The organism is Streptomyces sp. DvalAA-43 (assembly GCF_900091725.1).
Classification (GTDB): Bacteria; Actinomycetota; Actinomycetes; order Streptomycetales; family Streptomycetaceae; genus Streptomyces; species Streptomyces pulveraceus.
This window is the reverse complement of record NZ_FMBW01000037.1, coordinates 1-111,146: the sequence shown is the minus strand read 5'-3', so window position 1 is coordinate 111,146 and position 111,146 is coordinate 1. Positions and strand designations below refer to the sequence as shown.

Here is a 111,146-nt window from a genome sequence, read left to right as displayed (position 1 = left end):
CCTCGGGGCGGGCGGGGCGCAGGGTCCAGGGGGTGGTGCTGGTGGTACCGGTGTCCATGGGCGGATTCTCGCCGACCGCCGTCACCGCAGGTCCGGCGCCTGCGCGCGGTCCGCCCGGCGCAGTCCCGCCTCCGGGATGCCGTGCAGCAGCCGCGCGCCGATCTCCGCGAGCCGGGCCCCGTCGGGCGGGGTGCGGCCCAGGCCGATGGCGTACTGGACATGGGAGGCGTCGGTGCCGCACGGGCGCGGCCAGGCGTGCGCGTCCGGGGAGCCCGCCTCCGCGAGCGCGGTGAGCAGGGCCAGGAGGCGGCCGCGGAAGCGCCCCTCGTCCGCGCCGTGCCGCACGGAGACGATCGCCCAGGCGGAGTGGCGCGCGTGCAGCGGTGGCGGGGCGTGGAGCAGGGCGTGCGGTACGGGGCCGGAGTCGGGGGCGGACTCCAGGATCTCCCAGGCGCGGAAGAGCTCCTCGGTGACCAGGTCGCGGCCGGCGGGGGAGACCTGCGTGGTGCAGGAGTGGACGGGGGCGGTGGGGGTCAGGACGGTGAGGGGGAGTACGACGGTGTCGGCGGTTGCGCCGGAGCCGACCGCCCGGTCGAGTCCGCCCGTCCCGCCGAGGCCGACCGCGCGGTCCCAGTCCCAGGCCGCCCAGGGGGCGAAGAAGTGCCTGAGCAGGGGGAGCGGGAGCAGGTCGCCCGACTCGTGGGCGGTGCGGGCCGCCAGCACCGACCAGGCGAGGCCGGGCAGCCCGCCGCACGGGGCGGAGTCCAGGCCGCGTGCCCGCGCCCAGCCCTTCACCTCGCGGGCGAGCCGGGTGAACGCCGCCCGGTGCGGGTCCGCCGCCGCGAGCACGGCGTCCGCGTCGCTCACCGCGCTCAGGGCCGTGGCCGCCGCCTCGCCCAGCTCGGCCCGCCGGGACACCGCCGCGGCCGGGGCGAGGTCACCCGTCGCCACGGTCACCAGGTCCACCCCGAGCCCGTCGAGCGAGAACCGCAGCCCCGGCACACGGGCACCGGTCACCTCGCGCAGGCCCTCAGCGTCCGGCAGGGCCGCGGCCAGCCGGAGACGTACCCCCGGCAGATCCACCGCACCGGGCAGCGCCGCGACCAGGTCCACGTCCGCGCCGGGCAGCGCACAGCCCATCCGGCGCGAGCCGGACAGGTGGACACGGCCTTCGGCCAGGGCGGCGGCCACCCGGCGCACGATCCCGGCCGCGCGCTCCTCCTCCGCCGGATCCGTCCCGGCCGCCTCCTCCGCCGCGTCGGCGGCCAGCTCGACCCGTACCCCGAAGTGGTCCGAGACGTACAGCCCGTCCGGTGCGGGGACATCGCCCAGCAGCGCCGCCGAGGCGGGCCGCAGCCCGTCCGGGCGGACCAGCACCCGGTCCAGCCGGGACACCCGCCCGGTCAGGGAGGAGACGGCGGCCAGCGGGTTGACCGAGGGGTCGAAGGTGGGCGTCCGGTCGTCCGGGCCGTGCACCCGGCTCCAGGCGTCCGTCATCCCCAGTCGGTCCTGCGGGGTGTCCCCGCCGTCGTTGAAGTCGCCGAGCAGCGCCACCTCGCCCTCGATCGCCGCCAGCCCCGTTGCCAGATCGGACAGTTCGGCGTCGCGGCGGCGGGCGCCGTCGGGCGAGTGGTCGCTGCTGAGGTGGGTCGCCGCGACCGTGACCGGTCCGCCCGGACCGTCCACGACCACGGCCGCGACCGCCTTGTGCGGGCCGAGGGCGTGCAGGCCCGCCTCGCGCACCGGGACCCTGCTGAGCAGCAGCAGCCCGCAGTCGGCGACGTCCCGGCCGGCCGGATCGGCCCAGAGCGTGTAGCCCTCGCGGACCCAGGGCGCCGCCAACAGCAGGGCGAGCAGGGCCGGTTCGGCCTCCTGGAGGGCGATGACATCGGCGTCGGCGGCGCGCAGGGCATCGAGCAGGAGCGGCCGGCGCCGGGCGGTGTCGATACGGTCGCTGTCGTAGCGGTCCCAGAGCGTGTTCCAGGTCAGCAGCGTCAGGGGACCGGAGGACGGCGTGGGCGCCGGAGCGTCCTCGGGCACGGGCGCCCAGGCGGCGTCGGGTGCCGAGAACGCGTGCGGGGTGCGGGAGACGAAGTACGGGGACGGCAGCCGGCGCGGGGCGCGCACCCGCCCGGCGTCCGTGGCGTCGATCCGGTCCACGCCCGAGGACCGGTCCCACACCACCTCGCCGTCCGCCTCGATGAACAGCACCCGGTGCCAGGGGATGTCCCCGCCGGGCGTGAAGCGGGGCAGCGGCACCCGCTTGGGCACGGTGCCGCGCTGCGCCACGCCCAGCACGAAGCGCGCCGGATCGAACCGGGTGTCCCAGCGGACCCGGTGGTAGATCTCCTCGCTGGTACGCATCTACGCCCTGTCCTCCACGGTCCCGCTCGCGCCGATGTACCAGGTGCGGTGGGCCTGGCCGGGGTACGGGGGCACGAATCTGCGCAGCTGCGAGGCCAGCACCCCGGGCGGCACGGGGTGGCTGCGGCGTCCGTTGCGCCGGATCAGCTCCGCCTCGTCCACCAGGGCCACGGCGTGGGTGAGCAGCGCGTCCCGGCGCCGGGCGACCGCGTGCACCAGGGAGCGCTGGTGCGCGTTGAGCGAGGTGGCGTCCCAGACCACCGTGGAGCCCGCCGTGAGCGCGGCGTCCAGCCGGTCGAGACCCTCGCGCAGCACGTCCCCGTTGGCCTTCTGGTCGGCGCGCGAACCCCGTGCGGAGCGCAGGTCGTCGAGCGAGAGACAGGTGTCGACGCCGGGCAGGGCGCGCCCGAAGGTGCTCTTGCCGCTGCCGGACGGGCCGACCAGCTGGACCAGGCGCGGGAACTCCCCGCCCCGCCAGCGCCAGGTCGCGGCGACCGCCTCCTCGGCGGTGGTGACCCGGCCCAGCGCGTACGCCTCCCGGGCCTGCGCCAGGCAGCGGTCGGCGGCGTCCGGCTCCAGATCCGCGAACGCCTCCCGCAGCCCGGCCGGTTCGCTCACGTCCTCCGCGTACAGCGCCGACCACTCCACCTGCTCCCGCGCCCCGGCGGTCTCCGCCACCGTGGCGGCCAGCGCGTGCAGCAGCGGCAGATCGGCGGCGAACGACATCCGGACCAGTCCGGTGCGGCGCTCCTCGTCCGGATACGGGCGGTGCAGCCCGGGGTGCAGCCCGACCAGGTCCGCGACGCGGCGGGCGAGCGGCATCCCGAGCGCGGGGGCCAGCGCGGGGGCGAGCGCGGCGCGGCGGGACCGGTGCAGCAGCGCGGCCACCACCCCGGCCAGCCGGTCCTCGCCCGTCCGGCCCAGTGCGTCCACGGCGTCGCCCATCGCGGCGGCGGCCCCGGCGTCCCCCGCGTCCGTGCCCGCGGCGGCGGCCAGCGCCGCCGCGTCGACCGGCGCCCCGGACCGTACGGCCCACAGGGCGGCGGCCGGGCCGAGCCCGTTCGGTACGACGGCGGCGTGCATCCAGTGCGTATCGGTCCGTACGTGACCCGGCCGCACCCACTTGGCCACCAGCCGCCCGAAGTCCGCCGCCCCGAAGCCGTCCGCGGGCCGTACGACGTATCCCTCCTGCCGTGCGGTGTCGAGCTTCAGCGCCCGCAGCGCCGTCTCGGCACGGGCGTCGAACACTCCCCGCCACAGCACGGGCGGCACCGGTATCCCCAGATCCCGCAGGAACTCCGCGGTCCGGTCCCAGCCCAGACAGCGCTCCCCGTCCCAGACGGAGAAGCCGTAGAAGAAGCTCTCCAGACCGTCGTACGGGAGCGAGTGGCGGGCGAACATGTTCTCGCCGCAGACCCGCCACCCGTCGGGGACGCGCGCCCCGACCCGGCCCTGGAGCGCCTTCACCCAGCCCCGCGAGGGGTGGTGCGCGGAATCGAGGGAGCGGGCGTGGAGCCCGTCGGCGTAGAGCGTGGTGTTCTCGCCGTCCAGCTTCTCGGTGACGACGACCTCGCGGCCGGTCAGCGCGGCGAGATCCGCGATGCGTACGTCGTCCGAGGTGGCCCCGGGTGACCAGGGCAGATGGGCGGTGCGTGGATAGTGCGTACGCATGATCGATGCCCCTGGTGACGACGGTTCTGCCCGGCCGGTCACTCTAGGTGGGGCCGTGCGCACCGCTCGACCCGATTACGATGGGGGTGCCCGGCACGGCGCCCGCTGCGCGCCCGCGTTTGACCGAACGAGCACGAGGGGTAAGATCCTCCGCCCGATTGGCCAGGCTCACGCCCCGTATGGCACACTGACCAGGTTGCTCGGTTGAGTGTCAATGCTGCGCGCCTCCCGCCGGGAGGACCGGAAGCGAGTCCCACAGTACTCGTCGACCCCTCGTGGGTCGGACGTACGGGAATCTTCCGGGAAGCGTCAGTGGGGCACCGGCCAGGCGCCCGGTGGGTGTTTCGCCCCCGGTCCTGCGGTCCTCGGGCCCGCACCCCCTTGGTTGGGAAATCCTTCGGGAGATCTGCGTAGAGGGGATGCGACACGCCCGACCGCGTGGGTCGGAGGTGGAGTCGTCAGAGCCCCCGGGTTCCAGAGCGTTACGAGAGACAGGACTACTAGTAGCCATGGCGGGACAGAAGATCCGCATCCGGCTCAAGGCCTACGACCACGAGGTCATCGACTCCTCGGCGAAGAAGATCGTCGAGACGGTGACCCGCACTGGTGCGTCGGTCGCGGGCCCGGTGCCGCTGCCCACTGAGAAGAACGTGTACTGCGTCATCAAGTCGCCGCACAAGTACAAGGACTCGCGCGAGCACTTCGAGATGCGCACGCACAAGCGCCTCATCGACATCCTCGACCCCACGCCGAAGACGGTTGACTCGCTGATGCGTCTCGACCTGCCGGCCGGCGTCGACATCGAGATCAAGCTCTGAGGTGACGCGCGAGATGGCTAAGAACATTAAGGGCGTCCTGGGCGAGAAGCTCGGCATGACCCAGGTCTGGGACGAGAACAACCGGGTCGTCCCGGTGACCGTCGTCAAGGCCGGGCCCTGCGTCGTCACCCAGGTCCGCACGAACGACAACGACGGCTACGAGGCAGTCCAGATCGCCTTCGGCGAGATCGACCCCCGCAAGGTGAACAAGCCCCTCAAGGGCCACTTCGCCAAGGCCGACGTGACCCCGCGCCGCCACCTGGTGGAGCTCCGCACCCCTGACGCCAGCGAGTACACGCTGGGCCAGGAAGTCACTGCCGAGGTGTTCGAGTCCGGCGTCAAGGTCGACGTCACGGGCAAGAGCAAGGGCAAGGGCTTCGCCGGTGTGATGAAGCGTCACAACTTCAAGGGTGGCAAGGCGTCCCACGGTGCCCACCGTGTGCACCGTATGCCTGGCTCCATCGGTGGCTGTGCCACCCCCGGCCGTGTCTTCAAGGGCATGCGCATGGCGGGTCGCATGGGCAACGAGCGTGTCACCACCCAGAACCTGACCATCCACGCGGTTGACGCGGAGAAGGGTCTGCTCCTCATCAAGGGCGCAGTCCCCGGTCCGAACGGCGGCCTCGTCCTGGTCCGTACCGCGGCCAAGGGGGCTTGAGGTAATGAGCACCATTGACATCCTTTCGCCGGCAGGCGACAAGGCCGGTACCGTCGAGCTCCCCGCGGAGATCTTCGACGCGAAGACCAGCGTTCCGCTGATCCACCAGGTCGTCGTCGCACAGCTGGCAGCTGCCCGTCAGGGCACGCACAAGACCAAGACCCGCGGCGAAGTCCGTGGCGGTGGCCGCAAGCCGTACCGCCAGAAGGGCACCGGCCGCGCGCGCCAGGGTTCGACCCGTGCGCCGCAGTTCGCCGGCGGTGGCGTCGTCCACGGCCCGCAGCCGCGTGACTACTCGCAGCGGACCCCGAAGAAGATGAAGGCCGCCGCCCTGCGCGGTGCCCTCTCGGACCGGGCACGCCACTCCCGCATCCACGTCGTCACCGGCGTGGTCGACGGTGCAGTCTCCACGAAGGCCGCCAAGACGCTGTTCGGCAAGATCTCGGAGCGCAAGAACCTGCTCCTGGTCGTCGACCGTGCCGACGAGGCCGCGTGGCTGTCCGCCCGCAACCTGCCCCAGGTGCACATCCTGGAGCCGGGCCAGCTGAACACGTACGACGTGATCGTCTCTGACGACGTGGTCTTCACCCAGGCCGCCTTCGAGTCCTTCGTGTCTGGCCCCCAGACCGCTGAGACCGAAGGGAGCGACGCCTGATGAGCGAGGCGACCGTTACCAGCAAGACCTACTCGGACCCGCGCGACGTTCTCGTCAAGCCGGTCGTGTCCGAGAAGAGCTACGCGCTGCTCGACGAGAACAAGTACACGTTCATCGTCGCGCCCGGCTCCAACAAGACCCAGATCAAGCAGGCCGTGGAAGCGGTCTTCTCGGTCAAGGTCACCGGGGTCAACACGATCAACCGTCAGGGTAAGCGCAAGCGCACCAAGACCGGTTTCGGCAAGCGCGCCGACACGAAGCGCGCCATCGTGACCCTCGCCGAGGGCGACCGTATCGACATCTTCGGCGGCCCGACCTCCTGACGGAGGTCGAGTCGTCCGGAATCGGACGAGGACTGAGAAATGGGTATCCGCAAGTACAAGCCGACGACCCCGGGCCGTCGTGGCTCCAGCGTCGCCGACTTTGTCGAGATCACGCGGTCCACGCCGGAGAAGTCGCTGGTCCGCCCCCTGCACAGCAAGGGCGGCCGTAACAACGCCGGTCGTGTGACCGTTCGCCACCAGGGCGGTGGCCACAAGCGCGCCTACCGAGTGATCGACTTCCGTCGTCACGACAAGGACGGCGTGCCGGCCAAGGTCGCGCACATCGAGTACGACCCCAACCGCACCGCGCGCATCGCGCTCCTGCACTACGCGGACGGCGAGAAGCGCTACATCATCGCGCCGCGTGGCCTGACGCAGGGCGACCGTGTCGAGAACGGCCCGACCGCCGACATCAAGCCCGGCAACAACCTGGCGCTGCGCAACATCCCGGTCGGTACGACCATCCACGCCATCGAGCTGCGGCCCGGCGGCGGCGCGAAGTTCGCCCGTTCCGCGGGTGCCTCCGTGCAGCTGCTGGCGAAGGAGGGCACCATGGCCCACCTTCGTATGCCGTCGGGTGAGATCCGCCTGGTCGACGCCCGCTGCCGCGCCACCATCGGCGAGGTCGGCAACGCCGAGCAGTCGAACATCAACTGGGGCAAGGCCGGCCGCATGCGCTGGAAGGGCGTCCGCCCGACCGTCCGCGGTGTCGCGATGAACCCGGTTGACCACCCGCACGGTGGTGGTGAAGGCAAGACCTCCGGTGGTCGCCACCCGGTCTCGCCGTGGGGTCAGAAGGAGGGTCGTACTCGTTCGCCGAAGAAGGCATCGAACAAGTACATCGTCCGCCGCCGCAAGACGAACAAGAAGCGCTAGGAGCGGGTTTAGATGCCGCGCAGTCTCAAGAAGGGGCCCTTCGTCGACGGCCACCTCATCAAGAAGGTGGAAGTTCAGAACGAGGCAGGCACCAAGAACGTCATCAAGACCTGGTCCCGTCGCTCGATGATCGTCCCGGCCATGCTGGGTCACACCATCGCGGTGCACAACGGCAAGATCCACGTCCCGGTGTTCGTCACCGAGTCGATGGTCGGCCACAAGCTCGGCGAGTTCTCGCCGACTCGCACCTTCCGCGGCCACGTCAAGGACGACCGGAAGTCGAAGCGCCGCTAACCGCGGGGTGGAAACGACTATGACTTACACCGAAGGGACAACCATGGAAGCCAGGGCCCAGGCGCGGTACATCCGCGTCACGCCCATGAAGGCCCGCCGCGTGGTGGACCTCATCCGTGGCATGGATGCCACGGAGGCTCAGGCGGTCCTGCGTTTCGCCCCGCAGGCCGCGAGCGTGCCGGTTGGCAAGGTGCTGGACAGCGCCATTGCCAACGCCGCACACAACTACGACCACACCGACGCCTCTTCGCTGGTCATCAGCGAGGCGTATGTGGACGAGGGCCCGACCCTGAAGCGGTTCCGTCCGCGTGCTCAGGGCCGTGCCTACCGGATCCGTAAGCGGACCAGCCACATCACCGTGGTCGTCAGCAGCAAGGAAGGAACCCGGTAATGGGCCAGAAGGTAAACCCGCACGGGTTCCGGCTCGGCATTACCACGGACTTCAAGTCCCGTTGGTACGCCGACAAGCTGTACAAGGACTACGTCAAGGAAGACGTCGCCATTCGTCGCATGATGACGAAGGGCATGGAGCGGGCCGGCATCTCGAAGGTCGAGATCGAGCGCACCCGCGACCGCGTCCGCGTTGACATCCACACCGCCCGTCCGGGCATCGTCATCGGTCGCCGTGGCGCCGAGGCCGACCGCATCCGTGGCGAGCTGGAGAAGCTGACCGGCAAGCAGGTCCAGCTGAACATCCTCGAGGTCAAGAACCCCGAGGTGGACGCTCAGCTGGTGGCCCAGGCCGTCGCCGAGCAGCTCTCCTCCCGCGTCTCCTTCCGTCGGGCCATGCGCAAGAGCATGCAGTCCTCGATGAAGGCCGGCGCCAAGGGCATCAAGATCCAGTGCGGTGGCCGCCTCGGCGGCGCCGAGATGTCCCGCTCGGAGTTCTACCGCGAGGGCCGTGTGCCCCTGCACACGCTCCGCGCGAACGTCGACTACGGCTTCTTCGAGGCCAAGACGACCTTCGGCCGCATCGGCGTGAAGGTCTGGATCTACAAGGGCGACGTCAAGAACATCGCCGAGGTCCGCGCCGAGAACGCCGCTGCCCGCGCCGGCAACCGCCCGGCCCGTGGCGGCGCTGACCGCCCGGCCGGCCGTGGTGGCCGCGGTGGCGAGCGTGGCGGTCGCGGTCGCAAGCCGCAGCAGCAGTCGGCTCCGGCTGCCGAGGCCCCCAAGGCCGAGGCTCCCGCCGCTGCCGCTCCGGCTGCCGAGAGCACCGGAACGGAGGCCTGACCGAAATGCTGATCCCCCGTAGGGTCAAGCACCGCAAGCAGCACCACCCGAAGCGCAGCGGTATGTCCAAGGGTGGCACGCAGGTTGCGTTCGGCGAGTACGGCATCCAGGCGCTGACCCCGGCGTACGTGACGAACCGCCAGATCGAGGCAGCTCGTATCGCGATGACCCGCCACATCAAGCGTGGCGGCAAGGTCTGGATCAACATCTACCCGGACCGTCCCCTGACGAAGAAGCCGGCCGAGACCCGCATGGGTTCCGGTAAGGGTTCTCCCGAGTGGTGGATCGCGAACGTCAAGCCGGGTCGGGTGATGTTCGAGCTGTCCTACCCGAACGAGAAGATTGCTCGTGAGGCGCTTACCCGCGCTGCTCACAAGCTTCCGATGAAGTGCCGGATCGTTCGGCGCGAGGCAGGTGAGTCGTGATGTCGGCCGGTACCAAGGCGTCCGAGCTGCGCGAGCTGGGCAACGAGGAGCTCCTCAACAAGCTCCGCGAGGCCAAGGAAGAGCTGTTCAACCTCCGCTTCCAGGCGGCGACCGGGCAGCTCGAGAACCACGGCCGGCTCAAGTCCGTCCGTAAGGACATCGCCCGGATCTACACCCTGATGCGCGAGCGCGAGCTGGGCATCGAGACGGTGGAGAGCGCCTGATGAGCGAGAAGACTGTGACTGAGACGAACACCGACCGCGGTTTCCGCAAGACCCGTGAGGGTCTGGTCGTCAGCGACAAGATGGACAAGACCGTCGTCGTCGCTGTCGAGGACCGTGTCAAGCACGCGCTGTACGGCAAGGTCATCCGCCGTACGAACAAGCTCAAGGCGCACGACGAGCAGAACGCCGCCGGCGTCGGCGACCGCGTCCTCCTGATGGAGACCCGGCCGCTGTCCGCCACGAAGCGGTGGCGCGTCGTCGAGATCCTCGAGAAGGCCAAGTAATTCCTGAGGGGCATTCCCCTCAGGCAAGTTCCGCCAGGCTCGGCGGGGGCTCGTTCCGGTGACGGAGCGGCCCCCGCCGGGAACCGGCAGACGATCAGGAGATAGACGTGATCCAGCAGGAGTCGCGACTTCGCGTCGCCGACAACACGGGTGCGAAGGAAATCCTCACCATCCGTGTTCTCGGTGGTTCGGGTCGCCGCTACGCGGGCATCGGTGACGTCATCGTCGCCACCGTCAAGGACGCGATCCCCGGTGGCAACGTGAAGAAGGGTGACGTCGTCAAGGCCGTCATCGTTCGCACCGTCAAGGAGCGTCGCCGTCAGGATGGCTCGTACATCCGCTTCGACGAGAACGCCGCCGTCATTCTGAAGAACGACGGTGACCCCCGCGGCACCCGCATCTTCGGCCCGGTGGGCCGGGAACTGCGCGAGAAGAAGTTCATGAAGATCATCTCGCTCGCGCCGGAGGTGCTGTAAGCATGAAGATCAAGAAGGGCGACCTGGTTCAGGTCATCACCGGTAAGGACAAGGGCAAGCAGGGCAAGGTCATCGTGGCCTACCCCGCTCAGGACCGCGTCCTCGTCGAGGGTGTCAACCGGGTCAAGAAGCACACCAAGGCCGGTCAGACCGCTCGCGGTTCGCAGACCGGTGGCATCGTCACGACCGAGGCCCCCATCCACGTGAGCAACGTTCAGCTCGTCGTGGAGAAGGACGGCAACAAGGTCGTCACGCGCGTCGGTTACCGCTTCGACGACGAAGGCAACAAGATCCGCGTTGCCAAGCGGACGGGTGAGGACATCTGATGGCTACCACCACCACTCCGCGTCTGAAGACGAAGTACCGCGAGGAAATCGCCGGCAAGCTGCGTGAGGAGTTCTCCTACGAGAACGTCATGCAGGTTCCCGGCCTGGTCAAGATCGTGGTCAACATGGGTGTGGGCGACGCCGCCCGCGACTCCAAGCTGATCGACGGCGCCGTGCGCGACCTCACCACGATCACGGGTCAGAAGCCGGCCGTCACCAAGGCCCGCAAGTCCATCGCGCAGTTCAAGCTGCGCGAGGGCCAGCCGATCGGCTGCCACGTCACCCTCCGTGGTGACCGGATGTGGGAGTTCCTGGACCGTACGCTGTCGCTCGCGCTGCCGCGTATCCGTGACTTCCGTGGTCTGTCGCCGAAGCAGTTCGACGGCCGTGGCAACTACACCTTCGGTCTCACGGAGCAGGTCATGTTCCACGAGATCGACCAGGACAAGATCGACCGGGTCCGGGGCATGGACATCACCGTGGTCACCACGGCGACCAATGACGACGAGGGTCGTGCCCTCCTTCGTCACCTCGGCTTCCCGTTCAAGGAGAACTGACCGTGGCGAAGAAGGCTCTGATCGCTAAGGCCGCCCGTAAGCCGAAGTTCGGCGTTCGCGGGTACACCCGCTGCCAGCGCTGCGGCCGGCCCCACTCCGTCTACCGCAAGTTCGGCCTGTGCCGCGTGTGCCTTCGTGAGATGGCTCACCGTGGCGAGCTGCCGGGCGTGACCAAGAGCTCCTGGTAATTCTCCTTCGCCCTCTGGGCGTTGGGAATTGACGGAAGCTCTCGGTAAGCATCTGGTCGGCAGGAGCCCGCCCTCACATGCCGTAGGCTTGTGGGGTTGGGCGCCTGCCGCCCAAGACCGACTTACTACGCCGTAGGTCCCCGCACCGCACCCGTCCCGCCTCTGAGTGGGGAGAGGGATGGCGCATACAGGAAACCCCGGCGAGAGAGGCCGAAGGCCAATTCATGACCATGACTGATCCCATCGCAGACATGCTCACGCGTCTGCGTAACGCGAACTCGGCGTACCACGACTCCGTCGTGATGCCGCACAGCAAGATCAAGTCGCACATCGCGGAGATCCTCCAGCAGGAGGGCTTCATCACCGGCTGGAAGGTCGAGGATGCCGAGGTCGGCAAGAACCTCGTCCTCGAGCTGAAGTTCGGCCCGAACCGCGAGCGCTCGATCGCCGGCATCAAGCGAATCTCGAAGCCGGGTCTGCGTGTATACGCAAAGTCCACCAACCTGCCGAAGGTCCTCGGCGGCCTGGGCGTGGCGATCATCTCCACGTCCCACGGTCTCCTGACCGGCCAGCAGGCCAGCAAGAAGGGCGTAGGTGGGGAAGTCCTCGCCTACGTCTGGTAGTCGGGAACGGAGGAATAGCTCATGTCGCGAATCGGCAAGCTCCCCATCCAGGTTCCCGCCGGTGTGGACGTCACCATCGATGGCCGCACGGTCGCGGTGAAGGGGCCCAAGGGCACCCTCTCGCACACCGTCGCGTCGCCGATCGAGGTCACCAAGGGTGAGGACGGCTTCCTCAGCGTCACCCGCCCGAACGACGAGCGTCAGAACAAGGCCCTGCACGGCCTGTCCCGCACGCTGGTGGCGAACATGATCACCGGTGTGACCCAGGGATACACCAAGGCGCTCGAGATCAGTGGTGTCGGTTACCGCGTCCAGGCGAAGGGCTCCAATCTGGAGTTCGCCCTGGGCTACAGCCACCCGATCCTGATCGAGGCCCCGGAGGGCATCACCTTCAAGGTGGAGTCCCCCACGAAGTTCTCCGTCGAGGGCATCGACAAGCAGAAGGTCGGCGAGACCGCGGCCAAGATCCGCAAGCTGCGGAAGCCTGACCCGTACAAGGCCAAGGGCGTCAAGTACGCCGGCGAGGTCATCCGCCGCAAGGTCGGAAAGGCTGGTAAGTAGCCATGGCATACGGCGTGAAGATCGCCAAGGGCGACGCCTACAAGCGTGCCGCCCTCAAGCGTCGCCACATCCGCGTCCGCAAGCACATCTCCGGTTCGCCGGAGCGTCCGCGCTTGGTCGTGACGCGGTCCAACCGCCACATGGTGGCCCAGGTCATCGACGACATCGCGGGCCACACGCTCGCGTCGGCGTCGACCCTGGACGTCTCCATCCGTGGTGGCGAGGGCGACAAGAGCACCCAGGCCAAGCAGGTCGGCGCCCTGGTCGCTGAGCGTGCCAAGGCCGCAGGCGTCGAGGCCGTCGTGTTTGACCGCGGTGGTAACCAGTACGCCGGGCGGATTGCCGCTCTGGCTGACGCCGCCCGTGAAGCCGGTCTGAAGTTCTGAGCCCGGTTCCTACGCACAGCGGACGTAACAGAGAGAGGTAAATCCAATGGCTGGACCCCAGCGCCGCGGAAGCGGTGCCGGTGGCGGCGAGCGGCGGGACCGGAAGGGCCGTGACGGCGGCGCAGCCGCCGCCGAGAAGACCGCGTACGTTGAGCGCGTTGTCGCGATCAACCGCGTCGCCAAGGTTGTGAAGGGTGGTCGTCGCTTCAGCTTCACCGCGCTGGTCGTGGTGGGCGATGGTGACGGCACCGTCGGTGTCGGTTACGGCAAGGCCAAGGAAGTTCCCGCGGCCATCGCCAAGGGTGTCGAGGAAGCCAAGAAGAACTTCTTCAAGGTTCCGCGCATCCAGGGCACCATTCCTCACCCGATCCAGGGCGAGAAGGCCGCGGGCGTCGTCCTGCTCAAGCCTGCTTCCCCCGGTACCGGTGTGATCGCCGGTGGCCCGGTGCGCGCCGTTCTGGAGTGCGCCGGCGTTCACGACATCCTGTCGAAGTCGCTCGGCTCCGACAACGCGATCAACATCGTGCACGCGACCGTGGCGGCCCTCAAGGGCCTGCAGCGTCCCGAGGAGATCGCGGCCCGCCGCGGTCTGCCCCTCGAGGACGTCGCCCCCGCGGCCCTGCTTCGTGCGCGTGCGGGAGCGGGTGCGTAATGGCTCGCCTCAAGATCACGCAGACGAAGTCGTACATCGGCAGCAAGCAGAACCACCGCGACACCCTGCGTTCGCTCGGGCTCAAGCGCCTGCACGACGTGGTTGTCAAGGAGGACCGCCCCGAGTTCCGCGGAATGGTGCACACCGTCCGCCACCTCGTGACGGTTGAGGAGGTCGACTGACATGGCGGAGAACAAGCCGCTGAAGGCCCATGACCTCCGGCCCGCCCCGGGCGCCAAGACCGCCAAGACCCGTGTGGGTCGTGGTGAGGCGTCCAAGGGTAAGACCGCCGGTCGTGGCACCAAGGGCACCAAGGCCCGTTACCAGGTTCCGGAGCGCTTCGAGGGTGGGCAGATGCCCCTCCACATGCGTCTCCCGAAGCTCAAGGGCTTCAAGAACCCGTTCCGCACCGAGTACCAGGTCGTGAACCTGGACAAGCTCGCGACGCTCTACCCCGAGGGTGGAGAGGTCACCGTGGCCGACCTGGTCGCCAAGGGTGCGGTGCGCAACAACCACCTCGTCAAGGTCCTCGGACAGGGCGAGATCTCCGTGGCACTGCAGGTTTCGGTTGACGCCGTTTCCGGCTCCGCCAAGGAGAAGATTGCCGCCGCCGGCGGCACCGTCACCGAGCTCGTCTGAGACAACTCGATGGCCTGAACATCCGACCGGGGATGCCTCTCATATGGGGCATCCCCGGTTGGTCGTTCCTAGGGGGGCATGGTCGCCGGTAAGGTGGCGTGCGTCGTTGTGTGGTAACCCCTGGGCACCCGCCCGGGGACCTTTGACTGTTTACGTATTCGTCGATCCTCAAGACCGTCACCTCTACGCTTTGCGCGGGGGTCGCAGGAGGCACCGTGCTCACCGCGTTCGCCCGGGCGTTCAAGACGCCCGACCTGCGCAAGAAGCTGCTCTTCACGCTCGGCATCATCGTGCTCTATCGGCTCGGGGCACACATCCCGGTACCGGGAGTGAGCTACGAGAACGTCCAGACCTGTGTTGATCAGGCCAGCAAGGGCAACAACAGCCTCTTCGGCCTGGTGAACATGTTCAGCGGTGGTGCACTGCTGCAGATCACGATCTTCGCGCTCGGCATCATGCCGTACATCACGGCCAGCATCATTCTTCAGCTGCTGACCGTGGTGATTCCCCGACTAGAGGCGCTCAAGAAGGAGGGGCAGTCCGGCCAGGCCAAGATCACGCAGTACACGCGTTATCTGACCGTCGCGCTCGCCATCCTCCAGGGCACCGGCCTGGTGGCCACCGCCACCAGCGGCGCCCTCTTCAGCGGCTGCCCGGTCGCCGACCAGATCGTGCCGAACCAGTCGATCTTCACGACCATCGTGATGGTCATCACGATGACCGCGGGCACCGCGGCCGTGATGTGGCTCGGTGAGCTCATCACCGACCGCGGCATCGGCAACGGCATGTCGATCCTGATGTTCATCTCGATCGCCGCCAGCTTCCCCGGCGCCCTGTGGGCCATCAAGACCAGCGGCAAGCTGGCCGACGGCTGGATCGAATTCGGCACCGTCATCCTGATCGGCTTCGTTATGGTCGGCCTCGTCGTCTTCGTCGAGCAGGCCCAGCGCCGCATTCCGGTGCAGTACGCGAAGCGCATGATCGGCCGCAGGTCGTACGGCGGTACCTCGACGTACATTCCGCTGAAGGTGAATCAGGCGGGTGTGATCCCCGTCATCTTCGCTTCTTCGCTGCTCTACATCCCCGCCCTGATCGTCCAGTTCTCCAACTCCACCGCAGGCTGGGCGACCTGGATCAAGGACAACTTCGTCAAGGGCGACCACCCGTACTACATCACGGCGTACTTCCTGTTGATCGTCTTCTTCGCCTTCTTCTATGTGGCGATTTCGTTCAACCCCGAGGAAGTCGCCGACAACATGAAGAAGTATGGTGGGTTCATCCCGGGTATCCGGGCTGGTCGACCTACTGCCGAGTACCTGAGCTACGTGCTCAACAGGATCACTTGGCCGGGCTCGCTGTACTTGGGTCTGATCGCTCTTGTGCCGACGATGGCGTTGGCCGGCTTCGGTGGTGCGAACGCCAACTTCCCGTTCGGCGGGACGAGCATCCTGATCATCGTGGGTGTGGGGCTGGAGACCGTGAAGCAGATCGAGAGTCAGCTCCAGCAGCGCAATTACGAAGGGTTCCTCCGCTGATGAGAATCGTCCTCGTCGGGCCGCCCGGTGCCGGCAAGGGAACGCAGGCTGCGTACCTTGCCAAGAACCTGTCGATTCCGCAGATCTCCACGGGCGATCTCTTCCGTGCCAACATCAGCCAGGGCACCGACCTTGGCAAGCAGGCCCGCGCCTTCATGGACGCAGGTCAGTTGGTGCCGGACGAGGTCACCATCGGGATGGCCAAGGACCGCATGTCCCAGCCGGACGCCGAGAACGGCTTCCTGCTGGACGGCTTCCCGCGCAACGTGGGTCAGGCCGAGGCCCTTGACGCCATGCTCAAGGACGAGGGCACCAAGCTCGACGCGGTCCTGGACCTGGAGGTCCCCGAGGACGAGGTGGTCAAGCGCATCGCCGGCCGTCGGATCTGCCGGAACGACGGCTCGCACGTCTTCCACGTGACGTACAACCAGCCGAAGACCGAGGGCGTCTGCGACGTCTGCGGCGGCGAGCTGTACCAGCGTGATGACGACACCGAGGAGACGGTGCGTACCCGGCTGGAGGTCTACCACACGCAGACCGAGCCGATCATCGACTACTACCGGGCCCAGAACCTGGTGGTCACCATCTCCGCGCTCGGCAAGGTCGACGAAGTGACCGAGCGGGCGATGGAGGCTCTCAAGTCCGACAAGGGCTGAGCGTGTAACCCCGCAGTACTTGTGCAGTCGGCCGCGGCGTCCATGGGCGCCGCGGCCGACTGTTTGCGCCGTATCGTTGTGTGAGTACGCCGTAGACACCATCGTTTGATGCAGTCCGACGCAGAGAGGCGCCGCGCAATGGTGCAGATCAAGACCCCCGAGCAGATCGCGAAGATGCGCGAGGCGGGGCTGGTGGTCGCTGCCATTCACGCGGCCACCCGCGAGGCGGCGGTGCCCGGCGCCACCACGCTGGACCTGGACCAGGTCGCCCGCAAGGTGATCGCCGACCACGGCGCGAAGTCGAACTTCCTCGGGTACGGCGGGTTCCCCGCGACCATCTGCACCTCGGTCAACGAGGTCGTCGTCCACGGCATCCCGGACGACAAGACCGTCCTCAAGGACGGCGACATCATCTCCATCGACGCCGGCGCGATCGTCGACGGCTGGCACGGCGACGCCGCGTACACGGCCTTCGTGGGCACCGGTCACGCTCCGGAGCTGGTCGAGCTCTCCCGGGTGACCGAGGAGTCCATGTGGGCCGGTATCGCCGCGATGAAGGTGAACAACCGCCTCGTCGACATCTCCAAGGCGATCGAGTCCTACATCCGCCGCCAGCCCCGCCCCGCGACCGGCAAGTACGGGATCATCGAGGACTACGGCGGCCACGGCATCGGCACCGAGATGCACATGGACCCGCACCTGCTGAACTATGTCGCCCGCAAGCGCGGCAAGGGCATCAAGCTCGTCCCCGGCGTCTGCCTGGCCATCGAGCCGATGGTCTCGCTCGGTACGGCGCAGACCGAGGTGCTCCAGGACGACTGGACCGTCATCACGACGGACGGCACCTGGTCCTCCCACTGGGAGCACTCGATCGCCCTCACCGAGCAGGGCCCGCTGGTCCTGACCGCCCCCGACTGCGGCAGGGCGAAGCTCGCGCAGTACGGCGTGGAGGCGGCGCCCGACCCTTGCCCGAGGTCTTAAGGACCAGGGGAGACCCCATCGGCTGAGCCGGGCGGGGGATCCGGCCCGCTCGTGGAGGTCTAAGGATCTCCTCGGCTGGGCAAACTTGACGGATTCGTCTTTTGGGGTCCGCTGACGTAGACTGACTCGTCGGCTGTCGTGCATCAGTGTGTCCACATACGTTGCCGAGAGTCGATCAAGGTAGCCGATTCGAAAGGCGAAGCGTGGCCAAGAAGCAAGGTGCCATCGAAATTGAGGGCACCGTGATCGAGTCCCTCCCGAACGCCATGTTCAAGGTGGAACTCCAGAACGGTCACAAGGTCCTCGCGCACATCAGCGGCAAGATGCGGATGCACTACATCCGAATCCTTCCGGATGACCGGGTCGTCGTGGAGCTCTCCCCGTACGACCTGACGCGTGGCCGGATCGTCTACCGCTACAAGTAGATCTTGCCTCCACCTCGCTTCCGCGCGGTGACGGCACTGACCCGGAGAACCTGACATCCCATGAAGGTCAAGCCGAGCGTCAAGAAGATCTGCGACAAGTGCAAGGTGATCCGCCGTCACGGTCGGGTCATGGTCATCTGCGACAACCTGCGCCACAAGCAGCGCCAGGGCTGACGCACGACCCCCTGCATCTCGCAGTACTTCGCGCGACGCACGTAAAACGTACATACGCAGAGTCCGTCCAAGCTTCGGCTGACGACACCTCCGGTGGGGGCCGGGGACCCGGGCGTACCACCTCTCGACACGAGAGGTCGGCGGTCGGGAGCGGCACTGCGGAAGACCCCCGAATGAACAACTGGAGCCATTGAATGGCACGCGTTTCAGGTGTTGACATCCCGCGCGAAAAGCGCGTGGAGGTTGCCCTCACCTACGTCTTCGGTATCGGGCGCACCCGGTCCAAGGAGATTCTCGCCACCACGGGCGTGAACCCCAACACCCGCGTTCGCGACCTGGCCGAAGAGGACCTGGTCAAGATCCGCGAGTACGTGGACGCCAACCTCCGCACCGAGGGTGACCTCCGTCGCGAGATCCAGGCCGACATCCGCCGCAAGGTCGAGATCGGCTGCTACCAGGGTCTGCGTCACCGCCGCGGCCTGCCGGTCCACGGCCAGCGCACCAGCACGAACGCTCGTACCCGCAAGGGCCCGCGTCGCGCGATCGCCGGCAAGAAGAAGCCGGGCAAGAAGTAGTCCTCAGCGGACGCACTGCGGTTGTCCGGGCCACCGGTCATCCGCAGCAACCAGCGGTCTTCGCTGTAGGACCGATCACCTCCCCTCTCCATCTGGAGTCAAGACATGCCCCCCAAGGGTCGTCAGGGCGCAGCCAAGAAGGTGCGTCGCAAGGAAAAGAAGAACGTCGCTCACGGCCACGCGCACATCAAGAGCACGTTCAACAACACCATCGTCTCGATCACGGACCCCTCGGGCAACGTGATCTCCTGGGCCTCCGCCGGCCACGTCGGCTTCAAGGGCTCGCGCAAGTCCACCCCCTTCGCCGCGCAGATGGCCGCCGAGTCGGCCGCCCGCCGTGCGCAGGAGCACGGCATGCGCAAGGTTGACGTCTTCGTCAAGGGTCCGGGCTCCGGCCGCGAGACCGCGATCCGTTCGCTCCAGGCCACCGGCCTGGAGGTCGGTTCGATCCAGGACGTCACCCCCACCCCGCACAACGGATGCCGCCCGCCCAAGCGTCGCCGCGTCTGATTTTTGCGGGCTCTGCTTCACGCAGTAGCTCGTGGGTCCGGGCGGTACGGCCCCTTCGGGGTCGTGCCGCCCGTACCCTTGTCAGTATCTGGGGGCGTCAAATAGTGGGCGCCCACGACTGAAGGAACGCAACATGCTTATCGCTCAGCGTCCGTCGCTGACCGAAGAGGTCGTTGACGAGTTCCGCTCCCGGTTCGTCATCGAGCCGCTGGAGCCGGGCTTCGGCTACACCCTCGGCAACTCCCTCCGCCGTACGCTCCTCTCCTCGATCCCCGGTGCCGCTGTCACCAGCATCCGGATCGACGGTGTCCTGCACGAGTTCACCACCGTGCCGGGCGTCAAGGAGGACGTCACCGACCTCATCCTCAACATCAAGCAGCTGGTCGTCTCCTCGGAGCACGACGAGCCGGTCGTGATGTACCTGCGCAAGCAGGGTCCCGGCCTGGTCACCGCTGCCGACATCGCCCCGCCGGCCGGTGTCGAGGTACACAACCCGGACCTGGTCCTGGCCACGCTCAACGGCAAGGGCAAGCTGGAGATGGAGCTGACCGTCGAGCGCGGTCGCGGCTACGTCTCCGCCGTCCAGAACAAGCAGGTGGGCCAGGAGATCGGCCGGATCCCGGTCGACTCCATCTACTCGCCGGTGCTCAAGGTCACGTACAAGGTCGAGGCGACCCGTGTCGAGCAGCGCACCGACTTCGACAAGCTGATCGTCGACGTCGAGACCAAGCAGGCCATGCGTCCCCGTGACGCCATGGCGTCGGCCGGTAAGACCCTGGTCGAGCTGTTCGGTCTGGCGCGCGAGCTCAACATCGACGCCGAGGGCATCGACATGGGCCCGTCCCCGACGGACGCCGCGCTCGCCGCCGATCTGGCGCTGCCGATCGAGGAGCTGGAGCTCACGGTCCGTTCGTACAACTGCCTCAAGCGCGAGGGCATCCACTCCGTGGGTGAGCTCGTGGCTCGTTCCGAGGCCGACCTGCTCGACATCCGCAACTTCGGTGCGAAGTCGATCGACGAGGTCAAGGCGAAGCTGGCCGGTATGGGCCTCGCGCTGAAGGACTCGCCTCCCGGCTTCGACCCGACCGCCGCCGCGGACGCCTTCGGCGCCGACGACGACGCGGACGCCGGTTTCGTGGAGACCGAGCAGTACTGATTCACCTCCGGCCGGGGCGCCCGGGTTTCCTGGGCGCCCCGGACCGGGGTGAGGCTCTGTCCTCGATCGCCGGACGCGCCTGATCTTCGGGCTGGGGCTCGATGCCGGGTGCGTATGGCTGACCAAGACTTCCGCGTGGCGTCCGCCGCGTGGGAACTGACACCGGTACCTGATACGGCCGGTGCAGCACACAAGGAGAAAAACCATGCCTCAGCCCGCCAAGGGTGCCCGTCTGGGCGGCAGCGCTGCGCACGAGAAGCTTCTTCTCAACAACCTCGCGAAGTCGCTGTTCGAGCACGGCCGCATCACCACGACCGAGGCCAAGGCCCGTCGCCTGCGTCCGGTCGCCGAGCGTTTCATCACCAAGGCGAAGAAGGGCGACATCCACAACCGTCGCCTGGTGCTGCAGTCGATCACGGACAAGGGCGTCGTGCACACGCTCTTCACCGAGATCGCCCCGCGGTACGAGAACCGCCCCGGTGGTTACACCCGCATCACCAAGATCGGCAACCGTCGTGGCGACAACGCCCCGATGGCGGTCATCGAGCTGGTCGAGGCGCTGACCGTGGCCCAGCAGGCCACCGGTGAGGCCGAGGCCGCCACGAAGCGTGCGGTCAAGGAAGACGCCCTCAAGAAGGACGAGGCTCCGGCCGAGACCGTCGAGGACGCCAAGCCGGCCGACGACGCCGAGTCCAAGGACGCCTGAGCGTTCTGAGACCACTGGACGGGCCCGCATCACCCTTCGGGGCGGTGCGGGCCCGTTCCGTATGTACCTGCGAGCAGCTGCGGAAAAGGACCCTTGGGTGAGTGACGACGTGGAGCCCGGCTTCGTACGGGTGCGGCTGGACCTGGCGTACGACGGCAAGGACTTCTCGGGCTGGGCGAAGCAGACCTCCAGGCGGACCGTCCAGGGGGAGATCGAGGACGCGCTGCGGACCGTGACCCGGTCCTCGCGGACGTACGACCTGACCGTGGCCGGGCGGACCGATGCCGGGGTGCACGCCCGGGGCCAGGTCGCGCATGTCGATCTGCCGGACGAGGTGTGGGCCGAGCACGGGGACAAGCTGCTGCGGCGGATGGCCGGGCGGATGGCGCCCGATGTACGGATCTGGCGGATCGCACCGGCGCCCGCCGGTTTCAACGCGCGGTTCTCCGCGCTGTGGCGCCGTTACGCCTACCGCGTCGCCGATCGCCCCGGCGGGGTGGATCCACTGGTGCGCGGTCATGTGCTGTGGCACGACCGGCCGTTGGACCTGGACGCCATGAACGAGGCGGCCGCCCGGATGGCCGGGGAGCACGACTTCGCCGCGTACTGCAAGAAGCGCGAGGGCGCGACGACCATCCGTACGCTGCAGAAGCTGAGCTGGGTACGGGACGGGGCGACCGGGATCCTCACGGCGACCGTGCAGGCGGACGCGTTCTGCCACAACATGGTCCGCGCGCTGATCGGCGCGGCGCTCTTCGTCGGGGACGGGCGCCGGCCGGCCGAGTGGCCGGCCCAGGTGCTCGCGGCCCGGGTCCGGGACCCCGGGGTACACGTGGTGCGGCCGCACGGGCTGACGCTGGAGGAAGTGGCCTACCCGGCCGATGAGTTGCTGGCCGCCCGCGCCCGGGAGGCGCGCAATGTGCGCACGCTTCCCGGCGCGGGGGACGGCGGCGGGGGCTGCTGCTGAGGCACGGGAGCGTCCGGTCGGGGCGACGGGCGGACGCGGCCCGTCAGCCGGGCTGTGCGGTGGCCGCGGCCGAGGCCTGGAGCTCGCCGCGGCGGCGGATCTGACGGAATGTGAAGTCCGTCAGGTCGTCGCCGGTGGCGTAGACGTTCTTGTCGGCGGTGGTGACGCTCTTGCCGTTGGTGAACCCGCTGATGGCGAAGTAGGCGTAGCGGCCGTAGGAGTTGGAGGTGCGGCGGCAGACCGAGCCGGGCGGGCAGAAGGCCGGCACGCCCGCGCCGCTCAGCGTGGCGATGCTGCCGCTCGACTGCCGGGCCGCCTTCTTGGCCCGCGCCTCCGTCGGGAAGACCGCGATGCCGATGGTGACGGCGATGCCGTCCTTGCTGTACGTGGCCCGGACGACCTGGTCGCAGTCGTTGTTCACCAGGATCGAGCCGAGTGCGCCCTTCGTGGTCGCGGCGCAGTTCTTCGTCTGCTGCGTCGCGCCCTTGACGTAGACACGGTCGCCCATCGTCAGCTTCTTGCCGGGGAAGAACGCGTCGACGGTGATCGGCGCCCGGTCCTTCTTCGGGTCGGAGACGTAGTCCTTCGGGTCCGGCGGGGGCGGCGGGGCCACCGAGGAGAAGGACGGCTCGGGCTCGGCCGTCTCGTCCGGCAGGTCGGTCGGCGCGGGCAGTTCGCTCGCGTTCTTGCCGGAGTTGTCGCCGTTGTGCTTGTTGGTCGAGATGACCGCCGTGGCCACGATCGCGCCGATCGCCGCGGTGGCGAGCACACCGCCGCCGATCATCAGCCACTTCTTGCGCCGGTTGCGCGCGGCGGACTCGTCGGCCAGCGCAGCCCAGTCCGGAGTCTGTCCGCCCCCGGGCCCCCAGGAGGGCCCCCCATCCCCAAAGCTCATGCCGCGCATCCTAGAGGAGACGTAAACCGGTTGGGCCAGGGCTTCGCGGGCCGTGACAATGCTGTCATGGGACATCTTGAAGCGGGCCATCTGGAGTACTACCTACCGGACGGGCGGGTGCTGCTCGGCGATGCTTCGTTCCGGGTGGCGGACGGGGCCGTCGTCGCACTCGTGGGGGCCAACGGGGCCGGTAAGACGACGTTGCTCAGACTGCTCGCCGGGGACCTCCAGCCGCACGGCGGTTCCGTCTCGGTGAGCGGCGGGCTCGGGGTGATGCAGCAGTTCGTGGGCTCCGTGCGGGACGAACGCACGGTGCGGGACCTGCTGGTCTCCGTCTCCCAGCCGCGCATCCGGGAGGCGGCCCTGGCGGTCGACCGGGCCGAGGAGCTGATCCTCACCGTCGACGACGAGGCCGCGCAGATGAAGTACGCGCAGGCCCTGAGCGACTGGGCGGAGGCCCGCGGCTACGAGGCCGAGACGGTGTGGGACATGTGCACCACGGCCGCGCTCGGTGTCCCGTACGAGAAGGCGCAGTGGCGCGAGGTGCGCACGCTGTCCGGCGGTGAGCAGAAGCGGCTGGTGCTGGAGGCGCTGCTGCGAGGCCCCGACGAGGTGCTGCTGCTCGACGAGCCGGACAACTACCTCGACGTGCCCGGCAAGCGGTGGCTGGAGGAGAAGCTCAAGGAGACCCGCAAGACGGTCCTCTTCGTCTCCCACGACCGCGAGCTGCTGTCCAGGGCCGCCGAGAAGATCGTCAGTGTGGAGCCGAGCCCGGCGGGCAGCGACGTATGGGTGCACGGCGCCGGCTTCGACACGTACCACCAGGCTCGCAAGGACCGGTTCGCCCGGTTCGAGGAGCTGCTGCGGCGCTGGGAGGAGGAGCACGCCCGGCTGAAGGCGCTGGTCCACCGGCTGCGGCAGCAGGCGGCGATCAGCCCCGACATGGCGTCCCGCTACCGGGCGATGCAGACCCGCTTCAAGAAGTTCGAGGACGCGGGCCCGCCGCCGGAGCCGCCGCGCGAGCAGGACATCAGGATGCGGCTGCGCGGCGGCCGGACCGGGGTGCGGGCGGTGACCTGCAAGAACCTTGAGCTGACCGGGCTGATGAAGCCGTTCGACCTGGAGATCTTCTACGGCGAACGGGTCGCCGTCCTCGGCTCGAACGGCTCGGGGAAGTCGCACTTCCTGCGGCTCCTCGCGGGTGAGCCGGTCGCGCACACGGGGGAGTGGAAGCTCGGGGCACGGGTCGTCCCGGGGCACTTCGCGCAGACCCACGCCCACCCGGAGCTGCTGGGCAAGACGCTCGTCGAGATCCTCTGGACCGAGCATGCCAAGGACCGCGGCGGGGCGATGTCCGTGCTGCGCCGCTACGAGCTGGAGCGCCAGGGCGACCAGCCCTTCGAGAAGCTGTCCGGCGGGCAGCAGGCGCGGTTCCAGATCCTGCTCCTGGAGCTGGCCGGTACGACCGCTCTGCTGCTGGACGAGCCGACGGACAACCTGGACCTGGAGTCGGCCGAGGCGCTCCAGGATGGTCTGGAGGTCTACGAGGGGACCGTGATGGCCGTCACGCACGACCGCTGGTTCGCGAAGTCCTTCGACCGCTATCTGGTGTTCGGCTCGGACGGCGTCGTACGCGAGACGACGGAGCCGGTGTGGGACGAGCGGAGGGTGGAGCGGGCGCGGTGACGCGGTTGCACCCCCGCGGGGAACTCCGCTGCCGCCCGCCCGAGGGCCACGCGTTTTGACCCGTCCGGGGCAGGGCGGGTAGTCTCGTCGATTGTTATGCGTATTGGCTTCGTCGTTCTCACGCGTAGGGCCCTTACGTAGGTTCTCTGGAGCAGTTACCAGTGGCTCGCATACGGGCAGCGTCCCCGGCATTGTGAGCCCCAGCTGCATGATCGCTTCAGAGGTGCCATGTGTCTGGACCCCATCCACTGAAGAAGCGAAGGCTACGAAGTGCGTACGTACAGCCCCAAGCCCGGCGATGTGACGCGTCAGTGGCACATCATTGACGCGCAGGACATCGTCCTGGGTCGTCTGGCCACCACGGCCGCGAACCTCCTCCGCGGCAAGCACAAGGCGATCTACGCCCCCCACATGGACATGGGCGACTTCGTCATCATCATCAACGCCGAGAAGGTCCACCTCTCCGGCAACAAGAAGACCCAGAAGATGGCGTACCGCCACTCCGGGTTCCCGGGTGGTCTCCGCTCCGTCCGTTACGACGAGCTGCTCGCCAAGAGCCCCGAGAAGGCCGTCGAGAAGGCCATCAAGGGCATGATCCCCAAGAACAGCCTGGGCCGTCAGATGCTCTCGAAGCTCAAGGTCTACGCGGGCGACCAGCACCCGCACGCTGCTCAGCAGCCGGTCCCGTTCGAGATCACCCAGGTCGCGCAGTAGTTCCGGCCTCCCCCTAAGACCAAAAGAAAGATCTGAGGAGAATCGTGGCCGAGACCACTGTTGAGAACCCCATCGAGGGCACCGAGGGCGAAGAGGTCTTCGCCGAGGTGACCACCTTCGAGTCCGAGGTTCCCGTCGAGGGCGAGTACACCAGCGAGTCGCTGGCCTCCCGCTTCGGCGACCCGCAGCCCGCCGCCGGCCTTGGCCGTCGGAAGAACGCCATCGCCCGCGTCCGGATCGTTCCGGGCACCGGCAAGTGGAAGATCAACGGTCGCACCCTTGAGGACTACTTCCCCAACAAGGTGCACCAGCAGGAAGTCAACGAGCCCTTCAAGGTGCTCGAGCTCGACAACCGCTACGACGTCATCGCCCGCATCTCGGGTGGCGGCGTCTCGGGTCAGGCCGGCGCCCTGCGCCTCGGTGTGGCCCGTGCGCTGAACGAGGCGGACGTGGACAACAACCGCGCCCCGCTGAAGAAGGCCGGCTTCCTCTCGCGTGACGACCGTGCGGTCGAGCGCAAGAAGGCCGGTCTCAAGAAGGCCCGTAAGGCCCCGCAGTACAGCAAGCGCTAATCCGCCTGCTCACCTGCTGTACACGTTCGCCCCGGCGGCACTCTTCGTGCTGCCGGGGCGTTCGTCTATCGGCACCCTCAGGCGTATAACGGCATAAGACGTTCATAGGCTTGTTTATGTGGCGCTGCGCCGGTCACGTGGCGCCGTGTTGCCCGGCGCGCGGCGCGCGGTGTTGTGCGCATGGTGTGCCGTGTGGCTTTGGTTGATTTGGTTGTGCGGTTTCGGAGCATCTTCGGAGGACACCAGTGGGACGACTCTTCGGCACGGACGGTGTGCGCGGTGTCGCCAATGCGGATCTGACGGCCGAGCTGGCGCTCGGTCTCTCGGTCGCGGCGGCGCATGTTCTCGCCGAGGAAAGCACGCTCGACGGGACCCGGCCGACCGCCGTGGTGGGCCGTGACCCACGCGCGTCCGGAGAGTTCCTGGAGGCCGCCGTCGTGGCCGGTCTCGCCAGCGCCGGCGTGGACGTCCTGCGCGTCGGTGTGCTGCCCACCCCGGCGGTGGCGTACCTCACCGGCGCACTGGGCGCCGACCTCGGCGTGATGCTCTCCGCGAGCCACAACTCCATGCCGGACAACGGTGTCAAGTTCATCGCCCGCGGTGGTCACAAGCTCTCCGACGAGCTGGAGGACCGGATCGAGTCGATCTACCAGCAGCACCGCACCGGTGAGCCGTGGGAGCGCCCGACCGGTGCCGGTGTGGGACGCGTCACCGAGTACGCGGAGGGCTTCGACCGTTACGTGGCCCACCTCGTCGCGGTCCTGCCGAACCGGCTGGACGGGCTGAAGGTCGTGCTCGACGAGGCGCACGGCGCGGCCGCCCGGGTCTCGCCCGAGGCCTTCGCGCGGGCCGGTGCCGAAGTGATCACGATCGGTGCCGACCCGAACGGCCTGAACATCAACGACGGCTGCGGCTCCACCCACCTGGAGCCGCTGAAGGCCGCCGTCGTCGAGCACGGCGCCGACTTCGGCATCGCGCACGACGGCGACGCCGACCGCTGCCTGGCCGTGGACGCCACCGGCGAGGAGGTCGACGGCGACCAGATCCTGGCCGTCCTGGCCCTCGCCATGCGCGAGGCCGGTCAGCTGCGCAAGGACACCGTGGTCGGCACCGTCATGTCCAACCTCGGCTTCAAGATCGCGATGGAGCGGGAGGGCATCCAGCTCGTCCAGACCGCCGTCGGCGACCGCTACGTACTGGAGTCGATGAAGGCCGAGGGCTACGCGCTGGGCGGCGAGCAGTCCGGCCATGTCATCGTCCTGGACCACGCCACGACCGGCGACGGCACGCTGACCGGGCTGCTGCTGGCGGCCCGGGTCGCCAGCACGGGCCGTACGCTCGCCGATCTGGCCGGGGTCATGCGGCGGCTGCCGCAGCTGCTGATCAACGTCCGCGACGTCGACAAGTCCCGGGTCGCGACCTCCCCGGAGATCGCCGCGGCCGTGGCCGAGGCCGAGCGCGAACTGGGCTCCACCGGACGCGTGCTGCTGCGCCAGTCGGGTACGGAACCGCTGGTGCGGGTCATGGTCGAGGCGGCCGACATCGAGCAGGCGCGGGCGGTCGCCGGACGGCTGGCCGATGTGGTGAAGTCCGCGCTGGGATAGTCCGCGTCGGGACCGTCCGTGCCGGGCGGTCTCAGAGGCCGTCGGACGGGCCCGCGACGCGGGTCGTCCGGCGGCGGTGGCCCGCCCACAGCGCCTTCTGGACCAGCAGGGTCAGCGTCCCCGCGACCACGATCCCGCCGAGGTTCGCCAGCAGCTGGGTCGTGGAGCCCGTCATCTGGTGGTAGTCGCGGTAGCTGAACGCCACCGCCGCGTTGGCCGCGGCCGGCACCGTCGTCACCGAGATGGCGACCCCGATCAGCGCCCCGGACTTCGCCGAGGTCAGCGAGAGCGTCCCGGCGATCCCGGCGAGGAACGCCACCACGAACGACATCGCGTCGGGCTTCCAGATGAACGCCGTGTTGGGACGGTCCGCCTCGATCATCGAGCGGGTGAACAGCCCGAGGGCGTCCATCAGCCAGGCGAACCCGACCGTCAGCACCATCGCGACGGCGAAGCCGCCGATCAGCGCGTACAGCGAACGCAGCGCCAGCCGTGGCGCACGCTGCACCAGGGCCGTGGAGATCCCGGCCAGCGGCCCGAACTCCGGGCCGACCGCCATCGCGCCCACGATCAGGATCGCGTTGTCGAGCATCACACCGCAGGCGGCGAGCATCGTCGCGACGGTGAGGAACGCCACGTACGTCACGCTGAACGTCGACTCCTCGTGGGTCGCCTCCGTCAGCTCCTCCCACAGCACCGCGTCCGCGCCCTCGCCCGGTGCGGCCTCCTCGGCCCGGTCGGCGTGGGCGGAGAGCGTCAGGTCCATGTTCTCGGCGGTGATCGAACCGGACTTGTCGATGCCGAGGCGGCGCAGCGCGGAGATCAGCCCGTCACCCGCCTCACGGGCCACATCGCACAGCACCAGGTCACCCGCCGGATTGCGGGCGGCCCCGGCCAGCACGACGAGATGCGTCGTACCGACGGTGCTCTCCAGCAGGTGCACCACCTCGTCCGTACGGTCGGCGGGGACGATCAGGCGCAGATGCAGCACGTGGCCACTCCCAGAAGGCTCGCAGGCTCAGAGTTTGCGCAGGGACAGCCGCTGGACCTTGTGGTCCGGGCCTTTGCGCAGCACCAGGGTGGCACGGCCCCGGGTGGGCGCGACATTCTCCAGCAGATTGGGCTTGTTGACGGTCCGCCACATCGTCGCCGCGTACTCCATGGCCTCCTCCTCGGAGACCTGGGTGTACCTGCGGAAGTACGAGGAAGGATCCTGGAACGCGGTCGCGCGCAGCTTCCGGAACCGGTCGAGGTACCAGCTCTCGATGTCCTCGGTGCGCGCGTCCACGTACACGCTGAAGTCGAAGTAGTCGGCGAGACCGACCCTGGTCCGGCCGTCCTTGCCGGGCAGCGCGGGCTGGAGCACGTTCAGCCCCTCGACGATCAGGATGTCGGGACGGCGTACGGTGAGCCGCTCCTGGGGCACGATGTCGTAGATCAGGTGCGAGTAGACGGGCGCCGTCACCTCGTCCTTGCCGGCCTTGATGTCGGCGACGAAACGGGTCAGGGCGCGCCGGTCGTACGACTCGGGGAACCCCTTGCGCGACATCAGGCCCCGGGCCCGGAGCTCCTTCATCGGCAGCAGGAACCCGTCCGTGGTCACCAGCTCGACGCGCGGGTGCTCGGGCCAGCGGGCCAGCAGCGCCTGGAGGATGCGCGCGGTGGTGGACTTGCCGACCGCGACACTGCCCGCGACGCCTATGACGAACGGGGTGCCGCGCTGCGCGCCATGGCCGTTGCCCGCGTCGCCGAGGAAGGTGTTCAGGGCGCCGCGCAGACCCGAGGTGGCCTGGACGTAGAGGTTGAGGAGCCGGGAGAGCGGCAGGTAGACGTCCCGCACCTCGTCGAGGTCGATGACGTCCCCGAGCCCGCGCAGCCGCTCCACCTCGTCGGCGGTCAGCGGCAGCGGCGTCTTGTCGCGCAGGGCGCTCCACTCGGCGCGGGACAGATCGACGTACGGCGTCGCCGCGTGCTCGGCGCGTCGGGGGGTGCTCCGTGGCGGCGAAGTGATCACGGGGTTCATTGTCGCGGGAGTTCGGACGGAGTGGGGGGTGGGCTCGGTCACGTGGGGAGGGGTGCGGCCGGTGCCGTTCCTGACCCGGGTCCGGTGTCCGCACCCCTGTAGCGGACACCGGACCCGGGTTCATGGCCGCCCCGGTGGCGGGGCGGCCCACCGTGCGACTCAGGGCTTCTCGCCCCTGGAGTCGACGACGGCGGCTCTGATCCGGGCCTCGCTCGTGAGGATCTGCCCGGCCTTGAATGTGATGGTCTGGAGCTTCACCTCGCCGTCGGAGAGCGCGTACTCGTAGTCCTCGGCGACCACGAAGCGCAGACCGGCGTAGCCGAAGCCGTGCGGGTCGAGCAGGATCTCCCGCTGTTCATGGAGGCCGTCCTCCTTCCGGGTGATGGCGATGGCCTCGCGCCCGGCGGCGTCCTTCACCAGGTGGTCGGTGACGCGTACGCCGGGGATGGTGGCCATGGCCCGGTAGAGCCGGGCGAGGGCGGCCGGCGGGAGCGGGTACGACCCGACCATCAGCCCCATCGCCCGGAAGCTGTGCTGGGCCTCGGCCTCGGGCGGGTCCTCCGTCGTGTCGCCGGTCGGATAGATCGAGCGGATCTCTGCCAGCAGCCGCGCCGGGTCGTCGGGCAGCGCGGCGGCGGCCCGGTAGACCTGGCGGGCCGTGCGGTAGCCGGAGTCCTTGCCGTGCTTGGCCGCGGCGGAGTTGTCGTACGGAACCCACTCGTCGGGGCCGTACTCGACCCGGGTGGCGGGCGCGCCGTCCCGGCTCTCCTGCGCGGCCCGCACCGTCTTCGTGTAGATCCACTGGTCGTCGCGCGGCTCCGGACCGGCCGGCCGCCCTTCCAGCGCGTCGGCGGCCCGGTTCAGCACCTCGGCCGGGCTGTCCAGCCGCAGGGTCCCGGCGGTCGAGGCGGGCCCGGAGCGGGCGGGCCCGGCGGCGTCCCCGAGCCGGGTGCCGAGCACGGCCGCCACGGTGATCGCCGCGGCGGCGCCGACCGCGGCGATTCGCCAGTCCGCCCGCAGCCGGTGGACGCGGCGGCCCGGGGACGCGGCCTCGGTGAGCCGCTGCCGGCCCGGGGCGAGCGTGGCCCGGTCGGGCAGGGGAGCGTCCGCGCGCAGCTCGCGCAGCTGGGTCATTTCGTCCATGACGGGGTCAGCTCCATGGCGTCGGGCGTGAACGAGGGGTCCAGGCGGAGCGCCTCGCGGACCTTGCGGCGGGCGCGATTGAGCCGGGACCGCACGGTGCCGAGCGGAATGCCCAGAGCCTCGGCGACCTCCTGGTACCCGAGGTCGGCCCAGGCGACGAGGAGCAGCACATGGCGGTCGCCGGGCGAGAGCGCGGCGAGGGCCGCCGCCAGGGGCGCCTGGGCGGCGATCCGGTCGTCGGAGCGGTCGCTCCAGGAGGCGGCCACCGGGTCCTGACCGGTACGGGCCAGGGCCCGGAGCCCGCGCTCCTCGCTGCGCCGGTGCTTGCCGATGAGATGGGCCGCGATGCCGTACAGCCAGGGGCGGGCGCTGCGGTGGGAGCCGTCGTAGCGGTGCCGGGAGCGGAAGGCGATGAGGAAGGTCTCCGCCGTGATGTCGTCCGCCGCGCCCTCCCCGAGGCGGCGGGCGGCATAGCGGTGGATGTCCGGAGCGTGACGGTCGTAGAGCCCGGCGAAGATCTCGGGCTCCTCCAGCGACTGCGCGACGACCTCGGCATCGTCGTCGGTGCTGGCCGGTGGTCCGGTCACATCGGCTCCTGGGGTCGGCGGGGGAGTGCGTCACCCCTTGTTCCCCGCAGGGGCCGGAAAGGTTCACAGGCTGTGCGGGGCGGGCGTCCGGTCCGCGTGCCGGTGCCGACGGGGCGCGTGGCCCCGGCCGTGTCACCGGATCTGCCGCTGATCGCCCGATGTCCGTGGAGGTCAGGCCGGTCGCGGTGAAGTCTGTCGCAGTCCACTGACACACGGTGTCAGTGGAGCGGAAATAGCGTCCCGCTCATGGACATCGGCCTTGATACCGACCGGTTCGTCGAGTGGTACGTCGCGGTGTGGAACGACCCCGACCCGATGGCGCGCCGGCCACCCGGTACACCGCTGAACAACCGGTTCCCCCGGGGCCTGACGACTCGCGCCGCGCGGAGGCGGTCGGCAGGGAGGGCGCCGTGCTCCGGAGTGTCGGCAAAGAAAGGCCGCCGACACTCCGCACCGTGATGACGAACCCGATCAGCTCTCGACCGGCTTCACGTCCGTGCACTTGGTGAACGGCTTCCAGGGGCGCGTGCCGTCGTCCGCCGGCTTTCCGGCGTACGTCGGATTGCCGGTGATCGTCTGCTCGGTCTCCTCGTGCTCCACCGACAGGCCGAACAGCTTGAAGCCGAGGTTCACCGAGCCGGCGGCGATGCCGATGCCGATCGCGAGCGAGGCGTCCCACCAGTCCTTGTTGACGTCGTAGTCGAGGCTGGTGACCTTGGCGTCGTCGTGGAGCAGCTTCTGTACCGGGCTCGCGTCCTCGGTGAGCGGATCGGCGGCGTCGCGCGGCGAGGGGAGCGTGCCCTTCGCCGGCTGCTTCCCGCGCCCGCGCAGCCAGTCCTCGACGGCGGAGCTCTTCTCGTCCGTGTCCAGGTCCACCGAGGCGGACTCGGTGTGCAGGGTGGACGTCGAACTGCCCGCGCCGCCCTCCACGCTGAGGGTCAGTCCGCTTCCGCCCGACACCTCGACCTCCGTACCGCCGTCGCCCTTGCCGGCGACGCCGTCCTGCTGGCTCGTGGTGATCTCCATCTTCTGCGGGTGGTGCGGCTCGCCGTCGTCGTTCTCCTTGTCGTACCGCGCGGCGTCGTAGGTGACGGCCACCTGCTGCATATGGGTGCCCTCGCCCGACGCGCCGACCTTGCCCGCCGCGTCCGCCTCCAGCTTTCCGTTCATCGTGAAGGTGTAGACGAAGGTGATCTTCCCGGCGTCCTCGCCCGACTGGGCCCGGAGCACGGTCACGTCATCGCTCATCGACCCCGAGGCGCCCACGTTGGCAACGTTGTCGTCCTCGTCGGCGCCCTTGTGGGTGGAGAGCCCGAAGCCGACCTCGCCCGAGGCCTCCGTCGTGGTCCTGCTGATGTCCACGTCCGGCGCCTTCTCCGGGTCCTGGTCCGGTACGTACCAGCTCGCCGCGGCCGCGCAGGCGATCTGCCCCTCGGGGTCGGGGTCGTTGCCGCACTCGTCGTTCTTGGCGAGGAGCTTGGCGTACTTCTTGGCGTCCTCGACGTTGTGCTCCAGGTCCTCCTGGGCCGTGGCGCCCTCCTTGTGGCTGTTGAAGATCCACTGGCCGCCGCTGCCGGAGCTCCAGTTGTAGCCGCCGCTGAGCTCGGCCTCGCCGCTCCAGTTGCCGAGCTTGCCGATGCTGGCGCTGATGCCGCCCTCGACGCCGGTGCCGACGTCCACGTTCCGGGAGAGGGTGACCGAGCCGTCCGACCACTGCTCGATGGCCACCTGCTCCGAGCTGGAGATCTTGAAGAACAGGATCTGGATCCGGGTGGTGGTCTTGCGGTCGTCCGAGGACAGCAGGCACTTGTCCGGTTCGAACGGGTCCTCCCCGCCGTCCTCCGTGTCGTCGCCGGACGAGTCGCTCGCGGTCAGGGTCGGCGCGTCCGCGCCGTCGACATCGTTGTCAGAGGAGCCGTCGCCGCCTTCGCTCCCCGAAGTGCCGTCGCCCGTGCCGGACCCGGCGCAGTCCGCCGCATCGCCCGCGCCGATCGTGGCGACCGCCCGGCAGAGCCGCCCGCCGATGGCCACGCCCACTCCGGACGCCCGGCCCGCCATCAGCATCGCCAGGATCAGGGCGAGGACGACGGCGCCGATGCCCACGTACTCGACCGCAGTCTGGCCCTCGCACCCCCGGCCCCTCCCGTACCGGCGCGTCCACCACCGCGTCCGGCCACTCTTTCCCGTCATGCCGCCCCGCCCTTCGGTCAGCCCCCGTGCGTCTCCCACGAGCCTTCGAGCGTAGGAACGCGTCCGGACCGGGGACAGGGCCCGCGGACCCACCCGCGCGACCGGGTCCGGGGCCCACTCCCCGCCGCACGGTCCTCCTCGCCGTCCGCCGCCCGTCACGCCGTCCTCCCTGCCGCTCCGTTCGCCTTCTGCGACGATGCGAAGAAGAGGGGTGGATGGCCAGGAAGGGAACGGTATGTGCGGAATCGTCGGTTACGTCGGTGGGCAGTCGGCGCAGGACGTCGTCGTCGCGGGTCTCAAGCGCCTTGAGTACCGGGGCTACGACTCGGCGGGCCTCGCCGTGCTCGCGGACGGCGGTCTGGCCGCCGTCAAGAAGGCCGGCAAGCTCGTCAACCTGGAGAAGGCCCTCGTCGAGGCGCCGCTCCCGGCCGGGACCACCGGCATCGGACACACCCGCTGGGCCACCCACGGCGCCCCCACGGACACCAACGCCCACCCGCACCTCGACAACGCGGGCCGCGTCGCCGTCGTGCACAACGGGATCATCGAGAACTTCGCCGCCCTGCGCGCCGAACTCGCCGAGCGCGGCCACGAGCTGGCCTCCGACACCGACACCGAGGTCGTCGCCCATCTGCTCGCCGAGGCGTACTCCGCCTGCGCCGACCCGGCGGAGGCGATGCGGCAGGTCTGCCGCCGGCTGGAGGGCGCCTTCACCCTCGTCGCCGTGCACGCGGACGCGCCCGGCACGGTGGTCGGGGCCCGGCGCAATTCGCCGCTCGTGGTCGGAGTGGGGGAGGACGAGTCCTTCCTGGCCTCCGACGTCTCCGCGTTCATCGCGCACACCCGCTCCGCGATCGAGCTGGGGCAGGACCAGGTGGTGGAGCTGCGCCGCGAGGGGGTCACCGTCACCGACTTCGACGGGCGGCCCGCCGAGGTCCGCAAGTACCACGTGGACTGGGACGTCTCCGCCGCCGAGAAGGGCGGCCACGCCTCCTTCATGCTCAAGGAGATCGCCGAACAGCCCAGGGCCGTCGCCGACACGCTCCTCGGACGGATCGACGGCGAGGGCTCGCTCCGCCTCGACGAGGTGCGCATCCCGCCGCACGAGCTGCGCGAGGTCGACAAGGTCGTCATCGTCGCCTGCGGCACCGCCTTCCACTCCGGGATGATCGCCAAGTACGCCATCGAGCACTGGACCCGGATCCCCTGCGAGACCGAGCTGGCCAGCGAGTTCCGCTACCGCGACCCGATCCTCGACCACCGCACCCTCGTCATCGCCATCTCGCAGTCCGGAGAGACCATGGACACCCTGATGGCCCTGCGGCACGCCCGCGAGCAGGGCGCCAAGGTCCTCGCCATCTGCAACACGAACGGCTCCACCATCCCCCGGGAGTCCGACGCCGTGCTCTACACGCACGCCGGGCCCGAGGTCGCCGTCGCCTCCACCAAGGCCTTCCTCACCCAGCTGGTCGCCTGCTACCTCGTCGCCCTGTACCTCGGACAGCTCCGCGGGACGAAGTGGGGCGACGAGATCCGCACCGTCATCCGCCAGCTCTCCGAGATCTCCGGCGCGGTCGGACGGGTCCTGGAGACCATGGAGCCGGTACGCGCGCTCGCCCGCTCCCTCGCCGGTCACGGCACCGTGCTCTTCCTGGGCCGCCATGTCGGCTATCCGGTGGCCCTGGAAGGCGCGTTGAAGCTCAAGGAGCTCGCCTACATGCACGCCGAGGGCTTCGCCGCAGGGGAGCTCAAGCACGGCCCGATCGCCCTCATCGAGGAGGGCCTCCCGGTCGTCGTGGTGGTGCCCTCGCCGCGCGGCCGGTCCGTGCTGCACGACAAGATCGTGTCCAACATCCAGGAGATCAGGGCCCGCGGCGCCCGCACCGTCGTCATCGCCGAGGAGGGCGACGAGGCGGTCGTCCCGTACGCCGACCACCTGATCCGGATCCCCATCACGCCCACGCTGCTCCAGCCGCTGGTGTCGACCGTGCCCCTGCAGGTCTTCGCCTGCGAACTGGCGACGGCCCGCGGCAACGACGTGGACCAGCCGCGCAATCTGGCGAAGTCCGTGACCGTGGAGTAGCCCGCGCTCCGGCTAGCTTGCTTGCACGCACGCAAGCCAGCCAGGAATGAGGGAACACACGTGATCATCGGGGTCGGGATCGACGTGGCCGAGATCGAACGGTTCGACGAGGCACTGGAACGTACGCCGCAGCTGGCCTACCGGCTCTTCGTGGAGAAGGAGTTGCTGCTGCCCAGCGGCGAGCGGCGCGGCATCGCCTCGCTCGCCGCCAGGTTCGCCGCGAAGGAGGCCCTCGCGAAAGCGCTCGGCGCACCCGCCGGACTCCACTGGACGGACGCCGAGGTGTACGTCGAGGAGAGCGGGCAGCCCCGGCTGCGGGTCCGCGGCACGGTCGCCGCCCGCGCCGCCGAGCTGGGCGTACGGCACTGGCACGTCTCCCTCAGCCATGACGCGGGGGTGGCGTCGGCCGTGGTGATCGCGGAGGGTTGAGCACATGCGTACCGCCTACAGCGTTCAGACCGTACGGGCCGCCGAGCGGGCCCTGATGGCCAGACTGCCCGAGGGCGCGCTGATGCAGCGCGCCGCCGCCGGGCTCGCGGCGGCCTGCGCCGATGTGCTGCGACGGCGCGGCCGGGTGTACGGGTCCCGGGTCGTCCTCCTCGTCGGCAGCGGCGACAACGGGGGCGACGCGCTGTACGCGGGCGCCCGGCTCGCCCGCCGGGGCGCCGGTGTGCGCGCCGTGCTCACCGCGCCCGAGCGGGCCCACGAGGGCGGTCTCGCGGCCCTGCTCGCGGCCGGCGGGCGGATCGCGGAGGGCGCGGACGCCTGGGGCGGCCACATCGACCTGGTGGTGGACGGGATCACCGGCATCGGCGGCCGGGGCGGGCTGCGGCCGGGCGCCGCCGAGCTGGTGCGGGCCTTCGCGGCGACCGGCGCGCCGCTGCTCGCCGTGGACCTGCCCAGCGGGGTCGAGGCCGACACCGGCGAGGTGCTCGGCGACGCGGTGCGCGCCGACGCGACCGTCACCTTCGGCACGTACAAGCCGGGCCTGCTCATCGACCCGGCCGCCGAACGGGCGGGCGCGCTGCACCTCGTCGACATCGGGCTCGGGCCCGAACTGCCGGACACCCCCGACCTGGAGGTGCTCCAGTACGCGGACGTCGCCGCGCTCCTGCCCGTCCCCGGCGCGGAGAGCGACAAGTACCGGCGCGGGGTCGTCGGCGTCGTCGCCGGTTCCGCGCGGTACCCGGGCGCGGCGGTGCTGGCCGTCTCCGGGGCGCTGCGGGGCGGCGCGGGGGCCGTGCGGTACGTCGGTCCGGGCGCGGACGCGGTGATCGCCCGGCACCCGGAGACGCTGGTCCACCCGGGGCCGCCGTCGAAGGCGGGGCGGGTGCAGGCCTGGGTCGTGGGGCCCGGACTCGGTGACGGCACGGAGGCCGCCGAGGCGGTCCGGGACGTGCTGGCGGCGGAGGTCGCGGTGCTGGTGGACGCGGACGGGCTGCGGCTGCTGGACGCCGGTGCCGTCCGCGCGCGCACCGCGCCGACCGTCCTCACCCCGCACGCCGGTGAGGCCGCCGCGCTGCTCGGCGTCCCGCGCGAGGAGGTCGAGGCCGGGCGGCTCGCCGCCGTACGGGAGCTGGCCGCCCGCTACCGCGCCACGGTCCTGCTCAAGGGCTCGACGACCTTGGTCGCCGCCGACGAACCGGGCACTCCCGTACGGGTCAATCCGACCGGCACCTCCTGGCTGGCCACGGCCGGCAGCGGTGACGTGCTCTCCGGGCTGACCGGCTCGCTGCTGGCCGCGGGCCTCGCCCCGCGCGACGCCGCGTCGGCCGCCGCCCATCTGCACGGACTCGCCGCCCGCCACGCCTCCGACGGCTCGCCGGTCGCCGCACAGGACGTCGCGGAGGCGATCCCGGCGGCGTGGCGGGACGTACGGGCCTGAGTGATCCTGGGCAGCGGGGACCGACCGCAGCCGACAGGAGGGCCGACCGTGGGCAGCAGCGAGGTACGCGTACGCCGGGTGTACGAGCCGAAGGAGGACGGCGACGGCACCCGGGTCCTCGTCGACCGGCTCTGGCCGCGCGGCGAGTCCAAGGAGAAGGCCGCGATCGACAGGTGGCTCAAGGACATCACCCCGTCGAACGAGCTCCGCGACTGGTACCACCAGGACCGCACCGCCACCCGCTACGACGCGTTCGTCGAGCGCTACCGCGCCGAACTGGCCGATCCCGCCCACACGGCGGCCGTCGGCGAACTGGTCGAACTGGTCCGGGCGGGTGGCCCGGTGACCCTGGTCACCGCCGTCAAGGACGTACCGCACAGCCATGTCCCGGTCATCGTCGACCAGCTGGAACACGAGCTGCGCCATCACTGAGGCGCACACCCGGCACCGGACGGCCGCCCGCTGCGCCGGGACCCTTCCGACCCGCCGCCCGAGGGCCCTGCCGCACGCCTCTGAGAGACTGGGCGCGATGAACGAGACAGCGTCCTTGAGAGCCCGTGCCGAGATCGACCTCGACGCACTGCGCGCCAACGTGCGCGTACTGCGCGCGCGGGCGGGCGGCGCGCAGCTCATGGCCGTCGTCAAGTCCGACGCGTACGGGCACGGGGCGGTGCCCTGCGCCCGCGCCGCGCTGGAGGCCGGGGCGACCTGGCTGGGCACCGCGACACCGCAGGAGGCACTGGCCCTGCGGGCGGCCGGACTGGGCGGCCGGGTGATGTGCTGGCTGTGGACCCCCGGCGGCCCCTGGCGCGAGGCGATCGAGGCAGACATCGATGTGTCGGTGAGCGGAATGTGGGCCCTGGACGAGGTCGTCGCCGCGGCCGCGGAGGCGGGCCTCCCGGCCAGGATCCAGCTCAAGGCGGACACCGGCCTCGGGCGCAACGGCTGCCAGCCCGCCGACTGGCCGGAGCTGGTCGCCGCCGCCCGTGGCGCCGAGCGGGCGGGCACCGTCCGGATCACCGGCCTGTGGTCCCACTTCGCCTGCGCCGACGAGCCCGGCCACCCCTCCATCGCCGCCCAGCTGGCCGTGTTCCGGGACATGGTGGCGTACGCGGAGAAGGAGGGCGTCGAACCCGAGGTGCGCCACCTGGCCAACTCCCCGGCGACGCTGACGATCCCCGAGGCCCACTTCGACCTCGTACGGACCGGGATCGCGATGTACGGCATCTCGCCCAGCCCCGAGCTGGGCACCCCGGCCGATTTCGGACTGCGCCCCGTCATGCGGCTCGTCGCGTCGGTCGCCCTGGTCAAGCGGGTGCCGGCCGGCCACGGGATCAGCTACGGCCACCACTACACGACCTCCGCCGAGACGACCCTGGGCCTGGTGCCGGTCGGCTACGCGGACGGCATCCCGCGCCATGCCTCCGGCCGGGCCCCGGTCCTGGTCGGCGGCGTCACCCGGCGGATCGCCGGCCGGGTGGCGATGGACCAGTTCGTCGTCGACCTCCACGGGGACGAGGTCGAGGTGGGCAGCGAGGCGGTGCTCTTCGGCCCGGGGGACCGGGGCGAGCCGAGCGCCGAGGACTGGGCGCGGGCCGCCGACACGATCGCGTACGAGATCGTCACCCGGATCGGTGCCCGCGTACCGCGCGTGCATCTCCACGCGACCCCGGCCGAGTCCTGATCGATGGTGCGCCGCCGACCGGGCACGATCTGATCACGACCGGAACCGACCGGCCCTGACCTGACGGATACGACCGACGAGGAGCGCGGCACGGTGAGCGAGATCAGCGCGGGGGACGCGGTGACGACGGCCGCTACGGCGGTCGGCTGGCGCCGGGCGGGCATCGCCGGAGCCGCCATAGGCGTGATCGCGGCGGGCGCGGCCGCCGGTGTCGCGGTCGAGCGGCTCACCGTCGGCCGGGGCATGCGCAGACGGGCCAGGCTGGCCCTGGACGCCACCGGACCGTACGGCTCGCTGCGCGGTCTGCCGGGCCGGGCCACCGCCGACGACGGCACCGAGCTGTACTACGAGGTCGACGAGGTCGAACCGGCCGGTGGCGCGGGGGCCGCCGCGGACGGTGCGGGCGACGCCACCGGCACCGGCCCGCGCCGCCGCAGGCTCTTCGGCCGCAAGGACCCCGTGCCCGTCACTGTGGTCTTCAGCCACGGCTACTGCCTCAGCCAGGACTCCTGGCACTTCCAGCGGGCGGCGCTGCGCGGTCTGGTGCGTACCGTCCACTGGGACCAGCGCAGCCACGGCCGCTCCGAGCGGGGCCGGGCCCAGGCGGACGGGGTGACGGTCGGCATCGACCAGCTCGGCCGCGATCTGAAGGCGGTGATCGACGCGGCGGCCCCCGAGGGCCGACTGGTGCTGGTCGGGCACTCGATGGGCGGGATGACGATGATGGCGCTCGCCGACCAGTACCCCGGGCTGATCCGGGACCGGGTCGCCGCCGTCGCCTTCGTCGGCACATCGAGCGGGAAGCTCGGCGAGGTCGATTTCGGGCTGCCGGTCGCGGGCGTGAACGCGGTGCGGCGGGTGCTGCCCGGGGTGCTCCGGGCGCTCGGCTCCCAGCCGGAGCTGGTGGAGCGGGGCCGCCGGGCGACCGCGGATCTCTTCGCCGGGCTGATCAAGCGGTACTCGTTCGGTTCGCGGGACGTCGATCCGGTGGTCGAGCGGTTCGCCGAGCGGCTCATCGAGTCCACCCCGATCGATGTGGTCGCCGAGTTCTATCCGGCCTTCACCGAACACGACAAGAGCGGCGCGCTGCCCGCCTTCCGTGACGTCCCGGTGCTGATCCTGGCGGGCGACAAGGACCTGGTGACGCCCAGCTCGCACAGCGAGGCCATCGCGGACCAGCTCCCGGACGCGGAGCTGGTCATCGTGCCGGACGGCGGTCATCTGGTGATGCTGGAGCACCCCGAGACGGTCACGGACCGGCTGGCGGACCTGCTCGTACGCGTCGGAGCGGTACCGGCAACGGCTAACGTTGGCGGACATGGAAGCACCGCACAACAGCCTGACGACTGAGGCCGCCGGGGACGCCGCACCGGGCACCGTCACCGTGAGCCTGGCCGTCGAGTCCCCCGAACAGATGCAGGAGCTGGGCCGCCGGATCGCCGCGGTCCTGCTCCCCGGCGACCTCGTGATGCTCACCGGCGAGCTCGGCGCCGGGAAGACGACGCTGACCCGGGGGCTCGGCGAGGCCCTCGGCGTGCGCGGCGCGGTCACGTCCCCCACCTTCGTGATCGCCCGCGTCCACCCGTCGCTGACCGGTGGCCCGGCACTGGTCCATGTCGACGCGTACCGCCTGGGCGGCGGGCTCGACGAGATGGAGGACCTGGACCTCGACGTGTCGCTGCCCGAGTCCGTGGTGGTCGTGGAGTGGGGCGACGGCAAGGTCGAGGAGCTGTCCGACGACCGGCTGCACGTGGTGATCGACCGCGCGGTCGGCGACACGGACGACGAGCGGCGCGAGGTGACGCTGGTCGGGATCGGCGCGCGCTGGGCGGGACTGCGCGAGGTCTGAGCGCGGGACCGGGTTCCGACAGGCTGTCGGCAAATTGTTGCGCCGGGTGGCGGAGGCGTGGTCACATGGATGGCGAGAGCGGGTTAGGTCTGCCTAACCACGCCTTCCACCGGAGCCTCAGGAGGCATCCATGACGACGTCCGCCGAACGCGAAGTGCCGCCGCCGCCATCGATGAGAGACCTGCTGGCGGCCTGTGCCGCGGCCACGGCGGTCTCCACGCCGCCGCCGTCCGCGGACGGGGACAGGGATGAGGGTGTGGACGGCGAGGAAGCCCCGGCCGCCGCTCCCGCGCCCCGCTCCGGGACCGGCCCCGGACGACGGGCGGGCTGAGCGCGCGGGCCCGTGCCGGGCCCCGCGACCGCGTCCTACGGGACGACGACGACCTTCGTGTTCACCATCGCGAAGTCCCACATGGCGTCCCCGTCCTCCCGGGACATCCGCACGCCGCCCGTCTTCAGCGTCGGGTCCGGGCTCTCCATCGAGCCGTCGACCGCCGCGCTGAAGCCCACGGCCACGTTGTCCACCATCGCGAACCGCACCACGTGTTCGATCATCACGCCGTCCGAGCCCTTGGTGGGGGCGCCCTGGCGCGGGGTGTTCACCCGATAGGTGCCGGGGAGCGGATTCAGCGCGCTCGGCATGACCTCGAAGGTCCGGACGGCCTTCCCGGCCGCGTCGACGAGCCACACCCGGCGGTCGGCCAGGGCGTACACGACCCGCTTCCCGGTGCCGGAGTGCGCGGGGAGCGTGGCCGGGCGCGGCTTCTCCTTCGGCTTCGCGTGCTCGGTGGCCGTGGCGGTGGCCTTCGGCTTGGGGGCCGCGACACTGGCGGGGGCGTTCGCCGAAGCCTGGAAGGCCAGGACGCCGACCGCGACGAGCGCCGCGGCAGTGAGCCCGGCCACGATTCCCGAGCTGCCCCTAGACACCGTGCGCGCCCCTTTCGCTTCCGCATGTCGTACAAGCGTTTAGCGTGTACGTCGTACCCGCGTGTACGCGCTGACGGTAGCAGCAGGGGCCGGGCGTGCCGGGACGCCGTACGGGAGGCCGTGCCCCCGTCGGCGGAGCCGTAGGCTGTTTGCGTGCTCTTGCTCGCCGTGGATACCGCCACCCCCGCCGTCACCGTCGCCCTGCACGACGGGACCTCCGTCGTCGCCGAGTCCGGACAGGTCGACGCCCGAAGGCACGGGGAGCTGCTGCTTCCCGCCGTCGACCGGGTCCTCGCCGAGGCCGGGACGGCACTCGACGCCGTGACGGACGTGGTCGTCGGCGTCGGCCCCGGCCCGTACACCGGGCTCCGGGTCGGCCTGGTCACCGCCGCGGCCTTCGGCTCCGCCCTCTCCGTACCCGTGCACGGGCTGTGCACCCTGGACGGGCTCGCGTACGCGGCGGGCCGGGCCGGGCTGGAGGGGCCGTTCGCCGTCGCGACGGACGCCCGCCGCAAGGAGGTCTACTGGGCGAGGTACGACGACCCGCGCACCCGGGTCACCGGGCCCGCCGTCGACCGGCCCGCCGACATCGCCGGACAGCTCGCCGGGCTGCCCGTCGTCGGCGCGGGCGCGGTGCTCTACCCCGAGGCGTTCCCGGACGCCCGGGAGCCCGAGCACGTCAGCGCCGGGGCGCTGGCCGCCCTCGCCGCCGAGCGGCTCGCCGCGGGCGAGGAGCTGCTGCCGCCGCAGCCGCTCTACCTCCGCAGGCCCGACGCCCAGGTGCCGAAGAACTACAAGGTGGTCACCCCGAAGTGACGACCACGACTGCCGTTCTGCGCGAGATGCGCTGGTGGGACATCGATCCGGTGCTGGAGCTCGAACGCGAGCTGTTCCCGGACGACGCCTGGTCGGCCGGCATGTTCTGGTCCGAGCTGGCGCACTCCCGCGGCCCGCGGGCCACCCGCCGCTACGTCGTCGCCGAGGACCCCGCCACCGGCCGGATCGTCGGCTACGCGGGCCTCGCCGCTGCCGGTGACCTCGCCGATGTGCAGACGATCGGGGTCACCCGCGGCCACTGGGGAGGCGGCCTCGGCTCCGAACTCCTCACCGACCTGCTGAAGCACGCCACGGCCTTCGAGTGCGCAGAGGTGCTCCTCGAAGTCCGCGTCGACAACACCCGGGCCCAGAAGCTGTACGAACGCTTCGGCTTCGAACCGATCGGCTTCCGCCGCGGCTACTACCAGCCGGGCAACGTCGACGCACTCGTCATGCGCCTCCACGTACAAGAGCACGTGCACGAGCACGTACAGGGAACAGAGACTGACTGATGGCTGACGAACCGCTCGTACTCGGCATCGAGACCTCCTGCGACGAGACCGGCGTCGGCATCGTCCGGGGCACGACCCTGCTCGCCGACGCCGTCGCGTCCAGCGTCGACACCCACGCCCGCTTCGGCGGCGTCGTCCCGGAGATCGCCTCCCGCGCCCATCTGGAGGCGATGGTCCCCACCATCGAGCGCGCCCTGAAGGAGGCCGGGATCAGCGCCCGCGACCTCGACGGCATCTCCGTCACCGCGGGCCCCGGGCTCGCGGGCGCGCTGCTGGTCGGCGTCTCGGCGGCGAAGGCGTACGCGTACGCGCTGAACAAGCCGCTCTACGGGGTGAACCACCTCGCCTCGCACATCTGCGTGGACCAGCTGGAGCACGGCCCGCTGCCCGAGCCCACGATGGCGCTGCTGGTCAGCGGCGGTCACTCCTCGCTGCTGCTCGCGCCGGACATCACCAACGACGTACGGCCGCTGGGCGCGACCATCGACGATGCGGCGGGCGAGGCCTTCGACAAGATCGCCCGGGTGCTGAACCTGGGCTTCCCCGGCGGCCCGGTCATCGACCGGCTGGCGAAGGAGGGCGACCCGGAGGCGATCGCGTTCCCGCGCGGTCTGACCGGTTCGCGCGATCCCGCCTACGACTTCTCCTTCTCGGGCCTGAAGACCTCGGTGGCCCGCTGGATCGAGGCCAAGCGCGCGGCGGGCGAGGAGGTGCCGGTACGGGACGTGGCGGCGTCCTTCCAGGAGGCCGTGGTGGACGTGCTCACCCGAAAGGCGGTCCGGGCCTGCAAGGACGAGGGCGTCGACCACCTGATGATCGGCGGCGGGGTCGCGGCCAACTCGCGGCTGCGGGCGCTGGCCGAGGAGCGGTGCGAGCGGGCCGGAATCCGGCTGCGGGTGCCGCGTCCCGGGCTGTGCACGGACAACGGCGCGATGGTCGCGGCGCTGGGCGCGGAGATGGTGGCCCGGGGCAGGCCCGCCTCGGACCTGGAGCTGTCCGCGGACTCCTCGCTCCCGGTGACCGACCCCCATGTGCCGGGCGCCCACGCGCACGGCCACGACCACGATCACGTCCACGAGATCAGCAAGGACAACCTGTACTCATGACCGTCGCCCTCATGTGGGAGGCCCGCGCCGTGGCCGGACGGGGAGCCGAACTCCTGGAGTGGGCGCGGGCCCGTTCGGCCGAGCTGACCCGCGAGCCGCTCCGCCGCGAACTGCTGCGCGCCCCGCAGGACCGGGTCCTGGTCATCACCTGGTGGGCGGGCGGCTACGGCGACGAGCTGCCCGAACTCCCCGAACCGGACACCGGACTGGTCACCCGCCCGGTGCACCGCTGGCGCTTCGAGTCGCTGGGGGCCGACGGGACTGCTGACGGGGCTGGCGGGACCGACGGGTCCGTCGGCTGACCCGTTCCGGGCCGGGGCCGGTCCCACGGCCGGTCCCTCAGCCGACGGCGGTGCCCCGGTCGATCAGCCCCTGGACGATCGCGTCGAGTTCGTCCGCCACCTCGTAGTCGGCGGCGTACGCGCGCCAGTCGTCCTTGATCGCGGTGAGCCGGGGCAGCGTCGCCGCGTCCTCCTCGGTCACCATCTCGGGGAACCAGCGCCTGTTCGGCGGATTGTCCGCGCGGCGCCCGGCCGCCCGGCGGAAGATCAGGTCGCCGTAGACGTAGCTCCAGATCGTCCGGTACGCGCGTACCGCCTGGGCGGGGGAGAGGCCGCAGGCGAGCGCCGAGTCGATGATCTCCTCGACCATCCACAGCGCGTTCCGGTCGGTCAGCTCGCCCAGCGCCAGGATGTCCAGCACCCACGGCATCCGGGACAGGATGTCGTGCATGTGCACGGCCACGGCGAGCAGCCGCTCGCGCGGGTCCTCGGGCAGGTGGGGACGGGGGAAGGCGGCCGCGGTGCCCGACAGGGTGAGCATCAGCAACTCGTCCTTGTCCTGCACGTAGTGGTAGAGCGCCATCGGCGTGGAGCCGAGCTCCTTCGCCACCCGCCGCATGCTCAGGGCGTCCACGCCCTCTTCCTCGACGATGCGGCGCGCGGTGGCGACCATCGCGTCCGGGTCGAGCCTGCGCGGCCGCCCCACCGATCGTTTCGCAGGCGTCTGCTTCTTCGCAGACGCCTTCTTTATGGGCGCCCTCTTTGCGGGCGCCTGCTTCTTCTCTGTCCCTGCCACCTCGGCATTGTCTCCCGTACCCCGCCGTTCCCGCCCCTGCCCGGACCGTCGCGTGACTAATTTCTATACGCGTATAGTAATCATTCGACCGAATGATCCGGAGGGAAGGGAAGAGTCGTGGACGATCAGTCACGGCATACGCGTTGGCTGCTGGTGGTGGCCCTCGTCGTGCAGTTCATGGTGGCGTTGGACATGTCCGTGGTGAATGTCGCGCTGCCGGACATGCGCGGCGATCTGGGCTTCACGCCCCAGGGGCTGCTGTGGGTGGTGAACGCCTACGCGCTGGCCTTCGGCGGGCTGCTGATGCTCGGCGGCCGCCTCGCCGATCTGCTCGGCAGCCGCCGGGTCCTGACGGCGGGCCTGGTGCTGTTCGGCGCCGCGAGCCTGGCCGGCGGGCTCGCCCGGTCGCCCGGCGGGCTCATCGCCGCGCGGGCGGTGCAGGGGATCGGGGCAGCCGCGCTCGCCCCGGTCGCCTTCGCGCTGATCGCCCTGGCCTTCCCGGCCGGACCCGCCCGCTCCCGCGCCCTGGGGCTGTGGGGCATGGCGGGCGCGGCGGGCGGCGCGGTCGGCGTACTCGCGGGCGGGGTGCTCACCGACGCGGCGGGCTGGCGCGCGGTGATGCTGGTGAATGTGCCGATCGTGGGGTTCGCGCTGGTGGGGGCCGCGCGCAGCGGACTGCGGGGCGGCACGGTCCGGACCGGCGCCCGGCTCGACGTGGCGGGGGCGCTGCTGGCCACCGCGGGGACGACGCTGCTGGTCCTCGGACTCGTACGGACATCGACCGACGCCTGGGGGTCGGCCCGGACGCTGGGCACGCTGGGCGCCGCCGTGCTGCTGCTGATCGCCTTCGTCGTCGTCGAACGGCGGACCGCCGATCCGCTGCTCCGCCCCGGGCTGCTGACCCAGCGGCCGGTCCTGACCGCGAATCTCTTCTGCCTGCTGCTGAGCTCCGGGCAGTTCGCCGCGTTCTACTTCGTCTCGCTCTACATGCAGCAGGTTCTCGACTACGGGCCGACCGCCGCCGGGGTCGCCTTCCTGCCGTTCTCGGCAGGCGTCGTCACCGGCTCGGTCATCGCCACCCGTACGGTCGCTGCGCTCGGCACCGGACGGCTGCTGGCGCTCGGCGGCCTCCTGACCGCGCTCGGCATGGCCGGGTTCGCGGCGACGGCGCGGGCGGACGGCAGCTTCCTGCACTCGATCCTCGGCCCGTCCCTGGTCTGCAGCATCGGCGTCGGGATGTGCTTCGTACCGCTGGGCACGGCGGCCACGACCGATGTGGCGCCCGAGGAGACGGGCATGGCCTCCGGGCTGCTGAACAGCGCCCGCCAGGTGGGCGGCTCGCTGGGGCTCGCCGTCCTGGTCACCGTCGCCGCCCGGGTCACCGGGGACGGCGGCCGGCCCGCCGACCTGGCGGCCGGGTACGCGGCGGCGTTCTGGGTCTGCGCCGGGCTGCTCGTGGTGGCGGCGCTGGTGGCCGTGGTGCTGCTCCCGGGGCGCGGGACCGCCCCGAGGGCCGCGGGGGCGGCGGACCCGGAAGCCGCTCCGGTGGAGAACCCGGAAGCAGCTCCGGTGGCGGACCCGGAGACCGCTCCGGTGGCCGGACCGGAAAGTTCTCAGAAGAATTTCCCGGGAACTGTCGATCCGGCCGGATCCCGTTCGACGCAAGGGTGAGAGACGGGGACAGCCCCCGCCCTTTTGACCTAGGAGTCACCATGCCCCGCTTCATGTCGCTGATCCGCATCGACGAGCAGAGCCCCTTCGACGCCCCGGACCCCGAGTTCGAGAAGCGCATGGGCGCCCTGTTCGAGGAGATCACCAAGGCCGGCGTCATGCTGGAGACGGCCGGGCTCACCCCGACCTCCCAGGGGACCAGGGTCACCTGGTCCGGCGGGAAGCTCAGCCACACCGACGGGCCCTTCACCGAGACCAAGGAGGTCGTCGGCGGCTACGCCATCCTCCAGGTCAAGGACAAGGAGGAGGCCCTGGAATGGACCCGGCGCTTCCTGCGGACCCACCCGGAGAGCTGGACCGTGACCTCCGAGATCCGCCAGATCGACGAGGCCACCATGGGAGCCTGACCGGCCCCGCTTGCCCCGCCCCGGCACGGCTGCTGTGATGGGTGACCGTGACGGCAGCACGTGCGACCGGGGCGGTCGAAGCGGTCTTCAGGATCGAGTCCGCGCGGATCATCGCAGGTGTCACCCGCATCGTGCGGGACGTAGGCATCGCCGAGGAAATCGCGCAGGACGCCCTGGTGGCCGCACTGGAACAGTGGCCGGAGTCAGGTGTCCCGGACCGGCCGGGCGCCTGGCTCATGGCCACCGCCAGACACCGCGCGATCGATCTCGTACGCCGCAAGGAGACCTACGCGCGCAAGCTGGCCGAGGTGGGGCGGTCCCTGGAGGACGTGCCGCCGCCCGAGCCCCCCGAGGCGGACGGCATCGACGACGATCTGCTCCGGCTGATCTTCACCGCCTGCCATCCGGTGCTCTCCACCGAGGCCCGGATCGCCCTCACCCTGCGGCTGCTCGGCGGCCTGACCACCGACGAGATCGCCCGCGCGTTCCTGGCCCCCGAACCGACCGTCGCCCAGCGCATCGTCCGGGCGAAACGGACCCTGGGCCGCGAGGGCATCCCCTTCGAGGTGCCGTACGGACCGGAGCGCGCCGCCCGTCTCGGTCCGGTGCTCGAAGTGATCTACCTGATCTTCAACGAGGGGTACGCGGCGACCGCGGGCGACGACTGGCTGCGCCCCGCGCTCTGCGAGGACGCGCTGCGGCTGGCCCGGGTGCTCGCCGGCCTGATGGAGCGGGAGCCCGAGGCCCACGGACTGGCCGCGCTGCTGGAGCTCCAGGCCTCGCGCACCGCCGCCAGGACCGGGCCGGACGGTGCGCCGGTGCTGCTCGCCGACCAGGACCGGGCCCGCTGGGACCGTCTGCTGATCCGGCGCGGGGTCGCTGCCCTGGAGCGGGCCGTGGCGGCGACCGGGGCGGGTGCCGGGCTCGGCCCGTACACCGTGCAGGCCGCGATCGCCGCCTGCCACGCGCGGGCGGTGACGTACGAGGACACCGACTGGAACACCATCGCCGCCCTCTACGACCGCCTCGCCGCGATCGCGCCGTCCCCGGTCGTCGAGCTGAACCGGGCCGTGGCGGTCTCGATGGCGCGGGGCCCGGAGGCGGGCCTCGCCCTGGTCGACGCCCTGGCCGATGATCCGGCGCTGCGGAGCTACCACCTGCTGCCCAGCGTCCGCGGGGACCTGCTGGCCAGGACGGGGCGCATGGACGAGGCGCGGGCGGAGTTCGCGCGGGCGGCCGGACTGACCCGCAACGCACGGGAACGGGCGATGCTCCTGGACCGCGCGGAGCACCCGGCCCGCGACGGCCGCTGAGTGACCGTCACCGGGCCGGGCCGCCACGCCGCGCGACCGGAGCGGCGGGAGCCGGGCGCCGAGGCGCCGCGCCCGAACCGGCCCTCCGCGCACGGTCGGTAGGGTCTGCCCCATGTCTCGTCGCGCACCACTGCCGCCACCGCCACCGCCCGTGGAGATACGTTCCTGGCCCGACCGGGAGGCCCTGCTCGCCGACCGGGCCGCGGTGCTCGGGGCGCTGGTCCGGGAGCACGTCTCACCGGGGCGGCTGGCGCTGCTGTGGCTGTGGGGAGCGCTCTGCGCGCTCGGCTGGCTGCTGGTGGGCACGGCGCTGATCACCTTCGAGGAGTCGTACGACGTCATCAGCGCAGCGGTCGGGGTGATCATCGTCGCCATGGGCGTCGGCTGTGTGGTGCCGGCGGCCATCGTCGTCGTCATCGGCCTGCGCCGGGACCGCAGGATCCGCCGGCTGCTCGACGCCTGGGGCGGCCTGGACCGCGATCCGGCACGCGACGCGGCCCTGCGGATGCCGGGCGCCTCCCTCGCCTGGCTGCTGATGTCCTTCGCGCTCTGCGCTGCCGGGCTGTACGCGTGCTTCGCCGTCCCGGCCGGTGGCGCACTGAACGGGGAGGCCTACGGTCTGGCCGTCCTGGTCATGGGGCTCGGGCTGACCGGCTGGATCGTCGGACTCATCGGCCTGGTCAAGGCGTTCGCCCACCGGCGCTGGGTGCTGCGGGTGCTGGCCGGGGCGCCCGCGCCCGAGCCGCTGTTCTCCGTAGGGGGCGGCGCTCACCGCTGACCCCGGTCCTATCCTGACGTGACACATGGGTCACGCAGGGGGAGGACGACATGGAGTGGTACTGGTGGGTGCTCATCATCTTCTGGACGGGCGGCTTCGGCTGGGCCGTCGACAACGCCCGTACGGCACTGCGCAACCGGCACGCCCGCAGGCTCGAACTCCTTGACGCTGCCAGGCAGGAACGGCTGGCCCTCGAAGCGGCGAACCGGCCGCCGGAGCCGGTCTGCGGCTGCACGCACCATCTCGCCAAGCACGACAAGCAGGGCAAGTGCCATGAGCGCATCGAGGTGCCGACGGCCTGGGACGAGGCCAAGAAACCGGTCCGCTTCGAGTCCGGGCAGTGCAACTGCCAGCAGTACGTGGGCCCTCAGCCGCTCTCGCAGGTGTACGCGGAGGACCTGACCGACCTCGCCTGAGGGCCGCCGGTCTCAGGGCCTGTCGGAGGTCACCCGACAGGCTCTCGGGCCGGGCCGGTCAGCGGGTGGCCGAGCAGCATCGTCGGTGCTCCGGCCACCCGGGTCAGGAAGACCGTCGCGGAGTTCGGCCCGGCGAGCTTCATCCGGCGGCGCAGTTCCTCCGGTTCGACCGCCGAGCCGCGCTTCTTGACCGTCAGCACGCCCACCTTCCGCTCCCGCAGCAGCGCCTTCAGCTTCTTCATGTTGAAGGGGAGCCGGTCGGTGATCTCGTACCCGGAGACGTACGGGGACGCGTACGGCTCGTCGCTCGTGATGTACGCGATCGTCTCGTCGACCAGCCGGCCCTCGCACCGCGCCACCAGGTCGGCGACCAGATGGGCGCGGATGACGGCGCCGTCCGGCTCGTACAGATAGCGGCCGACCGGGCCGACGGGCGGGGCGGGCAGCGGAGCCCCGGCCCACAGGGTGGCCCCGGCCGGGAGCACGGTGGCGCGGTACGAACCGGCCGCGAAGCCCTCGCCGAACCAGAGCACCGCCTCCTTCACATCGCCGCCGTCCGAGATCCACTCGGCCTCCGCCTGCGCCGGGATCGCCTCGTGCGGGATGCCCGGAGCGATCTTCAGGGCGGCGCGGGGGGCCGCGAGTGCGGCGCCGGTCGCCCAGGAGAGCGGTGGCGAGTACGCCTCCGGGTCGAAGATCCGGCCCCTGCCGCCGCGCCGGGCCGGGTCGACGAAGACCGCGTCGTAGGGCGAGGTGTCGATGTCGGCGACATCGGCGCACCGCACCTCGATCAGACCGTCCAGGCCCAGCGCGACGGCGTTGGCGCGGGCCACCTCGGCGGTCAGCGGGTCACGGTCCACGGCGAGCACACCGATGCCCGCCCGCGCGAGCGCGATCGCGTCGCCGCCGATCCCGCAGCAGAGGTCGGCGACCCGGCGCACCCCGCCCGCCTCCGCGAACCGCCGCGCGCGATGGGCGGCCACCGACGTACGGGTCGCCTGCTCGACACCGTTCGGCGTGAAGAACATCCGGTACGCGTCCTCGGCGCGGAACTTCGCCACCGCCCGCTGCCGGAGCCGCGCCTGCCCCAGCGCCGCCGACACCAGGGCGGCCGGGTGGGTGCGGCGCAGCCGGGTGGCGGTGGCGAGTTCCCGGGCGGGGTCGTACGACCGCAGCTCGTCCAGGAGCGCGGCGCCCTCGGGGGTGCGCAGGGCCTGGAAGGCGGCGATGGGGTCGGGGGCGTCGGACCGGCCGGCGCCGGACGGGTCGTTCGGGGCGAGAGCGTTCACCCGCCCCATTGTGAGCCAGCCGGGTAGACCGGCGGGCCCGGCGGCGGTGTCGGGCCGTGAGGCCGATCACGTGCTGGCAGGATGCGACGCCATGCAACTTGTACGACAAAACGAAAAAAACACTATGAAGAGACGCAGATCGGGCGCGCCCCCGTCCGGGCGCGGCCGGAGTCCGGGCGGGCACCGGCCCGCCTGCGCCGTCCTGGCCGCGCTCCTGGTCGCCGCGGTCGGCTCCGGCTGCGCCTCGGGGTCCGGCGGGCAGGCGGGCGGCGAGGGCGAGCGCCGGGAGCGGCCCGTCGTCGGCTTCCCGGGCGCGGAGGCGGGCACGAACCCAGGCGCCGGACATCCGGGCGGTCCCGGGGAGCGCGCCCCCCAGGTCCGCGAACCCGGCGAGGCCCATGAGAACGCGAAGCTCAGCCCGGCCGTGCGGGCGATGCTCGCCAAGAAGTGGGGGCTGGACAGGACGCCGCTGGTCGCACCGGCGCCGCCCGTGGTGAAGCCGCGCATCACCACCCGCAAGGGCTTCGAGGTGGAGGACGGCGACGACTCGCTGCCGCCGGTCTTCACCACCGTCCCGACCAAGGACCGCGTCGTCTTCCTGACGATCGACGACGGCTCCGAGAAGGACCCCGAGCTGTTGCAGATGATGGACGAGCTGGACATCCCGTACAGCGCGTTCCTCAGCGACTACGAGGTGAGCGACAACTACGGATACTTCGGCGAGGCACAGCGGCTGGGCGTCGCCCTCAACAACCACACGCTCACCCACCCCTATCTGCCCGGCCTCCCGTACACCGAGCAGAAGCGCGAGATCTGCCACCAGCAGGACATCATCGAGAAGCAGTTCGGGAAGCGGCCCGTCCTCTTCCGCCCGCCGTACGGCAACTACAACGGGGACACGCTCCGCATCGCGCGGTCCTGCGGGATCAAGGCGGTGCCCCTCTGGAACGCCGAGGCCTTCCCTGACCACATGGAGTGGCGTGAGGAGGACGAGGACCTGCACCCGGGCGACATCATCCTCACGCACTTCCGGGGACGCGGTGAATGGGGCGGCAGCATGGCCGACCTGGTCCGGGCGGTCATGAAGACCGTCACGGACCGGGGCTACGCCGTGGCCCGGCTGGAGGACTACGTATGAGACGCGCGCACCGGCTGCTGGCCGGACTGCTGGCGGCCGGTGCGCTCCTCACCACCACCGGCTGCGCGCAGTCGGTGGACCCGATCGAACGGCTGGGCCGCAAGGCCGCCCAGCGGGTGAACCACGCGCCGCGGACGCCGGCGCGCGGCGACCACGGCGAGCCGGGCTCCCTGGTCGTGATCGCCTGCCGTCAGCCGCCGGAGTCCCGGCACTCCCGGCTGTCGCCGCCGCTGAGGCACTGGTGGCCGGTGCGGCCGGGATCGTACGAGGGGGCGGGCGCGGGCACCGGCTGCGGGCGGCCGTAGTCCTCGTGCCCGGCCCGCAGCGTCACCACGCACAGCACCAGCGCCGCCAGCACCTGGATCGCGCCCGCCCAGGGCCAGTCGGCCCGGATCAGCACGACGGCGAAGAGGCAGGCGGCCGCGGTGATCCCACCGAAGACCAGGACGGGCGTCCAGTCCGTCGTCGGAGGCCCCGTCGGCGCCGGGCCGCCCGGATCCGCCCGGGAGAGTGCCAGCTGGAGCGCGGCGACGCCGCAGATCAGCGCCTCCAGGAACACCAGCAGCAGCCCGAGCACCACATCGAGGCAGCCGTTCACGGCGCGCGATGCGTACGGCCGCCCCGGACTCGGGTCCGGCCGCGGGTACGGAGAGGGGTGCGTCATGCCCACACGGTCGTACGGAACGGTCCGGTCCATCCGTACGTTGTCCCCATGGTGTCCGGACCGTTGTCCGGACGATGCCCCGGCCGTCGCGTGCGGCGCCCCGCGGGTGGTGCGGCGGCGACGCCACGACCACTCGAATTGGCACTCCGCTTGACCGAGTGCTAATCGCGGTCATAGTCTCGGTTCTGGCACTCACCACTGGAGAGTGCCAGCAGTACTGCGCGACTGGCAGGTCCGGCACCCGCGACGACGGATCGACCTGGTCGCCACCCAAGACTGTTACCCCGTGAGATCTCCGAAGGGGGAGACCGGATCGTGTCGACCGCCAGCACCAAGGTTGCGATCAAGCCGCTCGAGGACCGCATTGTGGTCCAGCCGCTCGACGCCGAGCAGACCACGGCCTCCGGCCTGGTCATTCCGGACACCGCCAAGGAGAAGCCCCAGGAGGGCGTCGTCCTGGCCGTGGGCCCGGGTCGCTTCGAGAACGGCGAGCGCCTTCCGCTCGACGTCAAGACCGGCGACGTCGTGCTGTACAGCAAGTACGGCGGCACCGAGGTGAAGTACAACGGCGAGGAGTACCTCGTCCTCTCGGCTCGCGACGTCCTCGCGATCATCGAGAAGTAATTCACCCACGTTTTCTGTTCTGCGCCCCTGGCCCCCTGCGAACTAACCAGCCGGGCGGTCGGGGGCGCAGTTCGTTCGAGAGGAAAGCTCAGCTCCCATGGCGAAGATCCTGAAGTTCGACGAGGACGCCCGTCGCGCCCTCGAGCGCGGCGTCAACAAGCTTGCCGACACGGTCAAGGTGACGATCGGCCCCAAGGGCCGCAACGTCGTCATCGACAAGAAGTTCGGCGCTCCCACCATCACCAACGACGGTGTCACCATCGCGCGCGAGGTCGAGCTCGACGACCCGTACGAGAACCTCGGTGCCCAGCTGGTGAAGGAGGTGGCGACCAAGACCAACGACGTCGCGGGTGACGGTACGACCACCGCCACCGTGCTCGCCCAGGCGCTCGTCCGCGAGGGTCTGCGCAACGTCGCCGCCGGTGCCTCCCCGGCCGCCCTGAAGAAGGGCATCGACGCCGCGGTCAAGGCCGTGTCCGAGGAGCTCCTCGCGACCGCCCGCCCGATCGACGACAAGACCGACATCGCCGCCGTGGCCGCGCTCTCCGCGCAGGACCCGCAGGTCGGCGAGCTCATCGCGGACGCGATGGACAAGGTCGGCAAGGACGGTGTCATCACCGTCGAGGAGTCCAACACCTTCGGTCTGGACCTCGACTTCACCGAGGGCATGGCCTTCGACAAGGGCTACCTGTCCCCGTACATGGTGACCGACCAGGAGCGTATGGAGGCCGTCCTCGACGACCCGTACATCCTGATCCACCAGGGCAAGATCGGTTCGATCCAGGAGCTGCTCCCGCTGCTGGAGAAGGTCATCCAGGCCGGTGGCTCCAAGCCGCTGCTGATCATCGCCGAGGACGTCGAGGGCGAGGCGCTGTCGACCCTCGTCGTCAACAAGATCCGTGGCACCTTCAACGCCGTCGCGGTGAAGGCCCCGGGCTTCGGTGACCGCCGCAAGGCCATGCTCGGCGACATCGCCACCCTCACCGGTGCGACCGTCATCGCCGAGGAGGTCGGCCTCAAGCTCGACCAGGCCGGTCTGGACGTGCTGGGCACCGCCCGCCGCGTCACCGTCTCCAAGGACGACACGACGATCGTGGACGGCGGCGGCGAGCCCGGCGACGTCAAGGGCCGGGTCAACCAGATCAAGGCCGAGATCGACGCCACGGACTCCGACTGGGACCGCGAGAAGCTCCAGGAGCGCCTCGCGAAGCTGGCCGGCGGCGTGTGCGTGATCCGCGTCGGTGCCGCCACCGAGGTGGAGCTCAAGGAGAAGAAGCACCGTCTGGAGGACGCCATCTCCGCGACCCGCGCCGCGGTCGAGGAGGGCATCGTCTCCGGTGGTGGCTCCGCTCTGGTCCACGCCGTCAAGGTCCTGGAGGGCAACCTCGACAAGACCGGCGACGAGGCCACCGGTGTCGCGGTCGTGCGCCGCGCCGCTGTCGAGCCGCTGCGCTGGATCGCCGAGAACGCCGGCCTCGAGGGCTACGTCATCACCTCGAAGGTCTCCGAGCTCGACAAGGGCCAGGGCTTCAACGCCGCGACCGGCGAGTACGGCGACCTGGTGAAGGCCGGCGTCATCGACCCGGTCAAGGTCACCCGCTCCGCGCTGGAGAACGCCGCGTCCATCGCGTCGCTGCTGCTCACGACCGAGACCCTGGTCGTCGAGAAGCCGGCCGAGGAAGAGGCAGAGGCCGCCCACGGCGGCCACGGCCACTCGCACTGACGCGTAACCGCTCGGGGCGCACAGCCGCAGAAGGCCCCCTGTCCCACCGCTCGACGGTGGGACAGGGGGCCTTTCGGCGTACCGGGGGGCTTCGGGCGCACCTGTCAATCGTGCGTACTTGTCAATACGCAGAACTCCCCATGGGATCTCCGCCCGCCGCTCGGCAGAGTGGGGCCGCGGACAGGCTCCGCACGGAGAAGGCCGGTCGGCCCGGGGGATGCCGACCGGCCGGGACCGTTTCCGTGCTACGCCGAGCGCGTCAGCGCCCCCGCGAACACCGGGTCCGCGAAGGGCAGACCGGCCGTGAAGCGCTCCAGCTCGTCCAGCGCCTGATCGGCCATCCGGTGCAGCTCATCGCCCAGCGAACCCGCCACATGCGGAGTGAGCAGCACATTGGGCAGCGTGTACAACGGCGATTGCGCGGGCGGCAGTTCGGGGTCCGTCACATCCAGCACCGCCCGCAGCCGGCCGGTCGTCAGCTCGGCGAGCAGCGCCTCCTCGTCGACCAGCGAACCCCGGGCCGTGTTGATCAGCGTCGTCCCGGTCGCCATGGCGGACAGCTGCGCCGCACCGATCAGATGGTGCGTCTCCGGCAGCTGCGGCGCGTGCACCGAGACCACGGAGCTGCTCGCGCACAGCTCGTCGAGCGGGGCGAGCCGTACGCCGAGCCGCGCCGCCTCCGCGCCGTCCACGTACGGGTCGTACAGCAGCACGTCCAGGTCGAAGGGGCGCAGCAGTTCGATGACGCGCCGGCCGATGCGGGAGGCGCCGACGATGCCGACCGTACGGCGGTAGTTGCCGGCCCCGTCGAGCTCCGAGAGCCAGTCGTGGTCGGTGCGCAGCTCGCGGTAGCGGTGCGCGGTGTGCAGGATCCGCTTGCCGGCGAACAGGATCGTGGCGAGGGTGAATTCGGCGACCGGCAGGGCGTTGGCATTGGCCGCCGAGGTGACGGCGATGCCGCGGTCCCAGCAGGCGTCGGTGATGTGGTGCTTCACGGAGCCCGCGGCGTGCACGACGGCCCGCAGCCGGGGCGCGGCCGCCAGCACTCCCTCGGTGAGCGGCGTCGCTCCCCAGCAGGTGAACAGGACCTCGGCCTCGGCGAGCGCGGTGGCCACCTCGGGCGTCGGGTCGGCCAGGTCGTGGGCGACGAGGTGCGGGTCGGTGCGGGTGAGCTCGGCCAGCCGGGTGCGGTGGCGGTCGGCGAGGAGCCGGTCGGCGATGCCGGGCCCCATCGCGAGCAGGGCCGTCGGCCGGTTGTCAGTGGCGTGGGGCATGGTGGAACTCGTACTCCTCAGGGCTCGCGGGGGAGAGTCACTTGACGCTGCCGGCGGTCAGTCCGGCCTTCCAGTGCCGCTGAAGCGAGACGAAGGCGACGATCAGGGGGATGACGGCGAGGAGGGAGCCGGTGACGACGAGCGGATAGAAGCTCGGCTCGCCGTGGGTGTTGGTGTTCCACGAGTACAGACCGAGGCTCAGCGGGAAGAGCTTGCGGTCCGAGAGCATCACGAGGGGGAGGAAGAAGTTGTTCCAGATCGCGGTGAACTGGAAGAGGAAGACCGTCACGAAGCCCGGCATGACCATGCGCAGTCCGATGGACCAGAAGACGCGCAGCTCGCCGGCCCCGTCGATACGGGCGGCCTCCAGGGCCTCGTTCGGTATGTAGCCGGTGCTGAACACCCGGGCGAGATACACGCCGAACGGATTGACCAGCACCGGGATCAGCACCGACCAGTAGGTGTTGACCAGGCCGGTCTTGGAGGCCAGGAGGTACATCGGCAGGGCGAGTGCCGTGGTGGGCACCAGCACACCCATCAGCACCAGGGCGAACAGCTTCTCCTTGCCCCGGAATTCGTACTTGTCGAAGGCGTACCCCGCGGCGACGCAGATCAGCGAGCAGACGATCGCCCCGCCGCCCGCGTACATGAGGCTGTTGAGGTACCAGCGGAAGTAGATGCCGTCGCCGTAGGAGGCCAGGTTCGACAGGTTCTCGCCGAGGTTGAAGCCCTCGAAGGAGAAGGCGTTGCCGGCGAGCAGACCGCCGGTGTCCTTGGTGGCGGCGGTGACCAGCCAGACGAGGGGGAAGAGCATGTAGACGACGGCGAGCACGAGGAAGCCGTTGACCGCGGTCTTCGACATCCAGCGGCCGCGGGAGGCGGGGGAGTTCATGCTTTCTTGCCCTTCCGGCCGGTGAAGCGGGTGACGACGAAGGACAGCAGCGCGGCCGTGAGCGCCAGCAGGATGGAGGCGGCCGCGGCGAGCCCGTAGTCGTTGCGCTCGAAGGCCGCGGTGTACGCGTACATGTTCGGCGTCCAGGTGGAGGAGACGGCGGAGCCGGTCCCCTTGTTGAGGATCAGCGGCTCGGTGAACAGCTGGAGCGAGCCGATGACCGTGAACAGCGCGACCATCACCAGGGAGGAGCGGATCAGCGGCACCTTGATGCTGAGCGCGGTGCGCCAGGCACCGGCCCCGTCGACGGTGGCCGCTTCGAGCACGGAGCGGTCGATGGCCTGCAACGCGGCGTAGAAGATCACCATGTTGTAGCCGAGCCACTCCCACAGCGCGATGTTGACGATGGAGGGAAGGGCACCGTCGGGGGAGAAGAAGTCGAAGCCGATCCCGCCGGACTCCATGGCGCTGACCACCGGGCTGAGCTGCGGGGTGTACAGGTACACCCAGATCAGCGCGGCGATGATGCCGGGCACGGCGTGCGGCAGGAAGAGCGCGAGCTGGAAGAACCGGCGGGCGCGGGCCAGCGTGGAGTCCAGCAGCAGGGCGAGGGCGAGGGCGCCGACGAGCAGCAGCGGAATGTAGAACAGGCAGTATCCGAGGAGTACGCCGAAACCCTCGCGGAACGCCCGGTCGCCCAGGGCCGCCGTGTAGTTGTCGAGTCCGCTGAAGACGGTCTCGGTGCCGCCGAAGCCCAGGCCGGACTGCTTCTCGGTGAACAGGCTGAGCCAGACCGCGTAACCGATCGGCAGGACCATCACCAGGGTGAACAGTACGAAGAAGGGCCCCAGCAGGATGGCGGCGGCTCTGGTCGTCCGGGCGCGCTTCATCAGCCTGCGTCCTCGACCTTCAGACCGCGCTTCTTCAGCTCGGCGACGGTGGCGTCGTGCCCGGCCTTCACGGCGTCCTTGATGGTGGTGCCGCCGCTCGCGACCTTGCCGAACTGGTCCTTCATGGTGGTGTTCGTCGTGCCGGTCGTCGGGCCCCAGTTCCAGTTCGGGCCGATCGACGTCGCGGCGCCCTCGAAGACCTGGTAGATGTCCTCACCGCCGTAGAACCCGGCGTCGAAGGACTTCTTGGCCACCGGGCGCAGCGCCGCCGCGGCCGGGAAGGCGCTCGACGTGCCGGACTCGATGCGGGCCTTGATGCCTTCCTCGGTGGTCGACATCCAGGTGGCGAACTCGACCGCGGCCTTCGCCTTCTTGCTGGTCTTCGTCACCGCGAAGGTGGAGCCGCCGAGCATGCCGCTGGCGGGCTTGCCGTCCCAGCTGGGCATCGGGGCGACGGCCCACTTGCCGCTCTGCTCGGGCAGCGTGCCCTTGAGGACACCCGCGCCCCAGGCGGCGCCGAGGTAGCCCACGGTGCCGCCGTTCTTGAGGGAGTTGGTCCACTCGGGGCTGAACGAGGCGTTGGCGCGGATCAGGTCGTCGTCGAGGAGACCCTGCCAGTAGTCGGCGACCTTGTTGGTGGCCGCGTCGGCGGTGCTGACCTTCCAGGTGTCGCCCTCGGGCTTGTACCACTGGGCGCCGGCCTGCCAGGCCATCGCCTGGAAGGTGGTCGGGTCATCGGGGAAGAAGGTGCCGATCCTGGCCTTCTTGTCGGCCTTCTTGATCTTCTCGGCGGCCTTGCGGAACTCGTCCCAGGTCTTGGGGACCTCGACGCCGTACTTCTCGAACAGGTCCTTGCGGTAGTAGAAGGACTGCGGCGAGGCGTCGAAGGGGACGGCCCAGTTCTTGCCGCCGAGCGTCGTCAGCTCGACCGCCTGCGGCAGCAGCTTCTTGCGGATGTCCTCGGTGAAGTACTGGCCGATGTCCTGGAGCGCGCCCTGACTGACGTACTCCGGGAGCTGCGGGTACTCGATGGAGACCAGGTCGGGGGCGTTGCCCGCCTTCACCGCGTTGGAGATCTTGGCGTAGCCGCCGGCGTTGCCGGACGGGATCTCCTCGTACACCACCTTGATGTTCTTGTGCGAGGCGTTGAACGCGTCGACGACCTCCTTGGACCCCTTGGCCCAGCCCCAGAAGGTGATGCTGACGGGCTTGCCGTCGGTTCCGGTGGCGGAGTCGTCGCCGCTGCCGCCACAGGCCGTGAGGAGGGCGAGGGCGGTGGCGGTGCCGACTACGGCGAGGGACGTTCTGCTCGGACTGCGGCTCACAGCGAGGCTCCTGAACTGGCGGCGACATTGGCGTTGGCCGTGATCCTTGGACCAGTCGTGACCGAAGTCAAGAGCGAAAGATCGATTGATCGAAAAAAGATCAGATAAGTTACGTACGGAAGCGTGCGGGGCACGCTGCGGAACCGGGCGTGAAGCCCGCGGGAACATCTGCCCCGAGGGCGGCCCCGGTGCCTACCGGAGGCGCGCCCCGCACGAGTCCCTGACCCTCAGCTGCGGCAGCAGCGTCAGATGCCGCCGGGGCTCGTCCGCGCTCTGGCCCAGCCGCTCCACCAGTAGTTCCGTCGCATGGCGGCCCACCTCGCGCTTGGGCGGCGCCACCGCCGTGAGCGGGGTGTCCGCGAGCGCCGCCACCTCGTCGTCGTAGGCGATCAGGGCCAGGTCCTCCGGCACCCGCACGCCCAGTTCGGCCAGGCGCTGCACCACCTGGATCGCGTCCACGTCGTTGTGGATCAGCGCCGCCGTGGCCACCCCCGACAGGACCGCCTCGCGCAGCGCCCGTACGGCCTGCTCGAAGGCGTCCGGAGCCAGTTCGGCCGGTACGGAATCGATCACGTCCTGCGGTGCTCGCAGCCCGAGCACGGCCAGCGCCTCCGCGTACCCGGAGCGCACCGCGACGGCGGTCGGGGAGTCCGCGCGGGCCATCAGCAGCGGTGCCCCGTGCCCGAGATCCACCAGGTGACGGACCGCCAGCAGCACCCCGTGGGCATGGTCCGAGCAGACCCGGTCCAGGCCGTCCAGCGGGGAGCCCGCGGTGGGCCTGCGCTCCAGCAGGACGGTCGGCACGGGCAGCGAGGCGATCCAGCCGCCGAACGCGGCGGGGTCGCCCGGGTCCTGCCAGCCGGGCGCGACCAGCAGCCCCTCGGCGCCCGCGGAGAGCAGTCCCTCGGTGCGTGCGTGGTCCTCCTGCGGCCGGTAGTCGGAGATCCGCAGGACGAGCCTGGCCCCGGCCCGCGCGGCGGCCTCGTGGGCGCCGCGGATGACCTCGGCGAAGTAGTAGGTCGACGAGGGCGCGAGCATGCCCAGGACCAGGCCGCCGCGCGGGGAACCCGGGCCGGCGGCGCCACCGGCCCGGGCCTCCTGCGGCCACGACACCGATCCGTGGACCCGGTCGAGAAGGCCGCGGCCGGCCAGCTCCTCCACGTCCCGGCGCGCCGTGACGGCCGAGACGCCCAGCAGCGAGGCCAGATCCGAGACCCGGGCCGAACCCCGTTCCCGTACCAGCCCGAGCAGGCGGTCATGACGTTCAGCAGCACTTTCGCGCACGGCGGCAGTCCCCTCGCAGTGTGTGACCCGGCCCGCGGTCCGGCCGGTGCCGGGGCCGTCGTCCGACCCCGGGGTCCTTCGCTCGGACCGGGCCGGGCCGATCCAAACAAAGAACCCTAGACCAACGTGATCGAACGATGGGAGTTTCGATCATTCAAACGCAATCCATTGACGTTCGATCAATCCGAGTCCAGGATTCCGGCGATGCGGACTCGCCCCGCTCCGCCACCGACTGTTCGTCCCGACCTTGACCGTTCGTACGGAGGAATTGTGAGACATCGCCTCACCGCCGCTGCGCTCGCGGCCCTGACCGCCGCAGGCGGCCTGACCGTCGCAGGCCAGAGCGCCGCGCAGGCCGCACCCGCGGGCCGCACCTTCCACGTCGACTGCGCCGCGGACCCGGCCGGAGCCACCGGCAGCAAGCGACACCCCTGGACCTCGCTCGCCGAGGCCAACGCGCACACCTACGGCCCCGGCGACCGGCTCCTCTTCAAGCGCGGCGCCACCTGCACCGGCACCCTCGCCCCCACCGGCACCGGCTCCGCCCGCGCCCCGTTCACCATCGCCGACTACGGCAACGGCCCGGCCCGCGCCAGGCTCGACGGCGCGGGCGCCCACGATGTCGTCCTGCTCGCCAACACCCAGTACGTGCACCTCAAGGCGCTGGAGATCACCAACGCCGACAACCCCGGCAGCGAGCGCAACGGCGTCCGGCTCCGCCTCACCGACTACGGCGTCGCCCGCGGCTTCGACATCTCCGGCCTCTACATCCACGATGTGCGCGGCGGAGACTACAAGACGGTCTCCGGTTCCAGTGCGATCCACATCGCCGTCGAGGGCACGGCGAAGGCCAGCTGGTACGACGGTCTGGACATCGGCGACAACCGCATCGAGGACGTCGACCGCGAGGGCATCTACTTCAAGTCGACCTTCTCCAAGCGCGATCTGGTCGGCGATCAGCAGGACCCGAACGTGTACCCGGGGGAGTGGACGCCCAGCACCGGGGTCCGGATCCACCACAACACGCTGAAGTCCCTGGCCGGCGACGGCATGAAGCTCGACACCACCAGCGGCGCCCGCGTCGACCACAACCGGGTCGACGGCTTCCAGCTCCGTTCGCCCTCCGCCAACGCGGGCATCTGGACCTTCAACACCGATGACACCACCGTCGAGTACAACGAGGTCTCGGGCGGCGGCAACACCCACGACGGGATGTCCTTCGACGCCGACGGCGCCTCGCGGAACACCGTCTTCCAGTACAACTACAGCCACGACAACAAGGGTGGCTTCCTGCTGATCTGCCCGTACAGCGGCGCCAAGACCATCGGCACGGTCGCCCGCTACAACGTCAGCAGCGACGACGGCGCCCGCCTCGTCCAGAACTGCTGGGGCCCGATCCTGGGCACCGAGATCTACAACAACACCTTCCACAACAAGGAGCAGATCCCCGGCTATCTCGTCCAGGACGACGCCGGCAGCCCCGCCACCACCCAGCACGAACTGGCCATCCGCAACAACGTGTTCGTGAGCGAGGGCACCGGCGGGTACGCCTTCAAGAACCCGACCCCCGGGCTCTCCTTCGACCACAACGCCTTCTACGGCATCGACATGACCCGTCCGAACCCCGGCGGCATCACGGCCGACCCGAAGCTCCGGGCCGACTTCCGGCTCGGCGCCGGCTCGCCCGCCCTCGCCGCCGGAGCCGTCATCGAGAACAACGGCGGCAAGGACTACTTCGGCAACCGGCTCAGGCCCGGCGTCCCCAACATCGGCGCCTACGCGGGCCGCGGGGTGCGGTAACCGACCGCTCACTGGGGACCGTACTTGCGGCCTGTCTTGGAGGTGACCCCTCCGAGCAGGCCGCGCGGCGTCACCTTCACGAGCCCCATCAGCGCCTTGTACCGCGGGTCCGGGACGGAGACCGACTTCCCGCGTGCCAGGTCCGCGAGGGCCGCCTCCACCAGCTTGTCCGCGTCGAGCCACATCCAGCCCGGGATGTTGCCCGTCCCCATCCCGGCCCGCTGATGGAACTCCGTCCGTACGAACCCCGGGCACAGCGCCATCAGCCGCACCCCCGAACCGGCCAGGTCCTTCGCCGCGCCCTGGGTGAACTGCACCACCCACGCCTTGGACGCGCCGTACGTACCGCGCGGCACGAAGGCGGCCACCGATGCCACGTTGACCACGCCGCCCCGGCCGCGCTCCCGCATCCCGGCCGCGGCCGCCGAGGTCAGCCGCAGCACCGCTTCGCAGTGCACCTTCAGCATCTTCAGTTCATCGGCCATGGGCACGTCCAGATAGTGGCCCTTGTTGCCGAACCCGGCGTTGTTGACCAGTAGGTCGACCGGATGCCGACGGTCCGTCAACCGGTCCTCGACCGCGGCGATCCCCTCGTCCTCGGAGAGATCGGCCCGCAGCACCTCGGCCTCGATGCCGTGCCGGTCGTGCAGCTCCGTCGCCTGCTCGCGCAGCCGCTCGGTGTCGCGCGCCACCAGCACCAGGTTGTGCCCGTCGGCCGCGAGCCGCCGCGCGAAGGCGGCACCGATCCCCGCGGTCGCGCCCGTAATCAGTGCAGTCGTCATACGCGGCACGTTAGTGCCTGACCGGCACGCGGCGATCAGTTGTCCGCCGCCGACTTCCCGACGTACTTCAGAGCCGCACGCAGCGCCTCCGGATGCAGCGCCTCCCCGGCCGCGAGCAGTTCCGGCAGCAGGTCGCGGCGCGTCGTCGAGGCCAGGAACTCCGTCACCACGGTGACGTCGTGGTCCGGGCGGTGCACGATCTCGACCTGGTCGCCGGCCCGGATCTCACCCGGCTCGATCACCCGCAGGTAGGCACCGGGAGCCGCCGCCCGCGTGAACCGCCTGACCCAGCCCCGCTCGCCGAGGTGACCGGCGAACGTACGGCACGGAATCCGGCCCGACGTCACCTCCAGCACCAGATCGGGGCCGATCCGCCAGCGCTCGCCGATCCTGGCACCGCTCACGTCGAGCCCACGGGTCGTCAGGTTCTCGCCGAACACGCCATTGGCCAGCGAGCGGCCGAGCTCCCGCTCCCACCGGTCGAGTTCCTCGCGCGCGAAGGCGTACACCGCCTGGTCGGAGCCGCCGTGATGGCGCAGGTCGCACACCGCGTCCCCGGCCAGCCCGCTGCCGCCGGTGCCCTTGGGCCCGGGGTCGCTGACGCGTACGGGGCCCTCGACGGGCCGCTTGTCGATGCCGGTCAGGCCCCCGGGGGCGTCGGTGTGGCCGACGGACTCCGGTCGTCCCGCGTTCACGGTCAGCAGCCGCATCGGCTCGGTCGGTTCCATGGAGGTCATACGGAGACGCTAACCACTTCACCCCCAAAGATGTGCGGCAATAACGCGCAGGTGCTCCAAGACTCGCTTATGGTTGAAGGGTGATCGAAGCCCGTCATCTCCGTGTCCTGCGCGCCGTGGCCACCACCGGCTCGTTCTCCGCCGCCGCTCGCGAACTGGGCTGCACCCAGCCCGCGGTCAGCCAGCAGATGAAGGCCCTGGAGGCCTCCGCGGGCACCACGCTGCTGATCCGTACGGGGCGCGAGATGCGCCTCACCCAGGCGGGCCAGGCCCTCGTCCGGCACGCCTCCGGCATCCTCGCCGGGCTCACCGCCGCCGAGGAGGAGGTCGCCGCGATCGCCGGGCTGCGGGCCGGCCGGGTCCGGCTCGTCTCGTTCCCCAGCGGCAGCTCCACCCTGGTCCCCGGCGCCCTCGCCGCACTGCGCGAGGCCCACCCCGGCACCCGGGTCTCGCTGGTGGAGGCCGAGCCGCCGCGCTCGGTCGAGATGCTGCGGGAGGGCGACTGCGACATCGCGCTGGCGTTCCGCTACGGCGCCTCCGGCACCGAATGGGACGACCTGGTCGTACGGCCGCTGCTCACCGACCGGCTGATCGGCCTGGTCCCCGAGGGGCACCGGCTGTCGGGCTCGGCCGCCGTGGGCATCGCCGACCTGGCCGGGGAGTCGTGGATCGCGGGCTGCCCGCGCTGCCGCCGCCAGCTCGTGGAGGTCTGCGAGGAGTCGGGCTTCACCCCCCGGATCGACTTCGCCACCGACGACTACCCGGCGGTGGTCGGCCTGGTAGGCGCCGGACTCGGGGTGGCCGTGCTGCCGGAGCTGGCGATCGAGTCGGTGCGCCCGAAGGGGGCGCGCACCGTGACGGTGGAACCTGCCATCGAGCGCGAGATCGTCGCCCTGACCCTGCCCGACCTGGCCCAGGTCCCGGCGGTGGCGGCCACCCTGGACCGGCTGTCCCTGGCGGCCGCCCGCTGAGCGGCCCGCCGACGACCCGGCCCTCGCCGTGACCGGTGGCCGGGTGAGGTGCGGAAACGTTTCTCTATTGCGGTACGGGGCGAGGCCGGTTCAGCCGTGCCCCGACGGGGACGGAACGCCCGAGGGTGCCGCCGCGATCAGCCGGCTGCGGGCCCGTCCCATGAGTTCTTCGCGCTCGTCCTCGGTCAGTCCGCCCCACACTCCGTAGGGCTCTCGCACCGCCAGGGCGTGCGCCGCGCACTCGGCGCGCACCGGGCATCGCATACAGACCTCTTTCGCCGAGTTCTCGCGGGCGCTCCGGGCCGCCCCGCGCTCACCCTCCGGGTGGAAGAACAGCGAGCTGTCCACCCCGCGGCAGGCCGCCAGCAGCTGCCAGTCCCACAGATCGGCGTTGGGTCCGGGAAGGCGGGAGAAATCTGCCATTGCTTGTCCCCTCGAAACCATGCTGAGTCGGAAACGTCGTTGTCGTCCGTCATCGACCGTGCCCACGACCGTACATCTACGGTGTAAGCAGATGTAAATATGACTGATTGCGAATCTATCCACAGACACCAGCAAAAGGGAAGAAAACCCGCTAAATGGGGCATACCTTCATACGAAGTTTCGGTTGAGGATTGGATGATCCGCGCCGTTCTTCTCCGTGCACGCCCCCTCACGTAGAGTGCCGAACCCGCTTGTCCGACCCGTAACTCTTTCGAGTGACCATCGTTGAGAGGGCGGAAGCGGTTGACGAAAAAAGCGATCGGGCAGGTGTCCGAGAGTGTCAACCGCACAGGTGACGACATGTAACAGCCTGGAGGCTCAAGGTGACGCGCATCGGCTTCGGAGGACGGTCATGACATCCGTCCTCGTCTGCGACGACTCCCCGCTTGCCCGAGAAGCGCTTCGTCGCGCGGTCGCGACCGTGCCCGGCGTCGAGCGGGTGACGACGGCGGCCAACGGCGAGGAAGTCCTCCGCCGCTGGGGCGCCGACCGTTCGGATCTGATTCTGATGGACGTACGCATGCCCGGTCTCGGGGGTGTGGAGACGGTCCGGCGGCTGCTCTCCGCCGACCCCGGCGCCAGGATCATCATGCTGACCGTCGCCGAGGACCTGGACGGTGTCGCGCTCGCGGTCGCCGCCGGGGCCCGCGGCTATCTGCACAAGGACGCCTCCCGCGCGGAGCTGCGCGCCACCGTCACCCAGGCGCTGGCCGATCCGACGTGGCGGCTCGCCCCGCGTCGGCTGCGGTCGGCCGAGATGGGTGCGGCGCCGACGCTCACCGCGCGTGAGATCCAGGTGCTCGAAGGAATGAGCCACGGCCGCTCGAACGCAGAGATCGGCCGTGAGCTGTTCCTCTCGGAGGACACGGTGAAGACGCACGCCAGGCGTCTGTTCAAGAAGCTCGGCGCCTCGGACCGGGCACACGCCGTGGCGCTCGGCTTCCGCTGGGGCCTGGTCCGCTGAGGGTCGGCCGTGGCCGGCAGTCGACCGATTCCCCGTCCGCGCACCGGCGGCCGGGGTGACGTGACCGACGTCCGCGGGACGGGCTCCGCTCCACCGGCGGAGCCCGTCGCGCCGACGGTATGTGACGCTTCCCGGCCGATGCCGCATCCTTGATACGTGGAGTTCCTCGGGAACGATTCGGTCGAGCGGAAGGGGAGGGCGCAGGACATGACTTCCGGCGCACCCGCTCATAACGCTTCGGTGCACAACTACGGACGCGGCGGCACGGATGACGCGGCTCCGGGGCACCATGGTCCGATGCGCGACGACGAGACGACGGGGATCGGTGCCCTGGTGCACCGTGCCGTCGAGGGCGACGCGCAGGCCACGCACGATCTGCTGGCCCATGTCCATCCCCTCGCACTGCGCTACTGCCGGTCCCGGCTGAACCGGCTGCCCGGTGATGCCCGCCACTTCGTGGAGGACCTGGCGCAGGAGGTCTGTGTCGCGGTGCTGATGGCGCTGCCACGCTACAAGGACACCGGCAGGCCCTTCGAGGCCTTCGTCTTCGCCATCGCGGGTCACAAGGTCGCCGATCTCCAGCGGGCCGCCATGCGGCATCCGGGATCGACGGCCGTGCCGTCCGACGAGATGCCCGAGCGTCCGGACGATTCGCTCGGCCCCGAGGAACGCGCCCTGCTCAGCAGCGACGCCGCCTGGGCCAAGAAGCTCCTCGCCAACCTCCCGGACAACCAGCGTGAGCTGCTCGTTCTCCGGGTCGCCGTCGGGCTGACCGCCGAGGAGACCGGACAGATGCTGGGCATGTCACCGGGTGCGGTCAGGGTCGCCCAGCACCGCGCCCTGAGCAGGCTGAGAGCCCTCGCGGAGCAGTGAACGGACCCGGCCGGGTCCGTGCGGACGGTTCTGTACGAAGCCACAGAACCTCTGGGTGATCTTGCTCGTGGAATGAGACACCCCCGGAGGCCGTTAGCATGGACATCCGCACCGATCAAGGCCATTTGGGGAAGGTGTCATGACTGCAAACGTCGACGGAGTGCCCGAGAAATTCGCGACGCTCGGGCTGACATACGACGACGTGCTGCTGCTGCCCGGCGCATCCGAAGTGCTGCCCAACGCAGTCGACATCTCGTCCCGCATCTCCCGCAACGTACGCGTGAACATCCCGCTGCTCTCCGCGGCGATGGACAAGGTCACCGAGTCCCGCATGGCCATCGCCATGGCGCGGCAGGGTGGCGTCGGCGTACTGCACCGCAACCTGTCGATCGAGGACCAGGTCAACCAGGTCGACCTCGTGAAGCGCTCCGAGTCCGGCATGGTGACCGACCCGATCACCGTGCACCCGGACGCGACGCTGGCCGAGGCCGACGCGCTGTGTGCCAAGTTCCGCATCAGCGGCGTCCCGGTGACCGACCCGGCGGGCAAGCTGCTGGGCATCGTCACCAACCGCGACATGGCCTTCGAGTCCGACCGCACGCGCCAGGTGCGCGAGGTCATGACGCCGATGCCGCTGGTCACGGGCAAGGTCGGCATCTCCGGCGTGGACGCCATGGAGCTGCTGCGCCGCCACAAGATCGAGAAGCTTCCGCTGGTCGACGACGCGGGTGTGCTCAAGGGCCTCATCACGGTCAAGGACTTCGTGAAGGCCGAGCAGTACCCGAACGCGGCCAAGGACGCCGAGGGCCGCCTCCTGGTGGGCGCGGCCGTGGGCGCCAGCCCCGAGGCCCTGGAGCGCGCGCAGGCCCTGGCCGGGGCGGGTGTGGACTTCCTCATCGTCGACACCTCGCACGGACACAACAGCAACGCGCTGAACTGGATGGCGAAGATCAAGTCCAGCGTCGGCGTCGACGTCATCGGCGGCAACGTCGCGACGCGTGACGGCGCGCAGGCCCTGATCGACGCCGGTGTCGACGGCGTCAAGGTCGGCGTGGGCCCCGGCTCCATCTGCACCACCCGCGTGGTCGCCGGCATCGGCGTCCCGCAGGTCACCGCGATCTACGAGGCCGCCCTCGCCGCCCGCGCGGCCGGTGTCCCGGTCATCGGGGACGGCGGACTGCAGTACTCCGGCGACATCGGCAAGGCGCTCGCCGCCGGTGCCGACACGGTCATGCTGGGCAGCCTCCTCGCGGGCTGCGAGGAGTCGCCCGGCGAGCTGCTCTTCATCAACGGCAAGCAGTTCAAGTCGTACCGCGGCATGGGCTCCCTCGGGGCGATGCAGTCCCGCGGGCAGGGCCGCTCGTACTCCAAGGACCGCTACTTCCAGGCCGACGTGGCCTCGGACGACAAGCTGGTGCCCGAGGGCATCGAGGGCCAGGTGCCCTACCGCGGCCCGCTGGCCAACGTGCTGCACCAGCTCGTCGGCGGCCTCCGCCAGACCATGGGCTATGTGGGTGCCGCCTCCATCGACGAGATGGAGACCAAGGGCCGCTTCGTCCGGATCACGTCCGCGGGCCTCAAGGAGAGCCACCCGCACGACATCCAGATGACGGTCGAGGCGCCGAACTACAGCAGGAAGTAACGCGACGGCTCAGCCGAGGGGCGGTCCGGGGTTCCCGGGACCGCCCCTCAGCCGTGTGTCGGGGATACTGGACAGCGCAGACGTAGAGGGAAAGGCCACACCATCGTGACTGAGATCGAGATCGGGCGCGGCAAGCGCGGCCGCCGGGCGTACGCATTCGACGACATCGCCGTCGTTCCGAGCCGCCGTACCCGCGACCCGAAGGAGGTCTCGATCGCCTGGCAGATCGACGCCTACCGTTTCGAGCTGCCGTTCCTGGCCGCTCCCATGGACTCCGTGGTCTCCCCGCAGCACGCCATCCGCATCGGTGAGCTCGGCGGCCTCGGCGTCCTCAACCTGGAAGGCCTGTGGACCCGGCACGCCGACCCGCAGCCGCTGCTCGACGAGATCGCCGAGATGCCCGTCGAGTCGGCGACCCGCCGCCTCCAGGAGATCTACTCCGCCCCGATCCAGGAGGAGCTGATCGGGCAGCGCATCAAGGAGGTGCGCGACTCCGGTGTCGTCACCGCCGCCGCGCTCTCCCCGCAGCGCACCGCCCAGTTCTCCAAGGCCGTGGTCGACGCGGGCGTGGACATCTTCGTCATCCGCGGTACGACGGTCTCCGCCGAGCACGTCTCGGGCGCCGCCGAGCCGCTCAACCTCAAGCAGTTCATCTACGAGCTGGACGTCCCGGTGATCGTCGGCGGCTGTGCCACGTACACCGCCGCCCTGCACCTGATGCGTACCGGTGCGGCCGGTGTCCTCGTCGGCTTCGGCGGCGGCGCCGCGCACACCACGCGCAACGTCTTCGGCATCCAGGTCCCGATGGCGACCGCGGTCGCCGATGTGGCCGGCGCCCGCCGCGACTACATGGACGAGTCCGGCGGCCGGTACGTGCACGTGATCGCGGACGGCGGCGTCGGCTGGTCCGGCGACCTGCCCAAGGCCATCGCCTGCGGTGCCGACGCCGTGATGATGGGCTCCCCGCTGGCCCGTGCGACGGACGCGCCCGGTCGCGGCCGGCACTGGGGCATGGAGGCCGTCCACGAGGACGTGCCGCGCGGCAAGCTGGTGGACCTGGGCTCGGTCGGTACCACCGAGGAGGTCCTGACCGGTCCCTCGCACACCCCCGACGGTTCGATGAACATCTTCGGGGCGCTGCGCCGGGCGATGGCGACGACGGGGTACAGCGACCTCAAGGAGTTCCAGCGCGTCGAGGTCACGGTGGCGGACTCGCAGCACCGCCGCTGAACGCCTCGGGCATGACGGGAGGGCCCGGACCGCATCTGCGGTCCGGGCCCTCCCGTGTGTGCGTCCGTGACTACTCGGCGGCCTTCTTGGCGCCGGAGAACGCGGCGACGGCCGCGATGACGAAGAAGACGTACGTGAGGAAGTTGGAGTCGGCCTTCCACGCCTCGTTCAGCAGGCTGAAGTGGTCGAAGAACAGCTCGGAGACGGTGACGGGGAGCTCCTTGGCCGCGATCATGGCCTCGCCGAGCAGCTGGCCGAAGTAGACGGCGACCAGCGCGAGCACGGCGCTGACGACCGGCAGCACGGGGTTGCGGCCGCCGACCTTGCCCGAGGCGAAGCCCACGACGAAGCCGACGCCCACGGCCGCGTAGCCGATCTCGTGCTTGGTGGCGCCGATGATGGCCCCGTAGATGCCGGCGGCGACCACGGCCGCGACGACGGCGGCGACCAGGCCGAGGGCGATGTTGTCGCGCGCGGGGGCCGGCGGGGCGAACGGCGCGCCGCCGAACGGGGCGCCGGGCTGCTGGCCGGCGAAGGGGTTGCCGGTCGGGGCGCCGCCGGGCTGCTGGCCCGCGAACGGGTTGCCGCCGGACTGGGCGTTGTACGGCTGCTGCGGCTGGTCCGACGGCGGCACGGGCTGGCTCATGGTGGTATCCCCCCTGGGACGGATGCGCACGATTGTGCGAGAAGTGACGCCGCAGGCTAGCAGCAGCCTGTGACATCGCCCACCGAAATCCCGGGCGGAAGGGCCCTCACAGCCGGTGCGCGGCCCCTGCCGGGGTCGCGCCCCGGGTGTCCAGGAGGAGCTGGGCCTTCACCGCGAGGCCCTGGAGGTCGTACGTGCGGTGGTGCTGGAGCAGCACCGTGAGGTCGGCGCTGGACGCCGCCTCGTACAGCGAGTCGGCGCGCGGCACCGGGAGTTCGCGTACCCGCCAGTCCAGGACGTGCGGGTCGTGATAGCCGATCTGGGCGCCCATGTCCATCAGCCGGCTCGCGATCTCCCGGGCGGGGGAGCTCTCCTGGTCGGCGAGGTCGGGCTTGTAGGTGACCCCGAGCAGCAGCACCCGGGCGCCGCGCACGGACTTGCCGTGTTCGTTCAGCAGGGTGGCGCAGCGCTGGATCACGTACTGCGGCATCCGGTCGTTGATCTCCTGGGCGAGCGAGACCATCCGCAGGGGGTGGCCGGGGGTGCGGCTGTGGTACGGGAGGTAGCCCGGGTCGACGGGGGCGCCGTGGCCGCCGACGCCGGGGCCCGGACGGAAGGGCTGGAAGCCGAAGGGCTTGGTCTCGGCGCACCGGATGACGTCCCACAGGTCGACGCCGAGGTCGTGGCAGAGCACCGCCATCTCGTTGACCAGGGCGATGTTGACGTGCCGGAAGTTGGTCTCCAGGACCTTGGTCATCTCGGCCTCGCGCGGCCCGCGGGCCCGGACGACCTTGTCGGTGAGCCGGCCGTAGAAGGCGGCGGCCGATTCGGTGCAGGCGGGGGTGAGGCCGCCGATGACCTTGGGGGTGTTGGTGTAGACGTGGGTGCGGTTGCCGGGGTCGAGGCGGCCGGGGGAGCAGGCCAGGTGGAAGTCGCGGCCGGCCCGCAGCCCCGAGCCCTCTTCGAGCAGCGGCAGCAGGTAGTTCTCGGTGGTGCCCGGCGGCACGGCCGATTCCAGCAGGACGGTGGTGTGGGGGCGCAGCCGGGCGGCGAGTGCGCGGGCCGCGTCGCCGACGGCGGTCAGGTCGAGGGTGCGGTCGGCGCCGAGCGGGGTGGGCGCGCAGATCACCGCGGTACGGACCCGGCCCAGTTCGGCCGGGTTGGTGGTGGGCCGGAAGCCCCCCGAGAGCATCCGGCGGACGTCCGAGGCGGAGAGCGAACCCTCGACGGGGGTGCGGCCCGCGGAGAGTTCCGTGCAGGCGCGTGGGTCGGTGTCGTAGCCGACGGTCTGCACGCCTGCGGCCACGGCGGCCTGGGCGAGCGGCAGGCCGAGGTGGCCGAGTCCGATGACGGCGAGGTCTGCGGGCATGTGGAGGGGCCGTCCTTCCCGGTCGGTCTAGACCATGAGGGCAGAAAGCGCAACCGCTGTGGACAGCGCAATGTCACACTAGGCTTAAATATGACCTATATGTCGCATTGTGGGCCTCCTGTCGTCCTGGTGTTGTCCACAGGCGGTGGCCGAAGTCGTGGACGGCGGACAGAATCGAGAGGTGGGCGCGGGCCGCCCCGGCCGCCGGGCCGGAGGGCGTCCCCGTGCCGGACCACCCCGATCTACCCGGGAGGCAGCGGTGAGGACAGCGACACTGGGACCTGCGGAGCGCGCCGAGGCGCTGGCCGCGATGGCCGAGCGCGAACTGGACGTGCTGGTCGTGGGGGCGGGCGTGGTCGGCGCCGGTACGGCGCTGGACGCGGCGACGAGAGGACTCTCGACCGGCCTGGTCGAGGCCCGGGACTGGGCGTCCGGCACATCGAGCAGGTCGAGCAAGCTGATCCACGGCGGGCTGCGGTATCTGGAGATGCTCGACTTCGCGCTCGTCCGGGAGGCACTGAAGGAACGCGGGCTGCTCCTGGAGCGGCTGGCCCCGCATCTGGTGAAGCCGGTGCCGTTCCTCTATCCGTTGCAGCACAAGGGCTGGGAGCGGCTCTACGCCGGTTCCGGAGTGGCGCTCTACGACGCGATGTCGGTCTCCTCGGGCCATGGCCGCGGCCTGCCCGTGCACCGGCATCTCTCCCGCCGCCGCGCCCTGCGTGTCGCCCCGGCGCTGAAGAAGGACGCCCTGGTCGGGGCCCTGCAGTACTACGACGCGCAGATGGACGACGCCCGCTATGTGGCCACCCTGGTCCGCACCGCCGCGGGGTACGGCGCGCAGGTGGCCAACCGCGCCCGGGTGATCGGCTTTCTCCGGGAGGGCGAGCGGGTCGTCGGTGCCCGGGTGGAGGACGTCGAGGCGGGTGGGGAGTACGAGGTCAGGGCCAAGCAGGTGGTCAACGCGACCGGGGTCTGGACGGATGACACCCAGGCGCTGATCGGGGAGCGCGGGCAGTTCCACGTCCGGGCGTCCAAGGGCATCCACCTGGTGGTCCCCAAGGACCGCATCCACTCCTCGACCGGCCTGATCCTGCGGACCGAGAAGTCCGTCCTCTTCGTCATCCCGTGGGGGCGGCACTGGATCATCGGGACGACGGACACCGACTGGGACCTGGACAAGGCGCACCCGGCGGCGTCCAGCGCCGATATCGACTACCTGCTCGAACACGTCAACTCGGTCCTGGCCACGCCCCTGAGCCGGGACGACGTCCAGGGCGTCTACGCCGGGCTGCGGCCGCTGCTGGCCGGCGAGTCCGACGCCACCAGCAAGCTCTCGCGCGAGCACACGGTGGCGCATCCGCTGCCGGGCCTGGTGGTCGTGGCGGGCGGCAAGTACACGACGTACCGGGTGATGGCGAAGGACGCCGTGGACGAGGCGGTGCACGGCCTGGACCAGCGGGTGGCGGCCTGTGTCACCGAGGAGATCCCGCTGCTGGGGGCGGAGGGCTACCCGGCCCTGTGGAACGCCCGCGCGAGGATCGCGGCCCGCACCGGTCTCCATGTCGCCCGGGTGGAGCACCTGCTCAACCGGTACGGCTCGATGACCGAGCAGGTCCTTGAGCTGATCCTCGGCGATCCGACGCTGGGGGAGCCGCTGCCCGCGGCGGACGACTACCTGAAGGCCGAGATCGTCTACGCCGCCTCGCACGAGGGGGCCCGGCATCTCGACGACGTCCTGACCCGCCGGACCCGGATCTCCATCGAGACCTTCGACCGGGGCACCCGCAGCGCCAGGCTCTGCGCGGAGCTGATGGCGCCGGTGCTGGGCTGGGACGAGGGCCAGATCGACCGGGAGGTCGAGCACTACGAGAAGCGGGTGCAGGCGGAGCGGGAGTCGCAGCGCCAGCCGGATGACCTCACGGCCGACGCGGCGCGGCTCGGGGCTCCGGACATCGTGCCGATCTGAGGGCTGTCCCGCCAGGGACCACGGGGCCGCCCTCAGGGATTCCGGGGCGGGTGCGGCGCGGGGCAGAACTCCGCTTCCAGGAGCGCGGTTTCGAGGGTCTCCGTGTCGGCCAGGGTGTCCGTGTCGACGCGGTAGGTCAGGGTGTGCCGGCCGTCGCGCGTGGCGGCGGTGCGGACGTGACTGCCCGCGATGTGGCCGTTGTGACCCCAGACGGTGACGTCGCAGGAGAGCTTCTGCGGATAGACGCCCAGGCCGTAGACGCCGTGTGTGGCCCGGGTGTTCAGCAGGAGCTCCTGCTGGGCGGGCGCGAGAAGACGGCCGCCCAGCAGGGCCGCGTAGAACCGGTTCAGATCGTCGAGCGTGGAGATCAGTTCGCCGGCCGCGCCCGCCGTGCGCGGGTCGAGCGCGGTGACGTCGCGCAGGCGGCCGTCGTCCGGATCGCGGGTGTAGCCGCGGCCGTGCGGGGAGGGCAGAGCGGTACGGGCGCCCGGGAGGGAGGTTCCGGTGAGACGGAGGGGGGTGATGACGCGGTCGTGGATCTCGGCGGCGTAGCTGTGTCCGGTGACCCGTTGAACGACGAGTCCGAGTACGGCGTAGTCGGTGTTGGAGTAGGCGTAGCGGCCGGGGGCACCCGTCGGACGGTGGGCCAGGGCGACGCGGACCGCCGCGGTGGCGGAGAGGGGGTGGGCCGATGGCTCGGCGGTGTAGTCGTAGAGGCCGCTGGTGTGGTCGAGCAGTGCGCGCAGGGTGATGCGGCGGCCGTTGTTCCCGTTGCCGTGCACCAGCCCCGGCAGCAGCCGTTCGACCGTGTCCGACAGACGCAGCCTGCGTTCCCCGACGAGTTGGAGCACGACCGTGGCGACGAAGGTCTTGGTGATGCTGCCCGCCCGGAATCTGTCCGTCCGTCGGATACCGGGACCGGTCGAGCGATAGGTGTCGTACGGTGCGGAGGAGACGCGGCGGGCCAGCAGCGCCGCCGTGGGGGCACCGCCCTCGGTGACGAGCCGGGGAAGGTAGGCCGTTGCGGGGGTCGGATGTGGTTCGCTGGACAACGGCGCCGATCCCAGGCCGAACAGCGTCAGCAGCAACGGCGCGACGAGCAGTGCCCTGGGTATCGGCATGGTGGGGATTCCCTTCCTCCGGGCACATCATGACGGGCCTGTGGACCCCGCACCACGACCGGCGCCGGGGTGAGGGACAATGAACGCTCTGCCAGGGCGGGTTGATCGCAGAGGGGACGCATGTCGGAGGCGGAGCAGGCACGGGAGCCCCAACGGGACAAGGACGGACGTCTCCTTGCGGGGCGGTACCGGCTCGGGGAGGTGCTCGGCCGGGGCGGTATGGGTACGGTCTGGCGTGCCGTCGACGAGACGCTGGGCCGCACGGTCGCGGTCAAGGAACTGCGGTTCCCCTCGGCCATCGACGACGACGAGAAGCGCCGGCTCATCACGCGCACGCTGCGTGAGGCGAAGGCGATCGCCAGGATCCGCAACAACGGCGCGGTGACCGTCTACGACGTGGTCGACGAGGACGACCGGCCGTGGATCGTGATGGAGCTCATCGAGGGCAAGTCCCTCGCCGAAGCGGTGCGCGAGGACGGCGTGCTGACGCCGAAGCGCGCCGCCGAGGTCGGCCTCGCCATCCTCGACGTGCTGCGCTCGGCACACCGTGAGGGCATCCTGCACCGCGATGTGAAGCCGTCCAACGTGCTGATCGCCGAGGACGGCCGGGTCGTGCTGACCGACTTCGGCATCGCCCAGGTCGAGGGCGACCCGTCGGTCACCTCGACGGGCATGCTCGTCGGCGCCCCCTCCTACATCTCGCCCGAGCGCGCCCGCGGCCACAAGCCGGGACCGCCCGCCGACCTCTGGTCGCTCGGCGGACTGCTGTACGCGAGCGTCGAGGGCTCCCCGCCGTACGACAAGGGGTCGGCCATCGCCACCCTGACCGCGGTGATGACCGAGCCGCTCGACCCGCCGAAGAACGCCGGTCCGCTGGAGGAGGTCATCTACGGCCTGCTCGCCAGGGACCCCGAGCAGCGGCTCGACGACGCGGGCGCCCGCGCCCTGCTCAACGACGTGATCCACGCCCCCGAGAAGCCGGACCCGGTGGTGCCCCCGCCCGCCGACGCCACCCAGGTCATGGCGCTGCCCAAGACACCGGCCCCACCCGGCGCCAAGTCGGCGACGGCCTCCGCGGAACAGGGCGAGGGCACCCGGGACCGGTTGCGGGGCGCCCTGCGCTCGGTACGGAACGCGAAGACGGCACCGGCCGTCGCGGCGGCCTCGGCCACCGCGCCGCCCAAGCCCTCGGACTCCCCCTCGGCCGGTGGCGCGGGCACCCCCGCGAAGCCTTCCCGGCCCGCGGCCGCCACGGCCTCCGCCGCCGTACCGCCGCCGCGTCCGGCGACGTCCCCGGCGGCCCCGCCCCGGGCCTCCCTCACGGACGTGGTGCCGCGCCGCACCCTGGCGATCATCGCGGCCGTGATCGTGCTCGCCGTGCTCGGCACGGTCCTCGCGCTCACGCTCGACGGGGGTGATGGCGACGACGCGAGCAAGGGCGGCGGCAAGGACGACAAGTCCACCTCGGCCGGGGCGTCGACCGGCGGCAGCTCCCCGGAGACCGACAGCGGCAAGGGAAAGGGCCAGGGAGCGGAGAACGGAAAGGGCGAGGGAAAGAGCCCGAACACGCCGTCGAAACCGGCGAATTCGGCCACATCGTCCGCTGAGCAGGGGAAGGACGACGAGAAGTCCACCCGCTACGAGCACGCTCAGGGGTTCTCGATCAGTCTGCCGGAGGGGTGGAAGTACCAGTCGACCGGAGCCGCCGGGGCGCGCTTCACCGGTCCGGACGGACAGCGCCTTCTCGTGGGGTGGACCTCCACTCCCAAGAGCGACCCGGTGGCGGACTGGAAGGCCCAGGAGTCCTACATGAGGCGCGGCCACTACGAGCGCCTGCGGATCGACAAGGTCGACTACCGCGGCTGGAACACCGCCGACTGGGAGTTCACCTACGAGGACGGCGGTGTGAAGTACCGCACCGTGGACCGGGGCTTCGTGGTGAACGACCGGCTGGGCTACGGGCTCATGTACACCGCTCGCGCGGCCGATTGGGACGACGACCTGCGGCGTGCCGCCTGGAAGACCCTCGCCGACTCGTTCACGCCCAAGTCGTGAGCCGCTGATCATGACTGAGGGAGCCGGCCGTGGTGCCGCGATGGCCGCAGCGGCCGCCGCGGCAGTGGCCGTGGTGGTACTCGGCGGCTGCACGGCGGGCACGTCCGGAGAAACCGCCGTTCCGAAGCCCGCCGGGAAGAGCCCGACGCAGTCCGCGCGGCCCGGTGGGGAGGTGCCGGACGGCGACGTGCCCCCCGTGAGGCTGCCCATCGACGCCTATGCGCTCAGCGACGAGGGCATCGCGCTGGTCGCGCGGGCCGGGGCGAAGCTCACCCAGGACTGCATGAAGGGGTTCTCGCTCCGGTACGAACCGCCGGAGGTCCCGCAGGATGCCGCCGCGACGGAGAACAGGCGCTACGGAATCTCGGACGCGTCCCTGGCCGCCAGGTACGGCTACCACCTCGCGCCTCACCCCGACACGGCCCCGGCCGGCCGACTCACCGCGGCGCAGAGCATGGTGCTGTCCGGTGAGAAGGAGAACGGTGAGCGTGCGCATACGTACAACGGAAAGAAGATCCCCGAACACGGCTGTGCCGGTCAGGCGGCATATCAGACCCGGGCGCGCTACCGCGCGGAGGACGCCGCCGCTGTCGCCTCGGACATCGACACACGGAGCTTCCAGACGTCCCTGACGGACGAAAAGGCCGGGGCGGCGGTGAAGGACTGGTCCGCTTGCATGAAGGAGAAGGGCCTGACGTACGGGAGTCCGTTGGAATCCGTGGCGGATCGGGCCTTCACAGGGGCCGGCACGGCGTCCGACAAGGAGCGTGCGGTGGCCGTCGCCGACGTGAACTGCAAGGCCCGGACCGGGCTCGTCGCGCGTTGGATGTCCGCGGAGGCGGCCATTCAGCGAGATCTGATCCAGAAGAACCGCGCCGTCCTCGGGAAGCTCGAGGACGCGCAGCGGCAAGAGCTCGGCTTTGCCCGCCAGGTGCTCCGGGACTGAGGTGACATCCTTCGCCAGGAGCTTCCGGGCTGAAGTGGCGCACCGCGCCCGGTGCGGGCTCTCGCCCCCGACACGGGGCGAGAGCCGTTCACGAGGTCATCACGGCGCCGGGGTCACCACCACGACTTGCACCCGGACGGGAGCTTGGGCAGAACGTTCGGGTAGAAGCGCAGCGAGGCATTGTTGTTGTACGTCTTGGCGAGCTTCGGCGCGGACGCGACGCTGTTCTCGATTCCCCCGAAGAGGTCGCAGGGGCCCGCGTACCCGCTGTTGAAGAAGATCGCCCCGTAGCTGGCCTGCGAGCTGTTGTGAGCACGGAACTTGGCCGACGCCGCATGGTTCTTGACCGTCAGGCCCTTGCCCGCGCCCGACGTACTGAAGTTGAAATCACCCAGGTTGGGGATGTCGCCGGAGGCGATGAACGCGGAGCCGCCGTAGTTGCTGTTGTAATAAAAGACCATGCATGTCTTGTGAATGCTGCTGCAGTTGCCGGTGTCGACGGCTGCGGCGGGACCGGCGGTGGCCGCTACGCCGCCCAGGGACAGGGCGATCGTGCTCGCGGCCAGGGCGACTCGTCTGCCTGTGTTCAACGCAACTCCTGGGTCCCGTGTGCACAGATGTGCACGTCCTCGATGTCTGAAACTTCACCCTAGAGCACATGCCGACCGCTCCTACTGGGGCCCGCCGCACGGGACTTGACGCGCACGGCGCGGTACGCGCGCCGCCGAGGCGTCCGGCAGATCTCCCATCCCCGTGCCCCGTCCCTTTCGAGCACGTATCGTGAGTGGTGGCATTCCTGGCGTGTGTGCAAGGGACCGGGCACGGTGGCGAGGCGACCGATGGGTCCGTCGGGGGGAGGCGTCGTGGACGACTACGCGGGTCGGGTGCTTGCCGACCGCTACCGCCTTCCGCTGCCTCCGGCCGATGAGTACGAACCGGTCCAGACCCGGGCGTTCGACACCTACAGCGGACAGGAAGTCCTGGTCCGGCAGGTGCCGTTGCCCGAGGTGGTGGACGCCGAGGTGCTCGACGCCGACGATCCGGTCCCACCGGCCCGCCGGGCCACCGGGCGGGCGGTGCGGGCGCCCGCCGACCCGGCCGTCCTGCGCGCGGTGGAAGCGGCCCGGGCGGCGGCCCAGGTGCCCGACCACCCCAGGCTCGACCAGGTCTTCGACGTGTTCGCCGAGGCGGGATCGCTCTGGATCGTGAGCGAGTTCGTCGCGGCCCGCCCGCTTGCCGCGCTCCTCGTGGACCGCCCGCTCAACCCGTTCCGGGCCGCCGAGATCGGCTCCGACGTGCTGGCCGCGCTGCGGGTGCTGCACGCCCACGGCTGGACCCACCGGAACATCACCGTCCGCACGGTGCTGATCTGCGACGACGGTCGCGTCGTGCTGACCGGCCTGGCGGCCGGGGCGGCGGAGGAGGCGCTCTGCGGATACGTCCCGACACCGCAGCCCGATGAGGACGAGGACGAGCGCGGGGGTGGGTTCGGCGACGGGGGCGGCTTCGGCCGCCCGGCGATCGACGCGGATCCGGCGGGGGTGTTCGCACCGCCCCGGCCCGCCGCACCGCCCCCGCCGGCCATACCGCCGAGGCCCGCACCACCGGCCGAGGTACCGGCCGCACGGGTCCCGGCGGCGATCGAGACGGGCCGGGTGACCGGCGACCACCACGACGACGATCGGTACGGCGAAGGCACCCCGTACGGCGGCGGCCACCGCCCGGACGGCCACCACGGCAACGATCCGTACGGCGACGGCGACGGCGACCGCGACGACCCGGACGACCGCTACGGCGAAGGCCCCGACGACCGTCCCGACGACCGCTTCCGGCGCGATGCCCCCCGCGGCGGCACGGCGGATGCCGCACATCTGCGGGCCGAGCGCGCCGGAGCCATCGCCGCCTACCGGGCGGGCGCCCGCGCCGCCGCCCGCGTCAGCGAGGACCGGCGCCGCACCGGGGCGGGCGACGCGGAGGACACCGGCAGCCTGCCGGTCCAGCGTTCCGCGCGGCCGGAGGAGACCGGACCGGCCGCTCTCCGGGGCCACGCCACCGATGACCCGTACGCCGATGACCCGTACACCCACGCCCCGTACGCCGAGGCATCCCTCGACGATTGGGAGGACGACGGCGACGAGGACGGTCCGCCGCCCGCGCGGCGGCTGCATCTCACCGGTTCCTGGAGCGACGGCCCCGCGTCCGGGCGCCCCGTCCCCGCCGGAGGCTCGGGCGGGTACGCCCCGCAGACCGACGCCCCGGCAGTGCCCGCGCAACGGCCCGGCGGGCAGCGGCAGCCGGGCGGCTGGGACGAGGGCACCGGGAGCGGGGGCACGGACTCGGTCTATCGCGGCCCCGCCACCCCCCTCGCCGCCGAACGCGCCCGGCAGGCCCGGATCGCCGTGGTCGGCGCGGTCACCGAGCGCTGGGCGCCCGAGCAGGCCGGCCCCGTCCACGAGAACTGGCGGCTGGCGCCCCCGATCGGACCCGCCACCGACCTCTGGGCGCTGGGTGCCCTGCTCTACCGCGCGGTCCAGGGCCACGCCCCGTACCCCGAGGAGAACGCCGCCGAGCTCGTCCAGATGGTCTGTGGCGAGCCGCCCGCCTTCGCGGAGGAGTGCGGCCCGCTGCGCCCCGTCGTCGAGTCCCTGCTGCGTCAGGACCCCACCGAACGGCCGGACTTCGAGGAGCTGAGCGGCTGGCTGCGCTCCCTGGTGCGCTCGGCGCCCGAGCCCGAGGCCGGTCTGGACGTCGTACCCCTGCCGTCCGCCGACACCGCCCGGCTCCCCGTCGTACGCCGCCGGGGCGAGCTGGTCCGCAGACGGCGCGGCAGGAACGCGTCCCACGGCCGCCACCGCCACACCAAGGACCGGCAGGACCGGCCCGACCGGCAGGACCAGCCCGTCGCGGAGAGAGCCCCCCGGACAACCCAGGCCCCATCGAGGCCGCCGCGCGAGCCCAAGGGCCCCAAGGCGCTGCGCACCCCGCCCCGCCCCCGGGACGACGGCGAGCGGCAGGCGCCGCGGCGGCTCGGGCGGCTGCTCCTGGTGCTGATCCTGCTGGCCCTCGTCGCGGCCATCGCGTACGCCGTGCTGTTCCTGCCCAAGTCGGACGACCGGTCGGGCGCCCGCTCCACGGGCCCGGGTTCGTCGACGTCCGGTGAGCCGGAGCCCGGCAGCGGAGGGTCCTCGGGGTCATCCGGTGCGCAGCAGCCGCAGACCAGCCGCTCCGCCGTCGCGCTCGCCCCCGGCTACACCCTGCGCAAGGACGCGGAGGGCTTCGAGGTCGGTGTGCCCAAGGGCTGGCGGCGCACCCCCGCCAACGCGGACCATCAGATCCGCTACGGCAGCGACGGCTTCAGCCTGCTCATCGTCCCCGGGCGCGACACGGTCAAGGCCAAGGGCGACGACCCGCTGGCGTACCAGGCCGACAAGGAACTGGAGTTGCAGCAGTTCCGCGACTCCAGCTGGTCGGGATCGAGCGGGCTGCGCCGGATCGACGTGGGGCGACAGGCCATGGCGGAGGGCCAGTTCACCTGGCAGGACGCGTCGGGACGCCAGGTGTACGCCCGCAATCTCGTGATGGTCGTGGGCGGCCGCTACCACGTCATCCAGGTCATCGGCCCGGAGAACCGCCGCGACAAGGTTTCGGACATCTACGAACAAGCCATCTCTTCCTACCGCGTGACGCCCTGAACTCTCTCCGTGCACCCACTCCCGATGACGGAGCGACAAGCATCACAGTGCGGTCTCGTGGGGGGTGCGAGGTTCCGTGGCCGTGCATCCCCTCCGTAATCTGGCACCCGAGGAACGGGGCGGGGATACGTGGATCGATCACAGGGAACGGACGCGGGACTGGTGCTGGCCGGCAGGTACCGGCTGGGCGAGGTCCTCGGGCGCGGCGGCATGGGCAAGGTCTGGCGCGCCCACGACGAGGTGCTGCACCGCACGGTCGCGGTCAAGGAGTTGACCGCCGGTCTCTATGTCGCCGAGGCCGACCGGATCGTGCTGCACGCCCGCACACAGAAGGAGGCCCGCGCGGCCGCCCGGATCACACACCCGGGCGTGGTCACCGTGCACGACGTGATCGAGTACGACAACCGGCCCTGGATCGTCATGCAGTACGTCGACGGTCCCTCCCTCGCCGACGCCGCGAAGGAGTCCGGTGAGATCGAGCCGCGCGAGGCCGCCAGGATCGGCCTCCACGTGCTGAGCGCCCTGCGCGCCGCGCACGGGGCGGGGGTTCTGCACCGGGACGTGAAGCCGGGCAACGTGCTCCTCGCCAAGGACGGCCAGGTGCTGCTCACCGACTTCGGGATCGCCGCCATCGAGGGCGACTCGACCATCACCCGGACCGGCGAGCTGGTCGGCTCCATCGACTACCTGGCGCCCGAGCGGGTGCGCGGCGGCGACCCGGGGCCGGCGTCCGACCTGTGGTCGCTCGGTGCCACGCTCTACACCGCGGTCGAGGGGCGCTCGCCGTTCCGCCGTACGTCCCCGATCTCCACCATGCAGGCCGTCGTCGCCGAGGAGCCCCCGCCGCCCGTCCGGGCGGGCCCGCTGACCTCCGTGATCACCGCGCTGCTGCGCAAGGAGCCGGACGAGCGTCCGTCGGCCGCGGAGACCGAACGGATGCTGCTGGACGCCATGGAGGGCCGCGCGCCCGTGGCGGCGCAGGCGTTCGTGCCGACGCAGCGGGTCCCCGACGAGGTCCTGCGCTCCCTGGGAGCGGACGGCACGCCCGTGCCCGGGACCACCCAGCTGCCCCACCCGGCGGAACCGGCCCCGGCCCCGGCACCGGCCGCCGCACCGGCACCCGCCCCGGCGGCCCGGCGCAGCCGCTGGCGCACCGCGGTCCTGGTCATCGCGGCCGCGGCGCTGGTCGGCGGCGGCGCGGGCCTCGCCGCGATGAAGTACGGGGACCGGACGGAGGGCACCGCCGGGCGCGACGACACGGTCAGGCACACGAACACCGCCCCCGAGAAGCCCAGCGCCCCGCCCTCGGTGAAGCCGGAGGCGTCCGCGAAGGACAAGCCGGTGAAGGACGTGCCCGACGGCTGGCACCGGGTGGACGACCCCGAGGGCTTCAGCCTGGTCGTGCCCGACGGCTGGGAGCGCCGGGCGGACGGCAACCAGGTCGACTACACCCCGGACGACGGCGTGCACTACATCCGGATCAGCATCGACCCGGACCCCGACTTCGACAATCCGTACATGCACACGCTGAGCCTGGAGAAGCAGCTCGCCGAACGGCTGCCCGGCTACCAGCGCAAGACCCTGCACTCCAACACGTACCGGGACCGGCCCGGCTCGCTCTGGGAGTTCACCTGGACCGAGACCAAGAACCACCCGGGCCCGCGCCACGCCATCGACCAGATGTACTTCGGTGAGGAGAGCGGTCCGGAGTACGCGCTGTACATGACGGGACCGGCGGACGACTGGGACACGACCCGGTCGCAGTTCGACACGATGCTGCGCGGATGGCGGGCACCCGACAGCTCCGGATGAGGTCGGCCGGAGCGCTGGACGGGGTCCGGATGAGGTCCGGATGGGGTTCGCCGGTCCGGGGCGTGGATGGCAGGGCTCCTGATCAGGGGCTTTGTTGCCAGTGATCGCTGGCTCGTTTGTGGGGAGTGTGAAAACCTGTTACCCACGGGTACCCAAAGTGTGCGGCTGGACGTACTCTCGCCCTCATGACGGACTCGCAGGCCTCCACGTCCACCTCCGCAGCCCCGCTCGGCACCAACCCGGTGGCCGCCGCCCCCGCGGGGGCGCGCACCGCCGCCGATGTGGTGACTCCCGAGGTGGTCGCCCAGCTGACCCGGGGGGTGGCCGGATCGGGCCGTACGGCCAACCACACCCCCTTCACCGGGGAGAAGCTGGCCGACCTGCCGGAGTCCACCCCCGAGGACGTGGCGGGCGCCTTCGAGCGGGCCCGCGCCGCCCAGCCCGCCTGGGCCGCGACCCCCGTCCGCGCGCGGGCCGCCGTACTGCTCCGCTTCCACGACCTGGTGCTCAGCCGCCAGGCCGAGGTGCTCGACCTCATCCAGCTGGAGACCGGCAAGGCCCGGCTGCACGCCCATGAGGAGGTGCAGGCCGTCGCCGTCGCGGCCCGCCACTACGGGCGCAGGGCCGCCGCGTATCTGAAGCCGAAGCGGCACACTGGGGTCGTACCGACCCTCACCAAGGTCACCGAGCTGCGTCAGCCGCGCGGCGTCATCGGGCAGATCGCGCCGTGGAACTACCCGTTCGAGCTGTCCGTCGGCGACGCGCTGCCCGCGTTCGTCTCCGGCAACGCCGTCGTGATGAAGCCCGACACGGAGACCGCGCTGACCGCGCTCTGGGCCCGTGACCTGCTGATCGAGGCCGGACTGCCCGCCGAGGTCTTCCAGGTCGTGCTCGGCGAGGGCCCCGTCGTCGGCCCCGAGGTCGTCAGGCACGCCGACTACGTCTCGTTCACCGGCTCCACCCGCACCGGCCGCGAGGTCGCACAGGGCGCGGCGGCCCGGCTCGTCGGCGTCTCGCTGGAGCTCGGCGGCAAGAACGCCATGCTGGTCCTGAAGGACGCCGACGTGGAGAAGGCCGCCGCGGGCGCCGTCCGCGCCTGCTTCTCCTCCGCGGGCCAGCTCTGCATCTCCATCGAGCGGCTGTACGTCCACGAGTCGGTCGCCGACGACTTCGTGGCCCGCTTCGCCGCCCGCACGAAGGCCATGCGGCTCGGCAACTCCCTCGCCTACGGGGCCGACATGGGCTCACTGGTCGGCGAACGCCAGCTGGAGACCGTCACCCGGCATGTCGCGGAGGCCGTCGAGAAGGGCGCCAAGCTCGTCGCGGGCGGTGTCGCCCGCCCCGACATCGGTCCGCTGTTCTACGAGCCGACCATCCTCGACGGCGTCGAGGCGCCGATGGCCGTCTGCAACGAGGAGACCTTCGGCCCGGTCGTCTCCATCTACCGCTTCACCGACGAGGACGAGGTCGTGGACCTCGCCAACGCCACCCCGTACGGCCTGAACTCCAGCGTCTGGACCAAGGACTCCCGGCGCGGTCACCAGGTCGCCGCCCGGCTGCGGACCGGCACGGTCAACATCAACGAGGGGTACGCCCCCGCGTATGGCAGCGTGCAGTCCCCGATGGGCGGCATGAAGGACTCCGGCCTCGGCCGCCGGCACGGCTCCGAGGGCATCCTCAAGTACACCGAGGCGCAGACCGTGGCCCAGCAGCGGCTGATGCCGCTCGCCCCGTCCTTCGGCATGGACGACGAGAAGTACGCGGCGTTCATGAGCGTCAGCCTCAAGGCGATGAAGGCGTTCCGCCTGCGCTGACCCCCGGTGGTACCGCAGCACCTTCCGCCCGTTCCGCACCGAGGAGAGCCATGTCCCAGGACAGCCCTGCCCAGAACCGGCCCGCCGCGCCGGAAGGAACCGACGACGACGCCTACGACTACGACGTGCTCGTCGTCGGCTCGGGCTTCGGCGGTGCGGTGTCGGCCCTGCGGCTGAGCGAGAAGGGGTACCGGGTCGGGGTGCTGGAGGCGGGCCGCCGCTTCACCCCCGGCACCCTCCCCAAGAGCTCCTGGGACCTCAGGAACTATCTGTGGGCCCCCGCGCTCGGGCTCTTCGGCATCCAGCGGGTGCACCTGCTCGGCAAGGTGATGGTGCTCGCCGGGGCGGGCGTCGGCGGCGGCTCGCTCAACTACGCCAACACGCTGTACGTGCCCCCGGCGCCGTTCTTCGAGGACCGGCAGTGGGCGGCCATCACCGACTGGCACGACGAGCTGAAGCCCTACTACGACCAGGCCGAGCGGATGCTCGGGGTGCGGCTCAACCCGACGACGACCCCCTCCGACGTCCACCTCAAGGCCGCCGCGCAGGCCATGGGCGTCGGCGACACCTTCCACCTCGCCCCGGTCGGCGTCTTCTTCGGCGACGGCAAGGACGCCGACGGCACGGCGCGGGCGAAACCCGGCGGCACGGTCGCCGACCCGTACTTCGGCGGCGCGGGCCCCGCCCGCAAGGCCTGCACCGAGTGCGGCGAGTGCATGACGGGCTGCCGGCACGGCGCGAAGAACACCCTCAACGAGAACTACCTCCACCTCGCGGAGAAGGCCGGAGCCGTCATCCACCCGATGACCACCGTCGTCGCGGTCACCGACGACCCGGAGGGCGGCTACCGCGTCGTCACCGTCCCCACCGACCGCCGCAGGAAGGCGAAGCCCACCCGGCTGCGTGCCCGCAAGGTGGTCGTCGCGGCCGGCACGTACGGCACCCAGACCCTGCTGCACACCATGAAGGACAAGGGACTGCTGCCCCGGCTCTCGGCCCGGCTCGGCGAGCTGACCCGTACCAACTCCGAGGCGCTGGTCGGCTCGCAGACCAGCGACCGGCGCTACCGCAGGAAGCACGGCACCGCGAAGGCCGACTTCACCCGGGGCGTCGCGATCACCTCCTCGATCCACCCGGACGAGAACACCCACATCGAGCCGGTCCGCTACGGCAAGGGCTCCAACGCGATGGGTTCGATGTCCATCCTCCAGGTGCCCTACGGAGGGCGAAGGGTGCTGGGCTGGCTCGGCAACATGGCCAAGCACCCGACCCTCGCCCTGCGTTCGCTCTCCAACCACCACTGGTCGGAACGGACCATCATCGGGCTCGTCATGCAGTCGCTCGACAACTCCCTGACGACGTACCGCAAGCCGGGCGGCGTGGGCAAGGGCCTGCTCACCGCCCGGCAGGGGCACGGCACGCCCAACCCGACCCAGATCGCCGAGGCGACCCGTGCCGCCACACTGCTCGCCGAGGAGATCAACGGCTTCGCGGGCTCGAACGTCGGCGAGTTGATGGGCACCCCGCTCACCGCGCACTTCCTCGGCGGCTGCCCCATCGGCGCCACCGCCGAGGACGGGGTGATCGACCCGTACCACCGGCTCCACGGACACCCCGGCATCTCGGTGGTCGACGGCTCGGCGGTCTCCGCGAACCTCGGCGTCAACCCGTCGCTCACCATCACCGCACAGGCCGAGCGCGCCATGTCCTTCTGGCCCAACAAGGGCGAGGCGGACCCGCGTCCGGCACAGGGCGAGGCGTACGAACGGCTGGCCGCGGTCGAACCCCGGTCGCCGGCCGTGCCGAAGGACGCCTTCGGCGCGCTGAAGCTGCCGTTCCTCGGGATACCGGCCGTCCCGCCGAAGAAGAAGCCGTAAGCCGTAGGACGCCGCTGCACTCGGAAGGGGCTGCACCCCCCTCCGAGTGCAGCCCCTCCGCGTCCACGGCGGACCGACGCGTCACACGCCGACGGCACCGTTCCGGGGCGTGGCGCGGTGGGCGCCACGGGTTACGGGACGGGTCCGCCGTGGGGGACACGAGCGGGGCCGGTGGTTCCGCATGGTTGACCTGCGGTCCGCCGCAATGGTTGTCCGGATGCCGACAGGACCCTTATGTGACGCCGCTCACGCCAAAGGGCCCTGCCGACCGGATCGGGTCGGCAGGGCCGTTCGCACTTCGTCGCCGGGGCGCGGCCCGCGTCACGCGGGCCGTCCGGTACGGATCCCGTACACACACGTCGTACCGGTACGGATCCGTACACGTCGTATACGGATCCCGGATCCCGACGGATACGGACCTCAACGGAAACGGCCGGCTCCGGGCGTCCCCGGAGCCGGCCGTTTCCTGGGGTGACCGGGCTGCTGTCCCCTGCCGACCGGTCACGCACGCTGGGGCGCGGTCCCACGGCGTACCTGCAGTACGCCACACGCTCCAGCGGAGCCACGCGTGGTTTCCTTCCAGAGCCGCCCCTGGCTGGCACGGACACCGGGACCAACGAAGCCGCGCCGGACCCGGTCACGCGCCGTACGGGTGAGAGTCGGCCCGAACTGGGATACGCCGGGGGACCCCCGCCCCGTGGGTGTCAGGCCCGGCCGCGGCACAGCTCCAGCAGCGTCATGGCGAGCGAGGTGCCGGGCCTGCCGAGCGCGTCCCGGTACGAGGCGAGGATCTCCATCTCGCGGGAGAGGCTGATCCGGCGGCCGCCGGAGGTGATCCGGGCCTCCTGGATGACCGCCGAGACGGCCATCCGCTCCTGGACGAGCCCGATGATCCGGTCGTCGAGGGTGTCGATGCGGGCCCGCGCGTCGTCGATCAGCGCGGCGGCCTCCTCGGTGTGCGCGCCGGTCTTCTCGGCGGCGGTCTTCGCGGGGGCGGTCTTCGCCGGGGCGGTGCTGGTCATGGTGTGACTCCTCGTGGGGTGGGGTCCCCGAGGCCGGCCGGTCCGTAACGCCAAGGCGCCCCGGGCCTTTCGGCCCGGGGCGCCTGGAACGTTGCTTGTCAGTGGATCAAGCAGCACGACCATGGCAGCCGGCGGGCCGGATGCCATAGGTAAAGACGAAGGTCGTGTGCTGACGCATGCCCTCAGTATGGCCCCGCCGCCGGAGGCGGACCAACACGGCGCCCGGATGCTGAGACACCGTGTCCGGGGACGCCCCGGCCCGGTCCGCCCCCGGACCCCCGTACGGCCGGGACGACGGCGGACTCCGCGACCCCGGTAGAATCGACAAAACAGACCCCCCTTCACCGCCGGAAGGCCGCCCGTGCCCGCAGCACCCCCCGCCGCCCCCGACACCACCACCGACGTGGTTCTCGTTGTCGACTTCGGCGCGCAGTACGCCCAGCTCATCGCCCGACGCGTCCGTGAGGCCCGGGTCTACAGCGAGATCGTCCCGTCCACCATGCCGGTGGCCGAGATGCTGGCCAAGAACCCCCGGGCGATCATCCTGTCCGGCGGCCCCTCCTCGGTGTACGCGGAGGGAGCGCCCTCCCTCGACCGCGCGCTGTTCGAGGCCGGGGTGCCGGTCTTCGGCATGTGCTACGGCTTCCAGCTGATGGCCACCACGCTCGGCGGCACCGTCGACGACAACGGTGCCCGTGAGTACGGCCGTACCCCGCTCACCGTCTCCAAGAGCGGCTCCACGCTCTTCGAGGGCACCCCCGCCGAGCAGTCGGTCTGGATGTCGCACGGCGACGCCTGCTCCGCCGCCCCCGAGGGCTTCACCGTCACCGCGTCCACGGACGTCGTGCCGGTCGCCGCCTTCGAGAACGACGAGAAGAAGCTCTACGGCGTCCAGTACCACCCCGAGGTGCTGCACTCCACGCACGGCCAGCAGGTCCTGGAGCACTTCCTCTACCGCGGCGCGGGCATCGAGCCGACCTGGACCACGACCAATGTGGTCGAGGAGCAGATCGCGCTGATCCGCGAGCAGGTCGGCACCAAGCGCGCCATCTGCGGCCTGTCCGGCGGCGTGGACTCCGCGGTCGCCGCGGCCCTCGTGCAGAAGGCCATCGGCTCCCAGCTGACCTGCGTGTACGTCGACCACGGCCTGATGCGCAAGGGCGAGACCGAGCAGGTCGAGAAGGACTTCGTGGCCGCCACCGGCGTCCAGCTGAAGGTCGTCGACGCCGAGGAGCGCTTCCTGACCGCGCTGGCCGGGGTCTCCGACCCCGAGCAGAAGCGGAAGATCATCGGCCGCGAGTTCATCCGCGTCTTCGAGCAGGCCCAGGCCGAGCTCGTCGCCGAGGCGGGCGCGGCCGGCGAGGACGTCGCGTTCCTCGTCCAGGGCACGCTCTACCCGGACGTCGTCGAGTCCGGCGGCGGCACCGGCACCGCCAACATCAAGTCGCACCACAACGTGGGCGGCCTCCCCGACGACATCGAGTTCCAGCTCGTCGAGCCGCTGCGCCAGCTGTTCAAGGACGAGGTCCGGATGGTCGGCCAGGAACTCGGCCTGCCGGAGGAGATCGTCCAGCGCCAGCCGTTCCCCGGCCCCGGCCTCGGCATCCGCATCGTCGGCGAGGTCACCAAGGAGCGGCTCGACCTGCTCCGCGAGGCCGACGCCATCGCCCGCGAGGAGCTGACCGCGGCCGGCCTGGACCGCGACATCTGGCAGTGCCCGGTGGTGCTGCTCGCCGACGTCCGCTCGGTCGGCGTCCAGGGCGACGGCCGCACCTACGGCCACCCGATCGTCCTGCGCCCGGTCTCCTCCGAGGACGCCATGACGGCCGACTGGTCGCGCCTGCCCTACGAGACGCTCGCCCGGATCTCGACCCGCATCACCAACGAGGTCGCCGACGTCAACCGCGTCGTGCTCGACGTGACGAGCAAGCCGCCGGGCACCATCGAGTGGGAGTGACCTCCCACGAGGTCAAACGCCGATGCCGTCGCTCATTCGTTTGGGCGGCGGCATCGTCGTATGAGCTGGGTACGCTGGTTGCGGAGACGAGACTCTGCCCCATGGGAGCAATCATGAGCGCCGCACCCGAGTACGAGTTGGACGAGAAGTACAACTACCCGGTCCCCCCTCCCCAGGGCTGGACCGCAGATGATCTCGACCGGCTTCCGAACCTGCCGCGGCGCACCGAGCTGATCGACGGGAGTCTCGTCTTCATGAGTCCGCAGACCAGGTTTCACATGCGGACGATGCGTCTGCTGGAGACCTCTCTCCTCGAACAGGCGCCGGACGAACTCGATGTCTTTCGCGATTTCAGCGTCAGGCTGGACCGCCGGAACCGGCCCGAGCCGGACGTACTGGTGGTTCCCCTGGGAGCGGACACGGGCCCCAAGCAGACCTCACTCAGGCCGGAGGACGTCATCCTGGCAGTGGAGGTCGTCTCGGAGGAGTCCGCGGACAGGGATCGGGAGGTCAAGCCCCGGAAGTACGCCGCTGCCGGGGTCGTGCACTTCTGGAGGGTGGAGGCGGGCGGGGACGGTCTGCCTATCGTGTATGTCTACGAGCTCGATCCGGCGCTGAAGGCCTACACGCCGACGGGCATCCACCACAACAGGCTGAAGCTGGACGTTCCCTTCCCCGTCGACATCGATCTCACCGCGATCAACCAGCGGCGGCGATAGACGACGCGATGGGGCGGTCCCCCCCCGGCGGACCGTCCCGCATCCCTGGCCACTTGTGGCAACCGGCGGTAGCTTCCGATCCCGTGCGTCTGCGCACGTACGCCCTGGGAGCCCCGAGGAGCCGCCATGTCCGAGCCCACACCCATACCCGTGGACCAGCTCCACTTCGCGATGCCGCCCGTCCACGACACCGCGGCCGACGAGCGCGCGTACCGCAAGGAGCGGCTGGCCGGTGCGCTCCGGCTGTTCGGGGAGTACGGGTACGAGGACGGCGTCTCCGGGCACATCACCGCCCGGGACCCGGAGTTCGCCGACTGCTTCTGGGTGAACCCCTTCGGGGCCCCGTTCGACGGGCTCGCACCCGACGATCTGATCCTGGTCAACGGCGAGGGACAGGTCGTCGAGGGATACCACCACGTCAACCAGGCGGCGTTCGCCGTCCACGCGCAGGTGCACCAGGCCCGCCCGGACGTCGTCGCCGTCGCGCACACCCACTCCGTGCACGGGCGGGCCCTGTCCGCGCTCGGCGAGCTCATCGAGCCGATCACCCAGGAATCCTGTGCCTTCTACGAGGACCACGTCCTGTACGACGCGTACACCGGGGTCGTCGTCGACGAGGAGGAGGGGCGCCGGATCGCGGCCGCGCTCGGCGGGCACAAGGCGATCGTGCTGCGCAACCACGGGCTGCTGACCGTGGGCGACTCGGTGGACGCGGCCGCCTGGTGGTTCATCGCGCTGGAGCGCTCCTGCCAGGTGCAGCTGGCCGCTCGGGCCGCCGGGAAGCCGGTGCCGATCGAGCACCGGGACGCGGTCGCCACCCGCGATCAGCTGGGCAGCGACCTGGTGGCGTGGATCAGCTACCAGCCCCTGTGGCGCCGGATCAGTCGCACATTCTGACGGTACGCGCCGACGGACCGCCCCGATGCGGTCCGGAGCCCCGCCGTACGGCACAATTCGCTGAAATAGCAGACGAGTTGGCTGTACCAGGTTGGAAAGGGCGGCGTTCCCAGTGGCGTTGGACGAGGCGAGGGCGGGCAGCGCGCACGGGGGCGGCTGCACGTGCGGCGACTGCCCGCACGGAGCACGCGAGGGCCACCGGCGCGCGGTGGCCGCGTTCCTGGCCAAGCGGGACGAACTCGCCGCGGGCCAGGGGCTGCCGCCCGGCGTGGCGCGGTCCGCCTCCGCGACCCGCCAGTGGGTCTCGGACGAGCTGACCCAGTCCGCCAGGACCGTCGCCGAACGGGGGCGGGAGGCGGGCGACGCCTGGCTGTACCGGGTGTGGCGGCGCACCCTGATCGTGGTGTGGGGAAGCATCGCGCTGCTAGTCATCGGCGAGTCCGTCACCGCCATCGGCGCGGGCTGGACCCATGCCCGTACGGCGGGTCTGATCGCCGGACTCGTCACCGCGGCCCTGCTGACCGGCGCCGCCCATGTCCACCGCGCCCGGGGCGGCCTGCTCGCCCCGTTGATCGGCGAGGACAACCGGCTCTCCACCTCCCGGGCGGTCGCCGCCTCCTGGGTGCTGCTCGCCGTCTTCTCCGTACTCGTCCTGGCGCTCCAGCTGGCGGGCGCCTCCGGTCACGCCGAGCGCGACGCGCTGATCGAGGGGCTGGACCTGGCCCGGGGCGCCGGGGTGGTGACCGTGCTCGCGCTGGTGTGCGCCGTCGCCGTCGTCGTACGCCGGGTCGTGACCGTACGCTCCCTGTCCGGGCGGATCCAGAAGCTGCGGGCCGACCGGCCGCGCGCCGCCGATCTGCTCACCGACGACTCCGGGCGGGGCAGCTTCACGGATGTGCAGTACGTGCTGGTGAGCACCGTCGCCGTGCTGTTCGCCGCGGTCCGCCTGGCCCGCAGGCCCGAGCAGCTGCCGGACCTTCCCTGGGGGCTGGCGCTGCTGGTCACCGTCTCGGCGCTCGCCTACTTCGCCGGGAAGTACGCGGAGGGCGGGCGTCCGGTGATCCTCTCGGTGGTGCGGGCCCGCGAGGCCGGGGACCTGGACGCGCCGGTCCGCACCGGCGACGACATCGAGATCCGCGGCGCGGGCTTCGTGCCGCCCGGCGCCGGGACACCGGACCGGCTGGCCCGCATGGTCGTCCGGATCGGCCGGGTCCATGTCCATGTGCCGCTGATCCCGGTCACCGGCGGCTTCGCCAACCCGACGGACGGCGTCCTGACCGTGCCGGTACCGGTGGAGGTCGAACCGGGGGTGGTGGAGGTACAGGTCGTGACCGCCGCCGGAGTGGAGACGAACCCGGTCGAGATCGAGGTGACGGACTGACCGCCGCGCCGGACGACCCACCGGGTGAGCAGCGCGTTCGCCGCATACGTAAGGTCTGATGACGGGTCTACGGAAGGCGGTGCGGTCACATGCGGGGATACGGCACGAACGTGCGCGGACTGGGCGAGTCGAGAGGGCTCAAGGACGTGGCGCGGAAGCACGCCCTGCTGCCGCTGCGGATCTTCCTCGGCGTCACCTTCATCTACGCGGGGCTCGACAAGCTGACGGACAGCTCCTTCTTCCGGGCGAGCGGCACCGGCTCCATCGGCGAGACCATGCACGCGGTGCGGGACTCGTCCGCGATCCCGGCCCTCGTCGACCTCGCGCTGAAGAGCCCCGGCGCCTTCGGGTACGCCATCGCCATCGGTGAACTCGCCGTGGGCCTCGGCACCCTCTTCGGGCTGTGGGCCCGGCTCGCCGCGCTCGGCGGGGCGCTGATCTCGCTGAGCCTGTGGCTGACCGTGAGCTGGCAGGTCACGCCGTACTACTTCGGCAACGACCTGGCCTATCTCATGGCCTGGCTGCCGCTGGTGCTCGGCGGGGCCGCGGCGTTCTCCGCGGACGCCCTCCTCGCGTCACGGCGGCGACGGATCAGGTAGTTCACCCAGGTCGCGGTGGCGGCCAGCCAGAGGCCGCCGAAGAACAGCGGGAAGAAGAAGACCCACGGGGCGTCCCAGGCCCCCGCGGCGTCCGCCGCGTATCCCGCGGCCAGCGCGAGCATGACCACGCCCGCCACCGCCCGTCCGGGCCGGATCTCATGACGCAGCACGGGTGACCTCCACCTGTCCGATGCCGACTTCGAGTGTGAGCTCGACCGTTCCGGCCGGCCGGCTCCCCGGGGGCGGCGGAAGCGTCCTGCGCTCCCGCTGGGCGGGGTTGACGTCCACCTCGCGCGCCTTCCCGGCCTGGGCCGCCTCGCCCGGCCGGCTGACCGGCAGCGTGATGTCGCCGATGGTCGCCCGCGCGTCCACCTTCACCGTCACGTCCTCGGGCACGACGACCACCGCGCGGCCCGCCCCGACGTTCACCCCCGTCGCGACGGTCGCGCCCCGGGGGACCGTGATCCCGGTGAGGTCCAGCCGCGCCACCCCCGTACCCAGCTGGTAGTGCGGCTGGACCGCCGCCACCGAGGCGGGCCGCCAGCCCTCGCGGACCCACTGGGTGGTGATGTTCTTGGGCAGCGCGGACGCGCCCGCCAGCAGCGCGGCCGTGATCATCGCCAGCATGACCGTGCCGAACCCCGTCCGCCCCAGGAACGAACTGACCAGCATCCCGAGCCCGAACACCGCGAGCGCCCCGGCCAGGCCGAACTGCAGGCTCGTACCGAACGGCTGGGAGTCCCAGCTCAGCCCCGTGCCCAGACCGCCCGCGATCAGCGCGAACAGGAACACCACACCGCCGATCGAGGCCGGGCCCCGGGTACCGGACTCGCGCAGGGGCGGGCGGAACGGGGCGTCCGCCGTGGGACGCGCCGCATGGGCCACGGGAGCCGCGTCGGCCGGACCCCACAGATAGCCGGCGGCCACCGGCCCCGTCGTACCGTCCTTGACGATCGGGTCCCGCCACCACGACGGGCTGCCCGGCGACGGCGGCGCCTTCACCTCCGGGGGCGCGTCCGCCACCGCCTGCGCGGTCGCCGGATGCAGTGGATCCTCGGGCGCCGCGGTCCTGCGGTGCTGCGTCCACACGGCGAAGCCGACGACCGCGAGCGACAGCATCGCGGAGAACGCCAGCGTGCCGCCGTTGCCCAGCATGGAGAGGAAGAGCCCGCAGCCGATCAGCGCGAGCAGCACCGCGATCAGCGAGGCCCCCTCCACCCGGCCGGACAGCAGCCTGCGCGCCTCGTTCTCCTCCTCGCCGTCCACCGGGACCAGCAGCCAGGCGAAGCCGTAGAAGATCAGCCCGATGCCGCCGGTCACGGAGAGCACACCGAGCACGATCCGGAAGATCACCGGATCGACGTCGCAGTACCGGCCGAGCCCGCCGCACACCCCGGCCACCACCTTGTGCTGCCGACTGCGCCGCAGCAGAGGTGCCGGATCGGGGGGCGGAGCGACACCGGGGGAGGCGTCCTGGGGAACGGTCATGGCTCCATGGTGACGGGCCGGGAGCCCGACCGGGACCCGCGCCGACCCTGGCCGGTCCCTGATATTGGCCGGACGGGCCCCTGAGGCCGGGCCCGTGCGCGGGCCGGAACCGGTCGTGCCCTCGCCCCGGGGCCGGGCATCAGGGTCGACTGGGGGACCGACCCTGATGCCGCCACCCGCACGGACATGTGACGATCGGGGCATGCCAGCCGCCACGACCCGCGCCACCAGCTCCCGCAGCGCAGAACCGGAGGAGCCACCGCAGCGCAAGCTGTACCGCAGCGCCGACGGGCGACTGCTGGGCGGTGTCGCACGCGGTCTCGCCGGGCATCTCGGGCTGCCCGTCGTCTGGGTGCGGTTCGTCTTCCTCGGCCTGTTCTTCGCGGACGGCCTCGGCGCGCTGCTCTACGCCGTGTTCTGGATCGTCGTCCCGCTCGGCGTCGGCGGCGTCGAGGCGCCGCGCTCGGTCTTCGAGACCGCCCCGGACGGCCGGCGCCGACTCCGCAAGCCCGACAAGGGCCAGGTCTTCGCCCTGATCGCGCTGCTCTTCGGCGCCATGATCTTCGTCGGCAACGTCGACATGGGCAGCGGGGCCAACCGCTACATCTGGCCCACCCTGCTGATCGGCGCCGGTTCCGTACTGGTGTGGCGGCAGGCCGACAACGCCCGGCGCGCCCGCTGGATGGAGGTCGGCAGCCGCCGCCGGGTCCTGCACCTGGCCCGGGGGCTGGCCGGGGTCGCCCTGGTCGGCCTGGGCCTGGCCGTCTTCATGGTGGTACGCGGCTCCGCCGCCCAGCTCGGCAACGTCCTGACCGCGGCCATCGCCGTCCTCACCGGCATCGCGCTGCTGGCCGGTCCCTACCTCGTCCGCATGACCCAGGACCTCTCCGAGGAACGCCTGATGCGCATCCGGGCCCAGGAGCGCGCCGAGGTGGCCGCCCATGTCCATGACTCGGTGCTGCACACCCTCACCCTGATCCAGCGCAACGCGGAGGACGCGGGAGAGGTCCGCAGGCTGGCCCGCGCCCAGGAACGCGAACTGCGCAACTGGCTGTACAACCCCGAGGGCACCGGCAAGGACGAGGACGACGAACCCGAGACCCTCGCCGAGGCGGTCAAGCGCGCCGCCGCCGAGGTCGAGGACAAGCACGGCGTCCCGCTGGAGGTCGTCGTCGTGGGCGACTGCCCGCTGGACGAACGGCTGACCGCACAGATGCAGGCCGCCCGCGAAGCCATGGTCAACGCCGCCAAGTACGGTGGCGAGGGCGGCGCCGTGCAGGTCTACGCGGAGGTCGAGGGCCGCACGGTCTTCGTCTCGGTGCGCGACCGGGGTCCGGGTTTCGACCTGGATTCCGTGCCGGGCGACAGAATGGGCGTACGAGAATCAATCATCGGCCGGATGCAGCGCAACGGCGGTACGGCGCGTCTGCGTTCGGTGCCCGGCGGGGGCACGGAAGTCGAACTGGAGATGGAGAGGGCGAGCGATGACCAAGACCACTGAGGCAGCGGCCGGGGGCCCGGAGCGCCGGGTACGGGTCGTGCTCGTCGACGACCACCGGATGTTCCGCACCGGCGTCCAGGCCGAGATCGGCCGCACCGAGGAGACCGGCGTCGAAGTGATCGGCGAGGCCGCCGACGTCGACCAGGCGGTCAACGTCATCACGGCGACCCGCCCCGAGGTCGTCCTCCTCGACGTCCACCTGCCCGGCGGCGGCGGCGTCGAGGTGCTGCGCCGCTGCGCCCCACTGATGGGGGCGGTGGAGAACCCGGTGCGGTTCCTGGCGCTGTCCGTCTCGGATGCCGCGGAGGACGTCATCGGCGTCATCCGGGGCGGCGCCCGCGGCTACGTCACCAAGACGATCACCGGCGCCGACCTGGTCGACTCGGTCTTCCGGGTCCAGGACGGCGACGCGGTGTTCTCGCCCCGGCTGGCCGGCTTCGTCCTGGACGCCTTCGCCTCCACGGACGCGCCCCCTGTCGACGAGGACCTGGACCGCCTCACCCAGCGCGAGCGCGAGGTACTGCGGCTGATCGCCCGCGGCTACGCCTACAAGGAGATCGCCAAGCAGCTCTTCATCTCGGTGAAGACGGTCGAGTCGCACGTCTCGGCGGTGCTGCGCAAGCTCCAGCTCTCCAACCGCCACGAGCTGACCCGGTGGGCCACCGCGCGACGGCTGGTCTGAGCCGTCGGACCGGCCCTCGGTCCATACGGCGAGTGGGCCTCGTACCAAGGGATTTCTCGGGGTCCTCGCCGGAGAGCGCGAGTTCCGCCCGGACCGCCTTCCTCGGGGGCGTGGCGCAGGACGTGTCCCGTACCGCGAAGCCGCGAGCACCTGCGGAGCCCCTGGCCTCGGTGGCGAATGCCAGGGGCTCTGCGGTGAGCGGGGTGAAGAGCCGGGCGGCCGTCCGCCGAAGTGCGGACGGGCCGGGACCGCGGATCATTCGAGCGAGATGTTCAGCTTCTCGCCGACCCGGCGGTAGCCGATGCTCACGTAGATCCGCTCCACGTCGGCGTCGCCCGGCTCCAGCCAGACCACCCGGCAGCCCCGCTCGAAGGCGGTCGCGGTCAGATGGGCGGAGAGCGCGGCGCCGATGCCGCGTCGGCGGAACTCCTCGGCGACCGCGAGACCCGCCAGCTCGGTGAGACCGTCGACCGGCACCGAGCAGCCGCCCGCGCCGGCGGGTGTGCCGTCGATGGTCGCGAGCGCGGCGACCCCGCCACCGGCCGCCGCGTTGCGCAGCCACTCGGCCGTCCCGTCCTCGGGCTCACCGCTCCCGCCGTACCCGAGGTGCTGTACGAGGGCGGCGGCGTCGAACTCCGCGTCGGTGACGGGCTCGGCCGTCACCAGGCCGTCCACCGGCTTCGGTGTCAGCAGGTCGCCGGGTGCGCAGGCCAGGATCGGGGCCCGGTTCTCCTCGGTGAACCCGGCGGCGAGCAGCGCCGCTTCGACCGCGGGCGCCCAGCCGGGCAGATACTCCAGACGCGGTATCCGGTCCAGCTCGCGGAAGGCCGCGATCAGTTCGTCGAGCTCGCCGGGGGTCGGCTCCGCGCCCTGGTCGGGGATCGCGTAGTTGGCGTACTTCAGTGACCAGTTCGGGTTGTAGCGGATCACGAACGACCCGACCCGGACGTGGTCCGGGGAGCGGAGCGTGAGCGTACGGGCATGGGTCTGGACATCGGCGTCCATGGGCATGTGCGGTTGTCCTCCGGCCGGTTGATCGATGGCGGGTCGCTCCGACGGCGGCCCGGCCCGAAGGCGGTCGCTGCGCCGACGGGGCGATCCGGATCGGAGTCGGGAGCCTATGCCACCCGGGCGGCCCCGGCGAAGGGCATCTGGTCGATCGGCGCGATCCGCACCGGCGCTCCGGGGCGCGGGGCGTGGATCATCTGCCCGTTGCCGATGTAGAGCCCGACATGGCTGATGCCGGAGAAGAAGAACACCAGGTCGCCCGGGGCGAGTTCGGAGCGGGAGACGCGCCGCCCGGCGTTGATCTGGGTGTACGTGGTCCGGGGGAGCGAGACACCGGCGGAGCGCCAGGCGGCCTGGGTGAGCCCGGAGCAGTCGAACGAGGAGGGGCCGGTGGCGCCCCAGACGTACGGCTTGCCGAGAGCCCCGTACGCGAACGCCACGGCCGCGGCGGCGCGGGCGTTCGGCGCGCGGACGGAGCCGCGCGCGGTGGAGCGGTCGGCGCGGCCGGGCGACCCGTGGTCGGAGTCCGCGTAGGCGGTGCGCTCGGGCGGGGACAGCCGGGCGAGGAGCCGCCGTGCCTCGGCCAGCTTGGCCGTGATCGTCGCCCGGTGCTTCTTCAGCTCGGCCTGGCGGGCGGCCAGCGCGGCCTGCATCCCCTTGGCCTGGGCGCGCAGGGTGGCGATCTGGGCGACCTGGTGCCGGACCTTGTCGAGCGCGGCGGCCTGCCGGTCGCCGATCCGGTCCAGGTACGCCGCCCGTTCCAGGTACTGGTCGGGGTCGGAGGAGAGGGCCAGCTGCACGGATGTGTCGAGCCCGCCGGTGCGGTACTGCGCGGCGGCGAACGAGCCCAGCGCGGCGCGCGAGGCGTTGAGGCGCTCGGTCCTGCGGGCGGCCTCGTCGCGCAGGGTGTCGAGGGCGCCCTCCGCGGCGGTCGCCTTCTCCTTCGCGCCGTTGTACTGCTCGGTGGCGACCTCCGCGTCGTGGTACAGCCGGTCCACCTCGCTCCTGACCTGGGCGGGGGTGCGCTGCGGATCGGCGTGCGCCGGGCCGGGCAGGGCGGCGGCGGTGGCGGCCCCGGCGAAGGCGAGGGTCGCGGCGGTGCGGGCAGCAGGGCCGGTGTACGGGCGCTGCTTGGGTTTTCGGTGCGCTGCCACGAGGGCGTGCGTCCTTCCTCACGACTGCCCGCCGGGGGCTACCGGCGGGCCCGCCGGGGGCGGTGGCGGGCGCCGGCAAGGGGAGCGGCCCGCCGCCGGAACTCTCGGCGGGGCGACCGGTGTGCCGTCCGCGTACGGAACGGCGGTGAAGCCGGTCACCTGCTTAGGGACGCTAAACCCAGGGCACGGGCAGGAGTCGTAATGACGCTTATTGTCCGAACTTGGCGTGGCATTGTCGTCAAGTGACCGGAGAAATTGCCTCAGAGTCAGGCAATTGGTACGGGCGTGAGTGGGATGACCAGGAAGGTGTACCTGCCTTCCGAGTGGTGATATGACCGGGGCTAGGCTGCGGCCTCATGGACGTACTCATTCATGCCCTCGTCGCTCTGCACATCATCGGTATCGCCTCCCTGCTGGGTGGTTTCCTGACCCAGATGAAGGCGATGGGCGCGGGCACGGCCCGGTTCGTCCCGGCGATGCTGCACGGTGCGCTGACCATGCTGGTCACCGGTGTCGCGCTGGTCGGGCTGAACGAGGCCGACGGCAACCACGTCAACAACATCAAGATCGGCGTCAAGCTGCTGGTCCTGGTCGTCGTCCTCGCGCTCGTCTACATCAAGCGGGACGACGAGAAGGCCGACAAGGGCGCCTTCGCGGCGGTCGGCGGACTGACGGTCCTCAACATCTTCATCGCCACGCTCTGGACCTGATCCCGCCCGCGCCGCGCCGCCCCGGTGCGGGGGCGGCGCGACGGGTGGAGGCCCGTTACACCGGGCGCACGCTGCCGTGGATCGGCATGTAGTAGATCGATTCCTCGCGCACGTTCGCCCCGGGCTTCGGCGCGTGGATCATCATCCCGTCGCCCTTGTAGATGCCGACGTGGCTGATGTCGTCGTAGAAGAAGACGAGGTCCCCCGGTCGCAGATCCGCCGTGGCGACCCGGGTGCCGATCTTGACCTGGTCCCAGGTGGTCCGGGGGATGTCCACACCCGCGGACTTCCACGCGGCCTGGGTCAGCCCGGAGCAGTCGTACGACGCCGGGCCCGTCGCGCCCCACACGTACGGCTTGCCGATCTGGGCCCTGGCGAAGGCGAGGACCTGCCCGGCCTTGGTGGTGGCACCGCTGTCCGAGCCGGTCCCGGTGCCCGTCCCCGTACCGCCCGACCCCTTCGCGGCCTCCTCGGCCTTGCGGTCGGCCTCGGTCTTCGCGGCTGCTTGCCGCTTCGCCAGCTCCCGCGCCTTGCGCCGGGCCTCCGCCTCCTTCTTCCGCTCGATCTCCGCGAGCCGCGCCTTCTCCTCGGCGGTCAGCTTCGACAGCAGGGTGCGCGCCTCGCCCAGTTTCTTCTGGACGTTCTGCTTGCTGGTGCGCAGCGTGGTCTGCGTCGTCGTCAGCGTCTCCAGGCTCCGCACCGCCTCGGCACGCTTCTTCGCGGCCCTGGCCTGCTGGGTGCGGAAGTCCGTGACCGCCTTCTGCTGCCGGCTGGTCATCCGGTCCATCAGCTGGCTCTGGTCGACGTACGACTGCGGGTCGTCGGCCAGGAAGAACGTGGCGCTCGGCGTCAGGGAACCGCTGCGGTACTGCGCGGCCGCGTAGGTGCCCAGTGTCCTGCGCGCGTCGTTGAGCTTGTCGGCGCGCTGCGCGACATCGTCCAGCAGGGCGTCGACCTTGGCACGCTGGGCGGCCGAGGCCTCCTTCGCCTGGTTGTACCGCTGGGTCGCGGTGCCCGCCTGCCGGTAGAGGTCGTCGACCTTCTTCTGTACGTCCTCGACACCGGGCTTCGGGCCGGGCGCGGCCACGGCGCTCTGCGTGGAGAACAGGGTCACGGAGGCCAGCGCCGCCGTGGTGAGCCCGACGGCCGGTGCGGTGGTGCGCACCCGTGCGCGCGGTTTGCGATGCGATGCCAAGACCGGCATCTCCTTCCGTGGACCGCCTACCGGGTTAGCTGTCGGGTTCGGGCGGAACGGAAGGCTGCCCTACGGTCCGAGTGGGGGATGAGGACCGATTCACCCCGGTACTGCGTATGGGTCCCCGGTTCCGAACTCCCGCGTGGGAAGCCCGGATTCGGCGGGGGTGCCCGCTCGGCGTGGTTCGCCTCAAGGGGGTACGGGCCGCCCGGTCGAGCACGCTAGCCAACCCATGGTGCTGCTGTGAAGGTTGATGTTCGATATGCCCGATACATTTTCGTGACCTTGCCGGAGCGGGGTTCCGGCGGCCGGATTCCCTCACGGGGAGTGGGTGTCCGCTCTCTTTGCGTGCCGTCGGCCGTGTGCGGTTGGTCATGCGGCCTCCGGGTGTCGGTGCGGCGGCCTAGACTCGACTAGCGATGAGCAGCCTCTTTGACGACAGCTTCCTGGCCGGCCTCCAGCACTCGGAGGAAGAGCCCCCGCCGCCCCCCGAGGACTCCGTACCCGAAGCGGTGCCGGAGGACCTCTTCGCGGGCGTGTTCGACGGGCCCCCGCCGCCCAGGGAGGCCTACTACCGCGACGGCGCGCACCGCCCCGTCATCGACCCCGCGGCGCTCCTCGACGGGCTGAACACCGAGCAGCGCGCCGCCGTGGTCCACGCGGGCTCCCCGCTGCTCATCGTCGCCGGGGCGGGGTCCGGCAAGACCCGGGTGCTGACCCACCGGATCGCCCACCTCCTCGCGGAACGCGGGGTGCACCCCGGCCAGATCCTGGCGATCACCTTCACCAACAAGGCCGCGGGCGAGATGAAGGAGCGCGTCGAGCAGCTCGTCGGGCCGCGCGCCCACGCCATGTGGGTCATGACCTTCCACAGCGCGTGCGTACGCATCCTGCGCCGCGAGTCGAAGCGGCTCGGCTTCACCTCGTCGTTCTCGATCTACGACGCCGCCGACTCCAAGCGGCTGATGGCCCTGGTCTGCCGCGATCTCGACCTCGACCCGAAGCGCTTCCCGCCGAAGTCGTTCACGGCCAAGGTCTCCAACCTGAAGAACGAGCTGATCGACGAGGAGACCTTCGCGGGCCAGGCCGCGGACGGCTTCGAGAAGACCCTCGCCCAGGCGTACGCGATGTACCAGTCCCGGCTGCGCGAGGCCAACGCGCTGGACTTCGACGACATCATCATGACGACGGTCCACCTGCTCCAGGCGTTCCCGGACGTCGCCGAGCACTACCGCCGCCGCTTCCGGCACGTCCTGGTCGACGAGTACCAGGACACCAACCACGCCCAGTACACCCTGGTGCGCGAGCTGGTCGGCCCGGCGGGCGAGGGCGACGCCCCGGCCGAGCTGTGCGTCGTCGGTGACGCGGACCAGTCGATCTACGCCTTCCGCGGCGCGACCATCCGCAACATCCTCCAGTTCGAGGAGGACTACCCGAACGCGACGACGATCCTCCTGGAGCAGAACTACCGCTCCACGCAGACGATCCTGTCCGCCGCCAACGCGGTCATCGAACGCAACGAGAGCCGCCGCCCCAAGAACCTCTGGACCAACGCCGGCGCGGGCGCCCGGATCACCGGCTACGTCGCCGACACCGAACACGACGAGGCGCAGTTCGTCGCCGACGAGATCGACCGGCTGACCGACGCGGGCGACGCCAAGGCCGGCGACGTGGCGATCTTCTACCGCACGAACGCGCAGTCCCGTGTCTTCGAAGAGATCTTCATCCGCGTCGGCCTGCCCTACAAGGTCGTCGGCGGCGTGCGCTTCTACGAGCGCAAGGAGGTCCGGGACATCCTGGCCTACCTGCGCGTCCTCGCCAATCCGGAGGACACCGTCCCGCTGCGCCGCATCCTCAACGTGCCCAAGCGCGGCATCGGCGACCGCGCCGAGGCGATGATCGACGCGCTGTCCCTGCGCGAGAAGATCACCTTCCCGCAGGCGCTGCGCCGGGTCGACGAGGCGTACGGCATGGCGGCCCGCTCGGCCAACGCCGTCAAGCGGTTCAACACGCTGATGGAGGAGCTGCGCACGATCGTCGAGTCGGGCGCGGGCCCGGCGGTGGTCCTGGAAGCCGTCCTGGAGCGCACCGGCTACCTCGCCGAGCTCCAGGCCTCCACCGACCCGCAGGACGAGACCCGGATCGAGAACCTCCAGGAACTGGCCTCCGTGGCCCTGGAGTTCGAGCAGGAGCGGGCGGCGGCCGACGGGGAGGCCGCCCCGGCCACCGGCGAGGAGACCGCCCCGGCCACCGGCGCCGGTACGGGCACGCTCGCCGAGTTCCTGGAGAAGGTCGCCCTTGTCGCCGACTCCGACCAGATCCCCGACGAGGACGAGGACGGCTCCGGCGTCATCACGCTGATGACGCTGCACACCGCGAAGGGCCTCGAATTCCCGGTCGTCTTCCTGACCGGCATGGAGGACGGCGTCTTCCCGCACATGCGGGCGCTGGGGCAGGTGAAGGAGCTGGAGGAGGAGCGGCGGCTCGCCTACGTCGGTATCACCCGGGCGCGCGAGCGGCTCTATCTGACCCGGGCGGCGATGCGCAGCGCGTGGGGGCAGCCCTCGTACAACCCGCCGTCGCGGTTCCTGGAGGAGATCCCGGACCAGCACCTGGAGTGGAAGCGGACCGGGCCGATGGCGGCTCCGGCCGGTCCGACCTCGGGGATCACGTCCTCGCTGTCCTCGTCGCGTGCGCGCTCCGGCCCCTCGGGCTTCGCGACCCGGCGGAGCTCGGACAAGCCGACGATCACGCTGTCCGTCGGGGACCGGGTCACGCACGACCAGTTCGGGCTCGGCACGGTGACGGCGGTCGAGGGCATCGGCGACCAGGCGAAGGCCACGGTCGACTTCGGCGACGAGCGGCCGAAGAAGCTGCTGCTGCGGTACGCGCCGGTCGAGAAGCTGTAGGCGGAGCGAGCGGGCGGGGCCGCGGCCCCGCCCGTCCGGCTCAGGTCGGCCCGTCCGGCTCAGGTCGGGTTGACGCCGTGGCTGCGGAGCCAGGGCAGCGGGTCCACCGCCGCGCCGCCGCCGGGACGCACCTCGAAGTGCAGGTGCGGGCCGGTCGAGTTCCCGGTGTCGCCCGAGTACGCGATGACGTCACCGGCCTTGACCGGGCCCGAGCGGATCTTGGTGCTGCTGAGGTGGCAGTACCAGGTCTCGGTCCCGTCGGCCATGGTGACGATGGCCATGTTCCCGTACGCGCTGTTCAGCTGGGTGCGCACGGTGCCGTCCGTCGCGGCCATCACGGGCGTGCCCTCGAAGACGGGGAAGTCGATACCCGTGTGCACGGACATCCAGTTGACGCCCGCCTGGCCGAAGTACGCGCTGAGGCCGTGCCGCTTGACGGGCAGGACGAACTTGGGGCGCAGGGCCTCCTTGCGGGCGGCCTCTTCCTCGCGCTTCTTCTTCTCGGCGGCCTGGCGCTCCCGCAGGTCGATGCGCTCCTGGGTGCGGCTGGCCCGGTCGGCGAAGTTCTCGGCGTCGGCGCTGAGGTTGGCGAGCTGGGTGTCCAGCTTGTTGTTGGCCGCGACCGGCTTGACGGTGCCGGAGTCGGCCGCCGCCATCGTGGTGTTGTCGTCCTTCTTCGTGTCCTCGCCGCCCAGCCCGCCGACGGAGGCGGCGGCGATACCGGCCACGCTCATCACGCAGGCGGAGGGAATGGCGACGGTGAGGAGCGCGGAACGCTTCGCGGGGGAACGCCGCCGACTGCGGCCGCCGCCGTTGCGGGTGGCGGGGCGGCTGACGGTCCGGCGTGCGCCGGGCGCGGCGTCCGCGGCGTCGGTGACCCCTGCGCCGCCCGGCTCGTCCGCGTCGTCCGTGAGGTCGCTGTGGCCCGTGTGGTCGCCGTGGTCCGGGCCGTCCGGGCCGTCGTCGAGGTAGGGCTCGTAGGAGCTCAGGTCGGTGTAGGTCTCGGTCCCGTAGCTTCCGTGCGCCTCGGGCGCGGACGGCGCTTCGTGCGATACCTGTGCGAATTCCGCGGTTTCCGCGGCGTGCGCGAGGTGCTGGTCGTGCTCGGGCGTGGCGCCGGTGTTCCAGGCGGTGGCGTCGTACGCGCCGCTGTCGTATCCGGCCGTGTCGCCCGTGGCCCACTGGCCGTTCGTGTGCCAGCCGCTGGTGTCCCACTGCCCCGTGGTGTCCTGGGTGCCGCCCTGCGCCGGAATGCCGGCGAACGTGGCGGTGGCGGTGGTCGCGTCCGTGCCGTAGTCGGCCACGGGTGTCCAGGCGGCGGTCGTCCCGTACACCGGCTCCGCCGCGTACTGCTGCTGGGGCTGCTCGGCGTAGGGGGCGTAGGCGTCGTACGAGGTGGTCGGGTGCGCCCCCGTGTCCCACTGCGTGGAGTCGTACTGGCCGCTGTAACCGGACTGCCCGGCTCCGTAGCCATTGCCGTACGCGCCGTCGTGGCCGCCGGGGAGCGAGCCGAAGAGCGGATCGGCGTCGAAACTGCCGGTCGCCTCGCTGTCGTATCCGGCGTACCCGGCGTGGGGGTGCTGGTCGTTCACCAACTTCTCTCTCGCCTCGGCAGCAGGACCTGTGCTCTGGGTTCCGGCGGGGGAATCCCAGGGGGAGCAGTGGCCGCGACTGTACCCGGCGGTACGTGACGCCGACAATCTTCGGCGGCCGTGGGCGGCTCAGGAAACGGGCAATCGGCCGTCTTTCGACGGACTGCGCACACAGCCTTGGCTCTATGTTCGAAACCCGTTCTATTTGTGGGGTCTCCGCCCGGCGGTACGGCTTACGCGGCCCCTGCGGTTCCGATGGTTTCGGGCGCCGGTTCGCAGGATTCCAGCGCCTGCCGGACCGCGGCGGCGACCGCCGGATGCGCAGGCAGCGCGAGATGGCCGATCCCGGTGACGCGTACGTTCTGTGCGTTCAGGTCCGGATGGTCGATGCGGGCCGCCTCGGCCGGGACGATCACCCGGTCGAGCTCGCTCCAGAAGCTCACGAACCGGGTACGGCAGCCGGGCGCGGGCCTGCGCAGCTCCTCGATCGGCGCGGATCCTGTACGCATCTGCCGCACGATGGGGTGAGCGCTCGCCAGCGGGGCGACGGCCGTGCCCCCGTGCGGTGCGCCGAGGGTGACCAGGGTGCGGACCCGCTGGTCACCGCCGAGTCGCTGGACGTAGTAGCGGGCGATCAGGCCGCCGAGGCTGTGCCCGACGATGTCGACCTCGTGGTGTCCGGTGCGTACGCAGATCTCCTCGACATGGCGCGCGAGCAGTTCGGCCGCCGTACGGATGTCGCAGGTCAGCGGTGAGTAATTGAGCGATTCCAGGTGGCGCCAGCCGTGCCGGGCGAGGGAGCGGCGCAGCAGGACGAAGACCGAACGGTTGTCGATGAAGCCGTGCAGGAGGACGACAGGGGGGCGCTCGTCGCCCCCGGCGGGCGGGGCGGGGGTCCCGGCCGGAGCGGTGGGGGTGGCGCCGGAAGGGGCGGTGCGTGGGCCCGGCGGGGGCGGCGCGGCCCGTCGCTCCCCCGTGATGCCCGTGGGGTAGAGGAGCACATGGCCGGTGAGGACCACCAGCTCCAGCGCGGTGGCCTTCAGCAGCGAGACCGACGGCCGGGCGGGGCGCGGGCACGGCAGGCGCAGCAGCGGGGGAAGGAAAGGCAGGACCTCCATGGCCGACCTCCTGCTTCGGTGGGCGGGGAGGCGGCTCCGCGGCCACCGGCGCGCTCTCGGCCGGTGGACCGGGCAGCCCGTACCACCGCGCCGCGCGGCTGGCGGCGCGGTGGTACGGCGACCTCGTCGCGGCTCCCCTGACGGCCGGTCCCGCGCGGCAGGTGGGCCGCGTGATGCGGGAAAGGCGCCCGGTGAACATGTCCCACGTGTGATTTCCCCCTCCCCGTCCACCGCGAAACGGCGGCTTGCGGGATGCTGTAGATAACGTTCGTTCACATCCCCGGCCCTTCAGGCACGGGAGACGCATGTGGAGGCAGTGATGGGTGTGACCGGTCCGATCCGTGTGGTGGTGGCGAAGCCGGGCCTGGACGGCCATGATCGCGGGGCCAAGGTGATCGCGAGGGCGCTGCGCGATGCGGGCATGGAGGTCATCTACACCGGGCTCCACCAGACGCCCGAGCAGATCGTGGACACCGCGATCCAGGAGGACGCCGACGCGATCGGCCTCTCGATCCTCTCCGGCGCGCACAACACCCTCTTCGCCAAGGTGATCGAGCTGCTGAAGGAGCGCGAGGCGGAGGACATCAAGGTCTTCGGCGGCGGCATCATCCCGGAGGCGGACATCGCACCGCTGAAGGACCAGGGCGTCGCGGAGATCTTCACCCCGGGCGCCACGACGGCGTCGATCGTCGAGTGGGTCAACGCGAACGTCCGCCACCCCGCGGAAGCCTGAGCCTGCCTGCCTGCCTGCCTGCCTGCGTCCCCGTCCCCGACCGGTCCTCGCTCTGCGTGGCCCCGGCCGGGGCGGGGCCGTTCCGGCGTCGGTCGCGTCAGGCAGGTATCAGCTCCGCGTCCATCGCCGCGCGCAGCCGCAAGGTGGAGACCAGCCGCTGGAAGGCCTCGGACCAGTAGCCGTTGGCGCCCGGTGAGGCGTCCTCCGGTTCGTCCGGGGTGGTGGTGAGGACTTCCAGGCGGTCCGCCTCGGCCGGGTTCAGGCAGCGTTCGGCGAGGCCCATCACACCGCTGAAGCTCCAGGGGTAGCTGCCCGCGTCCCGGGCGATGTCCAGGGCGTCCACCACCGCGCGGCCCAGCGGTTCGGCCCAGGGCGTCGGGCAGACCCCCAGGAGCTGGAACGCCTCCGACAGTCCGTGCGCGGCGATGAAGTCGGCCACCCAGCCGCCCCGTTCGGCGGCGGGGAGTATGCCGAGGAGCTTCGACCGTTCGGCCAGCGAGGACGTACCGGGGCCGCTCGACGGCGGCAGGGAGGGGGCGCCGAGCAGCGCGCGGGCCCACTCGGGGTCCCGCTGCCGCACCGTTGCCCGGCACCAGGCCGCGTGCAGCTCCTCGGCCCAGCCGTCCGCGACCGGGAGGGCGACGATCTCCCGTGCCGAGCGCCCCCCGAACCGCGCCGGCCAGGTGGTGAGCGGCGTCGCCTCCACCAACTGGCCCAGCCACCACGACCGTTCCCCCCGCCCGGACGGCGGCACCGCCACCACGCCGTCGCGCTCCATCGGGGCGTCGCACTCGTGCGGTGCCTCCACGGCGACCGAGGCCTCGTCGCCGGTGAGGTCCGGACTGACACAGGACAGTGCGCGGGACGCCATCCGGCCGGCGAGCGCCGACTCGGGGAGTGCGGAGAGCAGCTCGGCGGCCGTCGAGCGGACGTTACGGCTGCGGTCGGAGAGGGCCTGCTCAAGGAAGGGCTCGTCCACCGGGGACAGCCCGGTGCGCAGCGAATCGAGGAACATCAGCCGGTCCTCGGCCCGCTCGGTGGTCCACGTGGTCGCGAGCAGGGCGAGCGCTCCGGCGGGGTCGTGCGCACGGACGGCCCCGAGCAGCGCGACCCTCTCGGCGAACAGGCCCTCCTCCCACAGCCGGGCGACCGCTTCCGGCTCCGTCGGACCGGGCAGCGGCGAGCCGCCGGACGAGCCGCGCAGAGCGAATTTCCACTCGGGGTTCAGCCCGGCCAGCCACAGCCCGCGCGGCCCGGCGAAGGCCAGGGCGTGCGGCCGCAGGTCCGTACGGGCCCTGGCCGCGTCGAGCAGGGCCGGGAGCAGCTCGGCGGGGGCCCGGAAGCCCTGCTGATTGGCGGTGGCCAGCCACTGCGGGATCAGCTCCGTGAGATCGGGGGCCGTACCGCGCCGGCCGCCCGATCCGCCCGAGGCCGACCGGTCCGCCAGCAGCCGGGCGAGTCTGTGCCGGGCGGCCGGGGGCAGCGGGGGCCGCGGGTCGGCGGGCGCCGGATCGGGCCGGGCGGCGGGGGAGGCCGGCAGGAGGCCCGCCCTGCGCCGCACGGTGTGCAGCGCCGCCGCGTCCAGCAGTCCGGCGGGCCCGCCGGCCGCCCCGGCCGGGCGCCGGTCGGTGCCGAGCAGCGCCGTGGTGACGAGCTCTTCCCACGGGACGGATGTGATGGTGCCAGGCATGGGTCCCCCTTCGGAATCTTCGGATCCTTCGGATCCGACGTCGGATGAGCGGCACGGGCCTGCCGTCAGACGGGCGGCACGGACCCGTCGTCAGATGAGCGGCACGGTCCCGTACGCCGCTTCTCCGTACGCCGATTCGCCATCGGCGCCGGTGGGCCAGGCCGCGTACGGGTCGAAGCCGCGGTGGCCGCACTCGCCGAAGACCGTGACCGGAGCGCCGCCGGAGAGCGCGACGAGCTTCCACAGCCCCGGCCGCGACAGAGCGGCCGGGGCGACGGGCAGTGCCGCGTCGCCCGCCGCGTCGATCAGTTGCCAGCCGTCCCCGCACGGCGCGGGTATGACATCGCGCAGCACCACCGGCCAGGCGTCCAGCCAGGGGTCCTCCCGCAGGGCGTGTCCGTACGCCCTGATCGCGGCCGCCGCCGTGCCGCCCGGCGGGGCGGGCGTGCCGGCCGGTGACGGCACGCCGAACTGCCGGCCCAGCTCCGCCCGCAGCCGGCCCGCGCCCGGATACGGCGTGAGCTCGGCGTCGATCGTGACGCCCACCGCCAGTGCCGGACCGGGGGAGCGCCCGGCCGCCCCGAAGGAGAGCAACAGCGCCGTGCGGCCCGAATCCCTGCCGTACAGCCAGATGCGACGCGCGACGATCCTGCCGTCCGGGGTGTCGTACTGGGCGAGGACCAGCCAGTGGTCGCGGACCGGCGGGCCATCGGCGGGAGCCGTCAGCCCCACCCGGCCGCGGACCGTGGCGGCCAGGGGCTCCGGCAACCGGTCGATCCCCAGCCAGGCACTGTCCAGGAGATGCAGCAGCGCGCACTCCTCCAGCAGCCGCACCGGCCAGCCCGGCCCGGAGGCCGGAATGGCGCCCAACTCCCGCACTCGGGCCGCCAGTCCGGGCGCCTGGGCGTCGACCATGCGGGCCGCCGTCTCCTCCCAGAGCCCGTATCCCGGCTGATCGGCCGCCGCCAGCCCCCCGCGCAGCAGATCGGCCAGCCGCTCCTCCAGCTCCTGCGCGCCACCGGTGATCCGCTCGGCACGGCGCTCGGCCCGCC

The 111,146-nt window shown here is 71.2% G+C and carries 112 protein-coding genes and 1 riboswitch (1 of these 113 running past the window's edge); of the genes, 78 read left to right on the top strand and 34 right to left on the bottom strand.

What is annotated here, in order from left to right:
* The 3 genes in view from GA0115234_RS11260 to GA0115234_RS11250 are tightly spaced (at most 23 nt apart) and all read right to left on the bottom strand, a layout consistent with a single transcriptional unit that may run on beyond the window.
* On the bottom strand, window positions 1-58 hold the start of the coding sequence (locus tag GA0115234_RS11260; protein WP_093540793.1) for a GNAT family N-acetyltransferase. It extends 407 nt beyond the left edge of the window; 58 of the gene's 465 nt are visible here — the first part of the coding sequence; the start codon lies at window positions 56-58; its stop codon lies off the left edge, out of view.
* Window positions 59-81: 23 nt separating this feature from the next.
* On the bottom strand, window positions 82-2,364 hold the full coding sequence (locus GA0115234_RS11255; protein WP_093540765.1) for a poly(A) polymerase: 2,283 nt from the start codon (window positions 2,362-2,364) through the stop codon (window positions 82-84).
* Window positions 2,365-4,035 (bottom strand): RNA ligase family protein, encoded by a 1,671-nt coding sequence (locus GA0115234_RS11250; RefSeq protein WP_093540764.1) that lies wholly within the window; start codon window positions 4,033-4,035, stop codon window positions 2,365-2,367.
* 509 nt (window positions 4,036-4,544) lie between these two features.
* Between GA0115234_RS11250 and rpsJ the strand changes: the two genes are divergently transcribed.
* The 31 genes from rpsJ to truA all read left to right on the top strand — a co-directional run bounded on the left by rpsJ (window position 4,545) and on the right by truA (window position 21,918).
* A complete protein-coding gene (gene rpsJ / locus GA0115234_RS11245) occupies window positions 4,545-4,853 on the top strand; it encodes a 30S ribosomal protein S10 (protein WP_003948644.1) in 309 nt (102 codons plus the stop codon).
* A gap of 13 nt (window positions 4,854-4,866) precedes the next feature.
* Window positions 4,867-5,511, top strand: coding sequence for a 50S ribosomal protein L3 (gene rplC / locus GA0115234_RS11240; protein WP_072485542.1), 645 nt, complete (start codon window positions 4,867-4,869; stop codon window positions 5,509-5,511).
* A 4-nt stretch (window positions 5,512-5,515) separates the two neighbouring features.
* Complete coding sequence (gene rplD, locus GA0115234_RS11235; protein WP_093540763.1) at window positions 5,516-6,166, top strand: 50S ribosomal protein L4; 651 nt, start codon at window positions 5,516-5,518, stop codon at window positions 6,164-6,166.
* A complete protein-coding gene (gene rplW / locus GA0115234_RS11230) occupies window positions 6,166-6,489 on the top strand; it encodes a 50S ribosomal protein L23 (RefSeq protein ID WP_014154589.1) in 324 nt (107 codons plus the stop codon). The genes rplD and rplW overlap by 1 nt, the downstream gene beginning before the upstream one ends.
* Window positions 6,490-6,528: 39 nt before the next feature.
* On the top strand, window positions 6,529-7,365 hold the full coding sequence (gene rplB, locus GA0115234_RS11225) for a 50S ribosomal protein L2 (RefSeq protein WP_093540762.1): 837 nt from the start codon (window positions 6,529-6,531) through the stop codon (window positions 7,363-7,365).
* 12 nt (window positions 7,366-7,377) lie between these two features.
* Window positions 7,378-7,659: a 30S ribosomal protein S19 gene (rpsS, locus tag GA0115234_RS11220; RefSeq protein WP_093540761.1), complete on the top strand. Its 282-nt coding sequence runs from the start codon at window positions 7,378-7,380 to the stop codon at window positions 7,657-7,659.
* Window positions 7,660-7,702: 43 nt separating this feature from the next.
* Window positions 7,703-8,050, top strand: coding sequence for a 50S ribosomal protein L22 (gene rplV, locus GA0115234_RS11215; protein WP_004571827.1), 348 nt, complete (start codon window positions 7,703-7,705; stop codon window positions 8,048-8,050).
* On the top strand, window positions 8,050-8,892 hold the full coding sequence (gene rpsC / locus GA0115234_RS11210; RefSeq protein ID WP_093540760.1) for a 30S ribosomal protein S3: 843 nt from the start codon (window positions 8,050-8,052) through the stop codon (window positions 8,890-8,892). The genes rplV and rpsC overlap by 1 nt, the downstream gene beginning before the upstream one ends.
* 5 nt (window positions 8,893-8,897) lie before the next feature.
* Window positions 8,898-9,317 (top strand): 50S ribosomal protein L16, encoded by a 420-nt coding sequence (gene rplP / locus GA0115234_RS11205; RefSeq protein ID WP_014047785.1) that lies wholly within the window; start codon window positions 8,898-8,900, stop codon window positions 9,315-9,317.
* Window positions 9,317-9,541: a 50S ribosomal protein L29 gene (rpmC, locus tag GA0115234_RS11200; RefSeq protein WP_015035581.1), complete on the top strand. Its 225-nt coding sequence runs from the start codon at window positions 9,317-9,319 to the stop codon at window positions 9,539-9,541. Before rplP ends, rpmC begins: the two co-directional genes overlap by 1 nt.
* The gene (gene rpsQ, locus GA0115234_RS11195; RefSeq protein ID WP_030977953.1) at window positions 9,541-9,825 is read left to right on the top strand and encodes a 30S ribosomal protein S17; all 285 of its coding nucleotides are present in this window, start codon (window positions 9,541-9,543) and stop codon (window positions 9,823-9,825) included. The genes rpmC and rpsQ overlap by 1 nt, the downstream gene beginning before the upstream one ends.
* 107 nt (window positions 9,826-9,932) lie before the next feature.
* Window positions 9,933-10,301, top strand: a complete 369-nt coding sequence (gene rplN, locus GA0115234_RS11190; protein ID WP_003966950.1) for a 50S ribosomal protein L14 — start codon at window positions 9,933-9,935, stop codon at window positions 10,299-10,301.
* 2 nt (window positions 10,302-10,303) lie between these two features.
* Window positions 10,304-10,627, top strand: a complete 324-nt coding sequence (gene rplX, locus GA0115234_RS11185) for a 50S ribosomal protein L24 (protein ID WP_003966949.1) — start codon at window positions 10,304-10,306, stop codon at window positions 10,625-10,627.
* The gene (rplE, locus tag GA0115234_RS11180; protein ID WP_093540759.1) at window positions 10,627-11,184 is read left to right on the top strand and encodes a 50S ribosomal protein L5; all 558 of its coding nucleotides are present in this window, start codon (window positions 10,627-10,629) and stop codon (window positions 11,182-11,184) included. Before rplX ends, rplE begins: the two co-directional genes overlap by 1 nt.
* Window positions 11,185-11,186: 2 nt before the next feature.
* A complete protein-coding gene (locus tag GA0115234_RS11175) occupies window positions 11,187-11,372 on the top strand; it encodes a type Z 30S ribosomal protein S14 (RefSeq protein WP_003948630.1) in 186 nt (61 codons plus the stop codon).
* A 224-nt stretch (window positions 11,373-11,596) separates the two neighbouring features.
* Complete coding sequence (rpsH, locus tag GA0115234_RS11165) at window positions 11,597-11,995, top strand: 30S ribosomal protein S8 (protein WP_037688013.1); 399 nt, start codon at window positions 11,597-11,599, stop codon at window positions 11,993-11,995.
* A gap of 21 nt (window positions 11,996-12,016) precedes the next feature.
* Window positions 12,017-12,556 (top strand): 50S ribosomal protein L6, encoded by a 540-nt coding sequence (gene rplF, locus GA0115234_RS11160; protein ID WP_093540757.1) that lies wholly within the window; start codon window positions 12,017-12,019, stop codon window positions 12,554-12,556.
* Between the two features lie 2 nt (window positions 12,557-12,558).
* Entirely contained in the window at window positions 12,559-12,942 is a 384-nt protein-coding gene (gene rplR, locus GA0115234_RS11155; RefSeq protein WP_093540756.1) for a 50S ribosomal protein L18, read from the top strand.
* A 46-nt stretch (window positions 12,943-12,988) separates the two neighbouring features.
* Complete coding sequence (rpsE, locus tag GA0115234_RS11150; protein ID WP_030914151.1) at window positions 12,989-13,594, top strand: 30S ribosomal protein S5; 606 nt, start codon at window positions 12,989-12,991, stop codon at window positions 13,592-13,594.
* The gene (gene rpmD, locus GA0115234_RS11145) at window positions 13,594-13,776 is read left to right on the top strand and encodes a 50S ribosomal protein L30 (protein ID WP_018550611.1); all 183 of its coding nucleotides are present in this window, start codon (window positions 13,594-13,596) and stop codon (window positions 13,774-13,776) included. Before rpsE ends, rpmD begins: the two co-directional genes overlap by 1 nt.
* Before the next feature lies 1 nt (window position 13,777).
* Window positions 13,778-14,233: a 50S ribosomal protein L15 gene (gene rplO, locus GA0115234_RS11140; RefSeq protein ID WP_018550610.1), complete on the top strand. Its 456-nt coding sequence runs from the start codon at window positions 13,778-13,780 to the stop codon at window positions 14,231-14,233.
* 215 nt (window positions 14,234-14,448) lie between these two features.
* Window positions 14,449-15,768, top strand: a complete 1,320-nt coding sequence (gene secY / locus GA0115234_RS11135; protein WP_093540755.1) for a preprotein translocase subunit SecY — start codon at window positions 14,449-14,451, stop codon at window positions 15,766-15,768.
* A complete protein-coding gene (locus GA0115234_RS11130) occupies window positions 15,768-16,424 on the top strand; it encodes an adenylate kinase (RefSeq protein WP_093540754.1) in 657 nt (218 codons plus the stop codon). Before secY ends, GA0115234_RS11130 begins: the two co-directional genes overlap by 1 nt.
* A gap of 138 nt (window positions 16,425-16,562) precedes the next feature.
* Window positions 16,563-17,405 carry a type I methionyl aminopeptidase gene (gene map / locus GA0115234_RS11125; RefSeq protein ID WP_093540753.1) on the top strand — a complete coding sequence of 281 codons (843 nt, stop codon included), beginning with the start codon at window positions 16,563-16,565 and terminating at the stop codon, window positions 17,403-17,405.
* Between the two features lie 203 nt (window positions 17,406-17,608).
* Window positions 17,609-17,830 (top strand): translation initiation factor IF-1, encoded by a 222-nt coding sequence (gene infA, locus GA0115234_RS11120; protein WP_003956442.1) that lies wholly within the window; start codon window positions 17,609-17,611, stop codon window positions 17,828-17,830.
* A 60-nt stretch (window positions 17,831-17,890) separates the two neighbouring features.
* Window positions 17,891-18,004, top strand: coding sequence for a 50S ribosomal protein L36 (rpmJ, locus tag GA0115234_RS11115; RefSeq protein ID WP_003956441.1), 114 nt, complete (start codon window positions 17,891-17,893; stop codon window positions 18,002-18,004).
* Between the two features lie 194 nt (window positions 18,005-18,198).
* Window positions 18,199-18,579: a 30S ribosomal protein S13 gene (gene rpsM, locus GA0115234_RS11110; RefSeq protein ID WP_018519286.1), complete on the top strand. Its 381-nt coding sequence runs from the start codon at window positions 18,199-18,201 to the stop codon at window positions 18,577-18,579.
* Between the two features lie 105 nt (window positions 18,580-18,684).
* Window positions 18,685-19,089: a 30S ribosomal protein S11 gene (rpsK, locus tag GA0115234_RS11105; protein ID WP_003956432.1), complete on the top strand. Its 405-nt coding sequence runs from the start codon at window positions 18,685-18,687 to the stop codon at window positions 19,087-19,089.
* Window positions 19,090-19,222: 133 nt separating this feature from the next.
* On the top strand, window positions 19,223-20,245 hold the full coding sequence (locus tag GA0115234_RS11100; RefSeq protein WP_003966937.1) for a DNA-directed RNA polymerase subunit alpha: 1,023 nt from the start codon (window positions 19,223-19,225) through the stop codon (window positions 20,243-20,245).
* Window positions 20,246-20,450: 205 nt separating this feature from the next.
* A complete protein-coding gene (rplQ, locus tag GA0115234_RS11095; RefSeq protein WP_093540752.1) occupies window positions 20,451-20,951 on the top strand; it encodes a 50S ribosomal protein L17 in 501 nt (166 codons plus the stop codon).
* 97 nt (window positions 20,952-21,048) lie between these two features.
* Window positions 21,049-21,918 carry a tRNA pseudouridine(38-40) synthase TruA gene (truA, locus tag GA0115234_RS11090; protein WP_093540751.1) on the top strand — a complete coding sequence of 290 codons (870 nt, stop codon included), beginning with the start codon at window positions 21,049-21,051 and terminating at the stop codon, window positions 21,916-21,918.
* Between the two features lie 43 nt (window positions 21,919-21,961).
* On the opposite strand, the gene GA0115234_RS11085 is transcribed toward truA, so the two are convergent.
* Complete coding sequence (locus GA0115234_RS11085) at window positions 21,962-22,813, bottom strand: hypothetical protein (protein WP_093540750.1); 852 nt, start codon at window positions 22,811-22,813, stop codon at window positions 21,962-21,964.
* A gap of 66 nt (window positions 22,814-22,879) precedes the next feature.
* Here GA0115234_RS11085 and GA0115234_RS11080 point away from each other — a divergent pair, with 66 nt between their 5' ends.
* From GA0115234_RS11080 to glmM, 4 genes are all read left to right on the top strand, one after another.
* Window positions 22,880-24,499 (top strand): ABC-F family ATP-binding cassette domain-containing protein, encoded by a 1,620-nt coding sequence (locus tag GA0115234_RS11080; RefSeq protein ID WP_093540792.1) that lies wholly within the window; start codon window positions 22,880-22,882, stop codon window positions 24,497-24,499.
* A gap of 270 nt (window positions 24,500-24,769) precedes the next feature.
* A complete protein-coding gene (gene rplM, locus GA0115234_RS11075; RefSeq protein ID WP_072486702.1) occupies window positions 24,770-25,213 on the top strand; it encodes a 50S ribosomal protein L13 in 444 nt (147 codons plus the stop codon).
* A gap of 44 nt (window positions 25,214-25,257) precedes the next feature.
* A complete protein-coding gene (gene rpsI / locus GA0115234_RS11070) occupies window positions 25,258-25,785 on the top strand; it encodes a 30S ribosomal protein S9 (protein WP_030979658.1) in 528 nt (175 codons plus the stop codon).
* Between the two features lie 245 nt (window positions 25,786-26,030).
* On the top strand, window positions 26,031-27,389 hold the full coding sequence (gene glmM, locus GA0115234_RS11065) for a phosphoglucosamine mutase (protein WP_093540749.1): 1,359 nt from the start codon (window positions 26,031-26,033) through the stop codon (window positions 27,387-27,389).
* Between the two features lie 31 nt (window positions 27,390-27,420).
* Here glmM and GA0115234_RS11060 read toward each other — a convergent pair whose 3' ends face one another.
* From GA0115234_RS11060 to GA0115234_RS11040, 5 genes are all read right to left on the bottom strand, one after another.
* On the bottom strand, window positions 27,421-28,380 hold the full coding sequence (locus GA0115234_RS11060) for a DUF389 domain-containing protein (RefSeq protein ID WP_093540748.1): 960 nt from the start codon (window positions 28,378-28,380) through the stop codon (window positions 27,421-27,423).
* A gap of 27 nt (window positions 28,381-28,407) precedes the next feature.
* Window positions 28,408-29,403, bottom strand: coding sequence for a type I pantothenate kinase (gene coaA / locus GA0115234_RS11055; protein WP_093540747.1), 996 nt, complete (start codon window positions 29,401-29,403; stop codon window positions 28,408-28,410).
* Between the two features lie 168 nt (window positions 29,404-29,571).
* The gene (locus tag GA0115234_RS11050; protein WP_093540746.1) at window positions 29,572-30,555 is read right to left on the bottom strand and encodes a CU044_5270 family protein; all 984 of its coding nucleotides are present in this window, start codon (window positions 30,553-30,555) and stop codon (window positions 29,572-29,574) included.
* The gene (locus tag GA0115234_RS11045; RefSeq protein ID WP_093540745.1) at window positions 30,543-31,142 is read right to left on the bottom strand and encodes an RNA polymerase sigma factor; all 600 of its coding nucleotides are present in this window, start codon (window positions 31,140-31,142) and stop codon (window positions 30,543-30,545) included. The genes GA0115234_RS11050 and GA0115234_RS11045 overlap by 13 nt, the downstream gene beginning before the upstream one ends.
* Window positions 31,143-31,613: 471 nt before the next feature.
* Window positions 31,614-33,332, bottom strand: coding sequence for a hypothetical protein (locus GA0115234_RS11040; protein WP_141718418.1), 1,719 nt, complete (start codon window positions 33,330-33,332; stop codon window positions 31,614-31,616).
* Between the two features lie 235 nt (window positions 33,333-33,567).
* On the opposite strand from GA0115234_RS11040, the gene glmS reads away from it, so the two are divergent.
* The 8 genes from glmS to GA0115234_RS11000 all read left to right on the top strand — a co-directional run bounded on the left by glmS (window position 33,568) and on the right by GA0115234_RS11000 (window position 41,164).
* Window positions 33,568-35,415, top strand: coding sequence for a glutamine--fructose-6-phosphate transaminase (isomerizing) (gene glmS, locus GA0115234_RS11035; RefSeq protein ID WP_093540743.1), 1,848 nt, complete (start codon window positions 33,568-33,570; stop codon window positions 35,413-35,415).
* A 60-nt stretch (window positions 35,416-35,475) separates the two neighbouring features.
* Window positions 35,476-35,844, top strand: coding sequence for a holo-ACP synthase (locus GA0115234_RS11030; RefSeq protein ID WP_093540742.1), 369 nt, complete (start codon window positions 35,476-35,478; stop codon window positions 35,842-35,844).
* Window positions 35,845-35,848: 4 nt separating this feature from the next.
* Window positions 35,849-37,300 (top strand): NAD(P)H-hydrate dehydratase, encoded by a 1,452-nt coding sequence (locus GA0115234_RS11025; protein ID WP_093540741.1) that lies wholly within the window; start codon window positions 35,849-35,851, stop codon window positions 37,298-37,300.
* A gap of 48 nt (window positions 37,301-37,348) precedes the next feature.
* Entirely contained in the window at window positions 37,349-37,732 is a 384-nt protein-coding gene (locus GA0115234_RS11020) for a DUF488 domain-containing protein (RefSeq protein ID WP_093540740.1), read from the top strand.
* 97 nt (window positions 37,733-37,829) lie between these two features.
* A complete protein-coding gene (gene alr, locus GA0115234_RS11015; RefSeq protein WP_093540739.1) occupies window positions 37,830-38,984 on the top strand; it encodes an alanine racemase in 1,155 nt (384 codons plus the stop codon).
* Between the two features lie 93 nt (window positions 38,985-39,077).
* The gene (locus GA0115234_RS11010; protein WP_093540738.1) at window positions 39,078-40,334 is read left to right on the top strand and encodes an alpha/beta fold hydrolase; all 1,257 of its coding nucleotides are present in this window, start codon (window positions 39,078-39,080) and stop codon (window positions 40,332-40,334) included.
* Window positions 40,303-40,833: a tRNA (adenosine(37)-N6)-threonylcarbamoyltransferase complex ATPase subunit type 1 TsaE gene (gene tsaE, locus GA0115234_RS11005; RefSeq protein ID WP_093540737.1), complete on the top strand. Its 531-nt coding sequence runs from the start codon at window positions 40,303-40,305 to the stop codon at window positions 40,831-40,833. Before GA0115234_RS11010 ends, tsaE begins: the two co-directional genes overlap by 32 nt.
* A 130-nt stretch (window positions 40,834-40,963) precedes the next feature.
* Window positions 40,964-41,164, top strand: a complete 201-nt coding sequence (locus tag GA0115234_RS11000) for a hypothetical protein (RefSeq protein WP_093540736.1) — start codon at window positions 40,964-40,966, stop codon at window positions 41,162-41,164.
* 35 nt (window positions 41,165-41,199) lie between these two features.
* Here the strand turns inward: GA0115234_RS11000 and GA0115234_RS10995 are convergent, their stop codons facing one another.
* Window positions 41,200-41,760 carry a L,D-transpeptidase gene (locus tag GA0115234_RS10995; RefSeq protein WP_093540735.1) on the bottom strand — a complete coding sequence of 187 codons (561 nt, stop codon included), beginning with the start codon at window positions 41,758-41,760 and terminating at the stop codon, window positions 41,200-41,202.
* Between the two features lie 153 nt (window positions 41,761-41,913).
* Here GA0115234_RS10995 and tsaB point away from each other — a divergent pair, with 153 nt between their 5' ends.
* The 4 genes from tsaB to GA0115234_RS10975 are packed head-to-tail and all read left to right on the top strand — an operon-like array spanning window position 41,914 to window position 44,496.
* Window positions 41,914-42,576, top strand: coding sequence for a tRNA (adenosine(37)-N6)-threonylcarbamoyltransferase complex dimerization subunit type 1 TsaB (tsaB, locus tag GA0115234_RS10990; protein WP_256088705.1), 663 nt, complete (start codon window positions 41,914-41,916; stop codon window positions 42,574-42,576).
* Window positions 42,573-43,088 (top strand): ribosomal protein S18-alanine N-acetyltransferase, encoded by a 516-nt coding sequence (gene rimI, locus GA0115234_RS10985; RefSeq protein WP_093540734.1) that lies wholly within the window; start codon window positions 42,573-42,575, stop codon window positions 43,086-43,088. The genes tsaB and rimI overlap by 4 nt, the downstream gene beginning before the upstream one ends.
* Complete coding sequence (gene tsaD, locus GA0115234_RS10980; protein WP_093540733.1) at window positions 43,088-44,194, top strand: tRNA (adenosine(37)-N6)-threonylcarbamoyltransferase complex transferase subunit TsaD; 1,107 nt, start codon at window positions 43,088-43,090, stop codon at window positions 44,192-44,194. The genes rimI and tsaD overlap by 1 nt, the downstream gene beginning before the upstream one ends.
* Window positions 44,191-44,496, top strand: a complete 306-nt coding sequence (locus GA0115234_RS10975) for a hypothetical protein (RefSeq protein WP_093540732.1) — start codon at window positions 44,191-44,193, stop codon at window positions 44,494-44,496. Before tsaD ends, GA0115234_RS10975 begins: the two co-directional genes overlap by 4 nt.
* 37 nt (window positions 44,497-44,533) lie before the next feature.
* Here GA0115234_RS10975 and GA0115234_RS10970 read toward each other — a convergent pair whose 3' ends face one another.
* Window positions 44,534-45,226 carry a TetR/AcrR family transcriptional regulator gene (locus GA0115234_RS10970; protein ID WP_370804276.1) on the bottom strand — a complete coding sequence of 231 codons (693 nt, stop codon included), beginning with the start codon at window positions 45,224-45,226 and terminating at the stop codon, window positions 44,534-44,536.
* Between the two features lie 222 nt (window positions 45,227-45,448).
* On the opposite strand from GA0115234_RS10970, the gene GA0115234_RS10965 reads away from it, so the two are divergent.
* From GA0115234_RS10965 to GA0115234_RS10945, 5 genes are all read left to right on the top strand, one after another.
* Window positions 45,449-46,942: an MFS transporter gene (locus GA0115234_RS10965; RefSeq protein ID WP_176729138.1), complete on the top strand. Its 1,494-nt coding sequence runs from the start codon at window positions 45,449-45,451 to the stop codon at window positions 46,940-46,942.
* Between the two features lie 41 nt (window positions 46,943-46,983).
* Complete coding sequence (locus GA0115234_RS10960) at window positions 46,984-47,349, top strand: YciI family protein (protein WP_093540729.1); 366 nt, start codon at window positions 46,984-46,986, stop codon at window positions 47,347-47,349.
* A 41-nt stretch (window positions 47,350-47,390) separates the two neighbouring features.
* Window positions 47,391-48,662 (top strand): RNA polymerase sigma factor, encoded by a 1,272-nt coding sequence (locus GA0115234_RS10955; protein ID WP_093540728.1) that lies wholly within the window; start codon window positions 47,391-47,393, stop codon window positions 48,660-48,662.
* A 112-nt stretch (window positions 48,663-48,774) separates the two neighbouring features.
* Complete coding sequence (locus GA0115234_RS10950; RefSeq protein ID WP_093540727.1) at window positions 48,775-49,440, top strand: hypothetical protein; 666 nt, start codon at window positions 48,775-48,777, stop codon at window positions 49,438-49,440.
* A gap of 50 nt (window positions 49,441-49,490) precedes the next feature.
* On the top strand, window positions 49,491-49,856 hold the full coding sequence (locus GA0115234_RS10945) for a hypothetical protein (protein WP_093540726.1): 366 nt from the start codon (window positions 49,491-49,493) through the stop codon (window positions 49,854-49,856).
* A 29-nt stretch (window positions 49,857-49,885) separates the two neighbouring features.
* On the opposite strand, the gene GA0115234_RS10940 is transcribed toward GA0115234_RS10945, so the two are convergent.
* Complete coding sequence (locus GA0115234_RS10940; RefSeq protein ID WP_093540725.1) at window positions 49,886-51,154, bottom strand: THUMP-like domain-containing protein; 1,269 nt, start codon at window positions 51,152-51,154, stop codon at window positions 49,886-49,888.
* A gap of 115 nt (window positions 51,155-51,269) precedes the next feature.
* On the opposite strand from GA0115234_RS10940, the gene GA0115234_RS10935 reads away from it, so the two are divergent.
* Window positions 51,270-52,283, top strand: a complete 1,014-nt coding sequence (locus tag GA0115234_RS10935) for a polysaccharide deacetylase family protein (protein WP_237541257.1) — start codon at window positions 51,270-51,272, stop codon at window positions 52,281-52,283.
* A gap of 190 nt (window positions 52,284-52,473) precedes the next feature.
* Here GA0115234_RS10935 and GA0115234_RS41355 read toward each other — a convergent pair whose 3' ends face one another.
* Window positions 52,474-52,947 carry a DUF6234 family protein gene (locus tag GA0115234_RS41355; protein WP_141718417.1) on the bottom strand — a complete coding sequence of 158 codons (474 nt, stop codon included), beginning with the start codon at window positions 52,945-52,947 and terminating at the stop codon, window positions 52,474-52,476.
* A 315-nt stretch (window positions 52,948-53,262) separates the two neighbouring features.
* Between GA0115234_RS41355 and groES the strand changes: the two genes are divergently transcribed.
* Both groES and groL read left to right on the top strand, forming a co-directional pair.
* Entirely contained in the window at window positions 53,263-53,571 is a 309-nt protein-coding gene (gene groES, locus GA0115234_RS10925; RefSeq protein ID WP_093540722.1) for a co-chaperone GroES, read from the top strand.
* A gap of 97 nt (window positions 53,572-53,668) precedes the next feature.
* Window positions 53,669-55,294 carry a chaperonin GroEL gene (gene groL, locus GA0115234_RS10920; protein WP_093540721.1) on the top strand — a complete coding sequence of 542 codons (1,626 nt, stop codon included), beginning with the start codon at window positions 53,669-53,671 and terminating at the stop codon, window positions 55,292-55,294.
* Window positions 55,295-55,539: 245 nt separating this feature from the next.
* On the opposite strand, the gene GA0115234_RS10915 is transcribed toward groL, so the two are convergent.
* From GA0115234_RS10915 to GA0115234_RS10895, 5 genes are all read right to left on the bottom strand, one after another.
* Window positions 55,540-56,568, bottom strand: coding sequence for a hydroxyacid dehydrogenase (locus GA0115234_RS10915; RefSeq protein WP_093540720.1), 1,029 nt, complete (start codon window positions 56,566-56,568; stop codon window positions 55,540-55,542).
* Between the two features lie 37 nt (window positions 56,569-56,605).
* Window positions 56,606-57,460, bottom strand: a complete 855-nt coding sequence (locus tag GA0115234_RS10910; protein ID WP_093540719.1) for a carbohydrate ABC transporter permease — start codon at window positions 57,458-57,460, stop codon at window positions 56,606-56,608.
* Window positions 57,457-58,350: a carbohydrate ABC transporter permease gene (locus GA0115234_RS10905; protein ID WP_093540718.1), complete on the bottom strand. Its 894-nt coding sequence runs from the start codon at window positions 58,348-58,350 to the stop codon at window positions 57,457-57,459. Before GA0115234_RS10905 ends, GA0115234_RS10910 begins: the two co-directional genes overlap by 4 nt.
* Window positions 58,350-59,675, bottom strand: coding sequence for an ABC transporter substrate-binding protein (locus GA0115234_RS10900; protein ID WP_093540717.1), 1,326 nt, complete (start codon window positions 59,673-59,675; stop codon window positions 58,350-58,352). Before GA0115234_RS10900 ends, GA0115234_RS10905 begins: the two co-directional genes overlap by 1 nt.
* 192 nt (window positions 59,676-59,867) lie before the next feature.
* Entirely contained in the window at window positions 59,868-60,959 is a 1,092-nt protein-coding gene (locus GA0115234_RS10895; RefSeq protein ID WP_093540716.1) for a substrate-binding domain-containing protein, read from the bottom strand.
* A gap of 270 nt (window positions 60,960-61,229) precedes the next feature.
* Between GA0115234_RS10895 and GA0115234_RS10890 the strand changes: the two genes are divergently transcribed.
* Window positions 61,230-62,759 carry a right-handed parallel beta-helix repeat-containing protein gene (locus tag GA0115234_RS10890; RefSeq protein ID WP_093540715.1) on the top strand — a complete coding sequence of 510 codons (1,530 nt, stop codon included), beginning with the start codon at window positions 61,230-61,232 and terminating at the stop codon, window positions 62,757-62,759.
* A gap of 8 nt (window positions 62,760-62,767) precedes the next feature.
* Here GA0115234_RS10890 and GA0115234_RS10885 read toward each other — a convergent pair whose 3' ends face one another.
* Window positions 62,768-63,541: an SDR family NAD(P)-dependent oxidoreductase gene (locus GA0115234_RS10885; protein ID WP_093540714.1), complete on the bottom strand. Its 774-nt coding sequence runs from the start codon at window positions 63,539-63,541 to the stop codon at window positions 62,768-62,770.
* A gap of 35 nt (window positions 63,542-63,576) precedes the next feature.
* Window positions 63,577-64,251 (bottom strand): MOSC domain-containing protein, encoded by a 675-nt coding sequence (locus tag GA0115234_RS10880; protein WP_093540790.1) that lies wholly within the window; start codon window positions 64,249-64,251, stop codon window positions 63,577-63,579.
* A gap of 107 nt (window positions 64,252-64,358) precedes the next feature.
* On the opposite strand from GA0115234_RS10880, the gene GA0115234_RS10875 reads away from it, so the two are divergent.
* Window positions 64,359-65,249, top strand: coding sequence for a LysR family transcriptional regulator (locus tag GA0115234_RS10875; protein ID WP_093540713.1), 891 nt, complete (start codon window positions 64,359-64,361; stop codon window positions 65,247-65,249).
* A 90-nt stretch (window positions 65,250-65,339) separates the two neighbouring features.
* Here GA0115234_RS10875 and GA0115234_RS10870 read toward each other — a convergent pair whose 3' ends face one another.
* On the bottom strand, window positions 65,340-65,672 hold the full coding sequence (locus tag GA0115234_RS10870) for a WhiB family transcriptional regulator (RefSeq protein WP_093540712.1): 333 nt from the start codon (window positions 65,670-65,672) through the stop codon (window positions 65,340-65,342).
* Between the two features lie 412 nt (window positions 65,673-66,084).
* Between GA0115234_RS10870 and GA0115234_RS10865 the strand changes: the two genes are divergently transcribed.
* From GA0115234_RS10865 to GA0115234_RS10850, 4 genes are all read left to right on the top strand, one after another.
* Window positions 66,085-66,696: a response regulator transcription factor gene (locus GA0115234_RS10865; RefSeq protein ID WP_003948568.1), complete on the top strand. Its 612-nt coding sequence runs from the start codon at window positions 66,085-66,087 to the stop codon at window positions 66,694-66,696.
* Between the two features lie 297 nt (window positions 66,697-66,993).
* Window positions 66,994-67,569 carry a sigma-70 family RNA polymerase sigma factor gene (locus tag GA0115234_RS10860; protein ID WP_072486721.1) on the top strand — a complete coding sequence of 192 codons (576 nt, stop codon included), beginning with the start codon at window positions 66,994-66,996 and terminating at the stop codon, window positions 67,567-67,569.
* A 139-nt stretch (window positions 67,570-67,708) separates the two neighbouring features.
* Window positions 67,709-69,211, top strand: a complete 1,503-nt coding sequence (guaB, locus tag GA0115234_RS10855; protein WP_093540711.1) for an IMP dehydrogenase — start codon at window positions 67,709-67,711, stop codon at window positions 69,209-69,211.
* A 105-nt stretch (window positions 69,212-69,316) separates the two neighbouring features.
* Window positions 69,317-70,441: a GuaB3 family IMP dehydrogenase-related protein gene (locus GA0115234_RS10850; protein WP_007453079.1), complete on the top strand. Its 1,125-nt coding sequence runs from the start codon at window positions 69,317-69,319 to the stop codon at window positions 70,439-70,441.
* A 70-nt stretch (window positions 70,442-70,511) separates the two neighbouring features.
* Here the strand turns inward: GA0115234_RS10850 and GA0115234_RS10845 are convergent, their stop codons facing one another.
* Entirely contained in the window at window positions 70,512-71,087 is a 576-nt protein-coding gene (locus GA0115234_RS10845; protein WP_093540710.1) for a hypothetical protein, read from the bottom strand.
* Window positions 71,088-71,193: 106 nt separating this feature from the next.
* The gene (locus GA0115234_RS10840; protein ID WP_093540709.1) at window positions 71,194-72,456 is read right to left on the bottom strand and encodes a nucleotide sugar dehydrogenase; all 1,263 of its coding nucleotides are present in this window, start codon (window positions 72,454-72,456) and stop codon (window positions 71,194-71,196) included.
* Between the two features lie 259 nt (window positions 72,457-72,715).
* Between GA0115234_RS10840 and GA0115234_RS10835 the strand changes: the two genes are divergently transcribed.
* On the top strand, window positions 72,716-74,422 hold the full coding sequence (locus GA0115234_RS10835; RefSeq protein WP_093540708.1) for a glycerol-3-phosphate dehydrogenase/oxidase: 1,707 nt from the start codon (window positions 72,716-72,718) through the stop codon (window positions 74,420-74,422).
* Window positions 74,423-74,454: 32 nt separating this feature from the next.
* Here the strand turns inward: GA0115234_RS10835 and GA0115234_RS10830 are convergent, their stop codons facing one another.
* Window positions 74,455-75,543, bottom strand: a complete 1,089-nt coding sequence (locus GA0115234_RS10830; RefSeq protein WP_093540707.1) for a serine hydrolase domain-containing protein — start codon at window positions 75,541-75,543, stop codon at window positions 74,455-74,457.
* Window positions 75,544-75,663: 120 nt separating this feature from the next.
* Between GA0115234_RS10830 and GA0115234_RS10825 the strand changes: the two genes are divergently transcribed.
* Both GA0115234_RS10825 and GA0115234_RS10820 read left to right on the top strand, forming a co-directional pair.
* Window positions 75,664-77,598, top strand: coding sequence for a serine/threonine-protein kinase (locus GA0115234_RS10825; RefSeq protein ID WP_093540706.1), 1,935 nt, complete (start codon window positions 75,664-75,666; stop codon window positions 77,596-77,598).
* A 10-nt stretch (window positions 77,599-77,608) separates the two neighbouring features.
* Window positions 77,609-78,544, top strand: coding sequence for a hypothetical protein (locus GA0115234_RS10820; protein ID WP_141718416.1), 936 nt, complete (start codon window positions 77,609-77,611; stop codon window positions 78,542-78,544).
* Between the two features lie 113 nt (window positions 78,545-78,657).
* On the opposite strand, the gene GA0115234_RS10815 is transcribed toward GA0115234_RS10820, so the two are convergent.
* Window positions 78,658-79,134 carry a hypothetical protein gene (locus GA0115234_RS10815; RefSeq protein ID WP_093540704.1) on the bottom strand — a complete coding sequence of 159 codons (477 nt, stop codon included), beginning with the start codon at window positions 79,132-79,134 and terminating at the stop codon, window positions 78,658-78,660.
* A gap of 273 nt (window positions 79,135-79,407) precedes the next feature.
* On the opposite strand from GA0115234_RS10815, the gene GA0115234_RS10810 reads away from it, so the two are divergent.
* The 4 genes from GA0115234_RS10810 (at window position 79,408) to GA0115234_RS10795 (ending at window position 87,739) form a co-directional block, all read left to right on the top strand.
* The gene (locus GA0115234_RS10810) at window positions 79,408-82,236 is read left to right on the top strand and encodes a protein kinase (protein ID WP_093540703.1); all 2,829 of its coding nucleotides are present in this window, start codon (window positions 79,408-79,410) and stop codon (window positions 82,234-82,236) included.
* 129 nt (window positions 82,237-82,365) lie between these two features.
* The gene (locus GA0115234_RS10805; RefSeq protein ID WP_093540702.1) at window positions 82,366-84,048 is read left to right on the top strand and encodes a serine/threonine-protein kinase; all 1,683 of its coding nucleotides are present in this window, start codon (window positions 82,366-82,368) and stop codon (window positions 84,046-84,048) included.
* A gap of 185 nt (window positions 84,049-84,233) precedes the next feature.
* Complete coding sequence (locus GA0115234_RS10800; RefSeq protein WP_093540701.1) at window positions 84,234-85,862, top strand: succinic semialdehyde dehydrogenase; 1,629 nt, start codon at window positions 84,234-84,236, stop codon at window positions 85,860-85,862.
* A 50-nt stretch (window positions 85,863-85,912) separates the two neighbouring features.
* Window positions 85,913-87,739, top strand: a complete 1,827-nt coding sequence (locus GA0115234_RS10795; RefSeq protein WP_093540700.1) for a GMC family oxidoreductase N-terminal domain-containing protein — start codon at window positions 85,913-85,915, stop codon at window positions 87,737-87,739.
* 704 nt (window positions 87,740-88,443) lie between these two features.
* Here GA0115234_RS10795 and GA0115234_RS10790 read toward each other — a convergent pair.
* Entirely contained in the window at window positions 88,444-88,761 is a 318-nt protein-coding gene (locus tag GA0115234_RS10790) for a chorismate mutase (RefSeq protein ID WP_093540699.1), read from the bottom strand.
* A 361-nt stretch (window positions 88,762-89,122) separates the two neighbouring features.
* Between GA0115234_RS10790 and guaA the strand changes: the two genes are divergently transcribed.
* From guaA to GA0115234_RS10765, 5 genes are all read left to right on the top strand, one after another.
* A complete protein-coding gene (guaA, locus tag GA0115234_RS10785) occupies window positions 89,123-90,718 on the top strand; it encodes a glutamine-hydrolyzing GMP synthase (RefSeq protein WP_093540698.1) in 1,596 nt (531 codons plus the stop codon).
* A gap of 113 nt (window positions 90,719-90,831) precedes the next feature.
* Complete coding sequence (locus tag GA0115234_RS10780; RefSeq protein WP_093540697.1) at window positions 90,832-91,437, top strand: Uma2 family endonuclease; 606 nt, start codon at window positions 90,832-90,834, stop codon at window positions 91,435-91,437.
* Between the two features lie 126 nt (window positions 91,438-91,563).
* On the top strand, window positions 91,564-92,334 hold the full coding sequence (locus GA0115234_RS10775; RefSeq protein WP_093540696.1) for a class II aldolase/adducin family protein: 771 nt from the start codon (window positions 91,564-91,566) through the stop codon (window positions 92,332-92,334).
* A gap of 112 nt (window positions 92,335-92,446) precedes the next feature.
* Window positions 92,447-93,715: a hypothetical protein gene (locus GA0115234_RS10770; protein WP_093540695.1), complete on the top strand. Its 1,269-nt coding sequence runs from the start codon at window positions 92,447-92,449 to the stop codon at window positions 93,713-93,715.
* Window positions 93,716-93,804: 89 nt separating this feature from the next.
* Window positions 93,805-94,314: a DoxX family protein gene (locus GA0115234_RS10765; RefSeq protein ID WP_093540694.1), complete on the top strand. Its 510-nt coding sequence runs from the start codon at window positions 93,805-93,807 to the stop codon at window positions 94,312-94,314.
* A 156-nt stretch (window positions 94,315-94,470) separates the two neighbouring features.
* On the opposite strand, the gene GA0115234_RS10755 is transcribed toward GA0115234_RS10765, so the two are convergent.
* Entirely contained in the window at window positions 94,471-95,802 is a 1,332-nt protein-coding gene (locus tag GA0115234_RS10755) for a PspC domain-containing protein (RefSeq protein WP_093540692.1), read from the bottom strand.
* A 202-nt stretch (window positions 95,803-96,004) separates the two neighbouring features.
* On the opposite strand from GA0115234_RS10755, the gene GA0115234_RS10750 reads away from it, so the two are divergent.
* The gene (locus tag GA0115234_RS10750) at window positions 96,005-97,303 is read left to right on the top strand and encodes an ATP-binding protein (protein ID WP_093540691.1); all 1,299 of its coding nucleotides are present in this window, start codon (window positions 96,005-96,007) and stop codon (window positions 97,301-97,303) included.
* On the top strand, window positions 97,287-97,985 hold the full coding sequence (locus GA0115234_RS10745) for a LuxR C-terminal-related transcriptional regulator (protein WP_093540690.1): 699 nt from the start codon (window positions 97,287-97,289) through the stop codon (window positions 97,983-97,985). Before GA0115234_RS10750 ends, GA0115234_RS10745 begins: the two co-directional genes overlap by 17 nt.
* 255 nt (window positions 97,986-98,240) lie before the next feature.
* Here the strand turns inward: GA0115234_RS10745 and GA0115234_RS10740 are convergent, their stop codons facing one another.
* Together GA0115234_RS10740 and GA0115234_RS10735 are read right to left on the bottom strand one after the other, a co-directional pair.
* On the bottom strand, window positions 98,241-98,996 hold the full coding sequence (locus GA0115234_RS10740; RefSeq protein WP_093540689.1) for a GNAT family N-acetyltransferase: 756 nt from the start codon (window positions 98,994-98,996) through the stop codon (window positions 98,241-98,243).
* 107 nt (window positions 98,997-99,103) lie between these two features.
* Entirely contained in the window at window positions 99,104-100,147 is a 1,044-nt protein-coding gene (locus tag GA0115234_RS10735) for a C40 family peptidase (RefSeq protein WP_093540688.1), read from the bottom strand.
* A 356-nt stretch (window positions 100,148-100,503) separates the two neighbouring features.
* Between GA0115234_RS10735 and GA0115234_RS10730 the strand changes: the two genes are divergently transcribed.
* Window positions 100,504-100,857, top strand: a complete 354-nt coding sequence (locus GA0115234_RS10730) for a hypothetical protein (RefSeq protein ID WP_093540687.1) — start codon at window positions 100,504-100,506, stop codon at window positions 100,855-100,857.
* 55 nt (window positions 100,858-100,912) lie between these two features.
* Here the strand turns inward: GA0115234_RS10730 and GA0115234_RS10725 are convergent, their stop codons facing one another.
* Window positions 100,913-102,061, bottom strand: coding sequence for a C40 family peptidase (locus GA0115234_RS10725; protein ID WP_093540686.1), 1,149 nt, complete (start codon window positions 102,059-102,061; stop codon window positions 100,913-100,915).
* A riboswitch (cyclic di-AMP (ydaO/yuaA leader) is annotated at window positions 102,060-102,225 on the bottom strand. Its footprint overlaps the gene before it by 2 nt.
* Window positions 102,226-102,471: 246 nt before the next feature.
* Here GA0115234_RS10725 and pcrA point away from each other — a divergent pair.
* A complete protein-coding gene (gene pcrA / locus GA0115234_RS10720; RefSeq protein ID WP_093540685.1) occupies window positions 102,472-104,961 on the top strand; it encodes a DNA helicase PcrA in 2,490 nt (829 codons plus the stop codon).
* Window positions 104,962-105,020: 59 nt separating this feature from the next.
* On the opposite strand, the gene GA0115234_RS10715 is transcribed toward pcrA, so the two are convergent.
* Together GA0115234_RS10715 and GA0115234_RS10710 are read right to left on the bottom strand one after the other, a co-directional pair.
* Complete coding sequence (locus GA0115234_RS10715) at window positions 105,021-106,553, bottom strand: M23 family metallopeptidase (protein WP_093540684.1); 1,533 nt, start codon at window positions 106,551-106,553, stop codon at window positions 105,021-105,023.
* Window positions 106,554-106,786: 233 nt separating this feature from the next.
* Window positions 106,787-107,671 (bottom strand): esterase/lipase family protein, encoded by an 885-nt coding sequence (locus tag GA0115234_RS10710; RefSeq protein ID WP_176729135.1) that lies wholly within the window; start codon window positions 107,669-107,671, stop codon window positions 106,787-106,789.
* A gap of 319 nt (window positions 107,672-107,990) precedes the next feature.
* Between GA0115234_RS10710 and GA0115234_RS10705 the strand changes: the two genes are divergently transcribed.
* On the top strand, window positions 107,991-108,404 hold the full coding sequence (locus tag GA0115234_RS10705) for a cobalamin B12-binding domain-containing protein (RefSeq protein WP_072486629.1): 414 nt from the start codon (window positions 107,991-107,993) through the stop codon (window positions 108,402-108,404).
* 97 nt (window positions 108,405-108,501) lie between these two features.
* On the opposite strand, the gene GA0115234_RS10700 is transcribed toward GA0115234_RS10705, so the two are convergent.
* Together GA0115234_RS10700 and GA0115234_RS10695 are read right to left on the bottom strand one after the other, a co-directional pair.
* Entirely contained in the window at window positions 108,502-110,094 is a 1,593-nt protein-coding gene (locus GA0115234_RS10700; protein ID WP_093540683.1) for a DUF5691 domain-containing protein, read from the bottom strand.
* 90 nt (window positions 110,095-110,184) lie between these two features.
* On the bottom strand, window positions 110,185-111,146 hold a 962-nt coding region (locus tag GA0115234_RS10695), incomplete at its 5' end, for a hypothetical protein (RefSeq protein ID WP_093540682.1).

Bases quoted from the DNA above. Each gene is read 5' to 3' on its own strand.
- GA0115234_RS11255 (WP_093540765.1), bottom strand. From the start codon at position 2,364: ATGCGTACCAGCGAGGAGATCTACCACCGGGTCCGCTGGGACACCCGG.
- GA0115234_RS11250 (WP_093540764.1), bottom strand. From the start codon at position 4,035: ATGCGTACGCACTATCCACGCACCGCCCATCTGCCCTGGTCACCCGGG.
- rpsJ (WP_003948644.1), top strand. From the start codon at position 4,545: ATGGCGGGACAGAAGATCCGCATCCGGCTCAAGGCCTACGACCACGAG.
- rplC (WP_072485542.1), top strand. From the start codon at position 4,867: ATGGCTAAGAACATTAAGGGCGTCCTGGGCGAGAAGCTCGGCATGACC.
- rplD (WP_093540763.1), top strand. From the start codon at position 5,516: ATGAGCACCATTGACATCCTTTCGCCGGCAGGCGACAAGGCCGGTACC.
- rplW (WP_014154589.1), top strand. From the start codon at position 6,166: ATGAGCGAGGCGACCGTTACCAGCAAGACCTACTCGGACCCGCGCGAC.
- rplB (WP_093540762.1), top strand. From the start codon at position 6,529: ATGGGTATCCGCAAGTACAAGCCGACGACCCCGGGCCGTCGTGGCTCC.
- rpsS (WP_093540761.1), top strand. From the start codon at position 7,378: ATGCCGCGCAGTCTCAAGAAGGGGCCCTTCGTCGACGGCCACCTCATC.
- rplV (WP_004571827.1), top strand. From the start codon at position 7,703: ATGGAAGCCAGGGCCCAGGCGCGGTACATCCGCGTCACGCCCATGAAG.
- rpsC (WP_093540760.1), top strand. From the start codon at position 8,050: ATGGGCCAGAAGGTAAACCCGCACGGGTTCCGGCTCGGCATTACCACG.
- rplP (WP_014047785.1), top strand. From the start codon at position 8,898: ATGCTGATCCCCCGTAGGGTCAAGCACCGCAAGCAGCACCACCCGAAG.
- rpmC (WP_015035581.1), top strand. From the start codon at position 9,317: ATGTCGGCCGGTACCAAGGCGTCCGAGCTGCGCGAGCTGGGCAACGAG.
- rpsQ (WP_030977953.1), top strand. From the start codon at position 9,541: ATGAGCGAGAAGACTGTGACTGAGACGAACACCGACCGCGGTTTCCGC.
- rplX (WP_003966949.1), top strand. From the start codon at position 10,304: ATGAAGATCAAGAAGGGCGACCTGGTTCAGGTCATCACCGGTAAGGAC.
- rplE (WP_093540759.1), top strand. From the start codon at position 10,627: ATGGCTACCACCACCACTCCGCGTCTGAAGACGAAGTACCGCGAGGAA.
- rpsH (WP_037688013.1), top strand. From the start codon at position 11,597: ATGACCATGACTGATCCCATCGCAGACATGCTCACGCGTCTGCGTAAC.
- rplF (WP_093540757.1), top strand. From the start codon at position 12,017: ATGTCGCGAATCGGCAAGCTCCCCATCCAGGTTCCCGCCGGTGTGGAC.
- rplR (WP_093540756.1), top strand. From the start codon at position 12,559: ATGGCATACGGCGTGAAGATCGCCAAGGGCGACGCCTACAAGCGTGCC.
- rpsE (WP_030914151.1), top strand. From the start codon at position 12,989: ATGGCTGGACCCCAGCGCCGCGGAAGCGGTGCCGGTGGCGGCGAGCGG.
- rpmD (WP_018550611.1), top strand. From the start codon at position 13,594: ATGGCTCGCCTCAAGATCACGCAGACGAAGTCGTACATCGGCAGCAAG.
- rplO (WP_018550610.1), top strand. From the start codon at position 13,778: ATGGCGGAGAACAAGCCGCTGAAGGCCCATGACCTCCGGCCCGCCCCG.
- GA0115234_RS11130 (WP_093540754.1), top strand. From the start codon at position 15,768: ATGAGAATCGTCCTCGTCGGGCCGCCCGGTGCCGGCAAGGGAACGCAG.
- map (WP_093540753.1), top strand. From the start codon at position 16,563: ATGGTGCAGATCAAGACCCCCGAGCAGATCGCGAAGATGCGCGAGGCG.
- rpmJ (WP_003956441.1), top strand. From the start codon at position 17,891: ATGAAGGTCAAGCCGAGCGTCAAGAAGATCTGCGACAAGTGCAAGGTG.
- rpsM (WP_018519286.1), top strand. From the start codon at position 18,199: ATGGCACGCGTTTCAGGTGTTGACATCCCGCGCGAAAAGCGCGTGGAG.
- rpsK (WP_003956432.1), top strand. From the start codon at position 18,685: ATGCCCCCCAAGGGTCGTCAGGGCGCAGCCAAGAAGGTGCGTCGCAAG.
- GA0115234_RS11100 (WP_003966937.1), top strand. From the start codon at position 19,223: ATGCTTATCGCTCAGCGTCCGTCGCTGACCGAAGAGGTCGTTGACGAG.
- rplQ (WP_093540752.1), top strand. From the start codon at position 20,451: ATGCCTCAGCCCGCCAAGGGTGCCCGTCTGGGCGGCAGCGCTGCGCAC.
- GA0115234_RS11085 (WP_093540750.1), bottom strand. From the start codon at position 22,813: ATGAGCTTTGGGGATGGGGGGCCCTCCTGGGGGCCCGGGGGCGGACAG.
- GA0115234_RS11080 (WP_093540792.1), top strand. From the start codon at position 22,880: ATGGGACATCTTGAAGCGGGCCATCTGGAGTACTACCTACCGGACGGG.
- GA0115234_RS11050 (WP_093540746.1), bottom strand. From the start codon at position 30,555: ATGGACGAAATGACCCAGCTGCGCGAGCTGCGCGCGGACGCTCCCCTG.
- GA0115234_RS11040 (WP_141718418.1), bottom strand. From the start codon at position 33,332: ATGACGGGAAAGAGTGGCCGGACGCGGTGGTGGACGCGCCGGTACGGG.
- glmS (WP_093540743.1), top strand. From the start codon at position 33,568: ATGTGCGGAATCGTCGGTTACGTCGGTGGGCAGTCGGCGCAGGACGTC.
- GA0115234_RS11025 (WP_093540741.1), top strand. From the start codon at position 35,849: ATGCGTACCGCCTACAGCGTTCAGACCGTACGGGCCGCCGAGCGGGCC.
- alr (WP_093540739.1), top strand. From the start codon at position 37,830: ATGAACGAGACAGCGTCCTTGAGAGCCCGTGCCGAGATCGACCTCGAC.
- tsaE (WP_093540737.1), top strand. From the start codon at position 40,303: ATGGAAGCACCGCACAACAGCCTGACGACTGAGGCCGCCGGGGACGCC.
- GA0115234_RS11000 (WP_093540736.1), top strand. From the start codon at position 40,964: ATGACGACGTCCGCCGAACGCGAAGTGCCGCCGCCGCCATCGATGAGA.
- tsaD (WP_093540733.1), top strand. From the start codon at position 43,088: ATGGCTGACGAACCGCTCGTACTCGGCATCGAGACCTCCTGCGACGAG.
- GA0115234_RS10975 (WP_093540732.1), top strand. From the start codon at position 44,191: ATGACCGTCGCCCTCATGTGGGAGGCCCGCGCCGTGGCCGGACGGGGA.
- GA0115234_RS10965 (WP_176729138.1), top strand. From the start codon at position 45,449: ATGGTGGCGTTGGACATGTCCGTGGTGAATGTCGCGCTGCCGGACATG.
- GA0115234_RS10960 (WP_093540729.1), top strand. From the start codon at position 46,984: ATGCCCCGCTTCATGTCGCTGATCCGCATCGACGAGCAGAGCCCCTTC.
- GA0115234_RS10950 (WP_093540727.1), top strand. From the start codon at position 48,775: ATGTCTCGTCGCGCACCACTGCCGCCACCGCCACCGCCCGTGGAGATA.
- GA0115234_RS10945 (WP_093540726.1), top strand. From the start codon at position 49,491: ATGGAGTGGTACTGGTGGGTGCTCATCATCTTCTGGACGGGCGGCTTC.
- GA0115234_RS10940 (WP_093540725.1), bottom strand. From the start codon at position 51,154: ATGGGGCGGGTGAACGCTCTCGCCCCGAACGACCCGTCCGGCGCCGGC.
- GA0115234_RS10935 (WP_237541257.1), top strand. From the start codon at position 51,270: ATGAAGAGACGCAGATCGGGCGCGCCCCCGTCCGGGCGCGGCCGGAGT.
- GA0115234_RS41355 (WP_141718417.1), bottom strand. From the start codon at position 52,947: ATGACGCACCCCTCTCCGTACCCGCGGCCGGACCCGAGTCCGGGGCGG.
- groL (WP_093540721.1), top strand. From the start codon at position 53,669: ATGGCGAAGATCCTGAAGTTCGACGAGGACGCCCGTCGCGCCCTCGAG.
- GA0115234_RS10915 (WP_093540720.1), bottom strand. From the start codon at position 56,568: ATGCCCCACGCCACTGACAACCGGCCGACGGCCCTGCTCGCGATGGGG.
- GA0115234_RS10910 (WP_093540719.1), bottom strand. From the start codon at position 57,460: ATGAACTCCCCCGCCTCCCGCGGCCGCTGGATGTCGAAGACCGCGGTC.
- GA0115234_RS10905 (WP_093540718.1), bottom strand. From the start codon at position 58,350: ATGAAGCGCGCCCGGACGACCAGAGCCGCCGCCATCCTGCTGGGGCCC.
- GA0115234_RS10885 (WP_093540714.1), bottom strand. From the start codon at position 63,541: ATGACGACTGCACTGATTACGGGCGCGACCGCGGGGATCGGTGCCGCC.
- GA0115234_RS10880 (WP_093540790.1), bottom strand. From the start codon at position 64,251: ATGCGGCTGCTGACCGTGAACGCGGGACGACCGGAGTCCGTCGGCCAC.
- GA0115234_RS10870 (WP_093540712.1), bottom strand. From the start codon at position 65,672: ATGGCAGATTTCTCCCGCCTTCCCGGACCCAACGCCGATCTGTGGGAC.
- GA0115234_RS10865 (WP_003948568.1), top strand. From the start codon at position 66,085: ATGACATCCGTCCTCGTCTGCGACGACTCCCCGCTTGCCCGAGAAGCG.
- GA0115234_RS10860 (WP_072486721.1), top strand. From the start codon at position 66,994: ATGCGCGACGACGAGACGACGGGGATCGGTGCCCTGGTGCACCGTGCC.
- guaB (WP_093540711.1), top strand. From the start codon at position 67,709: ATGACTGCAAACGTCGACGGAGTGCCCGAGAAATTCGCGACGCTCGGG.
- GA0115234_RS10845 (WP_093540710.1), bottom strand. From the start codon at position 71,087: ATGAGCCAGCCCGTGCCGCCGTCGGACCAGCCGCAGCAGCCGTACAAC.
- GA0115234_RS10840 (WP_093540709.1), bottom strand. From the start codon at position 72,456: ATGCCCGCAGACCTCGCCGTCATCGGACTCGGCCACCTCGGCCTGCCG.
- GA0115234_RS10830 (WP_093540707.1), bottom strand. From the start codon at position 75,543: ATGCCGATACCCAGGGCACTGCTCGTCGCGCCGTTGCTGCTGACGCTG.
- GA0115234_RS10825 (WP_093540706.1), top strand. From the start codon at position 75,664: ATGTCGGAGGCGGAGCAGGCACGGGAGCCCCAACGGGACAAGGACGGA.
- GA0115234_RS10820 (WP_141718416.1), top strand. From the start codon at position 77,609: ATGACTGAGGGAGCCGGCCGTGGTGCCGCGATGGCCGCAGCGGCCGCC.
- GA0115234_RS10800 (WP_093540701.1), top strand. From the start codon at position 84,234: ATGACGGACTCGCAGGCCTCCACGTCCACCTCCGCAGCCCCGCTCGGC.
- GA0115234_RS10795 (WP_093540700.1), top strand. From the start codon at position 85,913: ATGTCCCAGGACAGCCCTGCCCAGAACCGGCCCGCCGCGCCGGAAGGA.
- GA0115234_RS10790 (WP_093540699.1), bottom strand. From the start codon at position 88,761: ATGACCAGCACCGCCCCGGCGAAGACCGCCCCCGCGAAGACCGCCGCC.
- GA0115234_RS10780 (WP_093540697.1), top strand. From the start codon at position 90,832: ATGAGCGCCGCACCCGAGTACGAGTTGGACGAGAAGTACAACTACCCG.
- GA0115234_RS10775 (WP_093540696.1), top strand. From the start codon at position 91,564: ATGTCCGAGCCCACACCCATACCCGTGGACCAGCTCCACTTCGCGATG.
- GA0115234_RS10765 (WP_093540694.1), top strand. From the start codon at position 93,805: ATGCGGGGATACGGCACGAACGTGCGCGGACTGGGCGAGTCGAGAGGG.
- GA0115234_RS10755 (WP_093540692.1), bottom strand. From the start codon at position 95,802: ATGACCGTTCCCCAGGACGCCTCCCCCGGTGTCGCTCCGCCCCCCGAT.
- GA0115234_RS10750 (WP_093540691.1), top strand. From the start codon at position 96,005: ATGCCAGCCGCCACGACCCGCGCCACCAGCTCCCGCAGCGCAGAACCG.
- GA0115234_RS10745 (WP_093540690.1), top strand. From the start codon at position 97,287: ATGACCAAGACCACTGAGGCAGCGGCCGGGGGCCCGGAGCGCCGGGTA.
- GA0115234_RS10740 (WP_093540689.1), bottom strand. From the start codon at position 98,996: ATGCCCATGGACGCCGATGTCCAGACCCATGCCCGTACGCTCACGCTC.
- GA0115234_RS10730 (WP_093540687.1), top strand. From the start codon at position 100,504: ATGGACGTACTCATTCATGCCCTCGTCGCTCTGCACATCATCGGTATC.
- GA0115234_RS10725 (WP_093540686.1), bottom strand. From the start codon at position 102,061: ATGCCGGTCTTGGCATCGCATCGCAAACCGCGCGCACGGGTGCGCACC.
- pcrA (WP_093540685.1), top strand. From the start codon at position 102,472: ATGAGCAGCCTCTTTGACGACAGCTTCCTGGCCGGCCTCCAGCACTCG.
- GA0115234_RS10710 (WP_176729135.1), bottom strand. From the start codon at position 107,671: ATGGAGGTCCTGCCTTTCCTTCCCCCGCTGCTGCGCCTGCCGTGCCCG.
- GA0115234_RS10705 (WP_072486629.1), top strand. From the start codon at position 107,991: ATGGGTGTGACCGGTCCGATCCGTGTGGTGGTGGCGAAGCCGGGCCTG.
- GA0115234_RS10700 (WP_093540683.1), bottom strand. From the start codon at position 110,094: ATGCCTGGCACCATCACATCCGTCCCGTGGGAAGAGCTCGTCACCACG.